Below are 114,381 nucleotides of genomic sequence, written 5' to 3' on the forward strand. Positions count from 1 at the left end.
CCTGGAGGTTGCCGGGCACGCCCGGCGTGCCCGCGGGGGTCGTCGGCGTGGTGCCGCCGCCGCAGGAGGCGCCGTTGAGCGTGCAGTTGGTGGGGGTGCCGCTGCCGGCGGCGATGAACCCGAAGCTGGCCGTGCCACCGGGGGCGATCGTGCCGTTCCAGGTGCTGGCGAAGCTCACGTGCCCGGAGGTGCCGGTCCGGTTCGCGTCCCAGGACGAGCTGACGGAGGTGCCACTGGGCAGGTCGAAGGCGACCGTCCAGCCGTTGATCGTGCTGGTGGTGCCGTTGGTGATCGTGTACTTGGCCTCGTAGCCGGAACCCCAGGTGGAGGTTTGGACGAAGGCCGCGGTGGCGGGCGCGGCCAAAGCCGGCGTCGCGGCGACGATGACGGTGGCCGCGGCCGTTGCCAGGGCAGCCGCGATCACCCCGATTCGCAGTCTCATTGCAGACCTGCCTCGGACTCGAACGAGATGGGGGATGTAGGGCGCCCTAGCGCTGGACATTACGCGAAGGTTTGTTAACAGTAAAGATGTCGATCGATCGGCTGGTTTTGTCTCGCAGTTGATCAGTGCGGAGTGTCGTACCCGGCCACTACGCTCGGCACCGTGAACGGACAGACGCGGGCGACGCTCGTGCAGGAAGCCTCAAGACGGTGGCGCTCCCAGCTCATCGACCTGGGCGGGCGCAACACGCTGCTGTATTACAAGGATCTGCGCTCGGGCACGCTGGACCTGTCCGCGGCCGACCCGGTCGCGGTCGCCGCGCTGCTCGGCGGGCGCACCATGTCGCTCAGCCAGTTGTTCACCCGATCCTCCGCGAAACGCGCCGGTGCGGTGCCCGTCGAGGCGCCGGAGTCCGTGCCCGCGTCCGAGGAGACCGCCCTGGATCAAGGTGCTGAGCCTGATCCGACCGCGTCGCGGCTGGTGGACTCGGGGCAGCCTGCCATCGGGCGGGCGAAGGTGCCCTCGGCCCCTGTCGTCGAGCCGGTTGACGCCGTTGCCGATCCACCCGTCGAGCCGGCTGAGCCGGTCGAGCCGGTTGAGGCGGTCGAGCCGGTCGAGGCGGCCGAGCCTGACGAGGGGCCGGCGCTCACGCACGCCGCCGCCGTCAAGCGGGCGCGCACGATCAGGAACAAGGCGCGCGAGCTGGCCGAGGAGCGCGGCATCGAGACGTGCTTCGTGGCGATCGGCAGCGCGACCTGGACCCCGGCCGCCGGCAGCGGCGTGCCCGCCGCGCCGGTTTTGCTGCGCTCCGCCCAGCTGCGGGCCCGTGGCGCCGCCGAGGACGACTTCGAGCTGAGCGTCCACGGCGACACCGAGGTCAACCCGACCCTGCTGCAGCTGCTCGAGGAGGAGTTCGGCGTCCAGGTCGACGCCGACGAGCTCGAGGAGCTGATCAACTACACCGCCGGGTTCGACCCGCAGCCGCTGTATGAGCGCCTGGTCAAGGAGGCCTCCGGCCGGGTCCGCGGCTTCACCGTCGGCCCGCGGTGCGTTCTCGGCACGTTCTCCTACGCGAAGCTGCCGATGGTCAACGACCTGCGGGTCGCCGCCACCGCGCTGGAGGGCCACGAGATCATCGCCGCGATCGCCGGTGACGGCGAGGCGCAGCGACGGCTGCACGCGACCGGCGCGGTCCAGCCCGACGACCCCGACCTGATCGCCCCGGTCGACGAGTTCCTGGTGCTGGACGCGGACTCCTCGCAGAACTACGCGATCAACGCGGTCCTCTCCGGGCAGCACAGCGTGATCAAGGGCCCGCCCGGCACCGGCAAGAGCCAGACCATCGCCAACCTCATCGCATCGCTGGTCGCCCGTGGCAAGCGGGTCCTGTTCGTGGCGGAGAAGCGGGCCGCGATCACCGCCGTCACCGACCGGCTCGCCCGGCGGGGACTCGGCAGCCTGGTCATGGACGTCCACGACGGCACCACCTCGCGGCGCCGGGTCGCCGCCGACCTCAAGGCCGCGTTCGACTCCGCCGCCAGGATCGCCCAGCCCGACCTCAGCGTCCTGCACGAGACCCTGACCACGAAGCGGGCCCAGCTCAACGGGCACGACGAGGCGCTGCACCAGGTCCGCGAGCCGTGGGGCGTCAGCGCGTATCAGTCGCAGAGCGCCCTCGTCGACCTGTCCGCGACGGTGCGGCCGATGACGCCGGTGCGGCTGCGCGGGCAGACCCTCACCGCCCTCGACGCCGGCACCGCCCGCCGGGTCCGCGAGCAGCTGCGTGACTTCGCCGCGCTGGGCGGGTTCACGCTGACCGCCCAGCAGTCGGGTTGGGTGGGTGCCGCCGTGCGTACCCCCGCCGACGCCGAAGCCGCGTTCGACCTCGCCGAGCGGCTCGCCGAGCGGACCCTGCCCGCGGCCCGTCCGGGGTTGCGGCACGTCCAGGAGCAGACCGGCCTGCGCGCCCCCGCCGACCTGGCCGGCTGGCGCAACCTGTTCGGCTTCCTCGACGGCGTCGCGGCGACACTGACCCAGTTCCACGAGGACGTGTTCCGGGTCGATCTGGCCACCCACATCGCCTCCGCCGCCGATGCCGCGTGGCGCAAGGAGCACGCGGGGCAGCCCGGCACCGACGCGGGCTGGCTCACCCGCCGCCGCATGCGCAAGCAGGCCGCCCAGCTGTGGCGTGGCCCCGGCAAGCCCAGCCGGCAGCAGCTGTTCACCGGGTTGACGACCGCCCTCACCCAGCGGGCGCAGTGGACCCGCGCCACCGCCGACGGCGGCCCGCCCCGCCTGCCGGCCGAGCTCGGCCGGGCCAGGGCCGCCTTCGAGCAGCTGGACGGGCAGGTCGCGCAGCTGCAGCGGCACGTGCCGCACATCGCCCTTGCCGGCCTGGACCTCGACCGGCTGGCCGCGGTCCTGTCGGGACTGGCCGGCGACGAGCGCACCCTGCGCAAGATCCCGCGCCTCAACGAGCTCGGCGCCGCGTTCACCGGACTGGGCCTCGACCAGCTCGTCGCCGACCTCGCCGGCCGCCGCCCCGACGCCGACCTGGCCGCCGCCGTCTTCGACGCGTGCTGGCACGCCTCGATCCTGCAGCACCTCAACTTCACCGACCCCCGCATCGGCGCCTTCGACGGGCCGCTGCACACCCGCACCGTCGAGGAGTTCCGCGCCGCGGACCGGGCGCACATCGACGCGACCGCCAGCCGCGTCCTGCGGGCCGTCGCCGAGCACATCACCCGCACCCGGGACCAGCACCCGGACGAGAGCCGCCTGGTCGAGCACCAGGCCAACCTCAAGCGCCGGCACCTGCCGATCCGCCAGCTCTTCGCGACCGCCCCGCACATGCTGACCGCGCTGCGCCCATGCTGGGCGATGAGCCCGCTGATCGTGTCGCAGCTGCTGCCCGCCGAGGCGGACCTGTTCGACGTCGTCGTCTTCGACGAGGCCAGCCAGGTCACGCCCGCCGACGCGGTCCCGGCGCTACTGCGGGCCCGGCAGGTCGTCGTCGCCGGTGACGAGCACCAGCTGCCGCCGACGTCGTTCTTCACCGCCGCGGAGGACGGCGGGGGCGCCGACCCGCTCGGCGTCAGGGCCGACGGCTCGATCGACCTGTCGCTCACCTCCGGCTACGAGTCGGTGCTGGACGTGCTGACGGCGCTGCTGCCGGCGTACCTGCTGCGCTGGCACTACCGCAGCCAGGACGACCGCCTCATCGGCTTCTCCAACGCCCACATCTACGAGCGCTCGCTGGTCACGTTCCCAGGCACGGCCGGTGCCGGCTCGGTGCAGCACGTCCACGTCGCATTTGATGCAGGAAACACCGACACGGACAGCGTGACCGCGGAGGTCGACCGGGTCGTCGAGCTCGCGCTGCGGCACGCCCAGCTGCACCCGAGCGAGTCCCTCGGCGTGATCACCATGGGCATCGTCCACGCCGACCGCATCGACCTCGCCCTGCGCAAGGCGCTGTCGGCCCGCCCCGAGCTGCACGCGTTCTTCTCCGAGTCCGCCGCCGAGCCGTTCTTCGTGAAGAACCTCGAGCGCGTCCAGGGCGACGAGCGCGACGCGATCATCCTGTCCATCGGCTACGGCAAGAACGCCGCCGGCCAGCTGCCCTACCGCTTCGGCCCGCTCCTGCTCCCCGGCGGCGAGCGGCGGCTCAACGTCGCCGTCACCCGCGCCCGCCGCCGGATGACCCTGGTCAGCTCGTTCACCGCGGCCGACATGGACCCGGCCCGCAGCACGTCGGAGGGCGTGCGCCTGCTGCGCGCGTATCTCGAATACACGGAGTCCGGCGGCACGTCCCTCAGCGGCGCCGCCGCCGACCGCGTCCAGCCCGACGCCTTCGAGGCCGACGTCCTCGCCCGCCTCACCGCCGCCGGCATCCCCGTCACGGCCCGCTTCGGCGTCGCCGGTGCCTTCATCGACTTCGCCTGCTCCCACCCGTCCGACCCCGACGAGCTGGTCCTCGCCATCGAGACCGACGGCGCCACGTATCACTCCGCGAGCACCGCCCGCGACCGCGACCGCCTCCGGCAGGAGCAGCTCGAACGCCTCGGCTGGCGCTATCACCGGATCTGGTCCACCGACTGGTTCGCCGACCCGGCCGCGGAGACCGCCCGCACCCGTGCCGCCTATGACGAGGCGGTCGCCGCCGTCGACGCCCGCCGCACCAACGAGCCGACCATCGTGTTGCACGTGCCGCCGCCGTCCCCGCCAGCTGTTTCGTCGGACCGCGCCCTGCCCCGTCCCGACTTCACCCCGGGCCGGCCGATCGCCGAGTATCCGGCCGCGGTGCTGGTCGACCTGATCCGCTGGATCGAGTCGGACACGCTGCTGCGGACGGAGGAGCAGGTGCTGGAGGAGGCCCGGCGGGAGCTCGGCTTCAAGCGCGGCGGCGCCCGGATCAACGCGGCGCTCGCCGAGGCTCTCCGGTCGTCCCGTTCGTCCGCCGCTCCTGCTGATTCTGCTGCTCCCGGTGCTTCCGCTCCGTCTGCTGCTTCGGCTGACCCGCCGGATGCCGATCGGACGATGATGCTGGAGTTGCCGGTGGAGGATGAGACCCGGTTTCTGCCGCAGCGGCCTGAGACGGATTGAGGGCTTTCCGCTGGTTGCGGTTCGCGGCTCCAGACCTTGAAATATTCGCCTAACGGCGCGGGGCTTGATGGCACCGCCCGGCCTTCGGCCGTGCGACAGGGCGGCGTGGTCGCCCTGCCAAGCCAGGCCCGAACTCGCATGATCCAGGTCCGTCGAGGTCGTCATTCGGTGCTACAACACCGCCTTCAGCCAAAGAGCGAAAACCATCGATTGCTGGACTGGTACCAGTGCTCCGGAACGGAAATCTTGAACTACCCGGTGGATCAGTGACCGCGGGCGGTCAGTAATCCACCGGGTAGTTCGAAACGTCGGGTCCGGCGGCCGGGCGGGACCCCTTGCGCGAACGTGGATATTTGAAGGTCTGGTCGGAGTCCCTACGCGAACCGCAACCAGCGACCTTCCACACGAAGGGGCGCGATGGCCGCCCGGACGGCCAGAAAGGGCGGGCCCAGGTCGGGCCCGCCCTTCGCGGTGGAGCTGAAAACCAGGCCGACTACACCGGAGCAGTGAACGTGTAGGAGCCCGCCGGCACCAGGAACGTCGCCGATCCCGACGGCACAGCCTGGCCCGGAGCCACGATCGAGCCGGGCTGCGAGGTGGGCACCTTCACCGTCGCCGAGGCGCCGGCCGGCACGGTGACCCGCAAGGTCAAGACGCCGCCGGAGGTCGACCAGTCGCTGACCGCGAGCCCGTACGGCGTCTCGTACGACGACTTCGCCGAGGTGAGGCCGCCGCCCGGCTGCGGCGCGACGAGCAGCGACGCGTAACCGGGGGAGGCCGGACCGAGGCCGCCGACCTGGCGGTACAGGAAGTCGCCGACGGAACCGAGCCCGTAGTGGTTGAAGGAGTTCATGCCGGCGTCCTGGAAGGAGCCGTCGGTGCGGATGCCGTCCCAGCGCTCCCAGATCGTGGTCGCGCCGCGGCTGTTCATGTACCCCCAGCCGGGGTAGCCGGGCTGGAGCAGGATCTGGTAGGCCGTGTCCGCGTGGCCGGTGTTGGCGAGGACCGGCAGGAGGTTCTCGACGCCGAGGAAGCCGACGGACAGGTGGCCGCTGGTGGCGGCGACCTTGGCGACCAGCTTGTCCGCCAGTTGCGCGTTGCGCGACGACGGCACCAGACCGAAGGCCAGGGCCAGGACGTAGCCGGTCTGGGTGTTGCCGGACACGGTCCCGTCGGCGGCGACGAAGCGGGAGGTGAACGCCGCGCCCACCTGGTCGGCGAGGGTGCCGTAGGAGGCGGCCTGCGCGGTCCGGCCCGTGGCCGCGGCCATGCGGGACACCAGGCGGGCCGACCAGGCGAAGAACGCCGTGGAGATGACGTCCTGCGCGGTGTTGTCGTTCACGTTGAGCCAGTCGCCGTAGGTGGACTGGTTGCGGATCAGGTCGCTGCCCGACGTGGAGCGCAGGTAGTCGACCCAGCGGGCCATCGCGTCGAAGTGCTCGTCGACGACGCGGATGTCGCCGTGGCGCTGCCAGAGGGTGTAGGGGACGATGACGCCCGCGTCGCCCCAGCCGGCGGTGCCGGCGCCGCAGCAGACGGCCGGTGCGACGTCGGTGAAGGCACCGTCGGCGCGCTGGGCGTCGGTGAGGTCGTCGGCGAACTTGTCGAGGAAGCCCTGGACGTCGACGTTGAAGGTGGAGGTGCCGGCGAAGATCGCGATGTCGCCGGTCCAGCCGAGCCGCTCGTCGCGCTGCGGGCAGTCGGTGGGGATGGACAGCATGTTGGAGCGTTCGCCCCACAGGATGTTGTGCTGCAGCTGGTTGACCAGGGCGTTCGAGGTGGTGAGGGTGCCCAGCTGGGAGCCGGAGGTCCAGGCGGCCAGGCCGGTGACGGTGTCCGCGGTCGGGGTGAAGCCGGCCGGGAGCCCGGTGAGCTCGACGTAGCGATACCCGTGCACCGTGAAGCGCGGTTCGTAGGTCTCGGCGCTGCCCGTGCCCGCGAGCGTGAAGCGATCGGTGGCCTGGGCCGCACGCAGGTTGGTCGTGTAGAGCTGCCCGCCGGTCAGGACCTCGGCGTGGCGGATCTGGACGGTGGTGCCGGCCGGGCCGGTGACCGAGATCCGGTTCCAGCCGGTGAAGTTCTGGCCCATGTCGAAGATCCACACCCCGGCCGAGGGCTGCGTGACGGCCACGGGACGGAACTGCTGCTGGACGGAGACGCCGTTGTCGACCTGCGAGACCAGGTTGGGCTTGGCGCCCGAACGCACGGCCACGGTCGGCCACGCCGAGTCGTCGAAACCGAAGCCGTCCCAGTTCGCCACGGCGAGCCGGGCATCGTAGGTCTCGCCGTGGTACAGGTCGTCGGCGCGGATCGGCCCGCTGGTGACCTTCCAGGTGTTGTCGGTGCGCACGGTCGAGGTGGTGCCGTCGGTGTAGGTCAACATCAGCTGCGCGGAGTACCACGGCTGCGTGCCGTACTTCTGGCTGCCGGCGAACCCGAGGCTGCCGGAGTACCAGCCGTTGCCCAACCAGGCGCCCAGCGCGTTGGCGCCCTGGCGGATCTGGCCGGTGACGTCGTACTCCTTGTACTGGACGCGCTTGTTGTAGTCGGTCCACCCGGGGGCGAGGACGTCGGTGCCGACGCGGGCGCCGTTGAGCCGGGTCTCGTGCAGGCCCAGCGCGGTGGTCAGCAGGCGCGCGGACGCGACCGGCTTGCTCACCGTGAAGCCCTTGCGCACCAGGGGAGCGGCCTTGGCGATGGAGACGTTGGCGCCCCAGGGGCCGGTGCCGTAGGTGGCCACGGCGCGGGCCGCGGGCCAGGAGCTGTCGTTGAAGCCGCCGGTGTTCCAGCCGGCGGGCGCGGTGGTGGAGGCCTTCCACGACGTGTCGGTCACCAGCGTCGCGCCGGTCAGCTTGGCGATCATCCCGGCCGGTGACTGCGTGGTGTTTTCGGATGCGATGGCGATGGTGTTGGTACCGGCAACGAGCCGGCTCCTGATGTCGATCGCGGTCGCCTGCTGCCACGACTGGTACACCCGCGGCGACGTGCTGACCTGGGTGCCGTTGACCCACACGTCGGCGGTGTCGTCGCCGGTGACGACCAGGGTCGCGGTGGCGGGCACGGAGGCGAGCGTGAACGTGCGGCGGAAGTACCGGTTCGCCGGCGGCACGCCCGCGGCGGGGTCACCCTCCGGGTACCAGATCCAGGTGGCGCCGGACAGGTCGGCGGTGACGGCGGCCTGCCCGATGAAGTCGCCGGTCCACTCGGTCGCCGGCGCGCGCAGGCCGGTCTCGAAGGACCAGGTGGGGCTCCACGCGCTGACCCGGCCCTGGGTGTCCCAGACGCGGACCTTCCAGGTGTAGCGCTTCATGGACTGCAGCGCCGGGCCGGTGTAGACGACGTCGACCTGCTGCCCGGACGGGACCCGGCCGCTGTTCCAGACGCCGTCGACGGACAGCTCGTAGGCCGCCTGCCGCTGCTGGTCGACGGTCGAGGCGAGCTTCCAGCCGAAGCGGGGCTGGGCGGCGTCGACGCCGAGGGGGTTGGCGCGGTGCTCGACGGTGCCGCTCGCCACGCTCAGCGGCGACGCCGCGTTCGGGTCGGGCGAGACGACGTTCGAGTTCCACGGGCTGATGCCGTACGCGCCGAGATCGGCGGCGGCGGGCCAGCCGCTGTCGGCGAACCCGGGCTGCTCCCAGCCGGACGGCACGGTCTGGAACGCCTTCCAGCTGCCGTCGGTGCTCACGTCGGTGGTGCCGCCGGCCGTGACGACGTGCACCTTGCCGATCAGACCGGCCGGGCCGGCGGCCGTGTTGCGGGCCGCGACGGCCAGGGTGTTGGTGCCGCTGACCAGGGCGGACTGCAGGTCGACGTAGAGCGCGTTCTTCCAGGAGTCGGTGACCCGTGGGGACGCCGCGACGGGCTTGCCGTTGAGCCACACGTCGACGGTGTCGTCGCCGGTGACGACCAGCTGCGCCTCGGTGACCGCGCCGGCGGCGACGGTGAAGTTCTTGCGGAAGTAGCGGTACGCGGCGGGCGCGCTGGTGGCCGGGCTGCCCTCCGGGTACCAGACCCAGTGCGCTCCGGAGAGGCTGACCGGCGTCGCGGCGGCGGCCGGCGTGGACGGTGCGGCGAGGAGTGCGGCGAGCAGAACGAGCGCGGTGGCGCCCGCGCGGCGTCTCTTCAGGCGCATGGCGGTGCTCCTGTCAATATGTGTGAAACGTTTCATTAAAACGTTTCATTGGGTGGTAGTGCACTGACTGTACGTAGACCCTGCTCAATAAGCAACGCCCTGTCCGGCGACGAACCGCAAGATGAGGGGAGTGTGGAGGTGGGATGCCGGGAAAGCTGCTCGTCATCGGTGGTGCGGAGAGCCATGACGCCGGTGATGACGCCATCCTCGAACGGTTCGTGCTGCTCGCGGGCGGCTCCGAGGCGCACCTCGTGGTGATCGCGACCGCGAGCGAGAGTCCCGCGCAGCGCGAAAAGGAATACGCCGAGGTCTTCCACCGCCTCGGTGCCGGCCGCGTCACCCCGTTGCGGCTCGAGGAGCGCGAGGACAGCAACAGCGATCTGGCCGTCTCCGCGATCGAGCGCGCCACCGGGGTCTTCTTCACCGGCGGTGACCAGCTGCGCATCACCACCGTCGTCGGCGGCTCCAAGGTCGACACGGCGCTGCACGCCCGGCTCGCCGAGGGCATGATCCTCGCCGGCACCAGCGCCGGCGCCGCGATGATGTCCAGCACGATGATCCTCGGCGGCAGCATCGCGTCGGTGTCCACCGACAGCGTCCGCACCGGCCCCGGCATGGAGTTCCTGCCCGGCGTGCTCATCGACATGCACTTCGCCCAGCGCGGGCGGCTCAACCGGCTGCTCAGCGCCATCGCGATGTTCCCGCACGAGCTCGGGCTCGGCATCGACGAGAACACCGCGATCCTCGTCGACGGCGACGTGTTCGAGGTGCTCGGCGCCGGCACCGTCACCGTCATCGACGCCGGGCAGGCCCGCACGATCAGCGCCTCGCTGTCCGACGTCGGCGGGCCGATCGCGCTGTGCGGCGCCCAGCTGCACGTGCTCCCGGCGGGCTGGCGGTTCAACCTCACCGAGCGGGCGGCCATCAAGAGATCGGAACGAGACCATGCGCATTGAGAGCAGTCGCCGGCTGCGCGGACCGAACCGGTACGTCGCCCGCCCGGTCCAGGTCACCCGGGTCCTGCTCGACGGGCTGACCGGACGCGAGAGCAGCGACTACCCCGGCTTCACCGAACGGCTCGTGGCCGCGTTCCCCGGCCTCGCCGAGCACCACTGCGCCTTCGGCGAGCCCGGCGGCTTTCTCAAGCGGCTCGTCGGCGGCACGTACTTCGGGCACACCGCCGAACACGTCGCCATCGAGCTGTCCCAGCGCATCGGCCGCCACGTCAACTTCGGCCGCACGGAGGGCACCGGCGTGCCCGGCGAATACGACGTCGTCACCGAGTGCCCGCTCGACGAGCCGCCGGACTCCCGCCTCGCCGAGTCGCTGTTGTCCCTGGCGATCACTGGTGTGCTGGCGGCGCTGCACGGCGAACCGGTGCACTGCGAGGACGAGCTCGCGGTCCTGCGCGGCACCTATGAGCGGGAGAAGAGCGGACCGAGCACGGCGGCCATCGCCGACGCCGCCCGCGAGCGCGGCATCCCGGTCGAGCGGGTCGGCGAGCTCAGCCTGCTGCGCCTCGGCTACGGCCGGCACCGCAGACTCGTGTGGGCCGCGCTCACCGACCAGACCTCCGCCATCGGTGTCGACATCGCCTCCGACAAGGAGCTCACCCGGCGCCTCCTCGACGAGGCCGGCGTCCCCGTGCCCAGCGGCGGCGCGGCGACCTCCCTCGCCGAGGCCCTGGCCCTGTTCGGCGAGCTCGGCCCGCCCGTCGTCGTCAAACCGCGGCAGGGCCGCCAGGGGATGCACGTGTTTCTCGGCGTCGACACCCCCGACGCGCTGCGCGCCGCGTTCGAGGCCGCCACCGCCGGCGGGGACGACGCCGTCGTCGAACGCGAGCTGGCCGGCCGCGACTACCGGGTGCTCGTGGTCGGCGGCCAGGTCGTCGCCGCCGCCGAACGGGTCGCCGCGCACGTCGTCGGCGACGGCACCACCGACGTGGCCGGCCTGATCGCCCGGGCCAACGAGGACCCGCGCCGTGGCGTGGGCCACGCCCGCGCGCTGACCCGGCTCACCGTCGACGACGTCGCGCGCACCCTGCTGCTGCGCCAGGGCCTCGACGTCGACGCCGTCCCCGCCGGCGGCCAGGTGGTGCGGCTGCGCGAGAACGCCAACCTCTCCACCGGCGGCACCAGCGTCGACGTCACCGACCGTGTCCACCCGTCGGTCGCCGACCTGTGCCGGCGGGTCGCCGCGATCGTCGGCCTCGACATCGCCGGGCTCGACCTGCGCCTGCCGTCGATCGCCGAGCCGCTGCCCCCGACCGGGCTCGCCACCGGCGGCGGGGTCATCGAGGTCAACGCCGCCCCCGGGCTGCGCATGCACCTCGACCCGAGCGACGGCACCGCCCGCGACGTCGGCGCGGCGGTCGTGGAGGCGCTGTATCCGGCCGGCACCCCGTCGCGGATCCCGATCGTCGCGGTCACCGGCACCAACGGCAAGACCACCGTCGCCCGCCTCACCGCGCACCTGCTCGACGGCGCCGGCCTGCGGGTCGGCGTCACCACCACCGACGGCGTCGCCATCGGCGGCCGGGTCGTCCAGCGCGCCGACGCCACCGGGCCGCGCTCGGCCCGCGTCGTGCTCAGCGACCCCACGGTCGACGCCGCGGTGCTCGAGACCGCCCGCGGCGGCCTGCTCCGCCAGGGACTCGGCTACGACTGGAGCGACGTCGGGATCATCACCAACCTGACCGGTGACCACCTCGGCCAGGACGGCATCGAGAACGTCGAGGACCTGGTCGCCCTCAAGTGCCTCATCGGCGAACGCGTCCGCGAGGGCGGCGCCGTCGTCCTCAACGCCGACGACCCGCGCAGCCGCGGTCTCGCCGCCAACCCGGACGGCCGGTTCGCCAAGCGCGAGATCATCTGGTGCAGCCTCGACCCCCGCAACCCGCTCATCCGGCGGCACTGGGACACGGGCGGCCGGGCGTACCTGCTCGCCGACGGCTGGCTCGTCGAGCTCGCCGACCGGCGCTGGATCCCGCTGCTCGCCGTGCACGAGCTCGGCGGCGGCTTCGGCGGCGCCGCCCGGCACCTGGTCGCCAACGCCCTCGCCGCGACCGCCGCCGCCCGCGTCCTCGGCGTCGCCACCGCCCGCGTCGCCGAACGCCTCCGCAGCTTCACGGACAACCCGGACGACAATCCGGGTAGGGGCATGCTGCTGCGCCTCGGCGGGACCGACATCCTCGTCGACTACGCGCACAACCCCGCCGCCATCGGCGCCGTCGGGGACCTCGTCGAACGCCTCTGGGGCGCGGCCCGGGCCGTCGCCGCCGTCACCCTGCCCGGCGACCGGCGCGACGACCTGCTGCGCGAGTCCGCCCGCGAGATCGCCCTGCGCTTCGACCGGGTCGTCCTGTACGAGGACAGCGACCGCCGGGGCCGCTCACCCGGCGAGGTGCCGGCCCTCCTGCACGAGGAACTTCTCTCCACCTCCCCGTCGGCGGCCTGCGCCGTGGTGCGCACCGTCGACGAGGCCGTGCCCGCCGCCCTGGCCATGGCCCGCCCCGGCGACGTGGTGCTGCTGCTGTACGAGAAGATCGAGCCGGTCCTGGCCCTGCTGCACACCCTCGGCGCCGAGGTCGTCCCCGATCAACGCGTGTCGTTTCCGCTCATCGGGGCAACTGTATGAGATGGAGCGTTACCGGCTGATCGAGCAACTCGGCGTGGGCGGCATGTCCGTCGTCTGGCGCGCCCACGACGAGGTGCTGGGCCGCCCCGTCGCCGTCAAGCAGCTCGCGGCCGCCGCCGACCCGCGGTCCCACCGCCGCATCCAGGCCGAGGCCCGCGCCGCGGCCCGGCTCAGCCACCCCCACATCGCCGCCGTCTTCGACTTCGGCCACACCGCCGGCGGTGCGCCGTTCGTCGTCATGGAGTTGGTCGAGGGCGAGTCCCTCGAGGAGCGGATGATCCGGTCCGGCGGACCGCTGCAGGTCACCGAGGCGCTGCGGATCGCGGCCCAGCTCGGCTCCGCGCTTGCCGCCGTGCACGCCCGCGGCCTCGTGCACCACGACGTCAAACCCGCCAACGTCATGCTGACCACCGACGGGGCGAAGCTCGTCGACTTCGGCATCTCCGCGATCGCCGGCGACGACACCGACCAGCTGCTCGGCACGCCGGCCTACCTCGCGCCGGAGCGCATCCGCGGCATCCCGCCCTCGGCCGCCACCGACGTGTACGCGCTCGGCGTCGTCCTCTACCGGATGCTCGCCGGCGCGCTGCCGTGGCCGGGCACCACCACCGAGGAGCTGCTGCACGCCCACCGGAAGCTGGCCCCGGCGCCGCTGCCCGCGCCCGTGTCGGCGGCGCTGCCCGAGGGGGTGGCCGACGCGCTGCGGCGCTGCCTCGCCAAGGCGCCCGGGAACCGGCCCTCGGCCGCGGACCTGGCGACAGTGTTCACCACCCTGCCCGCCACCCGGCGGATCGCCGTGCGGCCCGGGTCCGCGGCGCGGCTGCTCCATGACATCACCCTCGGCGGGTCGGTCAAGCGGCGGGGAACCGTCGCCGCGGCGGCGGTCCTCGTGCTCGGGCTGGGTGCCGCGGGTGCCGCCGCGCAGGATCGGGACCCGGTCGCCGCGTGGACCCCGGCCTCGACGCCCGCCTCGACGCCCGCCGGCCCGCAGACCGTGACCGACCCTACGAGCCCACCTACCGGCCCCGCCACGCATGCGGTCTCGGCACCGGCCGCCGACCCGGCCGGGGGAGCCGCCGCCGGAGGCCCCGGTGGAGGCCCCGGTGGTCCCGGAGGCCCGAAAGATGGCAAGGGTAAAGGCAAGAGCAAGAAAAGTGGTGGCTGAACCTTTTCGTTGCTTATGGCGTGCAACCTTCCCGACTGGTACACAAGTCTGATCTCGGTGATGCCCTATGGTGTCCGGGTCGAGGGATCGGAGGGGCCGTGCGGTTCGAAGTCAGCCGGGTCATGGACACCATCGAGCAGCGGCTGACGACGGACGTCACCCTGGCCCAGGCCGTGGTCGACCTGGCCGACGTCGCCCGGTTCGTGGCCCTCGACGGTGGCCGCCCGATCAACCTGCTCCGCCTCGGCATGGTCGTGGACGCGCTCAGCCGGTACCTCATCGACGCCGGCGCGATGCTGTATCCCGTGGTCGGCCGGGAGGCCCTCTCGGAGGCGGCGCTCACGTCGAAGGAGCGCATGGTCCTCGGCCGGTGGGCCGACGACGGCCTCATCGAGGTCACGCCGGTCGTCGCGGACCGGCCCGTCGAGATCGCCGACTTCACCGGCCTGCCGCTGATCGTGGTGCGGGACCAGCCGCAGTTCGCCGCGCGCTTCCCGTGGCTCGTCGACAGCCCCGAGCGGGTCCTGCGCCTCACACCCCGCGCGGGCGGCGCCGTCCTGACCCCCGGCGGCGAGCCGACCCCGCCGAAGGACGGCAAGGAACGCCTGGTCGTGAAGGGCACCGCGACCCTGCCGATCATCCCGCTCGAACCCGCCGACGCCGACGCTCCCGCCACGGAGGCTCCAGAGCCCGCCGCTGCCGACGCGGCCGCTCCCACATCGGGCTCCGCGGCGTCTTCCACCTCCGGCGCTGCCGACTCCTCGTCCACCTCCTCGCCTTCCCCTGCCTCGGCGGACATTTCCGAAATTTCGGACCCGTCGGAAAAGGCCGAAACCGTGGCGGCGTCCAAGCCGTCGCCTCGCCCTTCTCCGACCGCGTCCAAGCCGGCCACCCCCGCCGCCCCGGCCGCCGCGCCGCAGGGCGGGCGGCCCGACGGGGTGCAGACGTTCACCGCGCGGGGCTCGCAGCGGGCCGGACGCACCCGCGTGATGCGGCGGCGGTTCACCCGGGCGGACCCCAGCGGCGTCGGCTCGGCCCTGATGGCCCGCGAATGGCGCTGCAAGGAGCCCGACTGCCCCGCGTTCGGGCGTTTCCGGCGGATCGGCCAGCCGGTCCCGCGGATGCGCGCCGGCGTCCCCGCCTGCCCCCGGCACGGCGAGGCGCTCAAGGACGTCGGCCTGCGCCCGGCCGCGTTCGCCGTGTCCGTGGTCGTCGAGGACCTGGCCCGCCGCCGGTTCGTGGTCGGCGTCGACCGCGCCATGGTCGTCGGCCGCGAGCCCGCCGACCCCGACGACATCGCCGTCGGTCAGTGGCTGCACGAGGCCGCGGCCGCCTGGATCGCCAAGGAACACCTGAAGCTGGAGGTCCGTGACGGCCGGCCGGTCGTCACCGACACGAGTGAGAACGGCACCCTGATCTGGAAACGTTCGGCCCCTGACATCAAGGAGGAGACCGAACGGATCTACCACAAGTCCTACCAGCTGACCGGCTGGGACTCCGTCGAGCTGTACACCGGCGTCGAACTGATCGTGGGCGATCACCGCCTGCAGACGATCGTCGGCTCCGAACCCGCCTCGGTCCTGCTCGACGCGCCGACGGTCGCGCTCCGACTGGTCGACTGAGCGTGGCGCGCCGTTGAGAGGATCTCGCGGTGGTGCCGGGTCCGTATATTGGCGCTGTGGACGCGCGAGGTTACCGGCTAGGCATCGACTTCGGCACCTCGAACACCGCGGCGATGCTGGCCTGGCCTGACGGCCATGTCCGCCCACTGCTCTTCGACGGGTCGCCGACACTTCCATCGTCGGTCTATGCCGACCCGCAGGCGGGCCTGCTCGTCGGGCGTGACGCGGTGCACGCCGCCCGGGTCAGCCCGGAGCGGTTCGAACCCAACCCCAAGCGCCGCATCGACGAGCCCGCCGTCCTGCTCGGCGACCACGAGGTCGCGACCGTCGACCTGTTCGCGGCCGTGCTCGGCCGGGTCAACGGCGAGGCGCAGCGGGTCGCCGGCGGCCGGATCGGCCAGGTCACCATCACCTGCCCCGCGGCCTGGGCACACACCCGGCGCGGGGTCCTCCTCGCCGCCGCCGAACGCGCCGGCCTCGGGACCGTGAGCCTGGTGCCCGAGCCGGTCGCCGCCGCCGAGGTGTTCCGGACCCTGGAAGGCACCGACAGTCGCCCCGGCTCGGCCTTCGTCGTGTACGACCTGGGCGCCGGCACCTTCGACGCCTCCGTCGTCCGCCACGGCCCGGGCACCTTCGAGGTGCTGGCCGCGGAGGGCCTCAGCACCAGCGGCGGCCTCGACATCGACGCCGCGATCGTCGGGTATCTCGGCGCGAGCCAGTCCTCCCGCGACCCCGCCTCCTGGAACCGGCTCGTCCACCCGACGACCAGCGCCGAGCGCCGCGCCAACCGGCTGCTCTGGGACGACGTCCGCGCCGCCAAGGAGATGCTGTCCCGCACCTCCTCGACGATGATCCACATCCCGATGTACGACGAGGACGTCCCTCTCGGCCGCGACCAGTTCGAGCAGCTGGCCCGCCCGATCCTGGCCGCGACGGTCACCGCGACCCGGGCGGCCATCGCCGCGGCCCGGCTCACCCCGGCCGACATCGCCGGTGTGTTCCTCGTCGGCGGCGGCAGCCGGATCCCGCTCGTCGCGACGCTGCTGCACCAGGCCCTCGGCAAGGCGCCGACCGCGGTCGAGCAGCCCGAGATGGTCGTGGCGCAGGGCAGCCTCGGCGCGCCCACCCAGCCCGGTCCCGCCGGGCAGGTGGCGCCCCCGGTCTCGGGCCCGCCCGTTTCGAGTGTGCCGGTGTCGGGCCCGGTCTTCCCGACGTCGGCACCACCGGCGTCGACACCGAGGACGGTCTCCGGCTCGGTCTCCATGCCGGTCTCCGGAGTGCCCGCCTCGGCGGCGCCCGCCTCGGGGATTCCGGCTTCGGGGATTCCCGCTTCGGGGGTGCCGGTCTCGGGTGTGCCGATGTCGGCGGCCCCGGTGTCACCCGGGTTCTCCGCGGATCCGGTCTCCGGTCAGCCGTCGTCGCAGTTCGCGCAGGACGCCGGCTACACCCCGCCGTCCGGCTACGCCGCCGCCCCGTCCGGCTACGCCACCGCGCCGGCCCCGGCGCCGCAGTCGCCCGCCCAGCAGTTCCCGGCCGCGCCGCAGCCGGCGGGCTACCCGCCGCAGGCCGCGCACCCCACGCCCGGCCCGTCGTCGCCCGCGTCCCCGCCGCCCCCTGGCCGGGCGTCCGTGCCGCCGGCCACGTACGGCGCCGCACCCGGCCCTCAGGCGACCTCGCCGGCAGCGGGCGGGCAGCGCCGCACCGGGGTCCTCGCCGCGGTCGCCGTGGTCCTGCTCCTGGTCGTCGGCCTGGGCATCTACGGGCTGACCAAGCTCGGCGGCGACGACAACGGCGGCAACGACAACTCCGCGAGCCAGACCCAGGACCCGGACGGCGCCGGCGAGACCACCGGCGACGCCGAGACCAGCGAGCCGGCCGTCCCGGTCGACGTCGAGCGGGACAGCAGCAACTGGAGCACCACCGCCAAGGAGTACGAGGGCTACGAGGGCAAGCTGGTCGCCTACACGTGCCCGAAGAACGGCAAGGCGGCCGACGTCTGGGGCAACGGGCCCTACACGACCGACTCGTCGGTCTGCACCGCCGCCGTGCACGCGGGCTACATCAACCTCGACACCGGCGGCCGGGTCGTCATCCAGATCCGCAAGGGCTCCGACAAGTACGAGGGCAGCACCCAGTTCGACATCACGACGAAGAGCTGGGACGCCTACGAGTGGGAGTTCACGATCGCCGGCTAGGCCGTCAGCGCAGGGCCCTGATCGCGGTCAGGGTCGTGTGCACGTTGAACTGCACGCCGTCGTCGCTCTCCCAGCCGCCGTCGCTGCGCTGCGTCTCGCTGAGGCGCTTGCGGGCGGCGGTGAGCAGCAGGTCGTCCGATGACATGCGGACCCGCCGCAGCGCCGCGAACAGCGACGCCGTGTCCGCCGGGGTCATCCGCGGCACCCGGTCGGCGAGCGCGACCTGGATCTGCGCCGACTCGTAGAACCAGCCCAGGTGAAACAGCACGGCGCAGCCGAGCCAGCCCGCGACCAGGAACGACGGCCAGCTGCCGTCGGGGCGCATCGACGCCCGGAACGCCTCGGCGGCGCGGGCGACCCGGGTCGCGTGCTGGTCGTCGCCGTTGTTGGGACCGCCGACGACCATCCAGTAGGCGGCGTTGGTGGTCAGGTACAGCTTCGCCTCGTCGTCACCGGGCTGCGCCCACGGCGGGGCGATCCCCGCCAGGGAGGCGTCCTCTTCCCACATGCCGTCGGGGCGCTGGCTGCGGCCCAGCCACGCCAGGGCCCGGCGGGCCGCGGGCCGGTCGATCGCGCCGAGGTCGTCGAGCTCGCTCAGCCGGAAACAGGTCGCGTCGACGGAGGCCACGTCGGCACCCCAGAGCGCCGGCCAGCCGCCGTCGGGCGACTGGCCGATCTCGGCCTTCTCCAGCACGTCCGCCGGTGGGAACTGGCCCGTGCGCAGCCAGGCGAGGCGGGCGCGATCCACGGCGTCGCCGTGTGCGACGACGTAGCCGATCGCGGCATCAAGGTCGACCATGGGCCGTACGCTACCGCCCGCCCGCTCCCTCCGTGTGGGTGACTAGTACACCGGCAGTGACGGATCGACGGTCTTCACCCAGGAGACCACCCCACCCTGCACATGGACCGCGTCCTTGAAGCCGGCGGCCTTGACGGCTGCCAATGCCTCGGCGGAGCGGACGCCGCTCTTGCAGTACAGGACGATCTGGCGGTCCTGCGGCAGGTCGGCGAGGGCGTTGCCGTTGAGGATCTCGCCCTTGGGCACGAGCCGCGCCCCGGGGACCCGCACGATCTCCCACTCGGCCGGCTCGCGCACGTCGATCAGCTCGATCGGCTTGCCCGAGTCCTGCCAGTCCTTGAGCTCGGTCGCGGTGATCGTCGAGCCGAGCGCCGCCGCCTGGGCCTCGTCGGAGACGGCGCCGCAGAAGTCGTCGTAGTCGATCAGGCCGGTGACCGTGGGGTTCTCGCCGCAGATGGCGCAGTTCGGGTCCTTGCGGAGCCGGATCTTGCGGTAGGACATCTCCAGCGCGTCGTAGACCATGAGGCTGCCCAGCAGCGAGTCGCCGACGCCGGTGAGCAGCTTGATCGCCTCGGTCACCTGGATCGCGCCGATCGACGCGCACAGCACGCCGAGGACGCCGCCCTCGGCGCAGGAGGGGACCATGCCGGGCGGCGGGGGCTCCGGGTAGAGGCAGCGGTAGCACGGGCCGTGCTCGGCCCAGAACACCGACGCCTGACCGTCGAACCGGTAGATCGAGCCCCAGATGTAGGGCTTGCCGAGCAGCACCGCCGCGTCGTTGACCATGTAGCGCGTGGCGAAGTTGTCCGTGCCGTCCACGATCAGGTCATACTGCGCGAAGATCTCCATCACGTTGTCGTTGTCGAGGGCCTCGTTGTGCACCACGACGTTGACATACGGGTTGATCTCGCGGACCGAGTCGCGGGCCGACTCCGCCTTCGGCCGGCCGATGTCCGACTGGCCGTGGATGATCTGGCGCTGCAGGTTGGACTCGTCGACGGTGTCGAACTCGACGATGCCGAGCGTGCCGACGCCGGCCGCGGCCAGATACATCAGCGCCGGCGAGCCGAGCCCTCCCGCGCCCACACACAGCACGCGCGCGTTCTTCAGGCGCTTCTGCCCGGCGGTGGCCACATCCGGGATGATCAGGTGCCGGGAGTAGCGGCGGACCTCGTCAATGGAGAGGTCGGCGGCGGGCTCGACCAGTGGAGGCAACGACATGGTTCTCATTCTGCCGCGCCCGACCGGCAAACCCACGTGACCTACGGCACTTTGGCTCCGCTGTACCGCTGACCATCGACGAACGGCCAGGCATTGGCGACGCAACCCTTCAGCCCGTAGGTCTGCTGCTGCATCACCGGCGCCGGTTTCCCGGGCCCCGGGCAGGCCTCGTGGCCGTTGCCGAGCTCGTGGCCGACCTCGTGGTTGATGACGTAGCTCTGGTAGTCCGCGACCGGCGCGCCGTAGTCCGGCACCCCCGTCAGCCAGCGCGCCAGGTTGATGACGACCTTGCCGGTGATCCGGCACGAGCTGAACCCGGCCGTGTGCAGGCCGGCCGTCGCACAGATCTGCTCGGACGTGACCGGCGTGGCCAGGAAGATCGTGAAGTCGGCTGTACCCTGCCCGGCGACCCGCTGCAGCCGCAGCTGGCCGGTCGCGGTCCAGCCCCTGGGGTCGGCGAACACCTGCTCGACCGCGGTGGCGAACGCGTCGACCTGCTGCCCGCTGCCGTTCTCCACCGCGACCCGGTACTTCTTGACCGCACCGGCCCCACCGGCGACCGGCCCGGCGCTGCCGGCGTAGGCGAACGTCCCGGCGGCGCTGGACGGCCCGGCCTCGGGCGGCTGGCTCGCTGGCAGGCTCGGCGGGTCGAGCATCGGCGCCGGCCCGCGGGTCGCGGCGACCGTCTTCGGCGCCTCGTCCGAGCCGGCGAAGAACAGCTGCCGGCCCAGTCCGGCGGCGGCGATCACGAACGCGGCGAGCATCACGCCGATGACCACGTGGCGGCGCCGGCGCAGCTGCTCATGCCGGCGACGCTGCTCAGCCCGGACGACCTCACGGGCCTGCCGCGGGTCACTCGGCAGTGGCACCGGCAGCCGCCGGCGGTCGCTGCTCAGCCGGCTCGCCATCGATTGGTCAGCTTGCCATGCGCACCTGCGGCGCGCGCTGCCGCACCCCGTCCCGCACCTGAGTCGCAACCTGCTGGGTGTCGCCCTGCAGCTCGTCGAGCAGGCCGAGCACGGCGCGGGCGACGGTGCGTGGCACCTCCATCTGCGCTACGTGGCCGACGCCCTCCAGCATCATCAGCCGGCTGTCCGGGACGAGGCGGGCGACCTGCGGCGCGGTGCGGATGTCCACCAGCTTGTCCTGCCGCCCGGCGATCACCAGCGTCGGCGCGGTGATCTTCGCGGCCATCCGCCACATCGAACCCTCGCCCGGCAGATACGCCCGCAGGAAGCTGCTCACCAGCCCGCGCAGGCTGCCCACGTAGGCCTCGGCGTACCACGGCACCAGGTGTCGCCGGCGCGCCTCCTCGATCGCCTCCAGGCGCCGCTGCTCCGGGTAGCGGCTCGGGTCGGCGTAGCAGGACTCGATCACCATGGCGGCGAGGGTCTCGGGGTCCATCGAGGACATCCGCTTCGCCGCGAGCTTCGCCGCGTTGGGCAGGAGCAGCAGCGGCACGATCGGCCCCTGCAGCGAGCGGCGCGGGTCGAGGAACGGCATCGCCGGCGAGATCAGGGTCAGGCTGCGCACCAGGTCGGGCCGCAGCGCCGCGGCCACGACCACCGCCGCGCCACCCATCGAGTTGCCGAACAGGTGCACCGGGCCACGGTCGCTGTGCTCGACCCACCGGATGATGTGGGCGGCCATCGCGGTCAGCGAATAGCTGCGGGCCGGGGCGCTGTGCCCGAATCCGGGCAGGTCGATCGACTGGCCGTCGAGCCGACCGGAGAGCACACCCGCCAGGTCGGTCCAGTTGGTCGACGAGCCGCCGAGCCCGTGCACGTAGACCGCCGGCTCCGCACCGGGCGCCGTGGCCGGCGTGTCCCGCACATACGTCTGCAGTCCATCGAGCTCCACTTCTCGCCCCGGCCACCGCTCCGGCAGCTTTTCAGGTGACGGGACGGTGAACTCCGGGACAAGGGAAGCTCGCTTCATGCTTACCAGTGTGCCTCAACGGGCCTACGGGAGCAGGGCCTCCAGGCGCCGGTTGACGGCCGCCAGGGTGGCCCGGACCACAGCCTGGCGTGGATCACCGGCATTCACCGACGAGCCCGTCAGCTGCTCGACCCACCCGTCATACAGCAGCAACAGCACCACCACGGCGACCTCGCACCCGCCGAGCTGCACCACCGCGGCGTGCTCGATGTAGCACCGGGCCCGCGCTGTCGCATCCACGTCGACCAGTAGCTGGTCCACGGCGGAGGCCGCGGCGGCCGCGGAGAGCCGCAGGATGTAGCCGTCGACCGCCGGGCCGCTGGCCACCCCGACCGCGGGGTGCCCGTCGGCGATCAGCCGCACCTCCACGACCGCGTCGACGCCCTGCGTGCTGACCTCGACCTGGTCGATGATGACGCGCGGCGACACGATCGAGCTGGACTGCGGCACCAGGGCCGGCGGCGAGTCCCGGTTGACCGGGACCGGCGGCTGCGGCCCGAACATCGGGCTGGACGTCGGCGCGGCTGCCGGCCCGGACAGCTGACCTGTCACCACGCCGGTCAGCCGGCCGCCGGGCGGCTTCGGACCGGACCCCGGCTCGACGGACGGCGCGACCGGGGACGCCTGCGCCCCCGGTGCCGCCTCGGGGCCGGGCACGAGGCCCGGCGGTGGCCGGAGCTCGTCGAGGTCGGGGCGGGGCGCCTCGGCCGGGCGGCGCACGCCGCTCACCGGACGCCGGCGGCGGGCCTCGCGACCGTAGCCCGGCAGCGCGCTGTGCGGTGCGTTGCCCCGGGCGGGCGGGCCGGCGAGGCGCTGGGCCGGTGTGGTCAGGTCGCCGAGGTTCGGCTCGGCGGCCAGGCCCATCCGCTCGTTGAGCAGCCGCGCCACGGCCCGGCTGACCCGGCCCGGGTCGGCCTCGTCGAACAGTTCGAGGCGCAGCGTGTGCAGGCCGTCGGCGTTCTTGCGCAGGGTCGCCTCGCGCACCCCGGCGACCCCCTGCACCGCGCGCAGCACCGCCGGGATGTCGAACCCGTCGGGTCGGTCGTCGAGACTGGGCTCGTCGTCCTCGTCCTCGCGGTCCTCGCGCAGGAACGTCGCGATCCTCGCCAGCTCCGCCCCGCCGGCCGGCCCGGCCTCCGCGACGAGCGGCTCGACCTCCACCTCCGGCACCTGCGGCACGTCGGGGTGCGACGGCACCCGCTGCGGCAGCTCGGGGGCGTCGTAGTCGATCTCCGCGGCGCCGAAATCCGGGTAGGCGGGCTCCGCGTAGGCCGGCTCGGCGTAGGTCGGTTCCGCGTAGGCCGGTCCGGCGTAGGCGGCTTCCGCCGGCACGTCCTGCGCGTAGGGCGGCTCCGACGCGAACGTCGGCATCGTCGGCTCGGCCGCGGACAGCGGGGTGGCGTTGCCGAGCAGCTCCGTGGGCAGCGGGCCGACGAGCGGGTCGTCCTCCGGCATCCGCTGGGTCGGCAGCTGCGGCACGGTCGGTGGCGCCTGCGGCGCCGCGGCGGCGGGCTGGGCGGCCTGCGCGGGGTCGTGCTGCGGCGCGGCCCAGTCGAACTCGGGTCCGGCCGGCTGCTGCTCGTAAGGCTGCGGCTGCTGCTCGTAGGGCTGCGGCTGCTGCTCGTAGGGCTGGTAGCCGTTGTCGGGCTGGGCATACGCCCCGTAGCCGTCCTGCGGGCGGTATGCGGCCTGGCCCTGGTGCGCGTCCTGCTGCGGCTGGTATCCCTGCTGGCGGGGGTACTCCTGCGACTGGTAGGCCTGCTGCGGGTACTCCTGCGACGGGTAGGGCTGCGCCTGGTATCCCTGCTGCGGGTACTGGTCCTGCGGCGGGAACTGCTCCTGGTAGCCGTCGGCGGGCGCGTCGAGCCGGGCCGCGCCGTTGCCCTGCTCCTGGTAGGCCCCGCTGCGCGACCGGGTGTCGTAGCCCCAGGCGGGATCGGGGAAGGCGCCATACGGGGGCTGACCGCTGTCGCCGTGCACCCGGACGTCGGGGTCGACCGGCGCGGGCTGGCCGCTGAGGCGGTCCAGCGCCGAGGGCGGCGGGCCGTAGCCGCCGGACGTGGGCTGCACCGCGTCGTCGCGCCCCTGCGCGGAGGCGGACGCGGCGGCGCCGTAGACCGTGCCGCCGGACGGCGCCGTGGGCTGGGCGCCGTTGATCACGCCGCTGGCCTGGCCACCGTTGATCGAGCCACCGTTGATCGGGCCGCTGTCGTGCGGTGCGAGGGTCCCGGCGCCGAACCCGGTGCCGGCTCCGGCGCTGGTCCCGGTCGCGGGGAAGGACTGGCTGGTCTCGGGCTGGTTGACGGAGCTCGGCCAGCCCTGGCCGTCGGGCCCGTAGTGCCCGTAGTGCAGCGACGTGGTCGGCGGCTGCGCCGGCGGCGGGGCGGAGACCGGAGGGCTCATCGGGGCGAGCATGTCGGAATAGGCGCTGCGGACCTCCGCGCGGCCGCGCGGGCTGCCGTTGACCGATGCGCGCCCGGCGACGGCGCCGGTGGCAGGCTCACGCCACGCGGAGACGATCGCCTCGAGCGCGTCATCGCTCGGCGTCGAACCGTCGCCGTGGGTGCCGTCCGGTGTCCTCTGCGGATCCGTGTGTCCTCCTCCGCGATATGGGCCTGCCCCGTGCGGGCTTCCGGCTTGCCCCGTTTCGTCCACCGCGCGCTCCTCCGTCGCCCCTAGGTGAGGCTACCGTGTGGGCGGAAAGGGGGTAAGTTGCAATCTCGACCCAAATCCGGATGGTGAACATGACCTCGGCGATGAGCGGCACCCAGTCGGCCGGACGGCCGGTGCGGCTGCCCCGGTCGGCGCGCCGTAAGCAACTGCTCGCCGCGGCGCAGCAGGTTTTCGTGGCGCAGGGTTATCACGCCGCCGCGATGGACGACATCGCCGAGCGAGCGGGTGTCTCCAAGCCGGTGCTCTATCAGCACTTCCCCGGCAAGCTCGAGCTCTATCTGGCGCTGCTCGACACGCACTGTGACGCGATGGTGTCCCGGATGCGTGCCGCGATGGAAGCGACCACGGACAACAAGGAGCGCGTCCGGGGCGCCATCCAGGCGTATTTCGACTTCATCGACCACGAGAGCGAGGCGTTCCGCCTGGTCTTCGAGTCGGACCTGCGCAACGACCCCGCGGTGCGTGAGCGGGTCGACCGGGTCGAGAGCGGCTGCATCGCCGCGATCACCGACACGATCATGGCCGACACCGACCTGAGCCGGGAGCGCGCGGAGCTGCTCGCCTCCGGGCTGGTCGGCGCGGCGGAGGTCGCGGCGCGCTTCTGGGTCGCCGGTGGCCGCAAGGTCGCGAAGCCAGAAGCGGAGGCGCTGCTGACCGCGCTGTCGTGGCGCGGCATCGCGAGCTTCCCCCTGCACGGGGAACACGCCTGATCGCGTTAGTCTTCAACCACACTGGGTGTGCGCGCCGAGGCACGGACGCGCCGCAGCCCGATCAAGGAGGAAGACGTGGAGGTCAAGATCGGCGTGCAGTATGCGCCTCGGGAGCTGGTGCTGGAGAGCAACCAGTCATCCGCCGAGGTTGAAGCTGCGGTCACCGACGCGATCGACGGTGGCGACAAGGGTGTGCTGTCTCTCGTCGACGAGAAGGGTCGCCGGGTCATCGTCCCGGTCGGCAAGATCGCCTACGTGGAGATCGCCGAGTCGTCGCCGCGGCCGGTTGGATTCTCTTCCGCGCGTTGACGAATCGTTGACGGATAACGCTCAGGCCCTGCCCCGTCCGGGTCAGGGCCTGAGTCAGTTGTTGAGTCCGACCGCGCCCATGCGGGCGGTATGTGCCGAGGTGAGGCGTCTGAGCAGCGCCTGGAAGTCGGTGCCGCCGCCGGCGAGCAGCTCGGCGAGCGACGGCCGCTCGGCCGCGACCCGCAGCGCCTGGGAGATGCCCTCGCCGACCAGCCGGCGCGACCACATCGACAGCCGGTTGGCGACCTTCGGGTCGGCGGCGATCGCGGCCCGCAGCTCGTCCGCGGCGAAGTCGGCGTGCCGGGAGTCGTGCAGGACGTCCAGGATCAGGTCCCGGTCCGGCCCGGTGAGCACCGCCGCGACCTCGCGGGTGAAGTCGTCGGCGATGCCGTCGCCGACATAGGCCTTGGCCAGGCCCTCCAGCCAGTCGGCGGGCTCGGTCTGCGCGTGGTAGTCCGACACCGCCTGCACATAGGGCCGCATGGACTGCTCGGGGTCGCCCCCCAGCTCGGTCAGGCGGTCGGCGAGGCGGCAGTAGTTGGTGATCTCGCGGCCGGCCATCTCGCTGAGCACCGCCCGGCGGCGCAGATCGGGTGCGAGCCGCGCGTCGGCCGCCATGCGGTCGAAGGCGACCAGCTCGCCATACGCCAGCATGCCGAGGAGGTCGACCACTGCCGAGGCGGGCGGAGTGAGATCGGACACGACGGCACAGTACCGCGCCGGATCGCCCGGTGCGGTGCCGCATCGCGATGCGGCGCGCGCAACGGGCCGCAAGCCGGTACAATGGCTCCAATAGCCGTGGACGGACCCTAGTCCCGGCGCCGGCGCTTGTAGCCCGCGACCTTGATCATTTCGGTTGCGTGTGGCCCGCGCCCTACCCATTTGAGCGCACCCGGCTTCACCAGGGGCGCTCCCGCGAGAGAGACACCCTGAGCACAACATGACGATCGACAACACTGAGGCCGCCGAAGCAGTGGCCCCGCGCGCACCCGTGCGCCCAGACGCACCCACCTTCGCCGACCTGGGCGCCCGGCCCGAGACCGTGGCCGCTCTTGAAGCCGTCGGCATCATCCACGCGTTCGCCATCCAGGAATACGCCGTGCCGATCGCCCTGCGCGGCACCGACCTCATCGGCCAGGCGCCGACCGGCACCGGCAAGACGCTGGGCTTCGGCGTCCCCCTGCTGGACCGGGTCACCGCCCCCGCCGAGGGCGCCGACGGCCTGCCGCAGGCGCTCGTCGTGGTCCCGACCCGGGAGCTGGGCCTGCAGGTGGCCCGCGACATCGCCGCCGCCGGCAAGACCCGCGGCATCCGGGTCCTCCCGCTCTACGGCGGCGTCGCCTACGAGCCGCAGGTCGACGCCCTGCAGAAGGGCGTCGAGATCGTCGTCGGCACCCCGGGCCGGCTGCTGGACATGGCCAAGAGCAAGCACCTGCGCCTGCATGCCGTGCGGGCCCTGGTGCTCGACGAGGCCGACCGCATGCTGGACCTCGGGTTCCTCGACGACGTCGAGCGGATCCTGACCCTGCTGCCGGAGGACCGGCAGACGATGCTGTTCTCCGCGACGATGCCCGACCCGATCGTGACCCTGGCGCGGCGGTTCCTGCGCCACCCGATGACGATCCACGCGCACCACGACGCCAGCACCGGCGCGTCCCCGCTGACCAAGCAGGTCATCTACCGCACACACCCGATGAACAAGATCGAGATCGTGGCGCGGATCCTGCAGTCGACCGACCGCGGCCTGACCATGATCTTCACGCGGACCAAGCGGGCCGCCGACCGGGTCGCCGAGGACCTCGACTTCCGTGGCTTCGCCGCCGCCGCCGTTCACGGCGACCTCGGTCAGGGTGCCCGGGAGCGGGCGCTGCGCGCGTTCCGGGCCGGCAAGATCGACGTGCTGGTCGCCACCGACGTCGCGGCCCGCGGGCTGGACGTCTCCGGTGTCACGCACGTCATCAACTACGACTGCCCGGAGGACCCGGACACCTACACCCACCGCATCGGCCGGACCGGCCGCGCGGGCGCGACGGGCGTCGCGGTGACGTTCGTCGACTGGGAGGACATGCCCCGCTGGCGGATCATCGACAAGACGCTGGGCATGGAGCTGCCGGAGCCGCCGGAGACCTACCACACCTCCGCGCACCTGCTGACCGACATCGGCATCCCCGAGGGCATCACCGGGTCCCTGCCGACCGCCGACCGCAAGCGGGCCGGCCTCGCCGCCGAGCAGCTCGAGGACATCGAGGGCAAGCCGCGTGGCCGGGGCGGGCGCACCGCACGGGGTCGCGGCCGCGGCGAGCCGGCGTCCGCGCCGGCCGCCGACCCGACCGGCGAGGCCCGCCGCCCGCGGCGCCGTCGCCGGCGCGGTGAGGTCGACCCGGCCGAGCCGGCGCTGGCCGACGGCCAGGCCGTCGAAGAAGCCGGTGAGGGCGAGCCGCGCCCGGCCCGCACCCGCAACCGCCGGCGCCGGGTCGAGGGGGCGGACGCCCTGGAGACCGTGGACAGCGGTCCGGTCGTCACGGCCGAGGCCGGCGAGGAGGGCGAGGCCCGCACGGCCCGTGCCCGCACCCGCCGGCGCCGCCGGGGCGGTCGCGGCCGCGGCGGCAGCGACGCCGCCGAGACCACCGAGGGTCCGGCCGAGGACTGAGGCGTATCTGGTAGGTGGATGCCGGCTGCGGCCGACCCACTTACCGAACAGGCCTGAAGTCAGCGCACGTCGACGGTGAACTCAGCGCGGTGGACCTGTCCACCGCGCTGAAACTCGAAGAAGAGGCGGTAGCGGCCGACGCTGGGCGCCGACAGCCAGAACTTGACCGCCCCGCCGACCAGCTGGTCCTCCGGGTGGACGTGCAGGTAGCCCAGGTCGCCGTCGCGCAGGACGACCAGGTGACCGTAGGCGCCGAGATAGCGCTCCAGGTCCGTCACCGGCGTGCCGGATGCCAGGACCCGCAGTGACAGCGGCTGGGTGGCGTTGACCGCGGGCGTGCCCTCCAGGGCCACCGTCATCCCGCCGGTTTCGGCGGTCCGCACCGGCTCCGGCAGCGTCAGCGGCCGGTAGTCGCCGGCCACCGTGGCATCGACGGCGAGCGTGGCCGGCGCCTGCGCGCCCGCCGGGTCGAACGTGACGAAGTCCGCGTAGATCCGCCAGATGCCGGGCGACGGGAGCGTCAGCGGCACCGACCAGGTGCCGTCCGGCGCCATCTGCGGGTGCAGGTGCTGGAAGCCGGACAGGTCGTGCCGCGCCACCACCAGGTGCATGAGCTTCTCGTGGTTGAGCACGAAACGGGTGACGGCCTTGCCGTCGGGGCCGAGCACCCGGAACGTGAACTGCTGAGCCGCACCGGCGCCGAACGTCGTGGTCGACGGGGCCAGGGTGAACCCGCCGGCACTGAGCGACAGCCCGCCGAGGTCGCCCGCGACGGCGCCGCCGTGCGAGTGCGACGGGACGACGGTCGGGGCGGTGGCGGCCGGGGGAGCCGCCGGGTCCGCGGTCGACCTGGCGATCACGAAGCCCAGGAGCAGCGCCAACACGAGTCCACCGGCAACGAGCGGGCCCTTCATGCCCAAGACCGTAGCCGTCGCCTGGTCGTACCACTCCACCGGGGGACTTTTGGTAACGTTTGTCCAAAATGTGTCGTTAGTGAACCGTGGGGTCAATCCGGAACTCATGTTGCGCCGTCCTCGCCGCACTCGTTGCCGGCGTCCTGGCAGTGCCCGACGCCGGGCACGCGGACCCGGTCACCGACCGGCAGCGGCAGCTGGCAACCGCGTGGCAGGAGCTCGAAGGTGTCATCGAACGGTTCAACGCCGTCCGGGACGACCTGCGCACCACCGACGCCCAGCTCGAACGGGTGGCTGCCCGCACCGCCCCGCTGCAGGCCAGGGTCGACGCCGCGCAGCGCGACACCGACGAGGTCGCCGCCGCGCTCTACCGCAGCGGCGCAGTCACCAGCACCGCGGTGCTCATCAGCGCGCCGTCGCCCGGCTCGTTCATGGACCAGCTGGCCACGCTCGACCACCTGCAGCGCCGACGCACCGACGCGCTGCGCCGGCTCAAGGCCGACCGGGACGCGCTGACGAAGGAGCACGACGAGCTCGACGGGCTGAAGATCCGGCAGCGCGCCCAGCAGCAGGAGCTCGGGCAGCGCAAGGCGACGATCGAGGCGCAGATCAAGCGGCTCGGCGGGGACCGGGCGGCACGCGGCGCCCGCACCCCCTCCGGTGCGCTGCACGACGGTTACGTGCCGGTCTTCACCGACGACGCCGCGGGTCGCGCGGTGCGCTTTGCCTTCTCCCAGCTCGGCAAGGTGTACCGGTGGGGCGCCGACGGACCCGACACGTTCGACTGCTCCGGGCTGACGATGGCGGCGTGGAAGGCGGCCGGCGTCGTCCTGCCGCACAACGCGGCCAGGCAGAAGAAGACCGTCACCCCGATCAGGCGCGAAGATCTGCGCCCGGGCGATCTCGTCTTCTACTACAAGGACGTCAGTCACGTCGGCATGTACATCGGTGACGGCCGGGTGGTCGAGGCGCCGCGGGCCGGCGAACGCATCTCGATGCGGCTGCTCGACTACGCCCCGATCGTGGGGTACGGCCGCCCGGACTACACGGCTGGATGAACCCGTGGGGGGCTGATCGGCACAGGAAGTGATGATCTGAACGCGAACTGCTGATCATCACCGTGTGGACAGGCTACGACGCTCATGTTTGTGTCCTAATGGACGAGGCGCGCCAGTCGGCTTGGCGACAGCATCGACCAGACAGTGGACATCTACTGACTGTTCCCCTAGCGCGTCCGCATTCAGGAGTGCTCGCATGAGGCGTCGTCGCCGCTCCCGTTTAACCCTGGGCCTCGTGCTCGCGCTCTGCGTCCCCGCCTCGGCGGCCTTCACCGGCCCGCAGGCGGCCGGCGCGGCGACGACACTGCCGAACGGCTTCTCCGAACAGATCGTGCTGTCCGGGCTGAACCACCCGACCAAGCTGGTGTTCTCGCCCGACGGACGGGTCTTCGTCGCGGAGAAGGGCGGCACGATCCAGGTCTACGACAGCCTGTCCGACCCGACGCCGACCCTGTTCGCCGACCTCAGCAGCCGGGTGCACGACAACGAGGACAAGGGCCTGCTCGGCCTGGCGCTGCCGCCGAACTTCCCGTCGAACCCGTCGGTGTACGTCACGTACACCGCGACCACCCCGATCGGTGGCGGCCTCGACATCGGCGACACCTGCCCGACCCCCGGCACTGGCTGCATCGTCAGCGGGCGGCTGTCGAAGCTCACCGCGAGCGGCAACACGTGGACCGGCACCGAACAGGTGCTCATCAACGACTGGTGCCAGCAGTTCGAGACCCACTCGATGGGCGACGTGCGCTTCGGCCCCGACGGCGCGCTCTACGTCAGCGGCGGCGAGGGCGCCAGCCCCGTCTTCACCGACTGGGGCCAGCAGGGCAACCCGGTCAACCCGTGCGGCGACCCGCCCGGCGGGGCCGGCGCGGCGCTGAGCCCGCCCAACTCCGAGGGCGGCGCCCTGCGCTCCCAGGACGTGCGGACGCTGAGCGACCCGACCGGGCTGAGCGGCACCATCATCCGCGTCGACCCGGTGACCGGCGCGGCCAAGACCGACAACCCGCTCTACAACGCGACCACCGACCCCAACGCGCGGCGGATCGTGGCGTACGGCCTGCGCAACCCCTTCCGCTGGGCCTTCAAGCCCGGCACCAGTGAGATCTGGATCGGCGACGTCGGCTGGCGGACCTGGGAGGAGATCAACCGGCTGCCCAACCCCCTGGCCACGCCCGTCACCAACTTCGGCTGGCCGTGCATGGAGGGCAACTCGCAGCAGCCCGGCTACCGCGACGCGAACCTGAGCCTGTGCACCACGCTGTACAACACCAACATCGCTACCGGTCCGGTGTACACGTACGGGCACCACCAGCAGGTCAACGACAACGACGGCTGCCCGACCGGCGGCTCCAGCCCGACCGGTGTCGCGTTCTACCCGACGTCCGGCGGCAGCTACCCCGCCCAGTACCAGGGCGCGCTCTTCTGGGGCGACTACGCCCGCCGGTGCATCTACGCGATGCTGCCGACCAACGGCACCCCGGACCCGAGCAAGATCCAGACGTTCGCACCCGGCGCGGCCGGCCCCGTCGACCTGGAGATCGGCCCCGGCGGCGACCTGTACTACGTCGACATCGACGGCGGCACGGTGCGGCGGATCAACTACAGCGCCGGCAACCAGCCCCCGGCGGCCGTGATCGGCGCCAACCAGACCTCGGGCGCGCCGCCCCTCGCCGTGCAGTTCAACTCCGCCGGCACCAGCGACCCGAACGCCGGAGACGTCCTCACGTACCAGTGGGACTTCACCAACGACGGCACCTACGACGCGACCGGCCCGACGGCGAGCTACACGTACACCACCGCCGGGAACTACACGGCCAAGCTGCGCGTCACCGACGCGGGTGGGTTGTCCGACACCAAGACACTGCAGATCCTCGTCGGATCCAGCGCGCCGGTGCCGGTGATCGACACCCCCGCGGCCGGGTTCACCTGGGCCACGAACGACACGGTCAGCTTCACCGGCCACGCCACCGACGCCCAGGACGGCACGATCCCGGCGGCGAACCTGCACTGGCAGCTGATCCTGCAGCACTGCGCCGCCCCCGACAACTGCCACCAGCACTACATCAGTGAGGTCGACGGCGCGTCCGGGACGTTCATCGGGCCCGACCACGAGTACCCGTCCTATGTGGAGCTGCGGCTCACCGCGACGGACAGCAGCGGGCTCAGCACGACGGTCAGCCGGCGCCTGGACCCGAAGACCGTCACGATGACGTTCAACTCGGTGCCGAGCGGCCTCGGCATCACCGTCGGCTCGGTCTCCGGGGTCACCCCGTTCACCTCGACGGTCATCCAGAAGTCGACGCAGACCGTGTCCGCGCCGACGCCGCAGACGCTCAACGGCACCCAGTACACCTTCGGTTCGTGGAGCCAGGGCGGCGCCGCCACGCAGGTGATCACCGCGCCGACCACTGCCGCGACCTACACCGCCACCTACGCGGCGACCGGCGGCGGCACGTGCTCCGACAGCTTCGGCTACGTCTGCTCCACCGCGACCAGGGCGTTCGTCAACGCCGACACCACGGTGCTGGCCTTGACCGGCGACGACGCCGTGCAGCAGATCACGCTGCCGTTCCCGGTCAAGCTGTACGGCCAGACGTACAGCACCGCCTGGGTCGACACGAACGGCCTGGTGAGCATGGTCAACCCCAACGGGTTCAAGTGGGACAACACGACGCTGCCGAACCCGGCGCTGGCCAACGCCGCCGTCTACGCCTTCCACGACGACCTCGTCATGGACTCCAGCGCGTCGGTGCGCACGACCACGATCGGCACCGCGCCCAACCGGCAGTTCGTCGTGGAGTGGCGTAACGGCTACATCTACGGCGGCACCAGCCGGCGCATCACCTTCGAGGCGATCCTGTCCGAGAACGGTGACGTGATCACCAACTACGCGAGCCTCGACAGCGACATCGAGAAGGGCAACGCGGCGACCGTCGGCATCGAGAACGCCGACGGCTCGGTGGGCCTCGCCTACTCGGTCAACACCCCGAAGCTCCAGTCCGGCCGGGCGGTCATCTTCACCGCCCCGGGCGGGACGACCCCGCCGCCTCCGCCGCCGCCGTCCACCGGGACGGTCAGCGGCACGGTGACGGTCGCCGGCGGCGGCGCCGTGGCCGGGGCGACCGTGACCCTCACGGCCGGCGTGACGACCACCACGAACGCCTCGGGCGGCTACAGCTTCGCGGACGTGGCGTTCGGCTCGTACACCGTGAACGCCACCGCGAACGGCCAGTCGACGTCCGCGGCGGTCACCGTCGACGGCGCCGAGACGGTCAACCTCACGCTGCCCGCACCCCCGCCGCCGGCCGGGAACTACGGGATCACGACGGTCGCCGCGCCGTTCGTCCCCGCCGACGCGACGGTGCTCACCCTCACCGGCGACGACAACATCCAGCAGGTCACGCTGCCCGCGCCGGTGACGTTGTACGGCGTCACGTATTCGACCGCCTGGATCGACACCAACGGCAAGGTCTCGTTCGTCAACCCGGGCGGCGCCTACGTGGAGCACTCCGCGCTGCCGTCGACCGCGGCACCGAACGCGACGGTCTACGCCTTCTGGGACGACCTTGTCGTCGACGGTTCGGCGTCGGTGCGGACAGCGCTGGTCAACGGCTCGGTGGTGATCGAGTGGCGCAACCCGTACATCTACGGCAACGGGGTGCACAACCGGGTGACGTTCTCGGTCGCGTTCGCCGCTGACGGCACGATCTCGTTCAACTATTCGGGGCTGGACAACGACGTGGAGAAGGGCAACGGCGCCACCGTCGGCGTGGAGAACGCGGCCGGCACGGTGGCGGCGCAGTACCTCTACAACCAGCCGCTGCTGGTCTCCGGCACCTCCGTTCGGTTCACGCCCTGATTTGTGTCATACCCGGTTGCTAGGTTCGTGAGGTGCGTACCGAGGCAACCGCTGTTTTGAAGAAGCTCGCTGGTCCTTCCGCCGAACTGCGGGAGGACCAGTGGGCCGCCATCTCCGCCCTCGTCGCCGAGCACCGCCGGGTGCTGTGCGTCCAACGCACCGGGTGGGGCAAGTCCGCGGTCTACTTCATCGCCACCGCGCTGCTGCGCGCCCGTGGCGCCGGCCCGACGGTCATCGTGTCGCCGCTGCTCGCCCTCATGCGCAACCAGGTCGACGCCGCCGCCCGGGCCGGCATCACCGCCCGCACGATCAACTCCGCCAACCTGGAGGAGTGGGACCAGATCACCGCCGAGATCGCCGCCGGCGGCGTCGACGTCCTGCTCGTCTCGCCCGAGCGGCTCAACAACCCCGACTTCCGCGACAACGTGCTGCCCAAGCTCGCCGCGACCACCGGCCTGCTCGTCGTCGACGAGGCGCACTGCGTCTCCGACTGGGGCCACGACTTCCGCCCCGACTACCGGCGGCTGCGCACCCTCCTGCTCGACCTCGCCCCAGACACCCCGGTCCTGGCGACCACCGCCACCGCCAACGCCCGCGTCACCGCCGACGTCGCCGAGCAGCTCGGCGACGCCCTGGTCCTGCGCGGCTCCCTGGACCGCGAGTCGCTGCGCCTGGGCTCCCTGACCCTGCCGTCGGCGCCGCACCGGCTCGCCTGGCTCGGCGAGCACCTCGCCTCGTTCACCGGCTCCGGGATCATCTACACGCTGACCGTCGCCGCCGCCCACGAGACGGCCGCCTATCTGCGCGCCTGCGGCTACGAGGTCGCCGCCTACACCGGCCAGACCGAGGGCGCCGACCGTCTCGCCGCGGAGGAGGACCTCCTCGCCAACCGGATCAAGGCCCTCGTCGCCACGTCCGCCCTCGGCATGGGCTTCGACAAGCCCGACCTCGGCTTCGTCATCCACCTCGGCGCGCCGTCCTCCCCGATCGCCTATTACCAGCAGGTCGGCCGCGCCGGCCGGGCCGTCGACAAGGCCGACGTCCTGCTCCTGCCCGGCACCGAGGACCAGGCCATCTGGCGCTACTTCGCGTCCCTGGCGTTCCCGCCCGAGCCGCAGGTCCGCGAGGTCCTCGCCGTCCTCGCCGCGGCCGGCCGCCCCCTGTCCACCGCCGCCATCGAGCCCCGCGTCGAGCTGCGCCACACCCGCCTGGAGCTGATGCTCAAGGTCCTCGACGTGGACGGCGCCGTCCACCGCGTCAAGGGCGGCTGGGAGTCCACCGGCGCCCCCTGGCACCACGACACCGAGCGCTATGACCGCATCGCTGCCGCCCGCGCCGCCGAGCAGGACTCGATGCGCGACTATGCCGCCCTGACCACGTGCCGCCTCGAGTTCCTCCGCGCGACCCTCGACGACCCGGGCGCCGCCCCGTGCGGCCGCTGCGACGCCTGCACCGCCCCCTGGTATCCCGTCGACATCTCCCCGGACGCCCTCGCCTCGGCCCGCGCCCACCTCGGCCGCACCGGCGTCGAGATCGCCCCCCGCAAGCGCTGGCCCACCGGCCTCGCCGCCATCGGCGTCCCCCTCACCGGCAACATCCCACCCGCCGAGCAGACCCTCCCCGGCCGTGCCATCGGCCGCCTCAGCGACCTGGGCTGGGGCGACAAGCTCCGCAAGCTCCTCGCCGCCCCCGACGCCCCACTCCCCGACGACATCTTCGCCGGCGTCGTGGCCACCCTCACCGAATGGGCGAAGGGCGATGACCCCTGGCCCACCCGCCCGTCCGGCGTCGTCATCCTCGGCAGCCAGAGCACCCCCACCCTCCTGCACTCCCTCGGGACCCGCATCGCCGAGGTCGGCCACCTGCCGCTCCTCGGCGCCATCGAGCCCACCCACGCCGCGGACGCCGCCTCGCGCACCAACAGCGCCCAGCGGGTCCGGGCCCTGCACGACGCCTTCACCGTCCCACCGGCGCTCGCGGCCCAGCTCCCGACGCTGCCCGGCCCCGTCCTCCTCGTCGACGACCTGGTGGACAGCGGGTGGACCATGGCGATCGCCGCACGACTGCTGCGGCGCGCGGGGGCTTCTGGGGTGCTGCCGTTCGCCCTGGCCCTGTCAGCCTGATCCGGGGTTGGCGCCGTCTTGCGGTGATGCCAAGTCAGGTCCGACCTCGCGTGGTCCAGGTCCGTCGAGGTCATCATTCGGTGGTGCCACACCGTCATTGGCCAAAGAACGAAATCGCCCAAGTGGGCGGCACCCGCGATCTTGGAACGACCTGGTTGATTGGTGGTCGCGGGCGACCTCAGATCAACCAGGTTGTTGCGGTTTCCCACAGTGCGGTCCGCGCGGGCGACGCCCGCGCCCGATCAGGGGTGATTGTTCGAAGTTCTTCAAATCAACGACGGTGGCACCACCGAATGATGACCTCGACGGCGCCGGACCAGGTGAGCGCGGACCTGGCTTGGGATCACCGCGAGACGGCACCCACGGCGACCACGCCACCCTGTCGCATGGACGCGTCAGCGTCCGGGCGGAGCCACCGAGCCCCGAGGACTGACACCAGCGAGGCGCCAAGCGGATTACCCCCACCAAGGGCCGCAACGCGTCGGCGGCCACTGGCTCTTGGGGGACGACCACCATCCACGGCGCAGATGACGGCCGTGGGGTCAGGGCAGCGGGGCGGGGTCGTCCTCGGGCCACCAGACCGCTCTGCGCATGTCGACCTTGTCCGACTTGAGCGGAGTGCCCTCCTGCCGGTGCCGGCGCAGGGCTTCCTGCTCGTGGCCCGGGACCAGGCGGCCGTTGGCGGCCACCACGCGGTGCCAGGGCACGCCGCCGCCGTAGTGGGACATCACCGCGCCCACCTGGCGGGGGCCGCCGCGGCCCAGGTACTCCGCGATCGCGCCGTAGGACATGACGCGCCCCGGAGGGATGCGTTCCACCACGGTGAGGACCAGTTCGGCATAGTCGTCGTCGGCCACGATATGGGAACCTACCGCGAGCTGAGGGTGGCGACGCGGCAAGATAGGCGGCGTGCGGGAACAGGTCACCGAGGCTCGACGGATCGTGGTCAAGGTCGGGTCGTCGTCGTTGACCACCGCGGCCGGCGGGCTCGACGCGCAGCGGGTCGACGCACTCGTCGACGCGCTCGCCAGATGTCCCGCGGAGGTCGTGCTCGTGTCGTCGGGGGCGATCGCGGCGGGGCTGGCGCCGCTGGGGTTGTCGCGGCGGCCGCGGGATCTCGCGACGCAGCAGGCCGCGGCGAGCGTCGGGCAGGGGCTGCTCATGCGGGCGTACAACGACGCGTTCGCGCAACACCAGCGGGTGGTCGGGCAGGTGCTGCTGACCGTCGACGACGTGACGCGGCGGGTGCACTACCGCAACGCGTACCGGACCCTGCGGCGACTGCTGGACCTGCGGGCCATCCCGGTCGTCAACGAGAACGACACCGTCGCCACGGAGGAGATCCGGTTCGGTGACAACGACCGGCTGGCGGCGCTGGTCGCCTCGCTGGTGCACGCCGACCTGCTGGTGCTGCTGTCGGACGTCGACGGCCTGTACACCGGGGATCCCTCGCTGCCGGGCTCGACCGCGGTGACGGACGTGCGGTCGCCGGACGACCTGCGGCACATCAACGTCAAGCGGCCCGGCAAGGCCGGCGTCGGCACCGGGGGGATGGTGACGAAGGTCGAGGCGGCGCGGATCGCGACGACCAGCGGCATCCCGGTGGTGCTGACGTCCGCGCCCAACGCGAAGGCGGCCCTGGCCGGCGAGCCGGTCGGCACGCTGTTCCACCGGCAGCGGGAGCGGCCGCAGGCGCGGCTGTTCTGGCTCGCGCACGCGACCAGCCCGCGCGGCCGGCTGCATCTGGACGCCGGGGCGGTGCAGGCCGTCATCCAGCGGCACGCGTCGCTGCTGCCGGCCGGGATCACGGCGGTCGACGGGCGGTTCGCCGCGGGGGATCCGGTGGACCTGGTCGACGTCGGGGGTGTGCCGGTGGCGCGGGGGCTCGTCAACTACGACGCCACGGAGCTGCCGCCGCTGCTGGGCCGGTCGACGGGGGAGCTGGCCAAGGCGCTGGGCCCCGCGTATGAGCGGGAGGTCGTCCACCGCGACGACCTGGTCCTGCTGTAAACCAGCTACGACCTTGGTCCCGCTGCGAACCGGCTACGACCTGGTCCTGCTGTGGACAGGCTACGACCTGGTCCTGCTGTAAACCGGCTACGCCAGCAGGCGGCCGACGCCACCGCGCCGGGGATCGCCACCCGCGCCCGCCAGGCCCACCGCGCTCACGCCGCCGAAGTAGTGGTCGAGACGGTCCCACTGCTGCACCGAATAGCCGGCGGCGACGAACGGGGCCGGATCGGCGCCGGGCTCCACGTGCACCAGGCGGCCGCCGTCCACCGACACGGGGTGGAAGCGGGGGCGCCCGATCGCGGTCGCGGTGTCGTCGCCGTGGACCAGGACGTTGGTGAGCGTCTGGATCAGCGCGGTCCGGATGCGGGTCGCGCCGGCGGAGCCGATTGCCATGACGAGACCGCCGGTGGGATCCAGGACGACGGTCGGGCACATGCACGACGCCATCCGCTCGCCCGGCAGGGTGCCCGGCCGGATGAGATCGCCCTCGCCGAGCATCGAGTTCAGGTGGACGCCGAGGCCGGGCAGCCACACGCCGGCGCCGATACCGAGTGTCATCGTTATCACGCAGGCATTGCCGGCCTCGTCGACGACCGAGATGTTCGTGGTGTCACCGAGGCGTTGTGAGCCGTACACCAGGAGCGCGTCGGCCAGGTCCAGTGGTGCGAACCCAGCCGGCAGCGCGGCGATGGTGCGAATCGTCTCGTTCAGGTCTGTGCGCGCGAGCACCCGATAGCGCCCGAACGCCGCGGCGGTCACCGGCACCTGCAGCACCCGATACGAGGCGAGGTCCCGCGCGCTCAGCACCCCACCACCCGCCCGGACCTGCGAGAGCATCAGCTGTCCCACCCGCCCGGTGTAGAAGGCGGCCGGGCCCTCCGCCGACAGGATCCCGAAGGCGGCGTCCAGCCCGGGGTGGTGCAGCAGCTCACCGCCCTCCAGGAGGCGGCCCTCCGGCGCGTACACCGCCGACCCGAACCCGGGCAGCATCGCCGGCGCCAGCGACACGAGGGTGCGCGCGTGCGGCCCCGGCAGCAGGACGCCGCTGCGGGCCAGGTTCAGTGCGGGGGCGACGACCCGCTGCCACGGCAGGCGGCCCCACCGGCGGTGGATCTCACCGGCCCCGGCCGGGATGCCGGGCACACCCACGCTCGACGCGCCGATCTCGTACCGCTGCGGCACACCGCCGAACGAGATCTTGATGGGAACCATCGGCGCCGCGGGGGCGGTGCTGTCCAGGCCGGGGACGGCGCAGAAGAAGTCGAGGCAGGTGGTGGCGCCGGTGGCGGCGTCGAAGTAGGTGGCGAACCCGCCGCCGGCCAGACCGGTCAGGACGCTCTCGGCGGCGCACCCGGCGAGCATCGCGGCCACGGCGGCGTCGGCCGCGGACCCTCCGGCCGCAAGGACCCGCAGCCCGACCTCGGTCGTGGCGGGGTGCCCGGCGGCGACCCCGGCCGGGACCGTTGACCGGGAGCGCGACTGGGCCTGCAGCAGGGCGGTCGACAGCGGAGGTTCCTTTCCGAGACAGTGATCGCTAGCATTCGTGGACCATGGCCCCAGTCGTGCAAACCCAGGTCCTGCCGGGACGTGTGCGGGCGGGCTATGCGCTCGGCTCGCTGGTCACCGGCGCGTTCGGCACGGTGCCGGGCCTGCTTCTGCTGCCATACCTGACGGACACACTCGGCGTCGCTGCCGGGGTCGCCGGGCTGCTGGTGCTGGCGCCGAAGGCGTGGGACGTGCTGATCAACCCGGTTGCCGGGCGGATCTCTGATCGTACCCGCACCTCGATGGGGGCCAGGCGGCCATTTCTGCTCTTCGGCGGCCTCGCGCTCGCGGTGCTGTTCGCCGCGATCTTCGCCGCGCCGTTCGAGCGCAATGCCGCTTACGCGGCGGTGATGTTCCTGCTCGCGGCGACCGCGTTCGCGTTCTACCAGGTGCCCTACGTGGCGATGCCGGCCGAGATGACCGACGACTACGCCGAGCGGACCCGGCTGATGAGCTGGCGGGTCGCGATCCTCGCGGTCGCCATCCTGGTGTCCGGGGCGCTGTCGCCGATGGTGACGAAGCAGTTCGGTGGCGGCATCCCCGGGCACCGGGCGATGGGCGTGTTCGTCGCCGCGCTGATCCTGGTCGGCACGTTCGGCTCGTTCTTCGGCACCCGCAGCGCACCGGTCGGCAAGGTCCTGCCGAGCGAGCCGTCCTTCGCCGCGCAGTTGCGGGTCGTGCGGGCCAACCGGCCGTTCCGGCTGCTGCTGATCTGCTGGATCGTGCAGGCCGCGGGCATCGCCACCATGCTGGCCGGGGTCAGCTACTTCGCCACGCAGATCCTCGAGTCCCCGGACACCGGCGCGACGCTGCTGTTCGCGTGCTTCGTCGGCCCGGCGCTGCTGGTCATGCCGCTGTGGACCCGGGTCGGCCGGCGGGTCGGCAAGCTGCGCGCCTACGTGTACGCGTCGGTGCTGTTCGCGGCCGCCGCCGCGGCGCTGGCCCTCGCCCCGTTCCAACCGGCCGCCGTCGTCTACGTCCTGACCGGGCTCGTCGGCGGCGGGTACGCCGGCCAGCAGGTCTTCGGCCTGGCCATGCTGCCGGACTGCATCGCGTTCGACGCCCAGCGCACCGGCCGCCGCCAGGCGGGCGTCTTCACCGGGCTGTGGACGGCCGGCGAGACGTTCGGCCTGGCGCTCGGCCCCGGGGTCTTCGCGGTGCTCCTGGCGATCTTCGGCTACGTGTCCAGCTCCTCCGGCGAGGCCGCGGCCCAGTCCGGCACCGCCAAGATCGGCGTCCTCATCGGGTTCACCCTCGTGCCCGCCCTCGTCGTGGCATCGGCGCTCATCGGTCTGCGAGGCTACGACCTGGACGAGCGTCGACTCACCGAGGGGGTTTCGTGAAAGGCATTCCGGCGGAGCAGGTCCTGGCCGAGCTCGCCGAGCTGCGGAAAGGGGATCTGCCGACGCACGGCGGGCGGTTGTTCGCCTACGTCTACGACCCCGCCGTGCCCGGCCTCGACGAGCTCGCGGCGGCGGCGTACGCGTCCTCGGCGCACGTCAACGGCCTCGACCCGACCGCGTTCCCGTCGCTGCTGCGGATGGAGAACGACCTCGTCGGCATGGCCGCGGCCGTCCTGGGCGGCGGACCGGACACGGTCGGCAGCGTCACCAGCGGCGGCACCGAGTCGCTGATCCTCGCCGTGAAGGCGGCCCGCGACGGTGCCCCGCACATCGCCGAGCCGCGCCTGGTGATGCCGGTGACCGCGCACGCGGCGCTGGCGAAGGCCGCGTCCTACCTTCGTGTCGCTTTGGATGTGGTGCCGGTGGGCGCCGACCTCCGTGTCGATCCTGCCGAGGTCGCCGCCGCGATCGGGCCGTCCACGGTGCTGGTTGCCTGCTCGGCGCCGTCCTACGCGCACGGCCTCATCGACCCCGTCGAGCCGATCGCGGCCGCGGCGGCCGCCGCCGGGGTCCGCTGCCACGTCGACGCCTGCTTCGGCGGGTGGACGCTGCCGTTCCTGCGCCGCCTCGGCGAGCCGGTCCCGGCGTTCGACCTGTCCGTCGCCGGGGTCACCAGCATCTCCGTCGACCTGCACAAGTACGCGTACGCGCCGAAGGGCGTCTCGGTCCTGCTGCACCGCGACGAGGCGCTGCGGTTGCCGCAGTACTTCGGGTACGCCGACTGGCCCGGGTACACGATGGTCAATCCCGTCATCTCCTCCACCCGCTCCGGTGGGCCGATCGCGGCGGCCTGGGCGACGCTGCGGCACCTCGGTGACGACGGCTACCTGGCCCTGGCCTCGACGACCCTCGCCGCGGTGCGTGGCCTCGCGGCTGCCGTCTCCGCCGTCGACGGGCTCGTGCTGCTGCCGGTCGAGTCGACGGTCGTGGCGTTCCAGTCCACTGACGTCGACCTGTTCGTCCTCGCCGACGAGCTGACGGCCCGCGGGTGGCACACGCAGCCACAGTTCCAGCACGGGGACATCGCGCCGTCGGTGCACCTGACCGTGACGGCAGCCGTCGAGCCCCGGGTTGCCGAGTTCGCCGCCGACCTGGCCGAGTCGGTGGCCGCTGCCCGTGCGCACGGTCCGGTCGAGCTGCCGCCCGACATCTTCTCGTTGGTCGGCGACGTCTCGTCGCTGGCCGCGGCGCTCGGCGTGGGGTCCGGTTCGTCGGTGCTGCCCTCCCGCATGGCGGTGATCAACACCCTGTTGAACGCGGCGCCACCGGCTGTGCGCGAGCAGTTGCTGGTCGCATTCCTCAGCCTGCTGCAGCGGCCTGCCGGCCTCACGGGCGCGTAGGCTGACGCGTATGGGGAGTGTCGTGGGCGACCCGATCAAGTTCGTGCTCAACTGGGGCCGCCGCTATTCGCTGTGGGTGTTCAACTTCGGTCTCGCCTGCTGCGCGATCGAGTTCATCGCCACGTCCATGGGGCGGCACGACTTCATGCGCCTCGGCGTCATCCCGTTCGCACACGGGCCGCGCCAGGCCGACCTCATGGTCGTCTCCGGCACCGTCACCGACAAGATGGCGCCCGCGGTCAAACGGCTCTATGACCAGATGCCCGAGCCGAAGTACGTGATCAGCTTCGGCGCGTGCAGCAACTGCGGCGGGCCCTACTGGGACTCGTACTCGGTGACCAAGGGCGTCGACCAGCTCATCCCGGTCGACGTCTACATCCCCGGCTGCCCGCCGCGGCCCGAGGCGCTGCTGCACGGCATCATGAAACTCCAGGACAAGATCGCGGGGGAGCAGTCCGGCCTCGGCGGGGTCAACCGCACCGACGTCAAGGCGCTGACCGCCCCGCCGGTGCGGAGGCCCTGACGTGGACCTCTCCGTGTTCGGCGACGGCGCCTCCTTCAGCGAGTCCGCCGGCGGTGGCCGCTTCGCCCGCCAGACCGTCGACGTGCCGCCGGCGGGCTGGGTCGCTGCCCTGCTGACCGCCCGTGACGAGCTGGCCTGCGACTTCTTCGACTGGCTGTCGGCCGTCGACGAACTGCCCGACGGCTTCACCGTGGTGGCGCACGTCTATTCGACCTCGCTGCTGCACGGGTTGCTGCTCAGAGTTTCGTTGCCACGGCTTTCGCCGGCTGTGCCCACTGTTGTGCCTGTCTTTCCGGGCGCCGCTTGGCATGAGCGCGAGACGCACGAGATGTTCGGCATCGACTTCACCGGCAACGACGCGCTGACGCCGCTGCTGCTCCCGCCGGAGTTCGAGGGGCACCCGTTGCGCAAGGAGTTCGTGCTCGCGTCCCGGGTCGCGAAGCCGTGGCCGGGGGCGAAGGAGCCGGGGGAGAGCGAGCACACCGTGAGCAAGCGCGCCCCGATGCGGCCGCCGGGGGTTCCGGATCCGTCCGAATGGCCGGGAGGGCGGGTCTGATGCCGGTCTGGCTGGAGCTGATCCTGCGGGTCCTGGTCGTCGTCGGCGCGTTCCTCACCCTGCCGCTCATCGTCGGCCAGGCCGAGCACAAGGTGATGGCGCACATGCAGGGCCGCCTCGGCCCCATGTATGCCGGCGCCTTCCACGGCTGGGCCCAGCTGGTGGCCGACGGGGTCAAGTTCGTGCAGAAGGAGGACATCACCCCGCGCGCCGCCGACCGGCAGGTCTTCCGGCTCGCTCCGGTGGTGGCGCTCCTGCCGTACCTGGCCGTCCTGCTGGTCATCCCCCTCGGACCGCACGGCCTGGTCGCCCAGCCGCTCGACGTCGGGCTGTTCTTCGTCCTCGCGGTCGTCGGCATCGGCGTGATCGCCGTGCTCATGGCCGCCTGGTCGTCGGCCAACAAGTATTCGCTGCTCGGCGGGCTGCGAGCGGCCGCGCAGCTGCTCGGCTACGAGCTGCCCTTCGTGCTGTCGGCGGCGTCGGTGGCGATGGCCGCCGGCACGCTGTCGCTGTCCGGCATCGTCGAGGCCTGGCGCCCCTGGTGGCTGCTGTGGCAGCTGCCGGCGATGCTCATCTTCTTCATCGCCGGGCTCGCCGAGATCCGCCGCCCGCCGTTCGACATGCCGATCGCCGACTCCGAGCTGGTCTTCGGCTACCTGACCGAATACACGGGCCTCCGCTTCGCGTTCTTCCTGCTGGCCGAATACGTCGGCATCGTCGTCATCGCCGCCCTCACCACCGTGCTGTTCCTCGGCGGGTGGAAGGGGCCGTTCGACGACCAGGTCGGCTGGCTGTGGACGCTGCTGAAGATGTTCGCCGTCGCGTTCGTGGTGATCTGGCTGCGGGTCGCGTATCCGCGCCTGCGCGAGGACCAGCTGCAACGGCTCTGCTGGCTGGTCCTCGTCCCCCTCGCGCTGTTGCAGCTCGTCCTGACCGCCGCGGTGAAGGTGGCTTTGTAATCATGGAACTTCCCGGGAAAGGGCTCGTCAAGGGCCTCGCCGTCACGCTCGGCACGCTGACCCAGCGCACGGGCACCCAGCAGTATCCGGATGTCGAGCCCGACCTGCCGCCGCGCACCCGCGGCGTCATCGCGCTCATCGAGGAGAACTGCACGGTCTGCATGCTGTGCGCCCGGGAGTGCCCCGACTGGTGCATCTACATCGACTCCCACAAGGAGGAGGTCGTCGTCCCCGGCGCGGCGAGGGCGCGGCAGCGCAACGTGCTCGACCGGTTCGCGATCGACTTCTCGCTCTGCATGTACTGCGGGATCTGCATCGAGGTGTGCCCCTTCGACGCGCTGCACTGGACGCCGGAGTTCGAGTATGCCGAACACGACATCCGCGACCTGCTGCACGAGAAGGACCGGCTGGAGGAGTGGGTCGCCACCGTCCCCGCGCCGCCCGCGCACGACCATCGGGGTGAACCGGCCAAAGAGCAGACCGCCGCCGCAAAACGCTCAGGTCAGAGCGCGGTCTGACCGATCCGAGTGGTGAGTCGCGCCCGCTGGTCGCGGCCGACTGCTCGGAGGTGGCGGCATGTCCCGGCTGGGAATCTCGCAGAAGCTCTTCATCGGCTTTCTGCTCGTCTCGGTGGTGACGGTGGTGGTCGGCGTCTATGGCATCACCCGGCTGAGGCTGCTCAACCAGCACACCAACGACGTCTACGCCACGGCCGGCGCGCCGGGCTACAACGCGCAGAAGATGCAGAACCACTGGACCGAGACGCAGCTGCTCATGTACGCGGCGGCCATGAGCCCGGCGGCGAACCTGGAGCAGATCGTCACCGGGTACATCAAGCCCGTCGACGCGAGCTTCGACGCGGCGTACGCCGCCTACCTCGGCAGCCGGCACACCGCCGAGGGCAAGAAGCTCGCCGACGAGCTCGTCCGGCAGATGGCCGCCGTCCGCAAGATCCGCGACGAGCAGGTCCTGGCCGCCGCCCGCCAGGGCAACACGCCCGGCGCCATGCAGGCCCTCTTCAACCCGGAGATGGGCGCGATCCTGGAGGCGCAGCAGAACGTCGGCAGCAAGATCGCCGACATCGAGCAGGCCAACGCGAAGAAGATCTCCAACGACGCCGGCGACACCTACGACGCCGCCCGCACCAGCCTGATCGTCATGCTGGTGCTCGGCATCATCCTGTCGATGGGGCTCGCCGGGCTCGTCGCCCGGTCGATCGTGCGCTCGGTGCGCCGCGCCAAGTCCGTCCTGGACGAGGTCGCCGGCGGTGACCTGACCGCCCGCATGGACGTGACCAGCGGCGACGAGGTCGGCCAGATGGGCCGGGCGCTCAACGAGAGCCTCGACCGGATCGCCGAGATGGTGCGCCTCGTCGGCACCTCGGCGACCTCCCTGGCCAGCTCCTCGACCCGCCTCACCGGCGTGGCCCGCACCATCGCCTCGGGCGTCGACGACGCCGCCGAGCAGGCCACCGCCGTCAGCGGCGCGGCCGGCGAGGTGTCGCGCAACGTGCAGACCGTCGCCGTCGGCACCGACGAGATGAACGAGAGCATCCGGGAGATCGCGCAGAACGCCACGGAAGCGGTACGGGTGGCGAACGAGGCCATGGAGGCCGCCAACGAGACGACCCGCACGATGGCGAAGCTGGGCGAGTCCAGCGCTGAGATCGGCAACGTCATCAACGTGATCACCGGTATCGCCGCGCAGACCAACCTGCTCGCGCTGAACGCGACGATCGAGGCCGCCCGCGCCGGCGAGGCCGGCAAGGGCTTCGCCGTCGTCGCGAACGAGGTGAAGGACCTCGCGCAGGAGACGGCGAAGGCGACCGAGGACATCAGCCAGCGGATCTCGGCGATCCAGGCCGACGCGGCGAGCGCCGTGGCCGCGATCAGCCGCATCAGCGACGTCATCGAGAGCGTCAACGGCTACCAGACGACGATCGCCTCGGCGGTGGAGGAGCAGACCGCGACCACGAACGAGATGGGGCGAAACGCGGCGAACGCGGCCAACGGGAGCACCGAGATCGCGTCCAGCATCGACCGGGTGGCGCGGGCGGCGCAGTCCACGAGCGTCGGGGTGCAGGAGACCGAGTCGGCGGCGGCTGAGCTGGCGGGGATGTCGCAGGAGCTGAGCCGGGTCGTGTCGCGGTTCCGCGCCTAGACGTTTTTTCGAGCCTGCGGCTCGAATCTTGTCGGACCCTGGTGGCAGGATGTCGGCCATGAGGGTGGCATCGCGATGACCGCGGCGGACGTGCTGCTCGCCGCGCTCGGCGCCGTTGCGCTGGGCGCCGGCCTGCTGGTCGTGACGACCCGGCACGTGGTCCGGGCCGGGCTGTGGCTCGTCGTCACGCTGGGCGCGGTCGCCGGGCTCTATCTGGTGCTGTCCGCGGAGCTGCTCGCGTGGGTCCAGGTGCTGCTCTATGTCGGCGCCGTGGTGGTCCTGCTGCTCTTCGCCGTGATGCTGACCCGGGCGCCGATCGGCGCCAGCGACGACCTCGACCGGGTCCGCTGGCCCGGCGCGCTCATCGGTGCGGGAGCCGGCGCCGGCCTGGTGGCGCTGTTCGCCGACGCGTTCCACTGGAGCCGGGTCGGGCTGCCCGCGCCCGGCACCGCCGAGGCGATCGGCGGGGCCGTGTTCCGGACCTGGGTGCTGCCGTTCGAGCTGGTCTCGGTGCTGCTGCTGGCCGCGCTGGTCGGCGCGATCGTGGTGTCCCGCCCGGACATCAGCGCCGGGCCCCGCAGCGACTCCCGCCCCGATCCGCGGGGGCGCTGATGCATCCGGTCCTGCCGTTCACGATCGCGGCGCTGCTGTTCGGCATCGGTGTCTACGGTGTGATCGTCCGGCGCAACGCGGTGCTGCTGCTCATGGCGGTCGAGCTGCTGCTCAACGCGGTGAACCTGGTGCTGGTCACCGCCGACGCGACGATCCGGTCGGCCGTGCCGCACAGCGGGCAGTCGTTCACCCTGTTCATCATCGTGCTCGCCGCCGCCGAGATCGGGGTGGGTCTCGCGTTGATCCTCCAGCTCTACCGGCTGCGCCGGTCCGTCGACGTCGAGGACCTCCCGCTCACCGAGTCCTCTCCCGACCGGGATGCGGAGGTCGCGCGGTGAAGGCCGACCTGCTCGGGCTCGCACTGCCCGTGGTCCCGCTGGCCGCCGGCCTCGCCGGGCTGCTCCTGCGGTATCGGCACCGCGGGGTCGCCGCCGCGCTCGGCACCGGCGCCGCGGCCGTGGCCCTGATCTGCGCGGTCGCCGTCGCCCTGCGCGGGGCGCGGGCGCCCGACGCCGGGATCGTCATCGCCGACTTCGGGCGGCTCTCCGTCACGTTGGGCACCTGGCTGGACGGCCCGGCCGGGTTCGTCGCGGTCGCCGTCGGCGTGGTCGCGCTGTGCGTGCAGATCTACTCCGTGGCCTATCTGCACGACGACGACCGCTACGCGCCCTATGCCGCGCAGGTCAGCCTGTTCACCGGCGCGATGCTGCTGGTGGTGGTCTCCGGTGACCTGATCGCCCTCCTGGTCGGCTGGGAGGTCATGGGCATCTGCTCCTATCTGCTGATCGGCCACGACCGGCGGCTGCCGGAGGCGCCCCGCGCCGCGGTCAAGGCGTTCCTCGTGACCCGCGTCGGTGACGTCGGCTTCCTGATCGGCATCGTGCTGCTCGGGCTGCACGCCGGCAGCTTCCGCATCGCCGAGGTGTTCCGCGCGGACCTGCCGGCCGGCACCGTCACCGCCGCCTGCGTGCTGCTGCTGGCCGGCGTGGCGGGCAAGAGCGCCCAGTTCCCGCTGCACACCTGGCTGCCCGACGCGATGGCCGGCCCGACCCCGATCTCGGCCCTGATCCACGCCGCGACGATGGTGGCCGCCGGTGTCTATGTCGTGGCCCGGCTCTACCCGCTGTTCGAGCGTTCCGGCGCGGCGCTCACCGTGCTCGCCGTCATGGCGTCGATCACGATGCTCCTGGGCGCCCTCGCCGCGCTCGGCCAGGACGACATCAAACGGGTTCTGGCCTGGTCGACGGTCAGCCAGCTGGGGTACATGACCGGCGGTCTCGCCGTCGGCGCGCCCGACGCGGCGCTGTTCCACCTGCTGACCCACGCCGCGTTCAAGGCGCTGCTGTTCCTCGCCGCCGGTGCGGTGATCCACGCCGTCGGCACCAACCTGATGGCCGCCATGGGCGGGCTGCGCAGCCGCATGCCAGTGACGTTCTGGACGATGACGGCCGGCCTCGCCGCCCTCGCCGGCGTCCCGCCCCTGGCCGGCTTCTTCAGCAAGGACTCGATCATCGAGGCGGCCTGGCACACAGCCCGGGGCGAGACCCGCATCCCCGGCCCGCCGGTCGTGCCCGGCTCGATCTCCTCCGCGTTCCCGCTGTCCGCCACGGCGGCGTGGCTGGTGCTGGCCGCCGCCGCGCTCACCGTGGTGCTCACTGCGGCCTATGTCGTGCGCCTGTGGCGCCGCACGTTCCTCGGCGAGCCCCGCAGCGCCGCCGCCCGGACCGGGCACGAGCCGCCGTGGGCGATGCGCGGGCCGTTGCTCGTCCTCGCCGTGCCGACCGTCCTGCTCGGCTTCGCCGGCCTCTCCGCCGCCTTCGGTCGTCGGCTCGGCGGCGAGCACGCCATCGCGGAGATCGGCGTCTTCGCGCTGCTCCCGCTGGCGCTGCTGGCGCTCGGGGTGGCGGTCGCCTGGCGTCGTGACCCGGCTGCCGACCTGCCCGACACCGCCCTCACCCGGCTCCTCGCCAACGCGTTCTACCTGGACGCGGTCCAGGACGCGCTGGTCACCCGGCCGGTCACCGCGCTGGCCCGGCTGGCCCGGCGCGCCGACGAGACCGTCGTCGACGGCGCGGTCGACGCGACCGGCACCGGGGCCACCGGCGCCGGTGCGCTCCTCGCCCGGGCGCACATCGCCGGGCTGCCCCGCGCCACCGGCGCCGTCCTCGGCGGCGCGGTCGTCATCGCCGCCGCCATCGCCCTGGTCGTGGGGGTGTCCTGGTGAGCACCGGTCAGACCATGCTCCTCGCGCTGCTGATCCTGCCCGCGATCGGCGCGCTGTTCGCCGCCGCCATGCCGGCCCGGCTCGACCGCGCCGCCCGGGTCGGCGGCACCGCGTTCGCCGCCGCCACCTTCGGCGCCGCCCTGTTCTTCGTGCCGGGCACCACCACGCCCGGCACGGGCGCCATCCTGCCGTGGGCGGAGATCGACGTGCCGTGGGCGCCCGACCTCAGCCTGCGCTTTCATCTCGGCGTCGACGGCATCTCCTATCCGCTCGTCGCGCTCACCACCGCGCTGACGATGCTCTGCTGCGCGTATTGCCTGTGGCGGGTCCCGGACCCGGGCCGCGGCCGGCTCCTGGTGGCCCTGCTGCTGGTCCTCGAGGTCGGCATCATCGGCGTGTTCCTCGCCCTCGACCTGGTGCTGTTCTTCGTGTTCTTCGAGGTCGTCCTGCTGCCGATGTATGCCGTCATCGCCGTCTGGGGCGGCGCCGACCGCCGGCGCGCGGCCCGCAAGTTCGTGCTCTACACGCTGTTCGGCTCGGTGCTGCTCCTCGTCGGCGTCTTCACTGTCGTCTCCGCCACCGGCACCGCCGACCTGGTCGCCCTCACCGACCCGGCGACCCGCCCGATGAGCAGCGGCCTGCAGCTGTTCGCGTTCGTGCTGCTCGCCGTCGCCTTCGCGGTCAAGAGTCCGCTCTGGCCGCTGCACACCTGGCTGCCCGCCGCGCACACCGAGGCCCCGACGGTCGGCTCGGTCATCCTGGCCGGCGTCCTGCTGAAGATGGGCACCTATGGCCTGCTCCGGGTCGCCGTCGGTGTCGCGCCCGACGCCGCCGCCCGCAGCGCCCCGGTCCTCGGGATCCTGGCCACCGCGGCCATCATCGTCGGCGGCCTGGTCTGCCTCGCCCAGACCGAGCTCAAGCGCCTCATCGCCTACTCGTCCGTCGGCCACATGGGCTTCGTCCTGCTCGGTGTCGCCACGCTCACCACCACCGGCTTCCAGGCCGCCCTCATCGGCAACATCGCCCACGGCATCGTCACCGGCCTGCTGTTCTTCGTCGCCGGCGGGATCAAGGACCGGGCGCACACCGGCGAGCTCGCCCAGCTCGGCGGCCTCCGCGAGACCGCGCCCGCCCTCAGCGGCGTCCTCGCCTTCGCCGCCATCGCCTCCCTCGGCCTGCCCGGCCTCGCCGGCTTCTGGGGCGAGGCCTTCGCCGTCTTCGCCGCCTTCGAACGCGGCGGCCCGCTCTGGAGCACGCTCGGCGTCCTCGCCGCCGCCGGTGCCGCCCTCGCCGCCGCATATTTCCTGCGTCTGCTGCGCCGGGTCACCCACGGCGCCGCGACCCCGGCGGTCACCGCCCTCACCACGGAGGGCCGCCTGCGCCCGGGCGAGCTGGTCGCGTGGTCCCCGCTGGTCCTGCTCACCCTCGCGGTCGGCATCGTCCCCGTGCTGGTCCTCGGCTACTCCGCCGACCCGGTCGCCGCCCTGGCGGAAGTGATCACCCGATGACCTCCTCCGCACCGCCGCCGGTTTCGTCGGCCCGTCCGGTGTCGTTCATGCGTGCTTCTGGCCAGTTGGCCGGCTCCGGGCCGGCCGGGGAGGTCGGGCGATGAGGATCGACCAGGTCGCGCTCCTGCCGACGTATGTCGCCGCGGCCACCGCCGTGCTCGCCCTGCTCGTCGACCTGCTCGTGCCGGGCCGGCGCGGCGCGGTCATCGGGGCGACCGCGTTCGGCCTGGCCGCGACCGCGGCCACCGCGATCGGCGTCGGGCTCGGTCTCGGCGACGCCGGGCGGCGCACCGCCTTCTGCTTCGGGCCCGACCAGTGCTCGCTGGTGTCGGACCCGGCGGCGGCCGCCGTGGGTGCCGCCTTCGCGGTCCTCGCCCTCGGCGCCCTCGCCCTGTCGGTGCCGCTGCTGCGCACCGGCGAGGTGCCCGTCGGCGAATACTGCTTCCTGCTCGCCTGCTCGCTGACCGGCGCGGTCGTCCTCGGCGGCGCCCGCGACCTGATCACGCTGATCGTGGCGCTCGAGACGCTGACCCTGCCGCTGTATCTGCTGGTCGGCATCAGGCGCGGCGCGGCCACGGGTGCCTCCGCCGCCGTCACGTTCTTCGTGGTCAGCGTCGTGTCGACGGCCGTGGCCCTGCTTGGCGCGGGGCTCGTCTACACCGCGACCGGCGGCCTGCACCTCGCCGACATCGCCCACGCCGGCGCGAGCGCGCCCGAGCTGCGCCCACTGCTCAAGGTCGGCATGGTCCTGCTCCTGGCGGGCCTGGCGTTCAAGGTCGCCGCCGTCCCCGCGCACGCCTGGGCGCCGACCACCTATGACGGCGCCCCGCTGCCCGTCGCCGCCTACCTGTCGACCGCATCGAAGCTCGGCGGCGTCGTCGCCCTGCTCCTCGTCGGCGTGGTCGCCGGCGGCCCGGTCCTCGCCACGTCGGGCCTGACCCTCGCGGTCCTCGCCGTGCTCAGCATGACCGTCGGCAACCTCGTCGCCCTCCGGCAGCGGCGCATGGTCCGCCTGCTCGCCTGGTCGTCCGTGGCCCAGGCCGGCTACCTGCTCGCCCCGCTCGGCGCGCTCCTGGCGTCCGGTGGCCGCACCCCCGACGCGATCGGGCTCGTCGTCGCGGCGACCGTCGCCTATGCCCTCTTCTACGTCGTCCTGGAGTTCGCCGCCTTCGCCGCCGTGGTCGCCGCCCGGGGCAGCACCGACGGCGGCGACATCACCGACTACCGCGGCCTGGCCCGCCGCTCGCCGTGGGTGGCGGCGGTCCTGGTGATCGCCTTGACCGGGCTCGCCGGCCTGCCTCCTGGCCTGGCCGGGCTGTTCGCCAAGGTGGCCGTGGTCCGTGCCCTGCTCGGCGGTGACGCGGCCTGGCTGGCGGTCGTGGTCGCGCTCAACGCGGTCATCGGCCTCGCGTACTACGTCCGCGTCGTCGCCACCCTGTTCGCCGCTCCCGCAGCGGCACCGCTTCCGCCGGATTCCGCTGCTCCGGCTTCTGTGGGTGCGCAGGTGCGGGTCGGGTGGCCGGTCGGGGTGGCTGTCGGGGTGGCCGCGGTCGTCGCGGTGCTGCTCGGGTTCGCCCCGCAGGGAGTTCTCGAGCTCGCCGCGTTCTTCCGCTGATCCCACCCGCGCGTTCAGGCAGCTCACAGCTGGCTGGGGGAAGGGGCGCGGCGGCCCGCGGTGTTGTAGAGGGTATGCAGCACAGGCATCTCAACGGTCTCAAGACGGCGGCCCTCCTGGGGCTGCTGACCTCGCTGATCCTGCTTGTCGGCTACTGGCTCGGCGGTAGCACCGGTCTGGTCATCGCCGTATTCCTGTCGCTCGGCATGAACGCGTTCAGCTACTTCTACTCCGACAAGCTCGCCCTGCGCGCGATGAACGCCCAGCCCGTCACCGAGGCGCAGGCACCCGACCTCTACGCGATGGTGCGGGAGCTGGCCACGTCCGCCGGGCAGCCCATGCCCCGGCTGTACGTGAGCCCGACCATGCAGCCCAACGCCTTCGCCACCGGCCGCAACCCGAAGCACGCGGCCGTCGCCGTCACGCAGGGCATCCTCGGCGTCCTGACCCCACGCGAGCTGCGCGGCGTCATCGGCCATGAGCTGTCCCACGTGTACAACCGCGACATCCTCATCTCCAGCGTCGCCGGGGCGCTCGGCGGCATGATCACGATGCTCGCGCAGTTGGCCATCTTCCTGCCGCTCGGCGGCTCCTCGGATGACGACGACGGCCCCGGCATCGGCGGGCTGCTGCTGATGCTCATCCTCGGTCCGCTCGCCGCGACCGTGATCCAGCTGGCCATCAGCCGCAGCCGCGAGTATCAGGCCGACGAGTCCGGCGCGCGGCTGACCGCCGACCCGCTCGCCCTGGCCAGCGCGTTGCGCAAGATTCATCGCGGCACCCAGGCGCTGCCGCTGCCGGCCGACGGCCAGCTCGCCAGCCAGGCCCACCTCATGATCGACAACCCGCTCCGGAGCGGGGGGATCGCCTCGCTGTTCTCGACCCACCCGCCGATGGAGGAGCGGGTGGCCAGGTTGGAGCAGATGGCGGGCGTCACGCATCGCTGACGCGGAAAACCTGATCGGTTGACGGGAGCCTGCCGTTAGGATCGGCAGGCTCTTCACCCGTTACCGAGATCGAGATGAGGCACGGCGTTGCGGCAGTACGCGGCGGTATGGCGGCTTCCCGGTGCGCCCGTTCTGCTGGTCGTCGGCGTGCTCGCCCGGCTCGGCATCGGCATGGTCTCGTTGTCGCTGCTGCTGCTCCTGCAACAGACCACCGGTCGCTACGCGCAGGCCGCCGCCGCATGCGCCGTCTACGCGCTCGCCGGTGCGGCCGCCAGCCCGGTCGCCGGACGGCTCGCGGACCGGATCGGCCCGGCCCCGGTGCTGATCGTCACCGGCGTCGCCCACCCGCTCGCGCTCGGACTGCTGATCGTCGTCGCGCTGCGGGAGGCGCCGCTGCCCGTGATCGTCGGTGCGGCCGTCGCGGCCGGTGCCACGTTCCCGCCGCTGACCGCCGCCGTGCGGGGCACCTGGAACGCGCTGACCGCCGACCTGCCACACGTGCGGGTGACGGCGCTCGCGGCCGAGACGGCACTGTTCGAGATCGTCTTCGTGGCCGGCCCGATGCTGGTCGCGCTGTGTGTCGTGCTGTGGCAGCCCGCGGTCGCGCTCGGCGCCGCCGCCGGCATCACCCTGCTCGGCACGCTGGTCGTCGCCCGTGGCCGGGCCATCCGGTCGTGGCGGCGGCACGCGGACCACACGAACGCCAAGGGCCTCGGCCCGCTGCGGGTCCCCGGCTTCGCGCCGCTGCTGGTGACCGCGCTCGCCCTCGGGTTCGCGTTCGGTGGCATGGGGGTGGCCGTGCCCGCGTACGCCACCGCGTACGTCGAACACGACCCGGAAGGCGTCGGCGGGCTGCTGCTCGGCGTCTGGGGCATCGGCAGCGCCGCCAGCGGCATCTACTTCGGCACCCGCCCGCCGGGGCGCCTCGGCTGGCTGCTCGGCGGGGTGGCCGCCAGCATCCTGGTGCTCGCCGCGATGCCCAGCGCGCTGGCGCTCGGCATCGCCCTCGTCGTCGGCGGCGCCACCATCGCGCCGGCGCTCACCGTGCAGAACTCCCTCGTCGGGCAGATCGTGCCGGGTTCGATGCTCAACGAGGCGTACACCTGGCTGGTGACCGTCTCGGTGGCCTCCAGCGCCGCCGGCGTCGCCGCCATGGGCCTCGTGGTCGACCGCCCGGGCGGCGTCGTCTGGGCGTTCCTGCTGGCGGGCACCGCCGTCGGCTTCGGCGCCCTGGTGGCGGCCAACCCGCGCGGTGCGATCGCGCGGGCCGCCACGCAGGCATCACCCATCTGAGTCCGTCACTTGCCGGTGCCGGCCCGCCACGCAGGCGTCACTCAGATGAGTGATGCCAACAGCACGTCCGTGTAGGGTCACGCCTCATGGCAATGCCGATCGACGCCGTGCTGGCAGACCCCGATCACCGGGAAGTGCCCGACACCGAGATCTGTGACACCGACAGTTTCGTGCTGATCCGTGCCGAGGAGACCCCCGAGCGTCCCGAGCGGCGCCCACCGGCCCGCCGGGACTGACGCGTCACCGGTAGTTCGTGAACTGCAGCGCGATCCCGAAGTCCTCGCCCTTGAGCAGCGTGATGACCGCCTGCAGGTCGTCCTTCTTCTTGCCGGTCACGCGCAGCTGATCGCCCTGGATCTGCGCCTGGATGCCCTTCGGCCCCTCGTCGCGGATCTTCTTGGAGATCTCCTTCGCCTTGTCCGACTCGATGCCCTGGACGATCTTGGCATCGATCTTGTACGTCTTGCCGGACGCGCGCGGCTCGCCCGCGTCGAGTGACTTGAGCGAGATGTTGCGCTTGACCAGCTTCTCCTTGAAGACCTCGAGCGCCGCGACCACGCGCTCCTCGGTCTCCGCCTGGAGGCTGACCGTCTCCTCCCCGGCCCACTTGATCTCAGCGCCGGTGCCGCGGAAGTCGAACCGCTGCCCCAGCTCCTTGTCGGCCTGGTTGAGCGCGTTGTCGACCTCCTGCCGGTCGACCTTGCTGACGATGTCGAACGAGGGTGCCGAAGCCATGGCAGATGCTCCTGAGATGCGGTCGGTTGGCGGTTGCGGGCGTGCCGAGGGTACCCGTTTGCGTTGCCCCCGGGGCGTACCGCTATTCTTGCTTGCGCCAGGCGGGTTGCCCGAGCGGCCAATGGGAGCGGACTGTAAATCCGTCGCGAAAGCTACAGAGGTTCGAATCCTCTACCCGCCACTGGCAGGACAGTAAGGCCCCCGAGTAGGAGAAACTCCGCTCGGGGGCCTTACTCGTTGGTCCACTCGGTCTCACCTGGACCAACCGAAGCTCACCCGTCGCGGTGAAGTGCGACGCCCGAGCTGAGGGCGCTCGCCGAGGTGGCGGACCTTGTTCACGTTGAGTGGCGGAACGGTCGGCCGGCTTGACGACCAGGGAACGGTGTCGCCGTGGGCTGGCGCCGGGTCGTCCGTAGGTCGTGGATCGGCCGGCGTCCAGGGCCGCAAACCCTGATACGGGGAGCGGTCTGCCGCTGGTTGTGTCGCCACGCTACTGGTTGAGCCGTGCCTCGAAGTCCCCGAAATTGTCGTACACCCGTTCTAAGATGTACTCATGAATGAGCGGCAGTGGTGGAACGGGCGGTGGTCCCGGCTCGTGCGGCGGGACGTCTTCGTGCGCAACGCGGCCGACGGCCGGTGGCAGGTCGAGCTCCGGCGAGGGGGACCCGAGGGGCGGCTGCGGGTGCGGTCGTTCGGATCCGAGCAGGACGCGGTCGGTTGGATCGAGTCGGCCGTGGTCGACCCTGAGGCCGGCTGGCGGGAGATCCGCGACGCGACGATCCTGTCCGTCAGGAAGCGGGGAGCGTCCAGATCTGACGCCAAGCGGCGCGGAAAAGTTGCGCAAGACCTGGATCGGGCGGGCTGATATAGCCGGACCGCCACTGTCGGAATCGGCCGAAAGGTCGATTCTTACGCACGCGTGCGCCATCCTCGCCGCTGCACTGTCGGTTGCTGCGTTGACTGTGGCAGGATCGTGGGTATCCATACGGGACCCTGATGTCACTGCGATCGCATGGGAGCGACATGATGCGAGACACGACGCTTGGTCGGTGGATGACACGCTTGGCGGTGACGGTCGGCGTGGGAGCGGCAGCTCTCGGTTTATCGGCCACCGTGGCCCAGGCGAGTGTTACAGGCAGTGAGGCATCCTCGGTGAAACTGGCCAGCGTCGCGCACGCGATCCAGGTGAACGCTGAGCCCGTCTTTGTCACCGAAAGCTGGGACTGGGGCTAGGAAGGACCGGACCTCCGCTGCGCGGCGGCGGACGGTTCGTCAGGCCCCATACCCGAAGGATTGGGGAATGGGTGCCCGCTCCGAAAGCTCCAGTCAGTCGCTCTGAGAGTCACGCCTGGCTGATCACCGGCCCTCTGTTCCTGCTCGGCGCGCTGCTGTCGCTGCCGATCCTGCTTTCCGACCGGACGTATCCCGTCGGCCATCTTGGCTACGCGCTGGCGCTGCTGGCGCTCGCCACGCTCGCCACGCCGTTGGAGCTGCGCTTCGACATCCGGCGTCAGGCGCTGATCACTCGGATGAACGACGTTCCCATCGTTCTGGCGCTCTTCTACCTCTCGCCCTGGCTGGCCATCTTCGTGCGGGTCACCGCCGGGCTGCTGTGGAACATCTTCGGCGCCCGCATGAGCGGGCCCAAACTGGTGTTCAACGTGGCCAGCCACTTCGCGAGCATCGCGACCGCCAACCTGATCGTCTTCGAGTTCGGCCTGCACGGTGGTGGGTCACCGCTGACCTGGCTGGTGCTCGCCGCCGCGGCGCTGGCCGGCAGCGTGGTCACCCTGGCGGCCATCGCGGGTGTCATGGTGCTGCTGCAGGGTGTGTCCCAACTCCCGCAGTTCCTGAAGTCGTCGGTGCCGGGCTTCGCTGTGATCGGCGTCAACATCGTGTTGGGCCTGGTCATGCTCCTGACGCTGGTGGCCAGCCAGTGGGGGGCGCTGCTGCTGGTCGCGCTGGCGATCGTGCTCTTCGTCCTGTACCGCTCCTACACGCAGTTCTTCCGCCAGCACCGCAATCTCACCGAGATGTATGCGCTGACCCGGGACATCGCCGCGACCAACCACGACGGCACGCTGCCCGATGTGTTGCTCGGCCGGGTGCGGGCCCTGCTGACCGCGGACTCGGCGACCCTGTGGCTGCCGGGGTACGGACGCCACCACGAGGTCATGTTGTCCTCCCGGTTCGACTATCCGGGGCTGCTCGACAGCGCCACCACGCCCGATCTGTTCCGGCAGCTGGCGATGCGCACCGGGCAGACCGTCATCGCCGGGCCCAAGGCGGGAGCGCCGGAGCTCCAGTCGGCGTTGCAGGAGGCGCAGGTCAAGGACGTCGTCGTCGTGCCGCTGCGGTCCAGTGGGGTCGCGATCGGCACCCTGGAGGTCGCGGGGCGCCTCGGGGACAAGGTCGTGTTCGGCAAGGAAGACGTGCAACTGCTCGAGACGGTGTCCGTCCAGGTCGGCGCGGCGGTGGAGAACAGCAGGCTGGTCGATCGGCTCCAGTTCGACGCCAACCACGACGCGCTCACCGGCCTGGCGAACCGGCGGCGGATGCTCACCGCGCTCGGTGAGGCGATGACCGGCCGCGGCCCGCGCGAGGTCGTCGCCGTGCTCCTGTTCGACGTCGTCGCGTTGCAAGAGGTCAACGAGTCGCTGGGGCACGGCGCCGGCGACCAGGTGCTGATCCAGGTCGCGAAACGGCTTCGAGGGCTGGCACCGCAAGGTGCGCTGGTGGCCCGGGTCGGCGGGGACGAGTTCGCGGTCGAGCTGCGCACCGCCAGCGCCGAGGCCGCCGCCGCGGTCGCTGAGACGCTGCGGGCGGGGCTGCGTGACCGTATGGTCATCGACTCGCTCACCGTCGACGTCGACACCAACGTCGGTGTGGCGATCTACCCCGACCACGGCACGGAGCCGGAGGCGCTGCTGCAGCGGGCCGTCGTGGCCACCTCCGTGGCGAAGTCCCGGGGAATCGTGCAGATGTTCAACGCGGGCCTGCAGTCGCGTTCGGTCCGCCGGGTCGGGCTGGCCGCAGATCTTGAGGCCGCGCTCAACACCGGAGAGCTCGAGGTGTACTTCCAGCCCAAGGTCGCGCTCAAGGACCGGCGACTGGTCGGCGTCGAGTGTCTGGCCCGTTGGGAGCACCCCGTGCACGGGCAGGTCGCCCCGCCGGACTTCGTCTCCGTGGCCGAGCACACCGGCCAGCTCTCCCGGCTCAATGGCGTGGTCCTCCGCGAGGGCATCCGCAGGGCCCGTGAATGGGCCGACGCGGGCCGTTCCCTCACCGTCGCGGTCAACCTCTCGGTCCGCACGCTCAACGACGCCGATTTCCCGTTACAGGTGTCGGAGCTGCTGCAGGAGCACGGGGTGCCGGCCGACCGGATCATCCTGGAGCTGTCCGAGGAGGAGCTGCTCGCCAGCGGGCGCGGCATCCCCGCGCTGAAGCGTCTCCGTGACCTCGGCGTGCGGCTCTCCGTCGACGACTTCGGCGCGGGCCGGTCCTCGTTCGCCGACCTCAGCCGCCTGCCGGTGCAAGAGGTCAAGATCGACCGGACCTTCGTGCAGGGGATGGCCACCGCGCCGAGTGATCTCGCGATCGTGCGGACCGTCGTCGACATGGCCCGCCACTTCGGCCTCGCCGTCGTCGCTGAGGGCGTTGAGAGTGAACTCACACTCGGCCTGCTCGAAGACATGCACTGCGACATGGGCCAGGGCTTCCTGTTCAGCCGTGCGCTGCCCTACGAGCGCTTCGAGTCGTGGCTGCAGATCCAGGCCGACGCCGACCCCACCGTCGCCCCTGCGGGCGAGGTTCGCTGGCTGCGCGCCGTCCCGTAAAGGCACGTAAAGGCCGTCTCGTAAGGGGCGTCGCGTACAGGGAGGCCACAGCGACGCTGAAGCGGCCTGGGCGCTGCGATGCGCCGGCGACGGTCACGATCCGAGCGGCATCGCGAAACACCGTCGTGGGCAACCGGCCCACGGCGGGAACCGGCCCGCACGACACGCCGGAACGGGCGTCATGAGCTGGGCGGATATCAGTTCGGGGAAGTCGATTTCGTGCCACGGCGAGGGCCGTGTACGCTTAGCGAGCGCATGTGCGGGATCGCACTTGACGCGCCCCCTTAGCTCAGTCGGCAGAGCGTCTCCATGGTAAGGAGAAGGTCTACGGTTCGATTCCGTAAGGGGGCTCGAGAGACCGGGCTTGAGTCATCGAGTCCGCCGCGGCGGTGTAGCTCAGATGGTAGAGCAAGCGGCTCATAATCGCTGTGTCGCCGGTTCAAGTCCGGCCACCGCTACAGAAGCACCACAGAGATCGCCGATTCGGCGACTGCCAGTGTGAGCCGCTATGCTCGTTCGCTGGACCTGAACCCCGCTCTGAAGGAAGGCACTTCGCCATGGCCAAGGCGACCGACGTTCGTCCGAAGATCACGCTGGCGTGCACGGAGTGTAAAGAGCGTAACTACATCACGAAGAAGAACCGCCGCAACGACCCGGACCGCATCGAGCTGAAGAAGTTCTGCCCCCGGGACGGCAAGCACACCGTGCACCGCGAGACGCGGTAACCACACCACAGCCTCACCCGAAGCCCCGGCCCAGCGGCCGGGGCTTCGTCGTCGAAACGGTAAGTTGCACAGCATGCCGTTGGATCAGTCGTTCATGGGTCGGGTGTATCCGCCGACCCCGCCCTATGAGGTCGGCCGGGAGAAGATCCGGGAGTTCGCCGACGCGGTCAGCGCGAGCGACCCCGTGCACCGGGATCTCGCCGAGGCGCGTGCCAAGGGCTACAAGGATGTGATCGCCCCGCCGACGTTCGCGATCATCCTGAGTCAGAACGCCGGGCAGCAGCTGGTCGAGGACCAGACGTTCGGGCTGGACTACAGCCGGGTGGTGCACGGCGGGCAGACGTTCCGCTACGTGCGGCCGATCGTCGCCGGCGACCACCTGGTCACGGTGATGGCGGTGGAGGAGATCAGCAGCCGTGCCGGGCACGCGTTCCTGACCACGCGGCACGAGGTGTCGACCGTCGAAGGTGAGCTCGTCGTGACGATCTGGACCCGGCTCGTGGTCCGTGGGGAGGGCTGACATGCAGGTCGGCACCGTGTTTCCGCCGCAGACGTTCCAGGTGACCCGCGCCGATCTGGTGCGGTATGCGGGGGCCTCCGGCGACTTCAACCCGATCCACTGGAGCGACCGCGTCGCGACGTCGGTCGGTCTGCCGGGTGTCATCGCGCACGGCATGCTGACGATGGCCCTGGCGGGTCAGGCGGTTGCCTGTTGGGTGGGTGGCACCGCGGCGATCGTCGAATACTCCACCCGCTTCGCCAATCCGGTGGTGGTTCCTGACGACGACAAAGGCACCGAGATCGTGGTGAGCGGGGTCGTGAAGCGGGTAGGTGAGGATGGTGTCACGCAGGTCGACATCACCGCCACGTGTAACGGGGACAAGATTCTCGGCGCCGCGAAAGCCCTGGTCAGGGCGTAGGAGGCGGCACAGTGGAGGGGGGTGGTTGGGATATCCCACCCGAACCCGTACACTGGTCGCCCGTGGGGTGAGCAACCTCTCGGTGCCCTTGAACAGGGGTCCGGGAGGCGCGATCACCACGAAGGGGTGTGGCTCAATTGGCAGAGCAGCGGTCTCCAAAACCGCAGGTTGCAGGTTCAAGTCCTGTCACCCCTGCGCCGAAGGCCTGACCTGGGTCTGGGGTGCCCGATCCGCCGATCGGGTCGCAACCTCCAGCGGTCACGGGTTGGTCCCGCCGAGTGCCGCCGGCTCTTCGCCGGTGGCCTGGTTGGGCGGATCCGCGGGCCACTCATCGGACCGAGCACTCGCGAGATCACGGAAGAGGGCGAAAGTGGCCGAACGCAGGCGACGCGGGACCAACCCCGCCGACGATCGCCGTGACGAGGAGCTCACCGCCGAGGACGCGGCCATCGAGGAAGAGTTCGCTGACGAGCTCGATGAGCTCGACGACGACCTCGGCGATGACGTGGACGCCGATGAGGACGACGAGGACGACGACGGCAAGCCGGTCCTGACGAAGTCCAAGGACGCGAAGTCGAAGTCCAAGGACGTCAAAGAGTCGGACAAGAAGAAGACCAAGGTCAAAGAGGGCAGCTCGAACAACATCTTCGCGCGGCTCATCAACTTCGTCCGCGAGGTTGTCGCCGAACTGCGTAAGGTGATCTGGCCGACCCGCAAAGAGCTGACCACTTACACGGTCGTTGTCGTCGTGTTCGTGATCGTGATGCTGACGATCGTGGGTGGCCTCGACTACCTGTTCGCCAAGGGCGTCCTCTGGGCCTTCGGTAACAAGACGGAGTAGTCCACATCGGACCGGCCGCAGACGCGAAGAGTTGACAGACGGAAGTGAGCAGCGTGCAGGAATTCGACGAGACCGCCGGGACCGACGACGAGCAGCATGAGGAAACGTCGACGGTGATGACGGCCGCCACGCCGAGCACGGCCCCCGAGCCGGCGGCGGCGACCGACGCCGAGGACCCCGTCGCCGAGCTGCGTGCCGCACTGCGCTTCGCGCCCGGTGATTGGTACGTGGTGCACTCCTACGCCGGTTACGAGAACAAGGTCAAGACGAATCTCGAGACCCGCATCACGAGTCTCGACATGGAAGAGTTCATCTACCAGGTCGAGGTCCCGACTCGTGAAGAGGTCGAGATCAAGAACGGCAAGCGCACCCAGGTGCAGAACAAGGTCTTCCCCGGCTACATCCTCGTCCGGATGGAGCTGACGGCGGAGTCCTACTCTTGCGTGCGCAACACGCCAGGTGTCACCGGTTTCGTCGGCGCGACGGACCGGGCGGACCGCCCGGCGCCGCTGTCGCTCGACGAGGTCCTCAAGTGGCTCGCCCCGGTGGTGCAGCAGGAGGGCAAGAAGGCCGGCAAGCCCGAGGTCAAGGTCCTCGACTTCGAGGTCGGCGACTCGGTCACCGTCACCGACGGCGCCTTCGCCTCGCTTCAGGCCACGATCAGCGAGATCAACGCCGACCAGCAGAAGCTCAAGGTCCTGGTCTCGATCTTCGGCCGGGAGACCCCGGTGGAGCTCAACTTCAACCAGGTCACGAAGATCTAATTCGTCTGCGGTACGCTTGAGCGTCCGGCCAAGTGCCGGGCGCTCAGTCGTGCGCAGCGGCGATCGCCGGGCCGGGCATCGACATGTCCGGTCAGCACGAATCATTCCAGCCCAGGAAGACGAAAGCAGCCATGCCTCCGAAGAAGAAGCTCGTCAAGACCTTCACGCTTCAGTTGCCGGGCGGCCAGGCCACTCCGGCGCCGCCGGTCGGCCCCGCGCTCGGTCAGCACGGTGTGAACATCATGGAGTTCGTCAAGGCGTACAACGCCCAGACGGAGTCCCAGCGCGGCGACATCATCCCCGCGCAGATCAGCGTCTACGAGGACCGGACGTTCACGTTCATCCTCAAGACCCCGCCCGCCGCCCGTCTGCTGCTCAAGGCCGCCGGCGTGCCGAAGGGTTCCGGCGTCCCGCAGAAGGACAAGGTGGGCTCGATCACCAAGGCCCAGCTGCGTGAGGTCGCCGAGAAGAAGATGTCGGACCTGAACGCCAACGACATCGAGCAGGCCGAGAAGATCATCGCCGGCACCGCCCGTTCCATGGGCATCGTCGTCAAGGACTGACCGAGCCGCTCGCAACGCAAACCAAAAACTCAAAACACGTGGGAGGGCGTAGCCAAACGCCCGCACGATCACCACAGGAGTAAAGCGAGATGTCGCAGCACGGCAAGAACTACCGCAAGGTCTCGGACCTTGTCGACCGCAACGCGCTGTACAGCCCCATCGCCGCGGTGAAGCTGGCCAAGCAGACCACCACCGTGAAGTTCGACCCCACCGTCGAGGTGGCCATGCGGCTGGGTGTCGACCCCCGCAAGGCCGACCAGATGGTCCGTGGCACGGTCAACCTGCCGCACGGCACCGGTAAGACCGCCCGCGTCATCGTCTTCGCGCAGGGCGCGAAGGCCGCCGAGGCCGAGGCCGCCGGCGCCGACGCGGTGGGCACGGACGAGCTCGTCGCCCGGATCCAGGAAGGCTGGCTGGACTTCGACGCGGCGATCGCGACCCCCGACCAGATGGCCAAGATCGGCCGGATCGCGCGGATCCTGGGCCCGCGCGGCCTGATGCCGAACCCGAAGACGGGCACGGTCACGATGGACGTCACCAAGGCGGTCAACGAGATCAAGGGCGGCAAGATCACCTACCGGGTGGACAAGCACTCCAACCTGCACCTGATCATCGGCAAGGCGAGCTTCTCCGAGCAGCAGCTGGTGGAGAACTACGCGGCGGTCCTCGACGAGGTCAACCGCAACAAGCCGAGCGCGGCCAAGGGCAAGTACCTGAAGAAGATCTTCATCACCACCACCATGGGCCCCGGCATCCCGGTCGACCCGAACCGCACGCGCAACCTCCTCGAGGACGACGCGAACGCGGAGGCGTAAGCAGCAGCACCACGACGGCGGGTCCCCGGTGGGGGCCCGCCGTCGTCTATGTTCGGGGACGTGCACCTGCGCGAGGTCTGGTTCCGATACGCCCGCAAGGCGGCGTGGACGTTGCACGACGTGGACCTCGAGCTCGGGCCCGGTGAGACCGCCGTCGTGCTCGGCCCCAACGGCTCGGGCAAGTCGACCCTGCTGCAGCTCGCCGTCGGCGTGCTCCGGCCCGGCAGGGGTGTCGTGACGGGCCGTCCGGACGTCGTGGGCTGGGTCCCCGAGCGGTTCCCGGCCGACCAGCCGTTCACCGCCCGGGCCTACCTCACCCACATGGCGGCCGTCCGGGGCGCCGACCGGGACGCAATCGACGAGTGGGCCGATCGCCTCGATTTCGCCGGGTTCCTGGACGTGCGCCTGAGCCGCCTCTCCAAGGGCTCCGCCCAGAAGGTCGGCCTCGTGCAGGCGCTGCTGAGTCCGCCCGGCCTGCTCGTCCTCGACGAGCCCTGGGAAGGGCTGGACGCCGCCACCCGCAAGCAGGTGCCGGCCATCGTCGCGGACGTCGTGGGCCGCGGCGGGCGGGTCCTGATCAGCGATCACCTGGGCGAGGTGTCGAGGCTGCCGGCGGCCCGCCGCTGGCACGTCCGCGACGGCCGGGTCACCGAGGGGGAGCGTCCCACGGTGAGGCGGAGCATCATCGAGCTCGCGGTCGCGGCAGGGCACGCCGACCGCGCGGTGGCGAGGCTGCGCGCCGACGGGTTCGACGTCCTCGGCATCCGGGAGGAACGGTGACGGCACTGGTCAGGATGCGGCTCGCGGGGTTCCTGCAGACCGGCCGGGCCGCCGCGCCGCTGCTGGCCGCTCTGGTCGTGCTGTCGATCCTGTACGGCGGGGGACAGGCCCAGGCCGGCGAGGCCTACGGGGTGTCCGCCGCGATCCTGTTCGGGGTCCTGGCCTGGCAGACCAAGATCCTGCTGGACGTGGAGCCGGACGTGCAGCGCCGGCTCGGCCGGGTCGCCGTCGGCCCGGCCCGCGAGGCCACCGCCGGGCTCGTCGCGGCGCTGCTCGCCGGCCTGCCGGTGATCCTGGTCGCGATGGTGCTGCCGTGGCTCGTCGGCGGCGTCACCGGCCCCCAGAAGGCCGGCGACCCGCCACTGCCCGAGGGGATCGCGCTCGGCCTGTGGGCGCACCTGCTGCTGCTCCTGCCCGCGGTCGCCCTGGGGGCCCTCGCCAGCCGGGCGGTGTCCGGTCAGGCGGCCCGTGGCCTGGCGATCCTCGTCGGTGGCGTGGTCATGGCGATCGTGCTGGGCCTGAAGAGCTTCCCGGCACCGTGGCTGGCCCCACCGCTGATGACCGCGGCCCGCGACACGGTGGGCGGCACGGACCTGGCGCACGTGCTCGTCACCACCGCCTGGGGCGTCCTCTGGGCCGGGGCCGCCGTCGCCGGGTACGCCCACCTGCGCCGCGACCGGCCGTGATTTGGTGACACACGACGCGTCAAGTACAGTTCCAATCGAAACCCGAAGACCGCTGGTCATATCCGCGTGAGCGGATGTCGAAGGCTCTGCGTCAACGCAGGCGACCCGCGCAGGGCCGGACAAGCGCTGCCGACTGATGTCGCTCCGCCCCGTGCGCCCCTGCGCCGGGGCGTTTTTCGTTGCAGCGGGCAGGCCCGAGAGCGTGGCCAGCACCGTAGCAAGAGAGAGGAGGGACATGGCGGACAAGCCGGTTCGAGATGACAAGGCCACCGCGGTCGCGGAGCTCACCGAGAACTTCCGGGGCTCGACGGCCACCGTGCTGACCGAGTACCGCGGCCTGACCGTGGCGCAGCTCAAGACCCTGCGCCGCAACCTGGGCCGCGAGACCACGTACGCCGTCGCGAAGAACACGCTCGCGAAGCGTGCCGCGACGGACGCGGGCATCAGCGGACTCGACGATTTGTTCTCCGGTCCTACCGCGCTCGCTTTCGTCTCCGGCGACCCTGTCGAGGCGGCGAAGAGCCTCCGCGAGTTCGCGAAGGCCCACCCGCTGCTCGTCATCAAGGGCGGCGTTTTCGAGGGCAAGGCCATCAGCGCGGACGAGGTCCGTCGCCTGGCCGACCTGGAGTCCCGTGAGGTGCTGCTGGCCAAGCTGGCCGGCGCGATGAAGGGCAGCCTGAGCAAGGCGGCCGCGCTGTTCCAGGCGCCGCTGTCGAAGGCCGTCCGCACCGTCCAGGCTCTCGCCGACAAGCAGGAATCCGGCAGCGCGCAGGAAGCCGGCAGCGACGCGGCCGAATAGGCCCGCGCTCCACATCACTTTTCGAAAGGAAACGCCAACATGGCGAAGCTGAGCACCACGGAACTCCTGGACGCGTTCAAGGAGATGACCCTGATCGAGCTCTCCGAGTTCGTGAAGGAGTTCGAGACCACCTTCGACGTCACCGCTGCTGTCGCCGTCGCGGCCGCCGGCCCCGCCGCCGGTCCCGCGGTGGAGGAGAAGGAAGAGCAGTCGGAGTTCGACGTCGTCCTTGAGGGTGACGGCGGCAAGAAGATCCAGGTCATCAAGGTCGTGCGTGAGCTCACCGGCCTGGGCCTGAAGGAGGCGAAGGACCTCGTCGAGGCCGCGCCGAAGGCCGTCATCGAGAAGGCCAACAAGGAGACCGCGGACAAGGCCAAGGCCAAGCTCGAGGCCGAGGGCGCCAAGGTTACCCTCAAGTAACTTTTGCACCGAAGCGAGGGGCGGCGCCGGGCATCCGGTGGCCGCCCCTCGTCGCGTCCGAAGACCTGCCGGATGTAAGGACCCAAGATCTAGGGGTGGGCACCACAACACCTTGTGATCGGAGTGCGAGATTTCCGTCACGGTGGCCCGACGCGCGTGGGAACCCTTGACGCGATGACCAGCGGGCAGGCACGCTAATCAGGCACTGCCTTTCCGCGGACGCGGCGGCCGGTGGCCCGACAGATGTGCCCCGATCCTTCTTGGGTCTGGTTCAGCGCACATCGACCGATGAGCCCCAGGCCACGACCGACGCGAGCGGCTCGGCCGGTGGAACAACGATCTTCCAAAAAAGATCGTTGAAACATCGTGCACGGGGCCGCTCGACAGCGGTTAGCCTTTCGGCTACACTGCTAGTTTGCGCTGTCTTCTGACTTCACCTCTGGCGTGGAGTGCCTCTTCGTGGGCACTTTGCATCGGGGGTCGTCAGGCTGCACGCGAAACGGCCTGTCTGCACCACCGGTCCTCGGAAGGACGCATCTTGGCAGCTTCCCGCCCTGCGAAGACCAGTTCGAGCGCATACGCTCCCCGCCGGGTCTCCTTCGGCAGGATCACCGAACACCTTGAGGTTCCCAACCTCCTTGCCATCCAAACCGATTCGTTCGACTGGTTGGTTGGCAACGAGAAGTGGCAGAGCCGCTCGGCCGGTGATCCGCACGCCCGTTCCGGGCTCGCGGAGATCCTCGATGAAATCAGTCCCATTGAGGACTTCTCCGGCACGATGTCCCTGTCGTTCTCCGCGCCCCGCTTCGACGAGGTCAAGGCTCCCATGGAGGAGTGCAAGGAGAAGGACCTCACCTACTGCGCGCCGCTGTTCGTGACGGCGGAGTTCACCAACCACACCACTGGCGAGATCAAGAGCCAGACGGTGTTCATGGGTGACTTCCCGATGATGACGCCCAAGGGCACGTTCATCATCAACGGCACCGAGCGCGTCGTGGTGAGCCAGCTCGTCCGGTCGCCGGGCGTGTACTTCGACAAGCAGCCGGACAAGACCTCCGATCGCGACCTCACCAGCGTGAAGGTCATCCCGAGCCGGGGTGCCTGGCTGGAGTTCGACATCGACAAGCGCGACACCGTCGGTGTCCGCATCGACCGCAAGCGCCGGCAGGCGGTCTCCGTCCTGCTCAAGGCCATCGGTTGGTCCGCCGAGCGCATCCGTGAGAAGTTCGGCTGGTCCGAGCTCATGATGACGACGCTCGAGAAGGACCACATCGCCGGCCAGGACGAGGCGCTGCTCGACATCTACCGCAAGCTCCGCCCTGGCGAGCCGCCGACGCGTGAGAATGCGCAGACCCTGCTCGACAACCTCTTCTTCAACCCGAAGCGATACGACGTCGCCAAGGTCGGTCGATACAAGTTCAACAAGAAGCTCGAGTTGGACCTCCCGATCAACCAGGGTGTGCTGACCGAAGAGGACGTCGTCGCCACGGTCGAGTATCTCTGCCGCCTGCACACGGGCGAAGAGGGCTACGAGGCCGACGACATCGACCACTTCGGCAACCGGCGCCTGCGCACGGTCGGCGAGCTGATCCAGAACCAGGTCCGCGTGGGCCTGTCCCGGATGGAGCGCGTCGTCCGCGAGCGGATGACCACCCAGGACGTCGAGGCGATCACGCCGCAGACCCTGATCAACATCCGTCCCGTCGTGGCGGCGATCAAGGAGTTCTTCGGCACGTCGCAGCTGTCCCAGTTCATGGACCAGACCAACCCGCTGGCGGGTCTTACCCACCGGCGCCGGCTGAGCGCGCTCGGCCCGGGTGGTCTGTCGCGTGAGCGGGCCGGCTTCGAGGTCCGCGACGTGCACCCGTCGCACTACGGCCGCATGTGCCCGATCGAGACCCCCGAGGGTCCCAACATCGGTCTCATCGGCGCGCTGTCGACGTTCGCGCGGGTCAACCCCTTCGGCTTCGTCGAGACGCCCTACCGCAAGGTCGTCGACGGCAAGGTGACCGACCAGATCGACTACCTGACCGCCGACGAAGAGGACCGTTACGTCAAGGCGCAGGCCAACGCTCCGCTCAAGAGCGACGGCAACTTCGCCGAGGACCGGATCCTCGTCCGACGCAAGGGCGGCGAGGTCGACAACGTCCCCGCCGACCAGGTCGACTACATGGACGTGTCGCCGCGGCAGATGACCTCGGTCGCCACCGCGATGATCCCGTTCCTCGAGCACGACGACGCCAACCGTGCACTCATGGGCGCCAACATGCAGCGCCAGGCGGTGCCGCTGGTCAAGGCCGAGGCTCCGCTCGTCGGCACCGGCATGGAATACCGTGCCGCCGTCGACGCCGGTGACGTGGTCGTGGCCGAGGTCGCCGGTGTGGTCGAGGACATGTGCGCCGACTACATCACGATCCACCAGGACGACGGCCACCGTCGGACCTACCTCCTGCACAAGTTCCGCCGCTCCAACTCCGGCTCCTGCGTCAACCAGAAGCCGGTGATCTTCGAGGGCGACCGGGTCGAGCAGGGGCAGGTCATCGCCGACGGCCCGTGCACCGACGAGGGCGAGATGGCGCTCGGGCGAAACCTGCTCGTGGCCTTCATGCCCTGGGAGGGTCACAACTACGAAGACGCCATCATCCTGTCCCAGAAGCTGGTGCAGAACGACGTCCTCACCTCGATCCACATCGAGGAGCACGAGGTCGACGCGCGCGACACCAAGCTGGGGCCGGAGGAGATCACCCGCGACATCCCGAACGTCAGCGAGGAGATGCTCGCCGACCTCGACGAGCGGGGGATCATCCGGATCGGCGCCGAGGTCGTGACCGGCGACATCCTGGTCGGCAAGGTCACCCCCAAGGGTGAAACCGAGCTGACCCCGGAGGAGCGTCTGCTCCGCGCGATCTTCGGTGAGAAGGCCCGCGAGGTGCGCGACACCAGCCTCAAGGTGCCGCACGGCGAGACCGGCACGGTCATCGGCGTGCGCACGTTCAGCCGGGAAGACGGCGACGAGCTGTCCCCCGGCGTCAACGAGCTGGTCCGCGTCTACGTGGCCCAGAAGCGGAAGATCCAGGACGGCGACAAGCTCGCCGGCCGCCACGGCAACAAGGGTGTCATCTCGAAGATCCTCCCGGTCGAGGACATGCCGTTCCTTGAGGACGGCACCCCGGTCGACATCGTGCTCAACCCGCTCGGCGTGCCGAGCCGGATGAACATCGGCCAGGTCCTGGAGACCCACCTGGGGTGGGTGGCCAAGACCGGCTGGAAGATCGACGGTGACGACACCGAGTGGAAGCGGGCGCTGAAGGCCATCAACGCGGGGGAGTCCGAGCCGGACACCAACGTGGCGACCCCGGTCTTCGACGGCGCCAAGGAGGAAGAGATCGCCGGGCTGATGAGCAGCACGCTGCCCAACCGGGACGGCACCCAGCTCATCGGGGCCAGCGGCAAGGCGCGGCTGTTCGACGGCCGCTCCGGCGAGCCGCTGCCGGACCCGATCGCGGTCGGCTACATCTACATCCTCAAGCTCAACCACCTGGTCGACGACAAGATCCACGCCCGCTCCACCGGCCCGTACTCGATGATCACGCAGCAGCCGCTGGGTGGTAAGGCGCAGTTCGGTGGTCAGCGCTTCGGTGAGATGGAGTGCTGGGCGATGCAGGCCTACGGCGCGGCATACGCGCTGCAGGAGCTGCTGACGATCAAGTCAGACGACGTCCTCGGACGCGTCAAGGTCTACGAGGCGATCGTCAAGGGCGAGAACATCCCGGAGCCGGGCATCCCGGAGTCCTTCAAGGTGCTGCTCAAGGAGCTGCAGTCGCTGTGCCTGAACGTCGAGGTGCTCTCCAGCGACGGTGTGGCCCTGGAGATGCGCGAGACGGACGACGAGGTGTTCCGCGCCGCCGAGGAACTCGGCATCGACCTCTCCCGGCGTGAGCCGAGCAGCGTCGAGGAAGTTTGATCTCGTGATGGGCGCCGCGCGGCGGCAACGCCAAGCGGCGCCCCCCACGACCTAGCAATTACCCGAGCAACTGAATCGTGAGGACATAGACGAAGTGCTCGACGTCAACTACTTCGACGAACTGCGCATCGGTCTGGCCACTGCTGACGACATCCGCCAGTGGTCGCACGGCGAGGTCAAGAAGCCCGAGACGATCAACTACCGCACCCTGAAGCCGGAGAAGGACGGGCTCTTCTGCGAGAAGATCTTCGGTCCGACCCGGGACTGGGAGTGCTACTGCGGCAAGTACAAGCGGGTCCGGTTCAAGGGCATCATCTGTGAGCGCTGCGGCGTCGAGGTGACCCGGGCCAAGGTCCGCCGTGAGCGCATGGGTCACATCGAGCTCGCCGCCCCGGTCACGCACATCTGGTACTTCAAGGGTGTGCCCAGCCGGCTCGGCTACCTGCTCGACCTGGCGCCCAAGGATCTCGAGAAGATCATCTACTTCGCGTCGTACGTGATCACCAGCGTCGACAAGGAGTCCCGCCACCGCGACCTCGCCACCCTCGAGAACGAGGTCTCGGCGGAGAAGCGCCAGGCGGAGAACGCCCGCGACTCGGAGATCGAGAAGCGTGCCGCGAAGCTGGAGCAGGACCTCGCCGAGCTTGAGGCCGAGGGCGCGAAGGCCGACGTGCGCCGCAAGGTCAAGGAGTCCGGCGAGCGCGAGATGCGCCAGATGCGGGACCGCGCGCAGCGTGAGATCGACCGTCTCGACGAGGTCATGGACACGTTCCGCAAGCTGGACCGCAAGAACCTCATCACTGACGAGCTGCTCTACCGCGAGCTGCGCGACCGGTTCGGTGAGTACTTCACCGGCGCCATGGGTGCCGAGGCGATCAAGGCGCTGCTGGAGAACCTGGACCTCGACGACGAGGCCGAGTCGCTGCGCGAGACCATCCGCAGCGGCAAGGGCCAGCGCAAGATCCGGGCGCTCAAGCGGCTCAAGGTCGTCGCGGCGTTCCTCAACACCGCCAACTCGCCGCTGGGCATGGTCCTGGACTGCGTCCCGGTCATCCCGCCGGACCTGCGTCCGATGGTGCAGCTCGACGGTGGCCGGTTCGCCACCAGCGACCTCAACGACCTGTACCGGCGCGTGATCAACCGCAACAACCGGCTCAAGCGCCTGATCGACCTGGGTGCCCCGGAGATCATCGTCAACAACGAGAAGCGGATGCTGCAGGAGGCCGTCGACGCGCTGTTCGACAACGGCCGCCGCGGTCGTCCGGTCACCGGCCCGGGCAACCGGCCGCTGAAGTCGCTGTCCGACATGCTCAAGGGCAAGCAGGGCCGCTTCCGGCAGAACCTGCTCGGCAAGCGCGTCGACTACTCCGGCCGTTCGGTCATCGTCGTCGGCCCGCAGCTCAAGCTGCACCAGTGCGGCCTGCCGAAGCAGATGGCGCTGGAGCTGTTCAAGCCGTTCGTGATGAAGCGCCTGGTGGACCTCAACCACGCGCAGAACATCAAGTCGGCCAAGCGCATGGTCGAGCGTCAGCGTCCGGTCGTGTGGGACGTGCTGGAGGAGGTCATCGCGGAGCACCCGGTGCTGCTCAACCGCGCGCCGACCCTGCACCGCCTGGGCATCCAGGCCTTCGAGCCGCAGCTGGTCGAGGGCAAGGCCATCCAGATCCACCCGCTCGTCTGCACCGCCTTCAACGCCGACTTCGACGGCGACCAGATGGCCGTGCACGTGCCGCTGTCCGCGGAGGCGCAGGCCGAGGCCCGCATCCTCATGCTGTCCAGCAACAACATCCTCAAGCCGGCCGACGGCAAGCCGGTCACCATGCCCACCCAGGACATGGTCATCGGCCTGTACCACCTGACGCACATCCAGAAGAACCTGCTCGGCGAGGGGCGCACCTTCAGCTCCGACGCCGAGGCCCGGATGGCGTTCGACAACGGCGAGCTGCACCTGCAGGCCCTGGTGAAGATCCGGCTCAAGGAGATCATCGGCGTCGACAACGGTGCCGCTGGTCCGCAGTGGGAGGCCCCTGAGGGCTGGCAGTCCGGCGACACCGTCACGGTCGAGACCACGCTGGGCCGGGTCCTGTTCAACGAGACCCTCCCGGTGGGCTACCGCTTCGTCAACTACGAGATCCGCAAGGGTCAGTTGTCGGCGATCGTCAACGACCTGGCCGAGCGCTTCCCGAAGGTCTCCCTCGCGGCGACCCTGGACGCGCTCAAGCTGGCCGGCTTCCACTGGGCCACCTGGTCCGGCGTCACCATCGGCATGGAAGACGTCATCCAGCCGCCTCGCAAGCGCGAGATCCTCGAGCGCTACGAGAAGGAGGCCGAGCGGATCGACAAGCAGTACCAGCGTGGTCTCATGACGGCCGAGGAGCGCCGCGGCGAGCTCATCGAGATCTGGACCAAGGCGACCGGTGAGGTCGCCAAGGAGATGGAAAGCGCGCTGCCGCAGGAGAACCCGCTGTGGAAGATGATCAACTCGGGCGCCCGCGGTAACCTGCTCCAGCTCCGCCAGATCGCCGCGATCCGTGGCCTGGTGGCCAACCCGAAGGGCGAGATCATCCCGCGGCCGATCAAGGCCAGCTACCGGGAGGGTCTGTCCGTGCTGGAGTACTTCATCTCCACGCACGGCGCGCGGAAGGGTCTGGCCGACACCGCGCTGCGGACCGCCGACTCGGGTTACCTGACCCGTCGTCTGGTGGACGTGTCGCAGGACGTCATCATCCGCGAGGAGGACTGCGGCACCGACCGCGCCATCCCGATGACGGTGGGCGAGCTGCACGACGGTGCCATGCGCATCCACCAGCACGCGGAGACGGGTGTGCACGCCCGCACCCTCGCCGACGACGTCCGTGACAAGGACGGCAAGATCGTCGCCGAGCGCGGCACGGACATCAACTCGATCACGGTCGACCTGCTGGTCGCCGCCGGGACCGAGATCGTCCGGGTCCGCAGCGTGCTCACCTGCGAGTCGAAGCTGGGCGTCTGTGGCGCCTGCTACGGCCGGTCGCTGCCCACGGGCAAGACCGTCGACGTCGGCGAGGCGGTCGGCATCATCGCCGCCCAGTCGATCGGTGAGCCGGGCACGCAGCTGACGATGCGTACCTTCCACACCGGTGGCGTCGCGGGTGAGGACATCACCCAGGGTCTGCCCCGTGTGCAGGAGATCTTCGAGGCCCGCGTGCCGAAGGGTAAGGCGCCCATCGCCGACACCCCCGGTCGCGTGCGCATCGAGGATGGCGAGCGGATGCGGAAGATCATCATCGTGCCGGACGACGGCAGCGAGGAGATCGTCCACGACAAGCTCAGCCGCCGCGTCAAGCTGCGCTACCAGGACGGCGAGCACGTCGAGGTCGGCGAGAAGCTCACCGAGGGCACCATCGACCCGCACGAGCTGCTGCGCATCATGGGTCCCCGGGCGGTTCAGGTCCACCTGACCTCCGAGGTCCAGGAGGTGTACCGCTCGCAGGGCGTGCTCATCCACGACAAGCACATCGAGATCATCATCCGGCAGATGCTCAAGCGGGTCACGGTCATCGACTCCGGCTCGACCGAGTTCCTGCCGGGCGTGCTGGTCGACCGTGCGCTGTTCGAGGCGGAGAACCGCCGTGTCGTCGCCGAGGGCGGCGAGCCGGCGGCCGGCCGTCCCGTGCTGATGGGCATCACCAAGGCGTCGCTGGCGACGGAGTCGTGGCTGTCCGCGGCCTCGTTCCAGGAGACGACCCGGGTGCTGACCGACGCGGCGATCCACGCGCGCAGCGACTCGCTGATCGGTCTGAAGGAGAACGTCATCATCGGCAAGCTCATCCCGGCGGGTACTGGCATCAGCAAGTACCGCAGCATCCGGGTCGAGCCCACCGAGGAGGCGAAGGCGAAGGTCTACTCGATGACCGGCTACCCGGAGGCCGACTACGGCTTCGGCCCGGCCAGCGGGCAGGCGGTCCCCCTGGACGACTTCGACCTGGGCTCCTTCCGCTAAACCGCATGTCCGCACAGAGGGCGGGGACCCACCGGGTTCCCGCCCTCTGGCGTGCCCGGACGACGGCGCACCAGCCTCCGCTGAGGGCACCGCACCGGATATGGTCGTGAGGTGACCTCCTCGACCCGCCATCCGCTCGATCCCGACCCGGTCCGCGCCAGCAAGGCATCGGCCGTGTTCGGGCTCGGCCTGCTGTCGGTGGTGACCGGGCCGTTCCTGGGTGGGGCGATACCGGCGACGCTGGCGCTGCTGATGGCCCGGGAGTCCCACCGTGAGCTGGTGGCCGCGGAAGGCTTCCTGCTGGGCGCCAGGAGGCTCCGCAACGGCGTGCGGCTCGCGTGGACGGGCATCGTGCTGTCGATCGCCACGCTCGTCGTCCTGGCGATCGTGGGCCTGCTCGCCTATGCCCGCGGTCGCGGCACCGACTTCGACCCGTTGGTGAACTGACGTGACGTACCCGTATCAGCACCAGCCGCAGGCCCCGCACGCCCCGCACGCCCCGCAGCCTGGGATGAGGATCGACCTCGTCCAGGGGACCCCGTTCGGGGTCGCCTATCCGTTGGTCCAGGGGACCCCCAGCGGCCCGGCGATCGGCAGCCTCGTCGCCGGCATCGCCTCGATCTTCGTGGGCCTGACGGTGAGCTGCCTCGGGCTGGCCGGCGCCGGGCCCGGCTGGGGACCGATCGCCGGTGGTGCGTTCACGATCCTCGCGGTGTTCCTCGGGCTGGGCGCGATCGGCCTCGGCGTCTTCGGCATGCGGCAGGTCCGCAGGGCGGGGCGGCTGGTGACCGGGCGGGGGATGGCGGTCACCGGCATCGTGCTCGGCTCGGCCGGGGCCGGCATCGGCGTGCTGTCCCTCCTGCTCGCGTTCGTCATCGCCGCGGCCTAGCCGCCGCGGCGGCCAGGCCCCACGTCCGGTCCAGCCGCTTCCGACCCGGCCGCCGCGGCGGCTCGGCCCCCACGTCCGGTCCAGCCGCTTCCGGCCTGGCCGCCACCTGCGGGAACACCGATGATGCGACCCCGGCGATGCAGCCGACGGACACCAGGTACTCTTGGTGTGAAGAGTGTTCCGTCATGGGGCCGAGCCGGCGATTTTGACCAGCGTCCTCACGGTGGGTACTCTTTCCCCTCGTGCCCGACTTTGTCGGGCAACTCGTGCGTGCGTCCACAACGGCCCGCCTTCGCGGGTTCAGGGTGGATGCAAACCGCGAAACCCGGTTGGCACTTCTCGGACCGGGTTCGCGCGGCGGGCGACACGCCCGACCGCGGGTGCCGGTCACGCCGTGGAGACAGCGAAGAAGAAGACGTGCGGCCGCGAGGCCGAAGGGAGTAAGGCCCAGTGCCTACGATCCAGCAGCTGGTCCGCAAGGGCCGCCAGGCGAAGCTGAGCAAGACCAAGACGCCGGCGCTCAAGGGCAGCCCGCAGCGGCGTGGCGTCTGCACGCGTGTGTACACCACCACGCCGAAGAAGCCGAACTCGGCGCTGCGCAAGGTGGCCCGTGTGCGACTGAGCAACGGTATCGAGGTGACGGCCTACATCCCCGGTGTCGGTCACAACCTTCAGGAGCACTCGATCGTGCTGGTCCGCGGTGGCCGTGTGAAGGACCTCCCCGGCGTCCGGTACAAGATCATTCGTGGTTCGCTGGACACCCAGGGTGTCCGCAACCGCAAGCAGGCTCGCAGCCGGTACGGCGCGAAGAAGGAGAAGAGCTGACATGCCGCGTAAAGGCCCCGCGCCGCGCCGGCCCCTGGTGGCGGACCCGGTCTACAACTCCCTGCTCGTCACCCAGCTGATCAACAAGATCCTGGTTGAGGGCAAGCGTCAGCTCGCCGAGCGCGTTGTCTACAGCGCCCTCGAAGGCTGCCGGGAGAAGTCAGGAACGGACCCCGTCGTCACGCTGAAGCGCGCGATGGACAACGTCAAGCCGACCCTCGAGGTCCGCAGCCGCCGCGTCGGTGGCGCGACCTACCAGGTGCCGGTCGAGGTTCGCCCTCCCCGGGCGACGACGCTGGGCCTGCGCTGGCTGGTCACCTACTCCCGCGCCCGTCGTGAGAAGACCATGGTCGAGCGGCTCATGAACGAGCTGCTCGATGCCAGCAACGGGCTCGGTGCTGCGGTGAAGCGCCGCGAGGACACCCACAAGATGGCGGAGTCCAACAAGGCCTTCGCGCACTACCGCTGGTAAGCGATCGCTTGCTCAGCAATCTGATCTCAGCAATCCGACGAGAGACGAAGTAGGGATTCGAAGTGGCTGCCTCAGACGCTGCCCTCGCCAAGGTCCGGAACATCGGCATCATGGCGCACATCGACGCCGGTAAGACGACGACGACTGAGCGCATCCTGTTCTACACCGGCATCACGTACAAGATCGGTGAGGTCCACGAGGGCGCCGCCGTCATGGACTGGATGGAGCAGGAGCAGGAGCGGGGCATCACCATCACCTCCGCCGCGACGAAGTGCGAGTGGAAGGGCCACGTCATCCAGATCATCGACACGCCCGGCCACGTCGACTTCACGGTCGAGGTCGAGCGGTCGCTGCGGGTCCTGGACGGCGCGGTTGCGGTCTACGACGGCGTTGCCGGCGTGGAGCCCCAGACCGAGAACGTCTGGCGACAGGCTGACAAGTACAACGTCCCGCGTATGTGCTTCGTCAACAAGCTGGACCGCACCGGCGCCGACTTCTTCCGCTGCGTGCAGATGATGATCGACCGGCTCAACGCGACTCCGCTGGTCCTGCAGATCCCGATCGGGCTCGAGGGCGACCACATCGGCGTCGTCGACCTTCTGGAGATGCGCGCGCTCACCTGGCGCGGCGAGACCCAGAAGGGTGAGGACTACGCGATCGAGGAGATCCCCGCGGATCTCGTCGACCAGGCGAACGAGTGGCGCGACAAGCTGCTCGAGACCCTGTCGGAGACCGACGACGACATCATGGTCCGCTACCTCGACGGCGACACGTTCGACGTCAAGGAGCTCAAGGCCGCGATCCGCCGGGCGACCATCGCCGGCAAGCTCAACCCGGTCGTCTGCGGCTCGGCGTTCAAGAACAAGGGCGTCCAGCCCATGCTCGACGCCGTCGTGGAGTTCCTCCCGTCGCCGCTGGACATCCCCGCCGTCGAGGGCATCGCCATCGACGGGGAGACCCCGCTGCTGCGCAAGCCCGACAACAGCGAGCCGTTCTCGTCCCTGGCCTTCAAGATCCAGACGGACAAGCACCTCGGCAAGCTCACGTATGTGCGCATCTACTCCGGCACGCTCGAGTCCGGCGCCCAGGTGGTCAACTCCACCAAGGAGCGCAAGGAGCGGATCGGCAAGATCTACCAGATGCACGCCAACAAGCGTGAGGAGCGGCCGAGTGCCCAGGCGGGTGACATCATCGCCGTGCAGGGTCTCAAGCAGACCACGACCGGTGACACCCTCTGCGACCCGGCCAACCAGGTCATCCTGGAGTCGATGACGTTCCCGGAGCCGGTCATCCAGGTCGCGATCGAGCCGAAGAGCAAGGCCGACCAGGAGAAGCTGGGCACCGCCATCCAGCGCCTGGCCGAGGAGGACCCGACCTTCCGCGTCAAGAACGACGAGGAGACCGGGCAGACCATCATCGCCGGCATGGGCGAGTTGCACCTCGACATCCTGGTCGACCGGATGCGCCGCGAGTTCAGCGTCGAGGCCAACATCGGCAAGCCGCAGGTGGCCTACCGCGAGACCATCAAGGGCACCGTCGACAAGATCGACTACGTGCACAAGAAGCAGACCGGTGGCTCGGGTCAGTACGCGAAGGTCATCGTCAAGCTCGAGCCGCTCGAGATGACGGCGGACGGTCCGACCTACGAGTTCGTCAACGCGGTCTCGGGCGGTCGCATCCCGAAGGAGTTCATCCCTTCGGTCGACGCCGGCGCCCAGGACGCGATGCAGTACGGCGTGCTCGCGGGCTACCCGATGGTCGGTGTCAAGCTGACGCTGCTCGACGGGCAGTACCACGAGGTTGACTCGTCGGAAATGGCGTTCAAGATCGCTGGCTCGATGGTGATGAAGGAGGCGGCCCGCAGGGCTACTCCCACCCTCCTCGAGCCGTTGATGGCCGTCGAGGTCACCACCCCGGAAGAGAACATGGGTGACGTGATCGGCGACCTCAACTCCCGGCGTGGCACCATCCAGGCCATGGAGGAGCGCGGCGGTGCCCGTGTCGTCCGTGCCACGGTGCCGTTGTCGGAGATGTTCGGCTACGTCGGCGACCTGCGGTCGAAGACCCAGGGCCGGGCGAGCTACTCGATGCAGTTCGACTCCTACGCCGAGGTTCCCGCGAACGTCGCCAAGGAGATCATCGCGAAGGCGACCGGGGAGTAGTTCCCGGTCCGCGGCCGCGAGGCTGCATCAGCGGGCCTGAGGCTTCAGCCGCCAGACCCAAGTCGACAGGGTGTGTTGACGCTTCAGGCGTCAACACACCGCGAACCAGAAGTCCACAGGAGGACACCAGTGGCGAAGGCGAAGTTCGAGCGGACTAAGCCGCACGTCAACATCGGCACCATCGGTCACATCGACCACGGGAAGACGACGCTGACGGCGGCCATTACCAAGGTGCTCCACGACCGGATGCCGGACGTGAACCCCTACACCCCGTTCGACGAGATCGACAAGGCGCCGGAGGAGAAGGCCCGCGGCATCACGATCTCGATCGCGCACGTCGAGTACCAGACCGAAGCCCGGCACTACGCCCACGTTGACTGCCCGGGCCACGCCGACTACATCAAGAACATGATCACCGGTGCCGCGCAGATGGACGGCGCGATCCTGGTGGTTGCGGCGACTGACGGCCCCATGCCGCAGACCCGCGAGCACGTGCTGCTGGCCCGCCAGGTCGGCGTCCCCTACATCGTGGTGGCGCTGAACAAGAGCGACATGGTCGACGACGAGGAGCTCCTGGAGCTCGTCGAGCTCGAGGTTCGTGAGCTGCTGTCGAGCCAGGAGTTCCCGGGCGACGACGCTCCGGTCGTGCGCGTCTCGGCCCTGAAGGCCCTTGAGGGCGACCCGAAGTGGTCGGACTCCCTCATGGAGCTCATGGGCGCCGTGGACAGCGCGATCCCGCAGCCCGAGCGCGAGACCGAGAAGCCGTTCCTCATGCCCGTCGAGGACGTCTTCACGATCACCGGTCGTGGCACGGTCGTCACCGGTCGTGTCGAGCGTGGCATCCTCAAGCCGAACGAGGAGGTCGAGATCGTTGGCATCCGTGCCAAGTCGATGAAGACCACCTGCACGGCGATCGAGATGTTCCGCAAGATCCTCGACGAGGCGCGTGCCGGCGAGAACGTCGGTCTGCTCCTGCGTGGTATCAAGCGCGAGGACGTCGAGCGCGGCATGGTCGTGGTGAAGCCGGGTAGCAACACCCCGCACACCGAGTTCGAGGCGACCGTCTACATCCTCTCCAAGGAGGAGGGTGGCCGGCACACCCCGTTCTTCCAGAACTACCGGCCGCAGTTCTACTTCCGCACCACGGACGTCACGGGCGTCGTCACGCTGCCGGAAGGCACCGAGATGATCATGCCCGGCGACAACACGGCGATGACTGTGTCGCTCATCCAGCCCATCGCGATGGAGGAAAACCTCCGCTTCGCGATCCGCGAGGGTGGCCGCACCGTCGGCGCCGGCCGTGTGACGAAGATCCTCAAGTAACGACCTGAGGCACCCCGATTTCACTTTGTCGCACTTCGTGCGGCATAATGGTCGGGTTGCGTCGCGGGGCGGTCGAGACTGCTCAATGAGAGGTCTCGACCGCTTCCGCGCGGCGTCGGTTCTGTGACTGGCGCTCACCTCCGCGTTTTGGGCGTGGCACGCCCTGGGGTAGGTCTCCGCAGAGCCACCAGCGGTCCTGAGAAGGACGTCGGTGGCGGAGCCTGGCCCTTGGCCGCGACACGCCCGACCGCGGGGGTCGGACAGACCAAATAGGCGGCACCGGACCCTTCGGGGTTCCGCGAGGTCGAGAGACCTCGCATGAGAGAGGGAACTGAAGCCACCATGGCGGGACAGAAGATCCGCATCCGGCTCAAGGCCTACGACCACGAGGTCGTCGACTCCTCGGCGCGGAAGATCGTCGAGACGGTCACGCGCACCGGGGCTCAGGTCGCTGGGCCGGTGCCGCTGCCCACTGAGATCAACCGCTACTGCGTGATCCGCTCGCCGCACAAGTACAAGGACTCGCGCGAGCACTTCGAGATGCGCACGCACAAGCGTCTGATCGACATCATCGACCCGACCCCGAAGACGGTTGACTCGCTCATGCGGCTCGACCTGCCGGCTGGTGTCGACATCGAGATCAAGCTGTAGGGACCGGACTTATGGACAGGCAAGTCAAGGGCATCCTGGGTGAGAAGCTCGGCATGACCCAGATCTGGGACAACGGCAAGGTCGTCCCGGTGACTGTGGTGCAGGCCGGCCCGTGCGTCGTGACCCAGGTGCGCACGGCTGACAACGACGGTTACTCCGCGGTTCAGCTCGCGTGGGGCCAGATCGACCCGCGGAAGGTCAACAAGCCGCGGTCGGGCCACTTCGCCAAGGCGGACGTCGCGCCCCGTCGTCACATCGTGGAGCTGCGGACCACCGACGCCGGCGAATACTCGCTCGGCCAGGAGATCACCGCCGAGACCTTCACCGCGGGCCAGCGCATCGACGTGACCGGCCGCACCAAGGGCAAGGGCTTCGCCGGCGTCATGAAGCGGCACGGCTTCCACGGCCTGCGGGCCAGCCACGGTGTCGAGCGCAAGCACCGCTCGCCGGGCTCCATCGGCGCCTGCGCGACCCCCGGTCGCGTCTTCAAGGGCGTCAAGATGGCCGGCCGCATGGGTGGGGTTCGCTTCACCGTGCAGAACCTCACCGTCCAGTCGGTCGAGCTGGAGCAGGGCCTGATCCTGATCAGGGGAGCGGTCCCCGGCCCGAAGGGCAGCCTCGTGCTGCTGCGCACCGCCGCCAAGGCCGACCTGAAGTCGCAGAAGGGTGGGATCACCAAGTGACCACCGTTGACATCAAGACGGTCGACGGCGCCACCAACGGCACCGTCGAGCTGCCGGACGCCATCTTCGACGCGCAGGCCAGCATCCCGCTGCTGCACCAGGTCGTCGTCGCGCAGCTGGCCGCGGCCCGCCAGGGCACGCACAAGGTCAAGACGCGGGGCGAGGTGTCCGGCGGCGGTAGGAAGCCCTACAAGCAGAAGGGCACCGGTCGCGCCCGTCAGGGCTCGATCCGCGCGCCGCAGTTCACCGGCGGTGGCGTCACGCACGGCCCCGTGCCGCGTGACTACACCCAGCGGGTGAACAAGAAGATGAAGGCGGCCGCCCTGCGCGGTGCCCTCTCCGACCGGGCCCGCGAGGGTCGCATCCACGTCGTGGAGAGCTTCATCGACGGCGAGACCCCGAAGACCAAGGACGCCCTGAAGGTGCTGCGCGGGATCACCGACGCGCGCCGGGTGCTCGTGGTCCTCCCGCGCGACGACGAGGCCAACTGGCTGAGCCTGCGCAACGAGCAGTCGGTGCACCTCCTGGTCGCCGACCAGCTCAACACGCACGACGTGCTCGTCGCCGACCAGGTCATCTTCACGACCGCGGCACTCGACGAGTTCCTGGGCCGTACGGCTGACACGGCCGACGAGACCACTGAGGAGGCCTGATCATGGCGACGATCGCCGATCCACGCGACGTGATCATCCAGCCGGTGGTCTCTGAGAAGAGCTACAGCGAGCTCAACCGCAACTGGTACACGTTCCTGGTGCACCCGGACGCGAACAAGACCGAGATCAAGATCGCGATCCAGCAGATCTTCAACGTCCGCGTTCTGTCGGTCAACACCATCAACCGCGAAGGCAAGCGCAAGCGGACCCGCACGGGTTGGGGCAAGCGCAAGGACACGAAGCGGGCGATGGTCAAGCTCGCCGACGGTGACCGGATCGAAGCCTTCGGCGGACCGGTCAGCTGAGGGGTATAGACGATGGCTATCCGTAAATACAAGCCGACGACCCCGGGTCGTCGCGGTTCGAGCGTTGCCGACTTCGCCGAGATCACCCGATCGACGCCGGAGAAGTCCCTGCTCGTCCCGCTGCCCAACAAGGGCGGACGCAACGTCCACGGCCGCGTCACCGCGCGCCACCAGGGCGGCGGCCACAAGCGCCAGTACCGGTTGATCGACTTCCGTCGCGCGGACAAGGACGGCATCCCCGCCAAGGTCGCGCACATCGAGTACGACCCCAACCGGACCGCGCGGATCGCGCTGCTGCACTACGCCGACGGCGAGAAGCGCTACATCATCGCGCCGAAGGACCTCAAGCAGGGCGACCGTGTCGAGGCCGGAGTCGGCGCCGACATCAAGCCGGGCAACAACCTGCCGCTGCGCAACATCCCGGTCGGCACCACCGTGCACGCGGTGGAGCTGCGCCCGGGCGGCGGCGCGAAGCTGGCCCGTTCGGCCGGCGTCGGCGTCCAGCTGCTCGGCCGTGAGGGCACCTACGCGACACTGCGTATGCCGTCCGGCGAGATCCGGCGCGTCGAGGTCACCTGCCGGGCGACCATCGGCGAGATCGGCAACGCCGACCAGTCGAACATCAACTGGGGCAAGGCCGGCCGCATGCGCTGGAAGGGCAAGCGCCCGACCGTCCGTGGTGTCGCGATGAACCCCATCGACCACCCGCACGGTGGTGGTGAGGGTAAGACCTCGGGTGGTCGTCACCCGGTCAACCCGAAGGGCAAGCCGGAGGGCCGCACGCGGCGCAAGGGCCAGCCGAGCGACCGACTCATCGTCCGTAGGCGTTACGCCACCCGGAAGCGCGGCTAAGGAGCCTGAGCAATGCCTCGCAGCCTCAAGAAGGGCCCGTTCGTCGACGACCACCTCATCAAGAAGGTGGAAGTCCAGAACGCCAAGAACTCCAAGAACGTCATCAAGACCTGGTCGCGCCGGTCGACGATCATCCCCGACATGCTCGGGCACACGATCGCCGTCCACGATGGGCGTAAGCACGTGCCCGTGTTCGTGACCGAGGCGATGGTCGGGCACAAGCTCGGCGAATTCGCGCTGACCCGCACGTTCAAGGGTCACGAGAAGGACGACCGGAAGAGCCGCCGCCGCTAAGGCAGCCAACTAAAGGGGATTTCCCAATGCCAACAAAAGCAGCGGCGGCGCTGCCCGGTGCCCGGGCGATCGCGCGCCATGTGCGCGTGTCGCCCATGAAGGCGCGCCGTGTGGTGAACCTCGTTCGCGGGTTGCCCGCGCGCGACGCACTCACGGTGCTGCAGTTCGCCCCGCAGTCCGCGAGCGAGCCGGTCTACAAGGTGCTCGCAAGCGCCATCGCCAACGCAGAGAACAACGAGCGGCTTGACCCGGACTCGCTCCTGGTCGCCGAGGCATACGTGGACGAGGGCCCGACGCTCAAGCGGTTCCGGCCGCGGGCGCAGGGTCGCGCGTACCGGATCCGCAAGCGGACCAGCCATATCACCATCGTGGTCGAGAGTGTCCCGGCGTCCCAGGCCCGTGCGGCCAAGGCCGGCGTGGCCAAGGCGACCAAGGCGGCCAAGGCCGTGACGCCGGAGACGGACGAGACCGACGAGGTCGAGACGCCGGCGGCGAAGAAGGCGACCAAGGCAGCTCCGGCGAAGAAGGCCGCGAAGGCGACGCCGAAGGCTGACGCCGAGGAAGGGACCGAGTAATGGGTCAGAAGGTTCACCCGCACGGGTTCCGGCTCGGCATCAGCACCGACTGGAAGTCCCGCTGGTACGCCGACAAGCTCTACAAGGACTACATCGCCGAGGACGTCAAGATCCGTCGGATGATGTCCAAGGGCCTGGAGCGCGCCGGCATCGCCAAGGTCGACATCGAGCGCACCCGCGACCGGGTCCGTGTGGACATCCACACGGCCCGCCCGGGCATCGTCATCGGCCGTAAGGGCGCTGAGGCCGACCGCATCCGCGCCGAGCTGGAGAAGCTCACCGGCAAGCAGGTGCAGCTCAACATCCTCGAGGTGAAGAGCCCCGAGTCGGACGCGCAGCTCGTCGCGCAGGGCGTGGCCGAGCAGCTGTCCAGCCGGGTCAGCTTCCGCCGTGCCATGCGCAAGGCGATGCAGTCGGCGATGAAGAACCCGCTGGTCAAGGGCATCCGGGTGCAGGTCTCCGGCCGCCTCGGCGGCGCCGAGATGAGCCGCACGGAGTTCTACCGTGAGGGTCGCGTGCCGCTGCACTCGCTGCGGGCCAACATCGAGTACGGCTTCTTCGAGGCCCGTACCACCTTCGGCCGCATCGGTGTGAAGGTCTGGATCTACAAGGGCGACGCCGTTCCGGGTCGCGAGGCGCCGGCCGAGGCCGCCGCACCGCGTGGTGGCCGTCGCGAGCGCACGGACCGGCCCGAGCGGCCGCGTCGTGGGCGTTCCGGCTCCTCCGGCACGACCGCCGGTGGCACCGAGGCCGGTCGGGCCGCAGCCGCGGCCCAGGCCGCCGAGGTGACCCCCGAGGCCGCCGCCCCCGCGGAGCAGGCCCCGGCCGCACCGGCAGAGACGCCTCAGGAGGGCTGACGAATGCTGATCCCTCGTAAGCCCCCGAAGGGCTTCCGCAAGCCGCACCACCCGGACCGGCACGGCCCGGCCAAGGGCGGCACCCGCGTGGTCTTCGGCGAGTTCGGTATCCAGGCTCTCGAGCCGGCATACATCACGAACCGCCAGATCGAGGCCGCTCGTATCGCCATGACCCGCCACATCAAGCGTGGCGGCAAGGTCTGGATCACGATCTTCCCGGACCGCTCCATCACCAAGAAGCCGGCCGAGACCCGCATGGGTTCCGGCAAGGGTTCCCCCGAGTGGTGGGTGGCCAACATCAAGCCGGGCCGGATCCTGTTCGAGATGTCGTTCCCGAACGAGCAGATCGCCCGCGAGGCAATGCGCCGCGCGATCCACAAGCTTCCGCTGAAGTGCCGGATCGTCACGCGTGAAGGGGCTGATGTCTGATGGCCGCCGGAATCAAGGCGACCGACCTGCGCGAGCTGTCCGACGAGAGCCTGGTCGAGAAGCTTCGGGAAGCGAAGGCGGAGCTGTTCAACCTCCGCGTCCAGTCGGCCACCGGCCAGCTGGACAACCACGGGCGGTTGCAGGTCATCCGCAAGGACATCGCCCGGATCTACACGATCATGCGCGAGCGCGAGCTGGGTCTCTCAGCGGCGCCCGACGCTGTGGCTGAGGTGGCATGAGCATGAGCGAGCAGACGACCGAGAGCACCGAGGTGCGCGGCCGCCGCAAGGTCCGCGAGGGCCTGGTGGTCAGCGACAAGATGAACAAGACCGTCGTCGTGGCGGTCGAGGACCAGGTCAAGCACCCGCTGTACGGCAAGGTCATGCGCCGCACCAACAAGCTCAAGGCGCACGACGAGCAGAACGCGTGCGGTGTCGGCGACCGGGTGCTGCTCATGGAGACCCGGCCGCTGTCCGCCACCAAGCGTTGGCGGGTCGTGGAGATCCTCGAAAAGGCCAAGTAAGGCCGTCGTTCCGCCAAGCTCGGCACCGGCCGTTGTCGAACAGCGACCGGTGCCGAGAACTGGCAGACATTAGGAGACAAGCGTGATTCAGCAGGAGTCGCGGCTGCGCGTCGCCGACAACACGGGTGCCCGGGAGATCCTGTGCATCCGTGTGCTCGGTGGCTCGGGTCGCCGCTATGCAGGCATCGGCGACATCATCGTGGCCACCGTGAAAGACGCCATCCCGGGCGCCGGCGTGAAGAAGGGCGATGTGGTCAAGGCCGTCATCGTCCGGACCACCAAGGAACGGCGCCGTCCGGACGGGTCATACATCCGGTTCGACGAGAACGCCGCCGTGATCATCAAGGATGGCGGTGACCCCCGTGGTACCCGCATCTTCGGCCCGGTCGGGCGTGAGCTCCGGGACAAGCGTTTCATGAAGATCATCTCGCTCGCGCCGGAGGTGTTGTAACCATGAAGGTCAAAAAGGGCGACACCGTCCTGGTCATCGCAGGCAAGGACAAGGGCACCCGGGGCAAGGTCCTCACCGCCCTCCCGCGCGAGGACAAGGTCATCGTCGAGGGCGTCAACCGCGTCAAGAAGCACACCCGCATCCGCACCACCCAGCGTGGTTCGAAGACCGGTGGCATCGTGACCCAGGAAGCCGCCATCCACGTCTCGAACGTGATGGTGATCGACTCGGACAACAAGCCGACCCGCGTCGGTGCCCGCATCGACGAGGACGGCGTCAAGACCCGCACGTCGCGTCGCTCCGGTAAGGATCTGTGATGACGACGGTCGACAAGGTGAACCCGCGCCTCAAGCAGCGTTACCGCGACGAGATCGCGGGCCAGCTGCAGGAGCAGTTCAAGTACGCCAACGTGATGCAGATCCCCGGCGTGGTCAAGGTCGTCGTCAACATGGGCGTCGGCGAAGCGGCCCGCGACTCGAAGCTGATCGACGGTGCGGTCCGCGACCTCGCCACGATCACCGGCCAGAAGCCGCAGATCCGCAAGGCGACCAAGTCCATCGCGCAGTTCAAGCTGCGTGAGGGCATGCCGATCGGCGCGAAGGTCACCCTCCGCAACGACCGCATGTGGGAGTTCCTCGACCGGCTGCTGTCGATCGCACTGCCGCGTATCCGCGACTTCCGCGGTCTGGACGGGCGCAAGCTCGACGGCAACGGCAACTACACCTTCGGTCTCACCGAGCAGTCGGTGTTCCACGAGATCGACCAGGACCGCATCGACCGGCCGCGAGGGATGGACATCACCGTGGTCACCACCGCTTCCACGGACGAGGAAGGTCGCGCGCTGCTCAAGCTGCTCGGCTTCCCGTTCCGTGAGAACTAGGAGAACTGACCAATGGCGAAGAAGGCCCTAGTCCTCAAGGCCGCCGCGAAGCCCAAGTTCGCGGTCCGCGCATACACCCGCTGCCAGCGCTGCGGCCGGCCCAAGGCCGTGTACCGGAAGTTCGGGCTGTGCCGCGTGTGCATCCGTGAGATGGCGCACCGGGGCGAGCTGCCCGGCGTTTCCAAGGCCTCCTGGTAAACCTCCTTCGCCGTAGGCCCGCCCACAGCGGCGAGGAACCGCGGCGAGAAAGGCTGACAAAGCAATGACCATGACCGACCCGATCGCAGACATGCTGACGCGTCTGCGTAACGCCAACCAGGCGTACCACGACCGCGTGACGATGCCCTATTCGAAGATCAAGGCGAACATCGCCGAGGTGCTCAAGTCCGAGGGCTACGTGTCCTCGTGGCAGGTTCAGGAGCCGGAAGAGGGCAAGGTCGGCAAGACGCTGATCGTTGAACTCAAGTACGGCCAGAGCCGTGAGCGCAGCCTCGCCGGCATCCGCCGGGTCTCGAAGCCCGGTCTGCGGGTGTACGCGAAGTCGGTGGAGATGCCGCGCGTGCTCGGTGGCCTCGGTGTGGCCATCATCTCGACGTCCCAAGGGCTGCTCACCGACCGGCAGGCCCGCAAGCGAGGGGTGGGCGGGGAAGTCCTCGCCTACGTCTGGTAAGGGAGAGCCTTCAATGTCTCGAATCGGACGTAAGCCCATCGCGGTGCCCACCGGCGTCGACCTGAAGGTCGATGGCCAGGTCGTCACCGTCAAGGGACCCAAGGGCGAGCTGAGCCACACCCTCGCCGAGCCCATCACGTTGGAGAAGGCCGAAGACGGCACCTACAACGTCGTGCGCCCCAACGACGAGCGCAAGGCGAAGGAGCTGCACGGCCTGTCCCGCACGCTCATCGCCAACATGGTCATCGGCGTCACCGAGGGCTACCGCAAGAGCCTCGAGATCGCCGGCACCGGTTACCGCGTCACCGCGAAGGGCAGCGACCTGGAGTTCGCGCTCGGGTTCTCCCACCCCGTGCTCGTGACGCCCCCTCCGGGCATCACGTTCACCGTCGAGCGGCCGACGCTGTTCCACATCGCCGGCATCGACAAGCAGCAGGTGGGCGAGGTCGCCGCCAACATTCGCAAGATCCGCCCGCCGGAGCCGTACAAGGGCAAGGGCGTGAAGTACCAGGGCGAGGTCATCCGCCGTAAGGCTGGAAAGGCAGGCAAGAAGTGAGCGCCACGCTGCTCAAGCGCCGCAACTCCGGCGGCGCCGCCGCGGCGCGCCGCACCGGGCGTGCACGCCGGCACTTCCGCATCCGCAAGCACGTCAGTGGCACCGCCGAGCGTCCCCGCCTGGTCGTCACCCGCTCGCTGCGGAACATCACCGCGCAGATCGTCGACGACCTCAAGGGCCACACGCTGGCCTCGGCCTCGACGCTCGACACGAGCATCCGTGGCACCGACGGCGACAAGAAGGCGCTGGCCAGCAAGGTCGGCACCCTCCTCGCCGAGCGGGCGAAGGCCGCGGGTGTCGGCAAGGTCGTCTTCGACCGTGGCGGAAACCGTTACGCCGGCCGCATCGCGGCCCTGGCTGACGCCGCCCGCGAAGCCGGACTCGAATTCTAGGAAAGGAAACGTTCATGCCTGGTCCTCAGCGCAGGGGCGGCGGGTCCGGCGGTAGCAACACCGAAGGTGGCGGCCGTCGCGAGAATCGTCGTGACGGAGGCGGCCGCGGTAACGCGCCCGCCGAGAAGACCCCCCACCTCGAGCGGGTCGTCGCGATCAACCGTGTCGCCAAGGTCGTCAAGGGTGGTCGGCGCTTCAGCTTCACCGCCCTCGTCATCGTCGGTGACGGCGACGGCACCGTCGGCGTCGGTTACGGAAAGGCCAAGGAGGTGCCCGCGGCCATCGCCAAGGGTGTCGAGGAGGCCAAGAAGCACTTCTTCAAGGTGCCGCGGATCGCTGCGTCGATCCCGCACCCGGTGATCGGCGAGGACGCCGCCGGCGTCGTGCTGCTCAAGCCGGCCTCCGCCGGTACCGGTGTCATCGCCGGCGGTCCCGTGCGTGCCGTCCTGGAGTGCGCGGGCATCCATGATGTCCTCTCCAAGAGCCTCGGGTCCTCCAACGCGATCAACATCGTCCACGCGACGGTGGCGGCGCTGAAGAAGCTCGAGTCGCCGGAAGCCGTGGCCGCGCGCCGTGGTCTGCCGGTCGAAGACGTTGCGCCGGCCGCGATGCTGGCCCAGCGTGCCGGGGCGGGTGCATAGTCATGGCTCGCCTGAAGGTCACCCAGATCCGGTCCCAGATCGGCACCAAGCAGAACCAGCGCGACACGCTGCGTTCGCTCGGCCTGAAGCGGATCCGCGACGTCGTCGTCAAGGAAGATCGTCCGGAGATCCGCGGCATGATCCACACCGTGACGCACCTGGTCACCGTGGAAGAGGTGGAGTAATCCGATGACGATCAAGCTGCACCACCTGCGGCCCGCCCCGGGCGCCAAGACCGCGAAGACCCGTGTGGGTCGCGGTGAGGGCTCCAAGGGCAAGACCGCCGGTCGTGGCACCAAGGGCTCCAAGGCCCGCAAGAACATCTCAGCGGCGTTCGAGGGCGGGCAGATGCCCCTCCACATGCGCCTGCCGAAGCTCAAGGGCTTCAAGAACCGCAACCGGATCGAGTTCCAGGTTGTCAACCTGGCCCGCCTTGCGGAGCTCTTCCCGAAGGGCGGCACGATCGGGGTCGACGAGCTCGTCGACGCCGGCGCCGTCCGCAAGGGCGAGCTCGTCAAGGTCCTCGGCGACGGGGAGCTCGGCGGGGTGAAGCTGCAGGTCAGCGCGCACAAGTTCAGCGCGTCGGCCCGTGAGAAGCTCGAAGCGGCGGGCGGCTCCGCCACGCTGCTCGGCGGCTCCGCAGCTGAGTAGGCAACGCGCTACCGTGGCGTCCACCGGAGCACATCGGGTGGGCGCCACGCGGCGCCTCAGTACCACCTGAAAAGCTGAGGGATCGCCAGGGCGTGATGTGCTGCGGGCATGCTGTTAGAGTCCGTTGCGCAGTAACACGCTCGTCATCCGCTCAGCAGTAACACCGGCACCACCAGGACCCCACCTCGTCGGCCACTCGGCCGCCTTGCGCAGGAGGAAGAACGTTGCTCTCCGCCTTTGCCAGCGCGTTTCGCACGCCTGACCTGCGCAACAAAATTCTGTTCACATTGCTCATGATCGCGCTGTACCGGGTCGGGGCCACGCTCCCCAGCCCCGGTGTGTCGTTCGGCAATGTGCAGAAGTGCCTCGACATCGTCGAGAGCGGCGCCGACAACCAGGTCTTCACTCTGTTGAACCTGTTCTCCGGTGGCGCGCTGCTGCAACTTTCAGTCTTCGCGCTGGGCATCATGCCCTACATCACCGCGAGCATCATCCTGCAGCTGCTGACGGTCGTGATCCCGCGGCTGGAGCAGCTCCGCAAGGAGGGCCAGTCCGGCCAGGCGAAGATCACCCAGTACACGCGCTACCTCACCCTCGGGCTCGGCGTCCTGCAGGCCTCGGCGTTCGTCGCCCTGGCGCGGTCCGGCCAGCTCTTCGGTGGCGCCTGCGACCAGACCCAGTTCCCGGTCATCCCGGACACCGGCAAGATCCCCCTGTGGCTCACCCTCACCGCGCTCGTCATCACGATGACCGCCGGCACGGGCATGGTCATGTGGTTCGGTGAGCTCGTCACCGACCGCGGCGTCGGCAACGGCATGTCCGTCCTGATCTTCACCTCGATCGCCGCCCGCCTCCCCAACGAGGGCATCACGATCTGGCAGGACGACAAGACCACCTTCTTCGTGGTGGTCGGCCTGGCCGTCGTCGTCATCGCCTTCGTGGTCTTCCTGGAGCAGGCCCAGCGTCGCATCCCGGTGCAATACGCGAAGCGGATGATCGGCCGCCGCATGTACGGCGGGACCTCCACCTACATCCCGCTGAAGGTCAACCAGGCGGGTGTCATCCCGGTCATCTTCGCCTCCTCGCTGCTCTACCTGCCGCAGCTGGCGACCTCGTTCGCCGGTCAGGACACGACCAACCGGACCATCCTCTGGATCAACCGGAACATCGTGGCCCAGGACAAGCCGGCGCATATCATCCTCTACTTCATGTTGATCATCTTCTTCACGTACTTTTACGTGTCGATCACGTTCAACCCCACTGAGGTCGCGGACAACATGCGCAAGTACGGCGGCTTCGTCCCCGGTATCCGCCCCGGCAAGCCGACCGCCGAGTATCTTGACTTCATCCTCAGCCGCATCACCCTCCCCGGCGCGCTCTACCTGGGCATCATCTCGATCCTGCCCAACCTGCTCATCGGGATCGTCGGTGGCGGACAGGCTCTGCAGAACTTCCCGTTCGGCGGCACCGCGGTGCTCATTATTGTTGGTGTGGGCCTCGAGACGGTGAAGCAGATCGAGAGCCAGCTCATGCAGCGCAACTACGAAGGGTTCCTCCGGTAGTGAGGCTGGTGCTGGTAGGTCCCCCCGGGGCGGGCAAGGGGACCCAGGCCGAGTTCATCGCCGCGCACCTCGCCGTGCCCAAAATCTCCACCGGCGACATCTTCCGCGCCAACGTCGGGCAGGGCACCCCGCTCGGCGTCGAGGCGAAGCGCTACATGGACGCAGGCCAGCTCGTGCCCGACGAGGTCACCATCAACATGGTGTCCGACCGGCTGGCCGAGGGGGACGCCGCCGACGGCTTCCTCCTCGACGGCTTCCCCCGCACCGTCCCGCAGGCCAACGCCCTCGACAAGCTCCTCGCCGACCTCGGCACCGGACTCGACCTGGTCCTGGAGCTCGTCGTGGAGAACGAAGAGGTCATCCGGCGGCTCTCCGGCCGCCGGACCTGCCGGGGCTGCGGCAAGATCTGGCACGTCGAGTTCGACGCACCCGTCCACGAGGGCGTGTGCGACCGCTGCGGCGGCGAGCTCTTCCAGCGCGACGACGACAAGGCCGAGACGATCGCCGAGCGCCTGAAGGTCTACGCCCGCGACACGTCCCCCCTTGTCGACTACTTCGGCGCGCAGGGCAAGCTGGTGGGCATCGACGCCACCGGGCCGGTCGAGGACGTGACGGTCCGCGCGATCGACGCCCTGCGCTCCTACGGCGGCTGACCGGTGGCGCACCAGGTCGAGATCGAGCTCAAGACACCCGAAGAGATCGGCCAGATGCGCCGCGCCGGTCTCGTCGTCGCCGACGCCCTCGCCCGCATGCGGGCCGCCGTCGCGCCCGGCGTCTCCACCGCCGACCTCGACGCGATCGCCGAGGAGACCATCCGGGCCGCCGGCGCCATCCCCTCCTTCAAGGGCTACCACGGCTACCCGGCCTCGATCTGCTCGTCCGTCAACGACCAGGTCGTGCACGCCATCCCCAGCGCCCGCCAGGTCCTGCGGGCCGGCGACCTCATCTCCATCGACTGCGGCGCCGAGCTCGACGGCTGGCACGGCGACGCCGCGATCACCGTCGGCGTCGGCGACATCAGCAACGACCTGCGCCGCCTGGTGACCGTCGCCGAGGACGCGATGTGGGCCGGCATCGCGGCCGCCGCCCGCGGCGTCCGCTCCGGCAAGGGCCGCCTCACCGACATCTCCTTCGCGATCCAGTCCGCGGTGCGCAAGGCCGGCCGCTACGGCATCGTCGACGGCTACGGCGGCCACGGCATCGGCAGCGCCATGCACCAGGACCCCTTCGTCGAAAACTCCGGCCGCCCCGGCAAGGGCCCGGCGCTGCGCCCCGGCATGGCCCTCGCCATCGAGCCGATGATCACCAAGGGCAAGCCGAAGGTCGCCGAACTCGACGACGGCTGGACCGTGGTCACCGTCGACGGCTCCGTCGCCGCCCACGTCGAACACACCATGGCCATCTGCGACGACGGCGTCTGGGTCCTCACCGCCGTCGACGGCGGCCGGGCGCGGCTGGGCGAGCTCGTCACCGCGCGGCAGCAGGTCAGCGCGTAGCTCACCCATGCGGGCTCCGGTCCGTCGAGCTCCAGGTCCGCTGCTCCCGTCAGCCACCGGTCGGCCGCGGACGGCCTCCCTGCCAGGTCCGCGGACAGTTGCGCAGCCGCGACCTGGCGGTCGCGACAAGCCCCGCGCGACCTGGCGGTCCGTGACAGGCCCCGCGCGACCTTGCGGTCCGTGACAAGCCCCGCCACCTGGCGGTCCGTGACAAGCCCCGCGACCTTGCGGTCCGTGACAGGCCCCGCGACCTGGCGGTCGGCCCGCGTCCGCAGCCAGTCCGCCTCGGCCGCGACGCGACCGTCCCGGCCGCGACCGTTCGGACCAGACACCCATCGCCCCGTGTTCCGCCCTCAACGCCCTCACCCCGCGACTCGTCGAACTCACCCGCCGCCCGTGATCGAGGTCGTGTGCTGGGTTTCGGCGTGAATGTCCGGGTGTTGTCGTCCGCGGATCGGTGGTCGAAGTCGATCGGCCACCGATGATGAACGCGAGCGGTGTCACCACCTCGACGAGGAAGTGCGCCGGTTGCCAGGCGGCCCCGGTTTACCTGTCGTCGGTGATCGAAGTCGTGTGGTGGTTGCCGGGCGGCGGTGGGGCGGCTTCGATCACGGACGCCGGGCGGCGCGGCGGGGGCTTTCGGCGGGGTGGCCGGGTGGCGTTGTCGGGCGTGGACCGGGGAATGGGCGTCGGCGACGGGCCGTTGTGCCAGGCGGGTTCAGCTGGCACTCCCGTCACGGTGGTCATGGTGGTGGGCGGTGGTCGCACCGTGGCGGCTTTTGCAACGGTGGGGTGGAAGAGCGGCGTGCGCGGATGGGATGCTTCTCGTGCGGGAACGTGACTCGGGGAGGGTGGCAATGGCGGTGGCGGACCGGCGGGAGAACCTGCGCGCAGCCGACGTCGACCGGCAGTTCGTGGCTGAGCGGCTCAAGGCGGCGGTCGACGAGGGGCGGCTGTCGCTCGGGGAGTATGACGACCGGCTCAAAGAGACCTATGCCGCCCGGACGTATGGCGACCTCGACGTGATCCTCAGCGACCTGCCCGGCTTCCGCCCCGTCGACAGCGCCGCGATCGCGCCGGCCAGTGGCTATGCGGCCGCGCCGACGAGCCCGGCGCCCGAGTCCGGCGGCAGGGGCCAGTTCGGCCGCCAGCCGCACTGGCTGCTCGGCATCTGGAGCGGCTGGCTGATCGCCGTCACCGTCAACGTGGTGATCTGGGCCTTGGTCAGCATCTCCAACGGCGAGGCGGTCTACTTCTGGCCGATGTGGGTCGCCGGGCCGCTCGGTGCGGTGCTCCTCGCGACGTCGGTGAGCACCTATCTGGCCGGTGGGCCGGACGCCGCGCGGGAGCTGAAGCGGGAGCGCAGGCGGCAGCGCCGGGAGCGTTGAGACCCCGATTTGGTGCAACGCGTTCACCGCGCGTAGACTCGGCGATTGGCGCAAAGCGTCCACTCAGGCATGCCCCCACGCGCTTCTAGTGGCAGGCCTGAGCCGCGGCTGGCGCGGACCCCCCGTGGGGTCCGTGAAAAGGATGCGAGCGTCAACACCCAACCCGATCGTCAGGTAGCGGAGGACATGCCGAAGAAAGACGGGGCCATCGAGATCGAGGGCCGAGTGATCGAGCCACTCCCGAACGCCATGTTCCGGGTGGAGCTCGCCAATGGCCACAAGGTCTTGGCGCACATCAGCGGGAAGATGCGGCAGCACTACATCCGCATCCTGCCCGAGGACCGAGTGGTCGTCGAGCTGTCGCCTTATGACCTGACTCGCGGGCGCATCGTCTACCGCTACAAGTAAATCGGTGTCGGTTCCCAGGAAACGGTCGGGACTGTCGCTCCCATGTAGGGGTGCGCAGCGAGAGTTAGGCACACCGTGAAGGTCAAGCCGAGCGTCAAGCGGATCTGCAACAACTGCCGGGTCATCCGGCGGCACGGCCGGGTCATGGTCATCTGCAGCACTGACCCGCGCCACAAGCAGCGCCAGGGCTGAAGCCCCGGCGGCAGATCCACCCAGCACCACCTAGTTTTAGCCCGTTCCAGCCCCGGGCCACCGCGCGTGATACGTGCGGAGCGCGTGGGCTGCACCCCCGGTCGGAGGCCGGGGCCCGTCTGTGGGCAGACGGGAGTGGAGCGGGCTCAGACCTCCGCACACGCAAGGAGCACGCCCACCTATGGCACGTCTCGTTGGTGTTGATCTCCCGCGCGAGAAGCGCACGGAGATCGCACTCACCTACATCTATGGCATCGGTCGCACCCGATCCATCGAGCTTCTGGCCGCTACCGGCATCGACCCCAACAAGCGGGCTCGTGACCTGACCGATGAAGAGATCGTGCAGCTGCGCGACTACATCGAGGCCAACTTCAAGGTTGAAGGCGACCTGCGCCGCGAGGTCGCCGCGGACATCCGCCGCAAGGTTGAGATCGGCTGCTACCAGGGCATCCGGCACCGCAAGGGCCTGCCCGTGCGCGGTCAGCGCACCAGGACCAACGCCCGCACCCGCAAGGGTCCGAAGCGCACGGTCGCCGGCAAGAAGAAGCCGGGCAAGAAGTAGTAGTCGGTCAGGTAGAGAAAACAATCTAGGAGCGCATAGAGAATGCCGCCGAAGGCTCGCGCCGGAGGGACCGCTGTCAAGAAGGTCCGGCGCAAGGAACGCAAGAACGTCGCCCACGGGCAGGCGCACATCAAGAGCACCTTCAACAACACCATCGTGTCGATCACTGACCCGACCGGTGCTGTGATCTCCTGGGCCTCGGCCGGCCAGGTGGGCTTCAAGGGCTCGCGCAAGTCGACTCCGTTCGCCGCGCAGCTGGCCGCCGAGGCCGCCGCTCGCCGCGCGATGGAGCACGGCATGCGCAAGGTCGACGTGTTCGTCAAGGGTCCGGGCTCCGGCCGGGAAACCGCGATCCGCTCGCTCCAGGCCGTCGGCCTCGAGGTCGGGCAGATCAGTGACGTCACGCCGCAGCCGCACAACGGCTGCCGTCCGCCGAAGCGCAGAAGGGTCTGACGAGATGGCTCGTTACACCGGTGCCGACTGCCGCCGTTGCCGTCGCGAGAAGATGAAGCTGTTCCTCAAGGGCAGCAAGTGCGATGGGCCGAAATGCCCGTTCGAGTCGCGCCCCTTCCCGCCCGGTCAGCACGGCCGTGGCCGGCCGAAGGAGACCGAGTACCTCCTGCAGCTGCGCGAGAAGCAGAAGGCCCGTCGTATCTACGGCGTCCTCGAGCGTCAGTTCGCCGGCTACTTCGACGAGGCTGTGGCCAAGCCCGGCAAGACCGGTGAGGAGCTGCTCAAGATCCTTGAGTCGCGCCTCGACAACGTGGTGTACCGGGCCGGCCTCGCCACCTCGCGTGACGCGGCCCGCCAGCTGGTGAACCACGGCCACATCCAGGTCAACGGCAAGAAGGTCGACATCGCGTCGTACCGGCTGCGTGAGCACGACATCGTGCAGGTGCGGCCGAAGTCGCGGGAGCTCACCCCGTTCCAGATCGCTCAGGGCCTCGCGGGCAGCAAGACCGTCCCCGCGTGGCTGGAGTTCATCCCCAGCGAGCTCAAGGTCCTGGTGCACAGCCTGCCCGCGCGGCAGGTCATCGACACCCAGGTCCAGGAGCAGCTGATCGTCGAGCTCTACAGCAAGTAGCACGGCTTTACGGAGGCGGGGCGATCATGCTCCGCCTCCTCGTCGGAGCGCGTCAAATAGTGGGCGCGCAACGAACTGGAGGAACCGCAAGTGCTTATCTCCCAGCGTCCGAGCCTCGCCGAAGAGTCCATCAGCGAGACCCGGTCAAAGTTCACCATCGAGCCGCTCGAGCCGGGCTTCGGCTACACCCTCGGCAACTCGCTGCGTCGCACCCTGCTCAGCTCGATCCCGGGCGCGGCCGTGACCAGCATCAAGATCGACGGGGTGCTGCACGAGTTCACCACGATCCCCGGCGTCAAGGAGGACGTGGTCGAGCTCGTCATGAACGTCAAGGAGCTGTGCGTCAGCTCCGAGCACGACGAGCCGGTCTCGATGTACCTGCGCAAGCAGGGCCCCGGCGACGTCACGGCGGGCGACATCCAGCCCCCGGCCGGCGTCTCCGTGCACAACCCCGACCTGAAGCTGGCCACGCTCAACGGCAAGGGCCGGCTCGACATGGAGCTGACCGTCGAGCGCGGTCGTGGCTACGTGACCGCGAACCAGAACAAGCAGCAGGGCCAGGAGATCGGTCGGATTCCGATCGACTCGATCTACTCCCCGGTGCTCAAGGTCACCTACCGCGTCGAGGCCACCCGTGTCGAGCAGCGCACCGACTTCGACCGGCTCATCATCGACGTCGAGACCAAGGCGTCGCTGACCCCCCGGACCGCGCTGGCCTCCGCCGGCATGACGCTCGTCGAGCTGTTCGGCCTGGCCCGCGAGCTCGACGAGACCGCTGAAGGCATCGACATCGGCCCGTCGCCGCAGGACGCGCAGCTCGCTGCCGACCTGGCACTGCCGATCGAGGAGCTCGACCTCACCGTCCGCTCGTACAACTGCCTCAAGCGCGAGGGCATCAACTCCGTCGGGGAGCTGATCAGCCGCACGGAAGCAGACCTCCTCGATATAAGGAATTTCGGTCAGAAGTCGATCGACGAGGTCAAGATGAAGCTCGCCGGGATGGGTCTGGGTCTCAAGGACTCCGCCCCGACGTTCGACCCGGCACACGTCGTGGACTCGTTCGCCGATGTTTCCTACGACGACACCGACGACTACCGCGAGACCGAGCAGCTCTAACCGGCTGCTGTTCGATTTGAGGAGCCCCAATGCCCACGCCCACCAAGGGTCCCCGCCTCGGCGGCAGCCCCGCGCATGAAAAGCTGATGCTGGCGAACCTCGCCACCTCGCTGTTCAAGCACGGACGCATCAAGACCACCGAGACCAAGGCCAAGCGGCTGCGCCCGCTCGCCGAGCAGCTCATCACCAAGGCCAAGCGCGGAGACCTGCACGCGCGCCGTCAAGCGCTCGCCGTGGTGCGCGACAAGGACGTGGTGTTCCAGCTGTTCGACCAGATCGCGCCGCGGTTCGCCACCCGGCCGGGTGGCTACACCCGCATCGTGAAGACCGGCCCGCGCAAGGGTGACGCCGCTCCCATGGCGATCATCGAGCTGGTCGAGGAGCTCGAGGTCGCCGTCGCGCCGGCGCCGCGCAAGGCCGCCGCTCGCAAGGCCGCCAAGGCCGACTCGATCGCGGTCCTCGCCGGCGAGGACGAGGACGAGGCTCCGGCCGCTGCGGCGTCCGTCTCGGACGAAGCCGGCGCTGCCGCGGACGAGGACGACGAGAAGAAGGCCTGATCACAGGTCTGAAGTCGACGGCCCGGCACCCTGCGTCACTGGGGTGCCGGGCTTCTTCGTCTGATTCGGAAGAGAAGAAGGGTGAACGTTGAGCATCCGGGTCCGCCTCGACGTGGCGTATGACGGGACCGACTTTTCCGGCTGGGCGGTCCAACCGGCCCGCCGCACCGTGGCCGGCGAGCTGACCACGGTCCTGACCCGCCTGTTCGGCACCGTGGACGGCCTGACCGTCGCCGGCCGCACCGACGCCGGCGTGCACGCCACGGGCCAGGTCTGCCACGTCGACGTCCCCGCGGACCGCTGGGAGACCCTCTCCGCCGCGCTGCTGCGCAAACTCGCCGGCCTGCTGCCCCCGGACGTCCGCGTGCTCGCCGTGACGGAGGTCCCGCCGGAGTTCGACGCCAGGTTCTCGGCCCTGTCGCGGCGCTACGAGTACCGCGTCACCGACGCCGTCCACGGCGCCCTGCCGCTGCGCCGCCACGACACGGTCGCCTGGGCCCGCCCGCTCGACCTGGACGCCCTCAACGCCGCCGCGGAGGGCCTGGTGGGGGAGCACGACTACGCCGCCTTCTGCCGCCGCAAGGAGCACGCCACGACGATCCGCGCCGTCAACCGCCTGGACTGGCGCCGCGACCCGGACGGCATCCTCGTGGCGACCGTGCAGGCGGACGCGTTCTGCCAGCAGATGGTCCGCAGCCTCGTCGGCGCCCAGCTCTTCGTCGGTGACGGCCGGCGCGCCGCGTCGTGGCCCGCGGGGCTGCTCAGCCGGCGGGTCCGTGCCGACGAGGTGACCGTGGCACCGGCACACGGGCTCTCGCTGGTGGAGGTCCGGTACCCGGAGGATCCGGCGGACCTGCGCAGCCGTTCGGAACTGACCCGCCGCCGTCGCGACGCGGACTGACGCTCAGCTGGGCTGGACGACGGGCAGGGACGCGGCCGGGGTCGCTTCCGGCTGGATGATCGCGCGGTTGCCGATGATGCCGTTCTCCAGGTACGTCTCGACGATGTCGTACGTGATCTGGTTCGGGTACGGATCGTCCGGCGCGAAGTCCTTCCCGTCCACCCTGGCGATGACGACGAAGGCGATGAAGTGCCCGCGGTAGTTCCAGCCGAGCTGGGTGGGGGCGCGGACGATCGCGTCGGTGCCGGTGCCCGCGCCGACGCTCATCCCGGCGAAGCGGCCCTTCTGCCCGTCGACGATCGGCTTGACGCCGTCGAAGGCGGTCGCCGCGGTCTTCTCGGTGTCGAGGTTGAAGATCCCGGCGGTGATCAGGTACTCCTCGCTGGGGTTCTTCATCGTCGCCCGGACGACCTCCGAGCAGCCGGCACCGGCCAGCAGGGTGGCGAGCTGGTCGGTGGCGGCGGTCTTGCAGTCGGGGGACGCCTGCGTCTTGAGAATCAGGTACGGCGGCTCGTCCGCGACCGCGACGATGCTGTTCTGCGGGAAGACCTCGGCCTCGGTGAGCGGGTTGGGGTCGACCTGGCGGCTGCTGATGTCGCGCTTCTTCGGGCCGGCGGCGGTGCTGGAGCGGGCCGACTCGGGCCCGTTCTTCTCGTCCTTGAAGATGAACCAGGAGCCCAGGCCGCACGCGCCGAGCAGGACGACCACGCCGATGACGCTCAGCGCGGCGATCCAGCGGTGTGGCCGGTGCTCGACGGGGTCGGCGACGGTCGAGCGCGGTGCGCCGGGCCGGCGGCTGTCGGGGCGGCCCGCGGGCCGCTTGCCCGGCGGCTCCCGCAGCGCCCGCTGGGTGCCGGTGCCGGTGTACTCCCCGGTGCCGCGTCCACGGCCGCCGCGGCGACCGGCCGGCTCGTCGAACGGCAGTCCGTCGTCGAGGGGGCGCCGCTGGTGGGGCGCCTCGTCGGCCCCGGGACGCCGCCGGGTGGCGGTGCCGCTCGCCTCGAACGCCGCACTCGGCGGCTCATAACCCGCCCCTGCCCGGTCAAGCCCTGCCCGGTCAAGCCCCGCGCGGTCCAGGCCGGCGGGCTCGAACCCGACGGGCTCGAAACCGTCCCGCCGGCGCCGCGCGGTCCCCGTGTCGTCGCGGCGCGCGGGGATCTCGTCGAAGCCGCCCCGCCCCCGCCGCCCGGCGCCGGTGTCGTCCCGCCGCGGACCGGAGATATCGTCCCGCCGCAGGTTGGCGACGTCGTCCCGCCGGAGGCCGGCAGTGTCGTCCCGGCGCAGGCCGGCGGTGTCGTCAGGGGCGCCGGTGTAGAAGCCGCCGCGCGGACCGGCGCCCGTGGTGGGGCCGAAGCCTGATCCGGTGGCGGGCCCGCCGGTGATCGGTGGGCCGGAGCGTTGCCGTCCCACGCCGCTGTCAGGACCGACGGGTTCGAAGCCCCCGCGCCGGGACGTGCCGGTGTCGTCGCGCCGGAACGCGGCCGGGTCCTCGGTGGCGCGGGACCGGCGGCCGGTGGTGCTATCCGTTCCCGCCGCGGGAGGTGTACCCCCGTCGAACGCCCGCCGTCCCCCCGACGTGTCCGGCCCACGCCGCCCGGAGGTCGGGCTCTCCCGGCCGCTGTCGGTGTCGGGACGGGCCCGGCGCCCGGCGGGCGGCACGGGCTCGTCGAACCGCCGGCGGGCACCCGTCGACGTCGGGTCGGCCTCTTCCGCCTCGCGGCGGGCCCGGCGGCCGGTCGCGCCGCCGCTGGTCGGGCTGCTCTCGGGACGCATCGTCGGGAAGATCGGCACGAGCGGCGGCGGCTCGGTCGCGGGCCGGGGCGGCGCGGAGTCGTCGAGCGGCTTGATGATGGGGACCAGTGCGGGACCGTGGTCGTACGACTGCGAAGCGCGACCGTCCGGACCGCGCCTGGCCGGCTCGTCCTCGGCCCGGGCCCGGCGGCGACCGCCACGCGGCTCAGTGGTGTCGACAGGGGGTGGCGGCTCGATCGCGGCACGTGCCGGCGGCGGCGAGGCCGGCCGGGCGAAGACCCCGCTCGGCGAGTCGCCGCGCCCGGCCCGGGGACCGGTGGGCTCGTCGCGGACGGGCCGGAACGCCCCACCGGCGGCGTCGTCCCGCAACGGCCGGAAGGTGCCACTGGGCGAGTCGTCACGAGGAGGGCGGGACGCGTCCCGAGGCGCCCGGAACGACCCGCTCGGCGGCTCCTCCCGAGGCGCCCGGAACACACCGCTCGGCGAGTCGTCGCGAGGTGTCCGGAACGACCCGCTGGGCGAGTCGTCGCGTGGCGTCCGGAACGACCCGCTGGGCGAGTCGTCGCGAGGTGTCCGGAACGACCCACTGGGTGCGTCGTCGCGCGGCGCGCGGAACGACCCGCTCGGCGAGTCCTCTCCCCGGGGCCGGCGCCGCCCACCACCAGCGGGCCCCTCGGGCCCACGCGGATCAACCGGCGGCGGCCCGGCCCGGAACACGCCGCTCGGCGAGTCGTCGCGCGGCGCCCGGAACGACCCGCTCGGCGACTCCCCACGGGGCCCCCGGAACGATCCGCTCGGCGAGTCGTCCCGCGGCAGTCGGCCGTACACACCGCTCGGCGAGTCGTCAGGACGCGAACGACCGGGCGGCCCGCCACGCGGCCCGTCGTCGAAGCCGGGCTCGTCGAACGACGGCGGCGGCGCCGAGAACGGGTCCGGTCCGCTGCCCCGGAGCCCGGCCAACCAGTTGTCGGCCTCGTCCGCCTCGTCCCGGCGGAACGAGTCGGAACGCCGCTTGCGGCGCTGCTCGTTCCCAGAAGTCATGTCGCACAGGGTAGCCGACCGTCCTGGGTGGTGGCGTGTCGGCGATGTTTCGCGCAATCCGAACGAGTGGGGCGCGAGCAGGGCCGTTCACCTGCTTGGGGACAATGCGTTGCGGCATCGGTCAAAGGAGGCGCATCGTGTCCGGCGAGCACTATTTCACCGCGGAGCCGGCGGCGGCCGAAATCCGGCACGACGTCGTGTTCACCATCGACGACCAGGAGTTCCGGCTCGTGGCGGCGGGTGGAGTGTTCTCGGCGAGCCGGCTGGATCCGGGCACGTCGGTGCTGCTGCAGCGCGCGCCGCTGCCGGGCGCCGCGACGACCGGGTTCCTGCTGGACCTCGGCTGCGGCTACGGCCCGATCGCCGCGGTCCTCGCCGCGAACGCGCCCAAGGCGACGATCTACGCCGTCGACGTCAACCAGCGGGCGCTCGACCTCGCAGGTCAGAACACCGGTCCGAACGTGATCACCGCGCTGCCGGACGAGGTGCCGGAGACTGTCGGGTTCGCGCAGATCTGGTCCAACCCGCCGATCCGGATCGGCAAGCCGGAGCTGCACGCGCTGCTGCTGCGCTGGCTGCCGAGGCTGACCCCGGACGGCACCGCGTGGCTGGTCGTGGCCAAGAACCTGGGCGCGGACTCGCTGCAGCGGTGGCTCGCCGAGCAGGGGTTCAGCGCCGAGCGGCACGCCAACCACAAGGGCTTCCGGATCTTCGAAGTCCGAAAAGCGGGCGACGTACACCAAAGACCGGCGCAGAATTCCTGACTCGTGGGATACGTGGACGTGGCTGGGGTCGGGCACACCCTCGCAGATGGTCGTGAGCTGTTCGCCGAGGTGTCGTTCCGGGTCGGTGAGGGCGCCAAGGTCGCGCTCGTCGGGCCCAACGGCGCCGGGAAGACGACGCTGCTGAAGATGGTGGCCGGCGACCTGCCGGTGCGGGAGGGCGTGATCGCCCGGTCCGGCGGGCTGGGCGTGATGCGCCAGTTCATCGGCATGATCGGCGACGACCGCACGCTGTACGACCTGGCGCTGCAGCTCGCCCCCGCCGGTCTCCAGAAAGCCGGCGAGCGGCTGCACGCCGCGGAGCTGGCGATGCACGCGGAGGGCACCGAGAAGGCGCAGCTACGCTACGCGAACGCCCTGGCGGCGTGGGGTGAGGCCGGCGGGTACGACGCCGAGGTCCTCTTCGACACGGTGAGTGTCGCCGCGCTCAACAAGCCGTGGGACGAGACCCGGGACCGGCCGGTCCGGACCCTGTCGGGCGGGCAGCAGAAACGGTTCGCACTCGAGCTGCTGCTGCGCGGGGACGACGAGGTGCTGCTGCTCGACGAGCCGGACAACTTCCTGGACGTACCGGGGAAGCGCTGGCTGGAGGAGCGGCTGCGCGAATCGTCGAAGTCGGTGCTCTACGTGTCGCACGACCGCGAGCTGCTCGCCAGGTCGGCGGACCGGGTCGTGGCGGTCGAGGGCGGCTCGGCGTGGGTGCATCCGGGTGGGTTCGCCTCCTGGCACGAGGCACGGGTCGCGCGGCACGAGCGCCTCGACGAGCTGCGCCGCCGCTGGGACGAGGAGCATCAGAAGCTCAAGGACCTCGTCCTCATGTACAAGACGAAGGCCGCCTTCAACGACGGGCTGGCTTCGCGGTACCAGGCGGCCCAGACGCGGCTGAGGAAGTTCGAGGAGGCGGGCCCGCCGCCGACGCCGCCGAAGGACCAGGACATCCGGATGCGGCTGTCCGGCGGGCGGACCGGCAAGCGGGCCGTGATGTGCGAGCAACTGGAGCTGGACGGGTTGACGTACCCGTTCGACCTGGAGATCTGGTACGGCGACCGGCTCGCCGTCCTCGGCGGCAACGGCACCGGCAAGTCGCACTTCCTGCGGCTGCTCGCCCGTGGCGGCACCGACCCGGACCCGACGCAGACGCCGATCGGGGTGCAGATCGCGCCGGTCGCGCACGGCGGGCAGGTCCGGCTCGGCGCGCGGGTGCGGCCCGGGCACTTCTCGCAGACGCACGACCGGCCGGAGCTGCTCGACAAGACCCTGGTGGAGATCCTGTGGCGGGGTGACGACTGGCGCAGCGGGCTGCCCAGGCCGCAGGCGATGCCGGCGCTGTCGCGCTACGAGCTGGCGGCGCAGGCCGACCAACGCTTCGGCACCCTGTCCGGCGGGCAGCAGGCCAGGTTCCTGGTGCTGCTGCTGGAGCTGTCCGGGGCGACGCTGCTGCTGCTCGACGAGCCGACGGACAACCTGGACATGGCCAGCGCCGAGGCCCTGGAGGAAGGGCTGCGCAGCTTCGACGGGACCGTCATCGCGGTGACGCACGACCGCTGGTTCAGCCGGTCGTTCGACCGTTTCGTGCTGTTCCGTGCCGATGGCGAGGTCGTGGAGGTGCCGGAGCCGGTGTGGGAGGGGCGCGGCTGACGGACGCCCTGTCCGTGGCGGTGCGTCACCAGGTGCTCACATTGGCCCGGTGGATCCCTCAGTTGTGCTCACCGTCGGCGCGTCCGACTCGTCCGGTGGTTCCGGAATACAGGCTGACCTGCGCACCCTCGCCGCGATGCGGATGCACGGGGCGTCGGTCGTGACGGCGGTGGTGTCGCGGAACACGCGGGGCACCACCGACGTGTACGCGCAGCCGACGACCGTCGTGTCCGGGCAGCTCGGCTGCGTCCTGGAGGACCTGCCGGTGGCCGCGGTCAAGACCGGCATGTTCCCCAACGCGGAGACGGCGATCGCGGTCGCCGCGCGGGCCCGGTCCGGGGCGCTGCCGAACCTCGTCGTCGACCCCGTGCTGGAGACCGCCGGCGGCAACCGCAGGGGTCTCGCGGCGGCCCTGGAGCGGCTCCTGCCGCACGCGCTCGTCGCCACCCCCAACCGGGAGGAGGCGTCGCTGCTGGTCGGCTGGGAGGTCGTGACCCCCGACGACATGGCCAAGGCGGCGGCGGAGCTGTCGGCGGGCGGTCCCCGGTATGTGGTGGTCACGGGCGGCGACTTCGTCGCCGGCGACAACGCGATCGACGTGGTCTGGGCGGACGGCGCCGCCCGGCTGCTGCACAGCCCCAGGGTGAGCAGCCGCAACACCGACGGCAGCGGCGCCACGTTCGCGACCGCGGTCGCGGCCCGGCTCACCCTCGGCGACGACCCGGCGGAGGCGATCGCCTGGTCGAAGGGGTTCGTCGGCAGGGCGATCAGCGACGCGGCGGACTGGCGCATCGGCGCCGGCACCGGCCCGATCGATCAGTTCGGCTGGTCGGCCCTCACCCTTCGATAGGGGTACGCCCAGCAGGCATGATGCAGGTATGGACGAGAAGACGTTGATCCACCAGATCTCTGCGCTCGTGGACGACGAGCACAAACTCCGGACCCAGCTGCAGACCGGCAAGATCACCGAGGAGCAGGAGCGCGGGCGGCTCAGCGACATCGAGGCGCAGCTCGACCAGCTGTGGGACCTGCTCCGCCGCCGGCGCGCGGCGAAGCTGCAGGGCGTCTCACCCGACGAGGTCCAGGCACACACCCTCGACGAGGTAGAGCACTACCTTCAGTAGTTAGGCAGTCACCAGCTGCCCCACCGCTGCGCGGCGGGTCCCGGCGGGGGGTTCCCACGCCGCGCCCCCCATGCGCCGCGGTGCGACGCACTCAAGCCCATTTCCTAGTCCACCCGCAGGCGGTAGCCGCGCTTCACCACCGTCTGCACGAAGGCGGGGCCGCCGAGCGCGGCCCGGAGGCGGGCCACGGCCATCTCGACCGCGTGCTCGTCGGCGCCGCGGGGCAGCTCGCGCAGCAGTGCCGCCCGGGACAGCACCCGCCCGGGCGACGCTGCGAGCGCGCGCAGCACCGCCATCGGGCCCGGTGCGAGGGGCTTGAGCGTGCCGTCGATGATCGCGGCGTGGCCGCGCAGCGTGACCGCGGCGCCCGCGACGTGCAGGGTGGGGGCGCGTTTGGGCAGCTCGTCGACGAGGATCCGCACGAGCGCGCCCAGGCGGGCCCGCTGCGGCGCCGCCACGGGCACGCCCAGGCGCTTCAAGGGCGCGGCGGTCACCGGACCGACACAGGCGGCCAGAACGTCGGTCCGCAGGGCTTCCAGGACGTCCGGCGCCTCCGACCCGGCGACGCGCAGCAGCGAGCTGACCGCCGGCGCCGAGGTGAAGGTGACCGAGTCGACGAGCCGCGAGCAGATCAGGTCGACCAGTCGCCGCAGCGGCGCGGGGTCGACGGGCGGCGCCCACCGGTACACCGGGATCTCCACGACGATCGCGCCGGCGTCCCGCAGGGCGGTGGTGAACTCGGGGTGCGGCTCGCCGTGCAGCTGCAGGGCGATGCGCCGGCCGGCGATCCCGCCGGGGAACCCGCCGCCGAGGAGGAAGTCGAGGACCTCGTCGCAGCTCTCCGTGTCCGGCGACCAGGCCTCGATCATGCCGGCGGCACGGACCGCGCCCTTCGCCTTCGGGCCGCGGGCGATCAGGTACGCGTCGCTGAGCCGGGACCGCAGCGCCTCGCCGAGGCCCCACCCCTCGGCCGCCTCGATCCAGCCGCGCAGGCCGATGCCGGTCGTCGCGATCACGATCTCCGGCGGCACGTCGACGCACGAGACGGTCGCGGCCTTCAGCTCGGTGTCGTCGGCGACCGGCACGATCCGCAGCGCCGGCGCGAGCACGACCCGGGCGCCGCGGCGTTCGAGCAGCGCGCTGAGCTCGTCGCGGCGCCGGTCGGCGGTGACCGCCACGGTGAAGCCGGCGAGGGGAAGATCCTCGCCGGACGTCGGCCGGGCCTCCAACGTACTGCTCGCGCTCACGTCATGACCTCGACGAGGCCCTCACGGACCCGCACCGAATACACCGGCACCCGCACCCCGGGCTGGTCCAGGCACTCGCCGCTGCGCAGGTCGAACACCTGCTTGTGCATCGGCGACGCGACCGTCGGCACCTCGCCGCGGCTGCCGACGATGCCGCGGGACAGCACCGCCGCACCGCTGATCGGGTCGAGGTTGCCGAGGGCGTACACCTCGCCGTCGTACACGCGGAACAGTGCCACCTGTGCCCCGTCGACCAGGGCGGCGACGCCGCGCTCCGGCTCCAGGCGGGGATACGGGCAGACCACGGTCCACTTCATGAGCGCACTCCAAGGACGACGGGAACAGGCTGTCCGCGTTCGGATGCGAACGTGATCGTCGGGTCCGGGGTGTCCGGCGCGTTGACGAACGACACGAACCGGGCGAGGCGCTCCGGGTCGTTGATCGTCGCCCGCCACTCGTCGACGTAGGAGCCGACGTGGTGGGCCATCATGGCGTCGAGCTCTTCGGCGATGCCGAGGGAATCCTCGACGATGACGGCCCGCAGGTAGTCCAGGCCGCCCTCCATGGCTTCGATCCAGGCCGAGGTGCGCTGCAACCGGTCCGCGGTGCGGATGTAGAACATCAGGAACCGGTCGACGAGCGTGATGAGCTGCTCGGTGGTGAGGTCGCTGGCCAGCAGGTCGGCGTGGCGTGGCCGGAAGCCGCCGTTGCCGCCGACGTAGAGGTTCCAGCCGTTGTCGGTGGCGATGATGCCGAAGTCCTTGCCCTTGGCCTCGGCGCACTCCCGGGCGCAGCCGGACACGGCCGACTTGAGCTTGTGCGGTGCGCGCAGCCCGCGATACCGCAGCTCCAGCTCGACGGCGAGCCCGACGGAGTCCTGCACGCCGTAGCGGCACCACGTCGACCCGACGCACGACTTCACGGTGCGCAGCGCCTTGCCGTAGGCGTGCCCCGACTCGAACCCGGCCTCGACCAGCCGGTGCCAGATCGCCGGCAGCTGCTCGACGCGGGCGCCGAGCAGGTCGATGCGCTGCCCGCCGGTGATCTTCGTGTACAGGTTGAAGTCGCGGGCGACCTCACCGATGACGATCAGCTTGTCGGGTGTGATCTCGCCGCCGGGGATCCGGGGGATCACCGAGTAGGTGCCGTTGCGCTGGATGTTGGCCAGGAAGTGGTCGTTGGTGTCCTGCAGCGCGGCCTGCTCGCCGTCCAGGACGTAGTCGTTGTGCAGCGACGCGAGGATCGAGGCGACCGTCGGCTTGCAGATGTCGCAGCCGCGGCCGGTGCCGTGCTCGGCGACCAGCTGCGAGAACGTGCGGATGTCGCGGACCCGGATGATGTCGAACAGCTCCGCGCGCGACTGGGTGAAGTGCTCGCACAGCGCCTTGCTGGGCGCGACCCCGCCCTCGGCGAGCAGCTGTTTGAGCAGCGGCACGCACGAGCCGCAGCTGGTGCCGGCCCGGGTGCAGGCCTTCAGGGCGGCCACGTCGGTGCAGCCCTGCTCGTGGATCGCCGCGCTGATCTGGCCCTTGGTGACGGCGTTGCAGGAGCAGATCTGGGCGTCCTCGGACAGCGCGGCCCGTGGTGCGTCGCCGGCGAGCAGCGCGAGCGGTGAGGCCGGCAGCGGCCCGCCGACGCTGGCCCGCAGCGCCGGGTAGGAGCTGGCGTCGCCGACCAGGATGCCGCCGAGCAGGGTCTGCGCGTCGTCGGAGAGGACCAGCTTGGCGTAGGTACCGCTGGCCGGGTCGAGATAGACGACGTCGAGCAGGTCGGTGCGCAGCGCGTCGCCGAAGCTGGCGACGTCGACGCCGAGGAGCTTCAGCTTCGTGGACGTGTCCGCGCCGGGGAACGACGCGTCGCCGCCGAGGAGCCGGTCGGCGACGACCTCCGCCATCGCGTAGCCGGGCGCCACCAGGCCGTAGCAGCGGCCGTCGATCTCGGCGCACTCGCCGATCGCGTAGACGGCCGGGTCGTCGGTGCGGCACCCGGCGTCGACGACCACCCCACCGCGCGCCCCCGTAGCGAGACCCATCGTGCGGGCCAGCTCGTCGCGCGGTCGGATGCCGGCGGCCACCACGACGATGTCGGCCGGGATGTGCGCGCCGTCGGACAGGGTCAGCGCCAGGGTGGCGTTGACGGACTGGCTCGGGCGGATCGCGGTGGTCGCGGCGCCGAGGTGCACCCGGACCCCGAGGTCCTCGACGTACTTGCGCAGGACCGCGCCGCCGGCCTCGTCGACCTGGACCGGCATCAGCCGCGGCGCGAACTCGATCACGTGGGTGCGCAGGCCCAGCAGGCGCAGCGCGTTGGCCGCCTCCAGGCCGAGCAGGCCGCCGCCGATGACCGCACCGACCTCCCGGCCGGCGGCGTGCGCCCGGATCGCCTCCAGGTCGTCCAGCGTGCGGTAGACGAACACGCCCGCCTGGTCGACGCCGCTGATCGGCGGCACGAACGCGGACGAGCCGGTGGCCAGGACCAGGGCGTCGTACTCGTACATGCCGTGGGCGGTGGTGACCTTCCGGGCGGCCCGGTCGATCGTCAGGGCCGGCTCGCCGAGGTGCAGGTCGACCCCGTCCGGCAGGTCGTAGGTGAGGTCCTGCGCGGACGCGCCGTCGAAGAACGCCGACAGCCGCACCCGGTCGTACGCGGAGCGGCTCTCCTCGGCCAGGACGGTGATCTCCCACCGGTCGGTGGTGTCGCGGGCGCGCAGCGCCTCCACGAACCGGTGACCGACCATGCCGTGGCCGACGACGACGACCTTCACCGGCCACCGCCCAGATCGATGCTGATCGTTGCGGCGCGAGGTGCCCTCAGGTAACGCGAGCATGGCGGCACGGTTTCGGCGTTGTTACCGGCGGCAGCCGGCGTGACACCGGGCTGCGAGCTGGGGATGGCGACCGCTTCGGACATGGCCAAAAGGCTGCCGCCGGGCGGTTTCGCTCCAGCGTCCCGAATGTTTCGCGCCTGCTAAGAGCGCCTCACACGACCCTTGAACAGGAAGTTACCGCCGGCACCACCGAAGGCGTCGATGAAGGTCGATGTGGCACGGTCCGGTGAAAGGCGTGCCAGATCGTCCCACGGTAGGGTTCGGCGATCTGCTCGTGGGGGTAGACAGAAACGGACCCCGATATGAGGAGGAACCAGATGCGCTCGACCGCCAAGGTCACCATCGTGGCCATAACGGCGCTCGGCATCGGGCTCGCCGGCTGCAGCAACGGCTCCGGCACACCCGGCACCGCCAGCAGCGGCAAGACGTCGGCCGGCGCCTCGGGGGCGGCCTCGTCCGGCGCCCCCGCGCCCGGCACCACCGAGACCGGCTCCGCCGCGTCCTGCCTGGTCGGCACCTGGAAGGCGACTGGCCTCTCCGGCAAGCTCAGCGGCCCGGTAACGGGCACCTTCACCGGTGGCGGCGGCACCCTGCTGACCGTCGACTCGGCCGGCAAGACCCAGGTCGACTTCGGCCCGATGCAGCCGGTCACGTTCGCCTTCAGCGTCGCCGGCGGCGACGTCAAGGGCAGTTTCAGCTACGGCGGCAAGGTCAACGGCACCATCAAGTCGGCCACCACCCCGGCCGGCACCTGGGAGCCCCAGGGCGCCGTCGACTTCAGCACCCTCACCGTCACCGTCGACCTGACCAGCCCCGCCGCGGTCCGGGTCGCCGACAAGACCTCGATCGCCGAGTTCGCCGGCACCGGCACCGCCGACACCGGCGGCGCGGTGGACGCCCAGCCCGTCCTCAAGAAGAGCAGCTACGACTGCTCCGGCGGCACCACCCTGAAGCTCGGCCCGCCGCAGGGCGGCCCGGACACCGGCACCTGGACCTTCACCAAGGCATAGGGCTTCACCTCATGGCGGGCGGTTCTCACAATCGCGGAACCGCCGCCGTGGGGGAAACGTTGCGGCCAGGATAAGAACGGTGCGCGCGATGGAAACCCGGCATCCATACGGTCCCCACCATGACTCTCGCCGTGGAAACCGTCGAGCCGGGCGGGCAGCCCCCGCGCCCCCGACGCGGTCGCTGGATCACCGACTGGCGACCTGAGGACCGCACCTTCTGGGATGAGGCCGGCGCGAAGATCGCCCGGCGCAACCTCATCGTCTCCATCCTGTCGGAGCACATCGGCTTCTCGATCTGGAGCCTCTGGTCGGTCTTCGTCCTGTTCCTCGGCCCGAAGTACGGTTTCGACCCGGCCCAGAAGTTCCTGCTCACCAGCGCGCCCACGCTCGTCGGCGCGGTGCTGCGCCTGCCCTACACCTTCGCCGTCGCCACCTTCGGCGGCCGCAACTGGACCATCTTCAGCGCCCTGATGCTGCTGGTCCCGAGCATCCTCGCCGGCATCATCCTCGAGCCCGGCGTCTCGTTCACCACCCTGCTGCTCGTGGCCTCGGTCGCCGGCGTCGGCGGCGGCAACTTCGCCTCCTCGATGGCCAACATCAATGCCTTCTACCCGCAGCGGCTCAAGGGCTGGGCCCTCGGCATCAACGCCGGCGGCGGCAACATCGGCGTCCCCGCCGTGCAGCTCGTCGGCCTGCTCGTCCTGGCGACCGCCGGCGCGAGCCACCCGCGCCTGATCATCCTGATCTACCTGCCGCTGATCGTCATCGCGGCCGCCCTCGCGGCGATCTACATGGACAATCTCACGCACGCCGCGAACGACCGGCACGCCATGCGTGACGTGATCAAGGACCGGCACGCCTGGATCATGTCGCTGCTGTACATCGGCACCTTCGGCTCGTTCATCGGCTTCGGCTTCGCGTTCGGCCAGGTGCTGCTGGTGCAGTTCAAGTCGGACTTCGACACCCCGGTCAAGGCGGCGTACCTGACGTTCCTCGGCCCCCTGCTCGGCTCGCTCATCCGGCCGGTCGGCGGCGCGCTCGCTGACCGGTTCGGCGGCGCGAAAATCACCTTCTGGAACTTCGTCGGCATGGCGCTCGGCGCGACCCTGGTCCTCGTCGCGTCCCGGCAGCACTCCCTGCCGCTGTTCCTGACCGGCTTCATCGCCCTGTTCGTCTTCAGCGGCATCGGCAACGGCTCGACCTACAAGATGATCCCGGCGATCTTCCGCGCCAAGTATCCCGCCGACGAGAACCAGTCCCGGCGGCTCGCCACGGCGCTCATCGGGGTGGCCGGAGCGGTCGGCGCGGCCGGTGGCGTCCTGGTCAACCTCGCCTTCCGGCAGTCGTTCCTCGCGTACAAGACCGGCGACGGCGCATACATCGCCTTCCTCGCCTTCTACGCCGTCTGCTTCGCCGTCACCTGGTTCGTCTACCTGCGCGATTCACCCCGCAAACTCGAAGGGGTCTGAGGCCGTTTTGACCGCACAACAGCGGCCCGGTATCGTGGACCGCTGTTGTGCGATGACAAGGCGTCCCCACCGTTCGGGTACGCTAGGTGGTCGTGCGCCCCTTAGCGCCGCCATGAGAGCGCACCCCAGAACCGACGACGTGGAAGACAAGGTAGACCTGTGGGTACGTACAGCCCGAAGCCGGGTGAAATCGAGCGCGTGTGGCACGTCATCGACGCGTCGGACGTCGTGCTCGGCCGTCTGGCCACGCACGCCGCGACGTTGCTGCGCGGTAAGCACAAGCCGACGTTCGCCCCGCACGTGGACACCGGCGACTTCGTCATCGTGATCAACGCCGGCAAGGTGGCGCTGACCGGCAACAAGCGGCAGACCAAGGTCGCCTACCGGCACTCGGGCTTCCCGGGCGGCCTCAAGGCGGTCGGCTACGAGGAGCTGCTGACCAAGAACCCGGAGCGGGCGATCGAGCTGGCCGTCAAGGGCATGCTCCCGCACAACCGCCTCGGTGCCCGGCAGATCCGGAAGCTGAAGGTCTACGCGGGCGCCGAGCACCCGCACGCCGCGCAGCTGCCCCAGCCGTTCGAGATCAAGCAGATCGCGCAGTGAGCGCGGACGAAGGACTGAGCGTGACCGACGAGACCGTCGAGACCATCGACACCGAGGCCGCCGCCGTTGAGCCGGCCGCCGTTGCTGTCGCCACCGTCGAGACCCCCGCGCCCACCGTCGAGACGACGGCCACGGCGAAGGTGCCGACCCGTTCCCGCCGTGCCGGCCAGCCGATCCAGACCGTTGGCCGCCGCAAGGAAGCCATCGTCCGGGTCCGCCTGGTCCCCGGCACCGGCAAGTTCCTCCTCAACGGCCGCGAGCTGGAGAACTACTTCCCCAGCAAGGTCCACCAGCAGTCCGTCAAGGAGCCGCTGGTCATCGTCGAGAAGGTCGACCAGTTCGACGTCTTCGCCAACCTGCGTGGCGGCGGCACCACCGGCCAGGCCGGCGGCCTGCGCCTCGCGATCGCCCGCGCGCTCATCGAGAACGACCCCGATGACCGCCCGGCGCTCAAGAAGGCCGGCTTCCTCACCCGTGACGCCCGCGCCACCGAGCGCAAGAAGTACGGTCTGAAGAAGGCCCGCAAGGCCCCGCAGTACTCGAAGCGCTAACCAAGCCTCTCGGCCGGGTGCACTCTGGAGGTGTACCCGGCCGATTTGCGTTCGCGGCCTTACAGCTCAACGGAGGTATCGCAGTGGGGCGACTCTTCGGCACCGACGGCGTCCGCGGACGCGCCAATGCCGACCTGACTCCCGAGCTGGCCATGGCGGTCGCCATCGCCGCCGCGCAGGTGCTGTTCGAGCGGGACCACTCCCACGCGCCCCTGGCCGTCGTCGGCCGCGACCCGCGGGCCAGCGGCGAGATGCTGGAGGCCGCCGTCGTGGCCGGGCTCACCAGTGCCGGGGCCAACGTGGTCCGGGTCGGTGTCCTGCCCACCCCGGCCGTCGCATACCTCACCGGCGTCCTGAACGCCGACATCGGCGTGATGCTGTCCGCCTCGCACAACCCGATGCCCGACAACGGGGTCAAGCTCTTCGCCGCCGGCGGGCACAAGCTCCCCGACGACGTCGAGGACGAGATCGAGCGCCTGATCGCCGAGGGCACCAAGAGCCGCCCCACCGGCGCCGGCGTCGGCCGCGTCACCGACCTCGCCGACGGCGAGGACCGCTACGTGCGGCACCTGCTGACCTCCCTGCCCGGCCCGCTCGTCGAGCTCAAGGTCGTCGTCGACTGTGCCAACGGCGCCGCGTCGTCCGCCGCCCCCGAGGCGTATCGCCGCGCCGGCGCGCACGTCATCGCCATCAACGCGGATCCCGACGGCCTCAACATCAACGAGGACTGTGGCTCCAACCACCTCGGCCAGCTCCGC

At 70.6% G+C, this 114,381-nt stretch carries 107 protein-coding genes, 4 tRNA genes and 1 pseudogene (1 of these 112 only partly in view); 96 read left to right on the top strand and 16 right to left on the bottom strand.

Features of this window, described 5'->3' with window-relative positions; genetic code table 11:
* Positions 1–442: cellulose binding domain-containing protein (locus tag Dsi01nite_RS05995; protein ID WP_203845024.1), on the bottom strand; the 442-nt coding region annotated here is incomplete at its 3' end.
* A 162-nt stretch (positions 443–604) separates the two neighbouring features.
* On the opposite strand from Dsi01nite_RS05995, the gene Dsi01nite_RS58240 reads away from it, so the two are divergent.
* Positions 605–5,047 (top strand): PDDEXK-like endonuclease domain-containing protein, encoded by a 4,443-nt coding sequence (locus Dsi01nite_RS58240; protein WP_203845025.1) that lies wholly within the window; start codon positions 605–607, stop codon positions 5,045–5,047.
* A 493-nt stretch (positions 5,048–5,540) separates the two neighbouring features.
* Here the strand turns inward: Dsi01nite_RS58240 and Dsi01nite_RS06005 are convergent, their stop codons facing one another.
* On the bottom strand, positions 5,541–9,179 hold the full coding sequence (locus Dsi01nite_RS06005; RefSeq protein ID WP_203845026.1) for a family 78 glycoside hydrolase catalytic domain: 3,639 nt from the start codon (positions 9,177–9,179) through the stop codon (positions 5,541–5,543).
* 143 nt (positions 9,180–9,322) lie between these two features.
* On the opposite strand from Dsi01nite_RS06005, the gene Dsi01nite_RS06010 reads away from it, so the two are divergent.
* The 5 genes from Dsi01nite_RS06010 to Dsi01nite_RS06030 all read left to right on the top strand — a co-directional run bounded on the left by Dsi01nite_RS06010 (position 9,323) and on the right by Dsi01nite_RS06030 (position 17,797).
* On the top strand, positions 9,323–10,135 hold the full coding sequence (locus Dsi01nite_RS06010) for a cyanophycinase (RefSeq protein ID WP_203845027.1): 813 nt from the start codon (positions 9,323–9,325) through the stop codon (positions 10,133–10,135).
* The gene (gene cphA, locus Dsi01nite_RS06015) at positions 10,125–12,815 is read left to right on the top strand and encodes a cyanophycin synthetase (protein WP_203845028.1); all 2,691 of its coding nucleotides are present in this window, start codon (positions 10,125–10,127) and stop codon (positions 12,813–12,815) included. The genes Dsi01nite_RS06010 and cphA overlap by 11 nt, the downstream gene beginning before the upstream one ends.
* A gap of 1 nt (position 12,816) precedes the next feature.
* Entirely contained in the window at positions 12,817–13,980 is a 1,164-nt protein-coding gene (locus Dsi01nite_RS06020) for a serine/threonine-protein kinase (RefSeq protein WP_203845029.1), read from the top strand.
* A gap of 98 nt (positions 13,981–14,078) precedes the next feature.
* Positions 14,079–15,602: a hypothetical protein gene (locus tag Dsi01nite_RS06025; RefSeq protein ID WP_203845030.1), complete on the top strand. Its 1,524-nt coding sequence runs from the start codon at positions 14,079–14,081 to the stop codon at positions 15,600–15,602.
* A 56-nt stretch (positions 15,603–15,658) separates the two neighbouring features.
* Complete coding sequence (locus tag Dsi01nite_RS06030) at positions 15,659–17,797, top strand: Hsp70 family protein (protein WP_203845031.1); 2,139 nt, start codon at positions 15,659–15,661, stop codon at positions 17,795–17,797.
* 4 nt (positions 17,798–17,801) lie between these two features.
* Here Dsi01nite_RS06030 and Dsi01nite_RS06035 read toward each other — a convergent pair whose 3' ends face one another.
* From Dsi01nite_RS06035 to Dsi01nite_RS06055, 5 genes are read right to left on the bottom strand one after another with little or no spacing between them, the layout of a single operon-like run.
* Positions 17,802–18,596: a prenyltransferase/squalene oxidase repeat-containing protein gene (locus Dsi01nite_RS06035; protein WP_203845032.1), complete on the bottom strand. Its 795-nt coding sequence runs from the start codon at positions 18,594–18,596 to the stop codon at positions 17,802–17,804.
* A gap of 42 nt (positions 18,597–18,638) precedes the next feature.
* On the bottom strand, positions 18,639–19,817 hold the full coding sequence (gene moeZ / locus Dsi01nite_RS06040) for an adenylyltransferase/sulfurtransferase MoeZ (RefSeq protein WP_203845033.1): 1,179 nt from the start codon (positions 19,815–19,817) through the stop codon (positions 18,639–18,641).
* 41 nt (positions 19,818–19,858) lie between these two features.
* Positions 19,859–20,725 (bottom strand): DUF3152 domain-containing protein, encoded by an 867-nt coding sequence (locus tag Dsi01nite_RS06045; protein ID WP_203845034.1) that lies wholly within the window; start codon positions 20,723–20,725, stop codon positions 19,859–19,861.
* A gap of 7 nt (positions 20,726–20,732) precedes the next feature.
* Positions 20,733–21,755 (bottom strand): alpha/beta fold hydrolase, encoded by a 1,023-nt coding sequence (locus Dsi01nite_RS06050; RefSeq protein ID WP_203845035.1) that lies wholly within the window; start codon positions 21,753–21,755, stop codon positions 20,733–20,735.
* A 24-nt stretch (positions 21,756–21,779) separates the two neighbouring features.
* Complete coding sequence (locus Dsi01nite_RS06055) at positions 21,780–24,158, bottom strand: hypothetical protein (RefSeq protein ID WP_203845036.1); 2,379 nt, start codon at positions 24,156–24,158, stop codon at positions 21,780–21,782.
* A 341-nt stretch (positions 24,159–24,499) separates the two neighbouring features.
* Between Dsi01nite_RS06055 and Dsi01nite_RS06060 the strand changes: the two genes are divergently transcribed.
* Together Dsi01nite_RS06060 and Dsi01nite_RS06065 are read left to right on the top strand one after the other, a co-directional pair.
* Positions 24,500–25,138, top strand: coding sequence for a TetR/AcrR family transcriptional regulator (locus tag Dsi01nite_RS06060; protein ID WP_203845146.1), 639 nt, complete (start codon positions 24,500–24,502; stop codon positions 25,136–25,138).
* A 75-nt stretch (positions 25,139–25,213) separates the two neighbouring features.
* The gene (locus Dsi01nite_RS06065) at positions 25,214–25,447 is read left to right on the top strand and encodes a DUF3107 domain-containing protein (protein ID WP_203845037.1); all 234 of its coding nucleotides are present in this window, start codon (positions 25,214–25,216) and stop codon (positions 25,445–25,447) included.
* A gap of 54 nt (positions 25,448–25,501) precedes the next feature.
* Here Dsi01nite_RS06065 and Dsi01nite_RS06070 read toward each other — a convergent pair whose 3' ends face one another.
* A complete protein-coding gene (locus tag Dsi01nite_RS06070; protein WP_239135721.1) occupies positions 25,502–26,149 on the bottom strand; it encodes a ferritin-like fold-containing protein in 648 nt (215 codons plus the stop codon).
* Positions 26,150–26,387: 238 nt separating this feature from the next.
* Between Dsi01nite_RS06070 and Dsi01nite_RS06075 the strand changes: the two genes are divergently transcribed.
* Positions 26,388–28,097, top strand: a complete 1,710-nt coding sequence (locus Dsi01nite_RS06075) for a DEAD/DEAH box helicase (RefSeq protein WP_203845039.1) — start codon at positions 26,388–26,390, stop codon at positions 28,095–28,097.
* Between the two features lie 59 nt (positions 28,098–28,156).
* On the opposite strand, the gene Dsi01nite_RS06080 is transcribed toward Dsi01nite_RS06075, so the two are convergent.
* Entirely contained in the window at positions 28,157–29,011 is an 855-nt protein-coding gene (locus Dsi01nite_RS06080) for a DUF8832 domain-containing protein (RefSeq protein WP_203845040.1), read from the bottom strand.
* An 86-nt stretch (positions 29,012–29,097) separates the two neighbouring features.
* Between Dsi01nite_RS06080 and Dsi01nite_RS06085 the strand changes: the two genes are divergently transcribed.
* The 3 genes from Dsi01nite_RS06085 to Dsi01nite_RS06095 all read left to right on the top strand — a co-directional run bounded on the left by Dsi01nite_RS06085 (position 29,098) and on the right by Dsi01nite_RS06095 (position 36,051).
* Positions 29,098–30,069 (top strand): C40 family peptidase, encoded by a 972-nt coding sequence (locus Dsi01nite_RS06085; RefSeq protein WP_203845041.1) that lies wholly within the window; start codon positions 29,098–29,100, stop codon positions 30,067–30,069.
* 196 nt (positions 30,070–30,265) lie between these two features.
* Entirely contained in the window at positions 30,266–33,928 is a 3,663-nt protein-coding gene (locus Dsi01nite_RS06090; RefSeq protein ID WP_203845042.1) for a PQQ-dependent sugar dehydrogenase, read from the top strand.
* A 32-nt stretch (positions 33,929–33,960) separates the two neighbouring features.
* Positions 33,961–36,051, top strand: coding sequence for a RecQ family ATP-dependent DNA helicase (locus Dsi01nite_RS06095; RefSeq protein WP_203845043.1), 2,091 nt, complete (start codon positions 33,961–33,963; stop codon positions 36,049–36,051).
* A gap of 542 nt (positions 36,052–36,593) precedes the next feature.
* Here Dsi01nite_RS06095 and Dsi01nite_RS06100 read toward each other — a convergent pair.
* Complete coding sequence (locus Dsi01nite_RS06100; RefSeq protein ID WP_203845044.1) at positions 36,594–36,908, bottom strand: MGMT family protein; 315 nt, start codon at positions 36,906–36,908, stop codon at positions 36,594–36,596.
* Positions 36,909–36,960: 52 nt separating this feature from the next.
* Between Dsi01nite_RS06100 and proB the strand changes: the two genes are divergently transcribed.
* Complete coding sequence (gene proB / locus Dsi01nite_RS06105) at positions 36,961–38,061, top strand: glutamate 5-kinase (protein WP_203845045.1); 1,101 nt, start codon at positions 36,961–36,963, stop codon at positions 38,059–38,061.
* An 87-nt stretch (positions 38,062–38,148) separates the two neighbouring features.
* Here proB and Dsi01nite_RS06110 read toward each other — a convergent pair whose 3' ends face one another.
* On the bottom strand, positions 38,149–39,570 hold the full coding sequence (locus Dsi01nite_RS06110) for a gamma-glutamyltransferase (protein WP_308442020.1): 1,422 nt from the start codon (positions 39,568–39,570) through the stop codon (positions 38,149–38,151).
* A gap of 44 nt (positions 39,571–39,614) precedes the next feature.
* Between Dsi01nite_RS06110 and Dsi01nite_RS06115 the strand changes: the two genes are divergently transcribed.
* The 15 genes from Dsi01nite_RS06115 to Dsi01nite_RS06185 all read left to right on the top strand — a co-directional run bounded on the left by Dsi01nite_RS06115 (position 39,615) and on the right by Dsi01nite_RS06185 (position 54,985).
* Positions 39,615–40,952: an MFS transporter gene (locus Dsi01nite_RS06115; protein ID WP_203845046.1), complete on the top strand. Its 1,338-nt coding sequence runs from the start codon at positions 39,615–39,617 to the stop codon at positions 40,950–40,952.
* On the top strand, positions 40,949–42,352 hold the full coding sequence (locus Dsi01nite_RS06120) for a pyridoxal phosphate-dependent decarboxylase family protein (protein ID WP_203845047.1): 1,404 nt from the start codon (positions 40,949–40,951) through the stop codon (positions 42,350–42,352). The genes Dsi01nite_RS06115 and Dsi01nite_RS06120 overlap by 4 nt, the downstream gene beginning before the upstream one ends.
* A 10-nt stretch (positions 42,353–42,362) precedes the next feature.
* Positions 42,363–42,875 carry an NADH-quinone oxidoreductase subunit B gene (locus tag Dsi01nite_RS06125; RefSeq protein ID WP_203845048.1) on the top strand — a complete coding sequence of 171 codons (513 nt, stop codon included), beginning with the start codon at positions 42,363–42,365 and terminating at the stop codon, positions 42,873–42,875.
* 1 nt (position 42,876) lies between these two features.
* Positions 42,877–43,431 (top strand): NADH-quinone oxidoreductase subunit C, encoded by a 555-nt coding sequence (locus Dsi01nite_RS06130; protein WP_203845049.1) that lies wholly within the window; start codon positions 42,877–42,879, stop codon positions 43,429–43,431.
* A complete protein-coding gene (gene nuoH / locus Dsi01nite_RS06135) occupies positions 43,431–44,390 on the top strand; it encodes an NADH-quinone oxidoreductase subunit NuoH (protein ID WP_203845050.1) in 960 nt (319 codons plus the stop codon). Before Dsi01nite_RS06130 ends, nuoH begins: the two co-directional genes overlap by 1 nt.
* 2 nt (positions 44,391–44,392) lie before the next feature.
* Positions 44,393–44,908 (top strand): NuoI/complex I 23 kDa subunit family protein, encoded by a 516-nt coding sequence (locus Dsi01nite_RS06140; RefSeq protein WP_203845051.1) that lies wholly within the window; start codon positions 44,393–44,395, stop codon positions 44,906–44,908.
* A gap of 58 nt (positions 44,909–44,966) precedes the next feature.
* The gene (locus Dsi01nite_RS06145) at positions 44,967–46,550 is read left to right on the top strand and encodes a methyl-accepting chemotaxis protein (protein ID WP_203845052.1); all 1,584 of its coding nucleotides are present in this window, start codon (positions 44,967–44,969) and stop codon (positions 46,548–46,550) included.
* A 75-nt stretch (positions 46,551–46,625) separates the two neighbouring features.
* Complete coding sequence (locus tag Dsi01nite_RS06150) at positions 46,626–47,162, top strand: NADH-quinone oxidoreductase subunit J family protein (RefSeq protein WP_203845053.1); 537 nt, start codon at positions 46,626–46,628, stop codon at positions 47,160–47,162.
* Positions 47,162–47,500: an NADH-quinone oxidoreductase subunit NuoK gene (gene nuoK / locus Dsi01nite_RS06155; RefSeq protein ID WP_203845054.1), complete on the top strand. Its 339-nt coding sequence runs from the start codon at positions 47,162–47,164 to the stop codon at positions 47,498–47,500. The genes Dsi01nite_RS06150 and nuoK overlap by 1 nt, the downstream gene beginning before the upstream one ends.
* The gene (locus tag Dsi01nite_RS06160; RefSeq protein ID WP_203845055.1) at positions 47,497–49,386 is read left to right on the top strand and encodes an NADH-quinone oxidoreductase subunit 5 family protein; all 1,890 of its coding nucleotides are present in this window, start codon (positions 47,497–47,499) and stop codon (positions 49,384–49,386) included. The genes nuoK and Dsi01nite_RS06160 overlap by 4 nt, the downstream gene beginning before the upstream one ends.
* Positions 49,387–49,400: 14 nt before the next feature.
* A complete protein-coding gene (locus Dsi01nite_RS06165; protein WP_203845148.1) occupies positions 49,401–50,894 on the top strand; it encodes a complex I subunit 4 family protein in 1,494 nt (497 codons plus the stop codon).
* A 100-nt stretch (positions 50,895–50,994) separates the two neighbouring features.
* Positions 50,995–52,509, top strand: a complete 1,515-nt coding sequence (locus tag Dsi01nite_RS06170) for an NADH-quinone oxidoreductase subunit N (protein WP_203845056.1) — start codon at positions 50,995–50,997, stop codon at positions 52,507–52,509.
* 74 nt (positions 52,510–52,583) lie between these two features.
* The gene (gene htpX, locus Dsi01nite_RS06175; RefSeq protein ID WP_203845057.1) at positions 52,584–53,456 is read left to right on the top strand and encodes a zinc metalloprotease HtpX; all 873 of its coding nucleotides are present in this window, start codon (positions 52,584–52,586) and stop codon (positions 53,454–53,456) included.
* An 87-nt stretch (positions 53,457–53,543) separates the two neighbouring features.
* Positions 53,544–54,749 (top strand): MFS transporter, encoded by a 1,206-nt coding sequence (locus Dsi01nite_RS06180; RefSeq protein ID WP_239135723.1) that lies wholly within the window; start codon positions 53,544–53,546, stop codon positions 54,747–54,749.
* A gap of 86 nt (positions 54,750–54,835) precedes the next feature.
* Entirely contained in the window at positions 54,836–54,985 is a 150-nt protein-coding gene (locus tag Dsi01nite_RS06185) for a hypothetical protein (RefSeq protein WP_203845058.1), read from the top strand.
* Between the two features lie 4 nt (positions 54,986–54,989).
* On the opposite strand, the gene Dsi01nite_RS06190 is transcribed toward Dsi01nite_RS06185, so the two are convergent.
* Complete coding sequence (locus Dsi01nite_RS06190) at positions 54,990–55,484, bottom strand: YajQ family cyclic di-GMP-binding protein (RefSeq protein WP_203845059.1); 495 nt, start codon at positions 55,482–55,484, stop codon at positions 54,990–54,992.
* Between the two features lie 100 nt (positions 55,485–55,584).
* On the opposite strand from Dsi01nite_RS06190, the gene Dsi01nite_RS06195 reads away from it, so the two are divergent.
* From Dsi01nite_RS06195 to truA, 59 genes and pseudogenes are all read left to right on the top strand, one after another.
* Positions 55,585–55,665, top strand: a tRNA-Tyr gene (locus tag Dsi01nite_RS06195).
* Between the two features lie 372 nt (positions 55,666–56,037).
* The gene (locus tag Dsi01nite_RS06200; RefSeq protein WP_203845060.1) at positions 56,038–56,349 is read left to right on the top strand and encodes a hypothetical protein; all 312 of its coding nucleotides are present in this window, start codon (positions 56,038–56,040) and stop codon (positions 56,347–56,349) included.
* A gap of 439 nt (positions 56,350–56,788) precedes the next feature.
* Positions 56,789–59,320 (top strand): putative bifunctional diguanylate cyclase/phosphodiesterase, encoded by a 2,532-nt coding sequence (locus Dsi01nite_RS06205; protein ID WP_239135724.1) that lies wholly within the window; start codon positions 56,789–56,791, stop codon positions 59,318–59,320.
* Between the two features lie 278 nt (positions 59,321–59,598).
* Positions 59,599–59,671, top strand: a tRNA-Thr gene (locus Dsi01nite_RS06210).
* A gap of 34 nt (positions 59,672–59,705) precedes the next feature.
* A tRNA-Met gene (locus Dsi01nite_RS06215) sits at positions 59,706–59,778 on the top strand.
* Positions 59,779–59,877: 99 nt separating this feature from the next.
* Positions 59,878–60,045: a 50S ribosomal protein L33 gene (rpmG, locus tag Dsi01nite_RS06220; protein WP_033357682.1), complete on the top strand. Its 168-nt coding sequence runs from the start codon at positions 59,878–59,880 to the stop codon at positions 60,043–60,045.
* A gap of 73 nt (positions 60,046–60,118) precedes the next feature.
* On the top strand, positions 60,119–60,565 hold the full coding sequence (locus tag Dsi01nite_RS06225; RefSeq protein WP_203845061.1) for an FAS1-like dehydratase domain-containing protein: 447 nt from the start codon (positions 60,119–60,121) through the stop codon (positions 60,563–60,565).
* Position 60,566: 1 nt separating this feature from the next.
* Positions 60,567–60,965, top strand: a complete 399-nt coding sequence (locus tag Dsi01nite_RS06230) for a MaoC family dehydratase (RefSeq protein WP_203845062.1) — start codon at positions 60,567–60,569, stop codon at positions 60,963–60,965.
* A gap of 122 nt (positions 60,966–61,087) precedes the next feature.
* Positions 61,088–61,160, top strand: a tRNA-Trp gene (locus Dsi01nite_RS06235).
* A 175-nt stretch (positions 61,161–61,335) separates the two neighbouring features.
* Positions 61,336–61,806 carry a preprotein translocase subunit SecE gene (secE, locus tag Dsi01nite_RS06240; RefSeq protein WP_203845063.1) on the top strand — a complete coding sequence of 157 codons (471 nt, stop codon included), beginning with the start codon at positions 61,336–61,338 and terminating at the stop codon, positions 61,804–61,806.
* A gap of 53 nt (positions 61,807–61,859) precedes the next feature.
* Positions 61,860–62,570: a transcription termination/antitermination protein NusG gene (gene nusG, locus Dsi01nite_RS06245; protein WP_203845064.1), complete on the top strand. Its 711-nt coding sequence runs from the start codon at positions 61,860–61,862 to the stop codon at positions 62,568–62,570.
* Between the two features lie 131 nt (positions 62,571–62,701).
* Entirely contained in the window at positions 62,702–63,133 is a 432-nt protein-coding gene (gene rplK, locus Dsi01nite_RS06250; RefSeq protein ID WP_203845065.1) for a 50S ribosomal protein L11, read from the top strand.
* An 89-nt stretch (positions 63,134–63,222) separates the two neighbouring features.
* Complete coding sequence (gene rplA / locus Dsi01nite_RS06255; RefSeq protein WP_203845066.1) at positions 63,223–63,948, top strand: 50S ribosomal protein L1; 726 nt, start codon at positions 63,223–63,225, stop codon at positions 63,946–63,948.
* A 60-nt stretch (positions 63,949–64,008) separates the two neighbouring features.
* Positions 64,009–64,728: an ATP-binding cassette domain-containing protein gene (locus Dsi01nite_RS06260; RefSeq protein WP_239135725.1), complete on the top strand. Its 720-nt coding sequence runs from the start codon at positions 64,009–64,011 to the stop codon at positions 64,726–64,728.
* Positions 64,725–65,414 (top strand): hypothetical protein, encoded by a 690-nt coding sequence (locus Dsi01nite_RS06265; protein WP_203845068.1) that lies wholly within the window; start codon positions 64,725–64,727, stop codon positions 65,412–65,414. Before Dsi01nite_RS06260 ends, Dsi01nite_RS06265 begins: the two co-directional genes overlap by 4 nt.
* 235 nt (positions 65,415–65,649) lie before the next feature.
* A complete protein-coding gene (rplJ, locus tag Dsi01nite_RS06270; RefSeq protein ID WP_203845069.1) occupies positions 65,650–66,213 on the top strand; it encodes a 50S ribosomal protein L10 in 564 nt (187 codons plus the stop codon).
* 39 nt (positions 66,214–66,252) lie between these two features.
* Positions 66,253–66,633, top strand: a complete 381-nt coding sequence (rplL, locus tag Dsi01nite_RS06275; protein WP_203845070.1) for a 50S ribosomal protein L7/L12 — start codon at positions 66,253–66,255, stop codon at positions 66,631–66,633.
* A 538-nt stretch (positions 66,634–67,171) separates the two neighbouring features.
* Entirely contained in the window at positions 67,172–70,597 is a 3,426-nt protein-coding gene (gene rpoB / locus Dsi01nite_RS06280; RefSeq protein ID WP_203845071.1) for a DNA-directed RNA polymerase subunit beta, read from the top strand.
* A 94-nt stretch (positions 70,598–70,691) separates the two neighbouring features.
* Complete coding sequence (locus tag Dsi01nite_RS06285) at positions 70,692–74,579, top strand: DNA-directed RNA polymerase subunit beta' (RefSeq protein WP_203845072.1); 3,888 nt, start codon at positions 70,692–70,694, stop codon at positions 74,577–74,579.
* 111 nt (positions 74,580–74,690) lie between these two features.
* Entirely contained in the window at positions 74,691–75,026 is a 336-nt protein-coding gene (locus Dsi01nite_RS06290) for a hypothetical protein (RefSeq protein ID WP_203845073.1), read from the top strand.
* A gap of 1 nt (position 75,027) precedes the next feature.
* Positions 75,028–75,468 carry a DUF4190 domain-containing protein gene (locus tag Dsi01nite_RS06295; RefSeq protein ID WP_239135726.1) on the top strand — a complete coding sequence of 147 codons (441 nt, stop codon included), beginning with the start codon at positions 75,028–75,030 and terminating at the stop codon, positions 75,466–75,468.
* A 450-nt stretch (positions 75,469–75,918) separates the two neighbouring features.
* The gene (rpsL, locus tag Dsi01nite_RS06300) at positions 75,919–76,293 is read left to right on the top strand and encodes a 30S ribosomal protein S12 (protein WP_033357671.1); all 375 of its coding nucleotides are present in this window, start codon (positions 75,919–75,921) and stop codon (positions 76,291–76,293) included.
* A gap of 1 nt (position 76,294) precedes the next feature.
* Entirely contained in the window at positions 76,295–76,765 is a 471-nt protein-coding gene (gene rpsG / locus Dsi01nite_RS06305; RefSeq protein WP_203845074.1) for a 30S ribosomal protein S7, read from the top strand.
* A gap of 62 nt (positions 76,766–76,827) precedes the next feature.
* Positions 76,828–78,927 carry an elongation factor G gene (gene fusA / locus Dsi01nite_RS06310; RefSeq protein WP_203845075.1) on the top strand — a complete coding sequence of 700 codons (2,100 nt, stop codon included), beginning with the start codon at positions 76,828–76,830 and terminating at the stop codon, positions 78,925–78,927.
* A 129-nt stretch (positions 78,928–79,056) separates the two neighbouring features.
* Positions 79,057–80,250, top strand: coding sequence for an elongation factor Tu (gene tuf / locus Dsi01nite_RS06315; RefSeq protein WP_203845076.1), 1,194 nt, complete (start codon positions 79,057–79,059; stop codon positions 80,248–80,250).
* 342 nt (positions 80,251–80,592) lie between these two features.
* Positions 80,593–80,901 (top strand): 30S ribosomal protein S10, encoded by a 309-nt coding sequence (gene rpsJ / locus Dsi01nite_RS06320; RefSeq protein WP_018347762.1) that lies wholly within the window; start codon positions 80,593–80,595, stop codon positions 80,899–80,901.
* A gap of 11 nt (positions 80,902–80,912) precedes the next feature.
* Positions 80,913–81,584: a 50S ribosomal protein L3 gene (rplC, locus tag Dsi01nite_RS06325; RefSeq protein WP_203845077.1), complete on the top strand. Its 672-nt coding sequence runs from the start codon at positions 80,913–80,915 to the stop codon at positions 81,582–81,584.
* On the top strand, positions 81,581–82,237 hold the full coding sequence (rplD, locus tag Dsi01nite_RS06330) for a 50S ribosomal protein L4 (RefSeq protein ID WP_203845078.1): 657 nt from the start codon (positions 81,581–81,583) through the stop codon (positions 82,235–82,237). Before rplC ends, rplD begins: the two co-directional genes overlap by 4 nt.
* A gap of 2 nt (positions 82,238–82,239) precedes the next feature.
* The gene (gene rplW / locus Dsi01nite_RS06335; protein WP_203845079.1) at positions 82,240–82,542 is read left to right on the top strand and encodes a 50S ribosomal protein L23; all 303 of its coding nucleotides are present in this window, start codon (positions 82,240–82,242) and stop codon (positions 82,540–82,542) included.
* A 12-nt stretch (positions 82,543–82,554) separates the two neighbouring features.
* Positions 82,555–83,394: a 50S ribosomal protein L2 gene (gene rplB, locus Dsi01nite_RS06340; RefSeq protein ID WP_203845080.1), complete on the top strand. Its 840-nt coding sequence runs from the start codon at positions 82,555–82,557 to the stop codon at positions 83,392–83,394.
* 12 nt (positions 83,395–83,406) lie between these two features.
* Positions 83,407–83,688: a 30S ribosomal protein S19 gene (rpsS, locus tag Dsi01nite_RS06345; RefSeq protein ID WP_203845081.1), complete on the top strand. Its 282-nt coding sequence runs from the start codon at positions 83,407–83,409 to the stop codon at positions 83,686–83,688.
* A 26-nt stretch (positions 83,689–83,714) separates the two neighbouring features.
* Positions 83,715–84,164: pseudogene (gene rplV, locus Dsi01nite_RS06350) on the top strand (50S ribosomal protein L22); the annotation flags it as partial.
* 98 nt (positions 84,165–84,262) lie between these two features.
* Positions 84,263–85,120: a 30S ribosomal protein S3 gene (gene rpsC / locus Dsi01nite_RS06355; protein WP_203845083.1), complete on the top strand. Its 858-nt coding sequence runs from the start codon at positions 84,263–84,265 to the stop codon at positions 85,118–85,120.
* Positions 85,121–85,123: 3 nt separating this feature from the next.
* Entirely contained in the window at positions 85,124–85,549 is a 426-nt protein-coding gene (rplP, locus tag Dsi01nite_RS06360; protein ID WP_203845084.1) for a 50S ribosomal protein L16, read from the top strand.
* Positions 85,549–85,788 carry a 50S ribosomal protein L29 gene (rpmC, locus tag Dsi01nite_RS06365; protein ID WP_203845085.1) on the top strand — a complete coding sequence of 80 codons (240 nt, stop codon included), beginning with the start codon at positions 85,549–85,551 and terminating at the stop codon, positions 85,786–85,788. Before rplP ends, rpmC begins: the two co-directional genes overlap by 1 nt.
* A 2-nt stretch (positions 85,789–85,790) precedes the next feature.
* Positions 85,791–86,072, top strand: coding sequence for a 30S ribosomal protein S17 (gene rpsQ, locus Dsi01nite_RS06370; RefSeq protein WP_203845086.1), 282 nt, complete (start codon positions 85,791–85,793; stop codon positions 86,070–86,072).
* A gap of 82 nt (positions 86,073–86,154) precedes the next feature.
* On the top strand, positions 86,155–86,523 hold the full coding sequence (gene rplN, locus Dsi01nite_RS06375; RefSeq protein WP_203845087.1) for a 50S ribosomal protein L14: 369 nt from the start codon (positions 86,155–86,157) through the stop codon (positions 86,521–86,523).
* Positions 86,524–86,525: 2 nt separating this feature from the next.
* Positions 86,526–86,840, top strand: coding sequence for a 50S ribosomal protein L24 (rplX, locus tag Dsi01nite_RS06380; protein WP_033357656.1), 315 nt, complete (start codon positions 86,526–86,528; stop codon positions 86,838–86,840).
* The gene (gene rplE / locus Dsi01nite_RS06385; RefSeq protein ID WP_203845088.1) at positions 86,840–87,403 is read left to right on the top strand and encodes a 50S ribosomal protein L5; all 564 of its coding nucleotides are present in this window, start codon (positions 86,840–86,842) and stop codon (positions 87,401–87,403) included. Before rplX ends, rplE begins: the two co-directional genes overlap by 1 nt.
* Positions 87,404–87,415: 12 nt before the next feature.
* Entirely contained in the window at positions 87,416–87,601 is a 186-nt protein-coding gene (locus tag Dsi01nite_RS06390) for a type Z 30S ribosomal protein S14 (protein ID WP_190249376.1), read from the top strand.
* Between the two features lie 64 nt (positions 87,602–87,665).
* Positions 87,666–88,073 (top strand): 30S ribosomal protein S8, encoded by a 408-nt coding sequence (rpsH, locus tag Dsi01nite_RS06395; RefSeq protein WP_203845089.1) that lies wholly within the window; start codon positions 87,666–87,668, stop codon positions 88,071–88,073.
* A 13-nt stretch (positions 88,074–88,086) separates the two neighbouring features.
* On the top strand, positions 88,087–88,629 hold the full coding sequence (gene rplF, locus Dsi01nite_RS06400; RefSeq protein WP_203845090.1) for a 50S ribosomal protein L6: 543 nt from the start codon (positions 88,087–88,089) through the stop codon (positions 88,627–88,629).
* On the top strand, positions 88,626–89,021 hold the full coding sequence (gene rplR, locus Dsi01nite_RS06405) for a 50S ribosomal protein L18 (protein WP_425554285.1): 396 nt from the start codon (positions 88,626–88,628) through the stop codon (positions 89,019–89,021). Before rplF ends, rplR begins: the two co-directional genes overlap by 4 nt.
* A gap of 14 nt (positions 89,022–89,035) precedes the next feature.
* Complete coding sequence (gene rpsE, locus Dsi01nite_RS06410) at positions 89,036–89,662, top strand: 30S ribosomal protein S5 (protein WP_203845091.1); 627 nt, start codon at positions 89,036–89,038, stop codon at positions 89,660–89,662.
* Positions 89,663–89,664: 2 nt separating this feature from the next.
* Positions 89,665–89,847 (top strand): 50S ribosomal protein L30, encoded by a 183-nt coding sequence (rpmD, locus tag Dsi01nite_RS06415; protein WP_203845092.1) that lies wholly within the window; start codon positions 89,665–89,667, stop codon positions 89,845–89,847.
* 4 nt (positions 89,848–89,851) lie between these two features.
* Positions 89,852–90,313 (top strand): 50S ribosomal protein L15, encoded by a 462-nt coding sequence (gene rplO / locus Dsi01nite_RS06420; RefSeq protein ID WP_203845093.1) that lies wholly within the window; start codon positions 89,852–89,854, stop codon positions 90,311–90,313.
* A 224-nt stretch (positions 90,314–90,537) separates the two neighbouring features.
* The gene (gene secY, locus Dsi01nite_RS06425) at positions 90,538–91,875 is read left to right on the top strand and encodes a preprotein translocase subunit SecY (RefSeq protein WP_203845094.1); all 1,338 of its coding nucleotides are present in this window, start codon (positions 90,538–90,540) and stop codon (positions 91,873–91,875) included.
* On the top strand, positions 91,875–92,528 hold the full coding sequence (locus Dsi01nite_RS06430; RefSeq protein ID WP_203845095.1) for an adenylate kinase: 654 nt from the start codon (positions 91,875–91,877) through the stop codon (positions 92,526–92,528). Before secY ends, Dsi01nite_RS06430 begins: the two co-directional genes overlap by 1 nt.
* A 3-nt stretch (positions 92,529–92,531) precedes the next feature.
* Entirely contained in the window at positions 92,532–93,371 is an 840-nt protein-coding gene (gene map / locus Dsi01nite_RS06435; RefSeq protein WP_275423336.1) for a type I methionyl aminopeptidase, read from the top strand.
* Positions 93,372–93,828: 457 nt separating this feature from the next.
* On the top strand, positions 93,829–94,212 hold the full coding sequence (locus Dsi01nite_RS06440; RefSeq protein ID WP_203845096.1) for a hypothetical protein: 384 nt from the start codon (positions 93,829–93,831) through the stop codon (positions 94,210–94,212).
* A 16-nt stretch (positions 94,213–94,228) separates the two neighbouring features.
* Positions 94,229–94,759, top strand: coding sequence for a DUF1707 SHOCT-like domain-containing protein (locus Dsi01nite_RS06445; RefSeq protein WP_203845097.1), 531 nt, complete (start codon positions 94,229–94,231; stop codon positions 94,757–94,759).
* Positions 94,760–94,945: 186 nt separating this feature from the next.
* A complete protein-coding gene (gene infA, locus Dsi01nite_RS06450) occupies positions 94,946–95,167 on the top strand; it encodes a translation initiation factor IF-1 (RefSeq protein WP_007073013.1) in 222 nt (73 codons plus the stop codon).
* A gap of 75 nt (positions 95,168–95,242) precedes the next feature.
* On the top strand, positions 95,243–95,359 hold the full coding sequence (gene rpmJ, locus Dsi01nite_RS06455; RefSeq protein ID WP_014440745.1) for a 50S ribosomal protein L36: 117 nt from the start codon (positions 95,243–95,245) through the stop codon (positions 95,357–95,359).
* A gap of 181 nt (positions 95,360–95,540) precedes the next feature.
* Positions 95,541–95,921, top strand: coding sequence for a 30S ribosomal protein S13 (gene rpsM, locus Dsi01nite_RS06460; protein ID WP_203845098.1), 381 nt, complete (start codon positions 95,541–95,543; stop codon positions 95,919–95,921).
* 42 nt (positions 95,922–95,963) lie between these two features.
* The gene (gene rpsK, locus Dsi01nite_RS06465) at positions 95,964–96,374 is read left to right on the top strand and encodes a 30S ribosomal protein S11 (protein WP_203845099.1); all 411 of its coding nucleotides are present in this window, start codon (positions 95,964–95,966) and stop codon (positions 96,372–96,374) included.
* Positions 96,375–96,378: 4 nt separating this feature from the next.
* On the top strand, positions 96,379–97,005 hold the full coding sequence (gene rpsD, locus Dsi01nite_RS06470) for a 30S ribosomal protein S4 (RefSeq protein WP_203845100.1): 627 nt from the start codon (positions 96,379–96,381) through the stop codon (positions 97,003–97,005).
* Between the two features lie 90 nt (positions 97,006–97,095).
* A complete protein-coding gene (locus Dsi01nite_RS06475; protein ID WP_203845101.1) occupies positions 97,096–98,121 on the top strand; it encodes a DNA-directed RNA polymerase subunit alpha in 1,026 nt (341 codons plus the stop codon).
* Between the two features lie 29 nt (positions 98,122–98,150).
* Positions 98,151–98,678, top strand: coding sequence for a 50S ribosomal protein L17 (gene rplQ, locus Dsi01nite_RS06480; RefSeq protein WP_203845102.1), 528 nt, complete (start codon positions 98,151–98,153; stop codon positions 98,676–98,678).
* An 88-nt stretch (positions 98,679–98,766) separates the two neighbouring features.
* Positions 98,767–99,579: a tRNA pseudouridine(38-40) synthase TruA gene (gene truA, locus Dsi01nite_RS06485; RefSeq protein ID WP_203845103.1), complete on the top strand. Its 813-nt coding sequence runs from the start codon at positions 98,767–98,769 to the stop codon at positions 99,577–99,579.
* Positions 99,580–99,582: 3 nt separating this feature from the next.
* Here truA and Dsi01nite_RS06490 read toward each other — a convergent pair whose 3' ends face one another.
* On the bottom strand, positions 99,583–102,372 hold the full coding sequence (locus tag Dsi01nite_RS06490; protein WP_203845104.1) for a hypothetical protein: 2,790 nt from the start codon (positions 102,370–102,372) through the stop codon (positions 99,583–99,585).
* A gap of 137 nt (positions 102,373–102,509) precedes the next feature.
* On the opposite strand from Dsi01nite_RS06490, the gene Dsi01nite_RS06495 reads away from it, so the two are divergent.
* The 4 genes from Dsi01nite_RS06495 to Dsi01nite_RS06510 are packed head-to-tail and all read left to right on the top strand — an operon-like array spanning position 102,510 to position 105,916.
* On the top strand, positions 102,510–103,136 hold the full coding sequence (locus Dsi01nite_RS06495; RefSeq protein ID WP_203845105.1) for a class I SAM-dependent methyltransferase: 627 nt from the start codon (positions 102,510–102,512) through the stop codon (positions 103,134–103,136).
* A 3-nt stretch (positions 103,137–103,139) separates the two neighbouring features.
* Positions 103,140–104,792 (top strand): ABC-F family ATP-binding cassette domain-containing protein, encoded by a 1,653-nt coding sequence (locus Dsi01nite_RS06500; RefSeq protein ID WP_203845106.1) that lies wholly within the window; start codon positions 103,140–103,142, stop codon positions 104,790–104,792.
* 49 nt (positions 104,793–104,841) lie between these two features.
* A complete protein-coding gene (gene thiD, locus Dsi01nite_RS06505) occupies positions 104,842–105,642 on the top strand; it encodes a bifunctional hydroxymethylpyrimidine kinase/phosphomethylpyrimidine kinase (RefSeq protein WP_203845107.1) in 801 nt (266 codons plus the stop codon).
* 28 nt (positions 105,643–105,670) lie between these two features.
* On the top strand, positions 105,671–105,916 hold the full coding sequence (locus tag Dsi01nite_RS06510; RefSeq protein WP_203845108.1) for a DUF2630 family protein: 246 nt from the start codon (positions 105,671–105,673) through the stop codon (positions 105,914–105,916).
* A 104-nt stretch (positions 105,917–106,020) separates the two neighbouring features.
* Here Dsi01nite_RS06510 and Dsi01nite_RS06515 read toward each other — a convergent pair whose 3' ends face one another.
* The 3 genes from Dsi01nite_RS06515 to nirB are packed head-to-tail and all read right to left on the bottom strand — an operon-like array spanning position 106,021 to position 109,990.
* Complete coding sequence (locus Dsi01nite_RS06515; RefSeq protein WP_239135727.1) at positions 106,021–107,163, bottom strand: uroporphyrinogen-III synthase; 1,143 nt, start codon at positions 107,161–107,163, stop codon at positions 106,021–106,023.
* Positions 107,160–107,480 (bottom strand): nitrite reductase small subunit NirD, encoded by a 321-nt coding sequence (gene nirD, locus Dsi01nite_RS06520; protein ID WP_203845109.1) that lies wholly within the window; start codon positions 107,478–107,480, stop codon positions 107,160–107,162. The genes Dsi01nite_RS06515 and nirD overlap by 4 nt, the downstream gene beginning before the upstream one ends.
* Positions 107,477–109,990 carry a nitrite reductase large subunit NirB gene (nirB, locus tag Dsi01nite_RS06525; RefSeq protein ID WP_203845110.1) on the bottom strand — a complete coding sequence of 838 codons (2,514 nt, stop codon included), beginning with the start codon at positions 109,988–109,990 and terminating at the stop codon, positions 107,477–107,479. Before nirB ends, nirD begins: the two co-directional genes overlap by 4 nt.
* A 317-nt stretch (positions 109,991–110,307) precedes the next feature.
* On the opposite strand from nirB, the gene Dsi01nite_RS06530 reads away from it, so the two are divergent.
* From Dsi01nite_RS06530 to glmM, 5 genes are all read left to right on the top strand, one after another.
* Entirely contained in the window at positions 110,308–111,000 is a 693-nt protein-coding gene (locus Dsi01nite_RS06530) for a hypothetical protein (RefSeq protein WP_203845111.1), read from the top strand.
* A gap of 119 nt (positions 111,001–111,119) precedes the next feature.
* Entirely contained in the window at positions 111,120–112,469 is a 1,350-nt protein-coding gene (locus Dsi01nite_RS06535) for a nitrate/nitrite transporter (protein ID WP_203845112.1), read from the top strand.
* Between the two features lie 159 nt (positions 112,470–112,628).
* Complete coding sequence (rplM, locus tag Dsi01nite_RS06540) at positions 112,629–113,072, top strand: 50S ribosomal protein L13 (protein ID WP_203845113.1); 444 nt, start codon at positions 112,629–112,631, stop codon at positions 113,070–113,072.
* A 20-nt stretch (positions 113,073–113,092) separates the two neighbouring features.
* Positions 113,093–113,623, top strand: coding sequence for a 30S ribosomal protein S9 (gene rpsI / locus Dsi01nite_RS06545; protein ID WP_373318735.1), 531 nt, complete (start codon positions 113,093–113,095; stop codon positions 113,621–113,623).
* Positions 113,624–113,706: 83 nt separating this feature from the next.
* Positions 113,707–114,381, top strand: the 5' portion of a protein-coding gene (gene glmM, locus Dsi01nite_RS06550; RefSeq protein ID WP_203845114.1) for a phosphoglucosamine mutase. It continues 669 nt past the right edge of the window; 675 of the gene's 1,344 nt are visible here — the first part of the coding sequence; it begins with the start codon at positions 113,707–113,709; its stop codon lies beyond the right edge, outside the window.

Origin of the sequence: Dactylosporangium siamense, from assembly GCF_016862795.1 — a bacterium.
Classification (GTDB): Bacteria; Actinomycetota; Actinomycetes; order Mycobacteriales; family Micromonosporaceae; genus Dactylosporangium; species Dactylosporangium siamense.

Coding starts and splice junctions, on each gene's coding strand:
- Dsi01nite_RS06005 (WP_203845026.1), bottom strand. CDS start 9,179: ATGCGCCTGAAGAGACGCCGCGCGGGCGCCACCGCGCTCGTTCTGCTC.
- Dsi01nite_RS06010 (WP_203845027.1), top strand. CDS start 9,323: ATGCCGGGAAAGCTGCTCGTCATCGGTGGTGCGGAGAGCCATGACGCC.
- cphA (WP_203845028.1), top strand. CDS start 10,125: ATGCGCATTGAGAGCAGTCGCCGGCTGCGCGGACCGAACCGGTACGTC.
- Dsi01nite_RS06020 (WP_203845029.1), top strand. CDS start 12,817: ATGGAGCGTTACCGGCTGATCGAGCAACTCGGCGTGGGCGGCATGTCC.
- Dsi01nite_RS06035 (WP_203845032.1), bottom strand. CDS start 18,596: ATGGTCGACCTTGATGCCGCGATCGGCTACGTCGTCGCACACGGCGAC.
- moeZ (WP_203845033.1), bottom strand. CDS start 19,817: ATGTCGTTGCCTCCACTGGTCGAGCCCGCCGCCGACCTCTCCATTGAC.
- Dsi01nite_RS06045 (WP_203845034.1), bottom strand. CDS start 20,725: ATGGCGAGCCGGCTGAGCAGCGACCGCCGGCGGCTGCCGGTGCCACTG.
- Dsi01nite_RS06050 (WP_203845035.1), bottom strand. CDS start 21,755: ATGAAGCGAGCTTCCCTTGTCCCGGAGTTCACCGTCCCGTCACCTGAA.
- Dsi01nite_RS06055 (WP_203845036.1), bottom strand. CDS start 24,158: ATGAGCCCTCCGGTCTCCGCCCCGCCGCCGGCGCAGCCGCCGACCACG.
- Dsi01nite_RS06060 (WP_203845146.1), top strand. CDS start 24,500: ATGACCTCGGCGATGAGCGGCACCCAGTCGGCCGGACGGCCGGTGCGG.
- Dsi01nite_RS06075 (WP_203845039.1), top strand. CDS start 26,388: ATGACGATCGACAACACTGAGGCCGCCGAAGCAGTGGCCCCGCGCGCA.
- Dsi01nite_RS06080 (WP_203845040.1), bottom strand. CDS start 29,011: ATGAAGGGCCCGCTCGTTGCCGGTGGACTCGTGTTGGCGCTGCTCCTG.
- Dsi01nite_RS06090 (WP_203845042.1), top strand. CDS start 30,266: ATGAGGCGTCGTCGCCGCTCCCGTTTAACCCTGGGCCTCGTGCTCGCG.
- Dsi01nite_RS06115 (WP_203845046.1), top strand. CDS start 39,615: ATGGCCCCAGTCGTGCAAACCCAGGTCCTGCCGGGACGTGTGCGGGCG.
- Dsi01nite_RS06125 (WP_203845048.1), top strand. CDS start 42,363: ATGGGGAGTGTCGTGGGCGACCCGATCAAGTTCGTGCTCAACTGGGGC.
- nuoH (WP_203845050.1), top strand. CDS start 43,431: ATGCCGGTCTGGCTGGAGCTGATCCTGCGGGTCCTGGTCGTCGTCGGC.
- Dsi01nite_RS06140 (WP_203845051.1), top strand. CDS start 44,393: ATGGAACTTCCCGGGAAAGGGCTCGTCAAGGGCCTCGCCGTCACGCTC.
- Dsi01nite_RS06145 (WP_203845052.1), top strand. CDS start 44,967: ATGTCCCGGCTGGGAATCTCGCAGAAGCTCTTCATCGGCTTTCTGCTC.
- Dsi01nite_RS06150 (WP_203845053.1), top strand. CDS start 46,626: ATGACCGCGGCGGACGTGCTGCTCGCCGCGCTCGGCGCCGTTGCGCTG.
- nuoK (WP_203845054.1), top strand. CDS start 47,162: ATGCATCCGGTCCTGCCGTTCACGATCGCGGCGCTGCTGTTCGGCATC.
- Dsi01nite_RS06165 (WP_203845148.1), top strand. CDS start 49,401: ATGCTCCTCGCGCTGCTGATCCTGCCCGCGATCGGCGCGCTGTTCGCC.
- Dsi01nite_RS06170 (WP_203845056.1), top strand. CDS start 50,995: ATGAGGATCGACCAGGTCGCGCTCCTGCCGACGTATGTCGCCGCGGCC.
- htpX (WP_203845057.1), top strand. CDS start 52,584: ATGCAGCACAGGCATCTCAACGGTCTCAAGACGGCGGCCCTCCTGGGG.
- Dsi01nite_RS06185 (WP_203845058.1), top strand. CDS start 54,836: ATGGCAATGCCGATCGACGCCGTGCTGGCAGACCCCGATCACCGGGAA.
- Dsi01nite_RS06190 (WP_203845059.1), bottom strand. CDS start 55,484: ATGGCTTCGGCACCCTCGTTCGACATCGTCAGCAAGGTCGACCGGCAG.
- Dsi01nite_RS06200 (WP_203845060.1), top strand. CDS start 56,038: ATGAATGAGCGGCAGTGGTGGAACGGGCGGTGGTCCCGGCTCGTGCGG.
- rpmG (WP_033357682.1), top strand. CDS start 59,878: ATGGCCAAGGCGACCGACGTTCGTCCGAAGATCACGCTGGCGTGCACG.
- Dsi01nite_RS06225 (WP_203845061.1), top strand. CDS start 60,119: ATGCCGTTGGATCAGTCGTTCATGGGTCGGGTGTATCCGCCGACCCCG.
- Dsi01nite_RS06230 (WP_203845062.1), top strand. CDS start 60,567: ATGCAGGTCGGCACCGTGTTTCCGCCGCAGACGTTCCAGGTGACCCGC.
- rplK (WP_203845065.1), top strand. CDS start 62,702: ATGCCTCCGAAGAAGAAGCTCGTCAAGACCTTCACGCTTCAGTTGCCG.
- rplA (WP_203845066.1), top strand. CDS start 63,223: ATGTCGCAGCACGGCAAGAACTACCGCAAGGTCTCGGACCTTGTCGAC.
- rplJ (WP_203845069.1), top strand. CDS start 65,650: ATGGCGGACAAGCCGGTTCGAGATGACAAGGCCACCGCGGTCGCGGAG.
- rplL (WP_203845070.1), top strand. CDS start 66,253: ATGGCGAAGCTGAGCACCACGGAACTCCTGGACGCGTTCAAGGAGATG.
- rpsG (WP_203845074.1), top strand. CDS start 76,295: ATGCCGCGTAAAGGCCCCGCGCCGCGCCGGCCCCTGGTGGCGGACCCG.
- rpsJ (WP_018347762.1), top strand. CDS start 80,593: ATGGCGGGACAGAAGATCCGCATCCGGCTCAAGGCCTACGACCACGAG.
- rplC (WP_203845077.1), top strand. CDS start 80,913: ATGGACAGGCAAGTCAAGGGCATCCTGGGTGAGAAGCTCGGCATGACC.
- rplW (WP_203845079.1), top strand. CDS start 82,240: ATGGCGACGATCGCCGATCCACGCGACGTGATCATCCAGCCGGTGGTC.
- rplB (WP_203845080.1), top strand. CDS start 82,555: ATGGCTATCCGTAAATACAAGCCGACGACCCCGGGTCGTCGCGGTTCG.
- rpsS (WP_203845081.1), top strand. CDS start 83,407: ATGCCTCGCAGCCTCAAGAAGGGCCCGTTCGTCGACGACCACCTCATC.
- rpsC (WP_203845083.1), top strand. CDS start 84,263: ATGGGTCAGAAGGTTCACCCGCACGGGTTCCGGCTCGGCATCAGCACC.
- rplP (WP_203845084.1), top strand. CDS start 85,124: ATGCTGATCCCTCGTAAGCCCCCGAAGGGCTTCCGCAAGCCGCACCAC.
- rpmC (WP_203845085.1), top strand. CDS start 85,549: ATGGCCGCCGGAATCAAGGCGACCGACCTGCGCGAGCTGTCCGACGAG.
- rpsQ (WP_203845086.1), top strand. CDS start 85,791: ATGAGCGAGCAGACGACCGAGAGCACCGAGGTGCGCGGCCGCCGCAAG.
- rplX (WP_033357656.1), top strand. CDS start 86,526: ATGAAGGTCAAAAAGGGCGACACCGTCCTGGTCATCGCAGGCAAGGAC.
- rplE (WP_203845088.1), top strand. CDS start 86,840: ATGACGACGGTCGACAAGGTGAACCCGCGCCTCAAGCAGCGTTACCGC.
- Dsi01nite_RS06390 (WP_190249376.1), top strand. CDS start 87,416: ATGGCGAAGAAGGCCCTAGTCCTCAAGGCCGCCGCGAAGCCCAAGTTC.
- rpsH (WP_203845089.1), top strand. CDS start 87,666: ATGACCATGACCGACCCGATCGCAGACATGCTGACGCGTCTGCGTAAC.
- rplF (WP_203845090.1), top strand. CDS start 88,087: ATGTCTCGAATCGGACGTAAGCCCATCGCGGTGCCCACCGGCGTCGAC.
- rpsE (WP_203845091.1), top strand. CDS start 89,036: ATGCCTGGTCCTCAGCGCAGGGGCGGCGGGTCCGGCGGTAGCAACACC.
- rpmD (WP_203845092.1), top strand. CDS start 89,665: ATGGCTCGCCTGAAGGTCACCCAGATCCGGTCCCAGATCGGCACCAAG.
- rplO (WP_203845093.1), top strand. CDS start 89,852: ATGACGATCAAGCTGCACCACCTGCGGCCCGCCCCGGGCGCCAAGACC.
- Dsi01nite_RS06445 (WP_203845097.1), top strand. CDS start 94,229: ATGGCGGTGGCGGACCGGCGGGAGAACCTGCGCGCAGCCGACGTCGAC.
- infA (WP_007073013.1), top strand. CDS start 94,946: ATGCCGAAGAAAGACGGGGCCATCGAGATCGAGGGCCGAGTGATCGAG.
- rpsM (WP_203845098.1), top strand. CDS start 95,541: ATGGCACGTCTCGTTGGTGTTGATCTCCCGCGCGAGAAGCGCACGGAG.
- rpsK (WP_203845099.1), top strand. CDS start 95,964: ATGCCGCCGAAGGCTCGCGCCGGAGGGACCGCTGTCAAGAAGGTCCGG.
- rpsD (WP_203845100.1), top strand. CDS start 96,379: ATGGCTCGTTACACCGGTGCCGACTGCCGCCGTTGCCGTCGCGAGAAG.
- rplQ (WP_203845102.1), top strand. CDS start 98,151: ATGCCCACGCCCACCAAGGGTCCCCGCCTCGGCGGCAGCCCCGCGCAT.
- Dsi01nite_RS06490 (WP_203845104.1), bottom strand. CDS start 102,372: ATGACTTCTGGGAACGAGCAGCGCCGCAAGCGGCGTTCCGACTCGTTC.
- Dsi01nite_RS06510 (WP_203845108.1), top strand. CDS start 105,671: ATGGACGAGAAGACGTTGATCCACCAGATCTCTGCGCTCGTGGACGAC.
- nirD (WP_203845109.1), bottom strand. CDS start 107,480: ATGAAGTGGACCGTGGTCTGCCCGTATCCCCGCCTGGAGCCGGAGCGC.
- nirB (WP_203845110.1), bottom strand. CDS start 109,990: ATGCTCGCGTTACCTGAGGGCACCTCGCGCCGCAACGATCAGCATCGA.
- Dsi01nite_RS06530 (WP_203845111.1), top strand. CDS start 110,308: ATGCGCTCGACCGCCAAGGTCACCATCGTGGCCATAACGGCGCTCGGC.
- Dsi01nite_RS06535 (WP_203845112.1), top strand. CDS start 111,120: ATGACTCTCGCCGTGGAAACCGTCGAGCCGGGCGGGCAGCCCCCGCGC.